The following is a 113409-nucleotide window of genomic DNA, read 5'->3' as shown; positions in this document are numbered from 1 at the left end:
CACCTGCCGCGAGTTGCTCTACGGCTACGTCTCGCGGCTGCGGAAAGTGCTCGGCGGCGAACGTATCGAGGCGCGCTCAGGCTCGGGCTACCGGCTCGTCGCGGACATCCATGAGCTCGACGTCCTGAGGTTTGACGCTCTGGTCGCCGCGGGCGACTGGGAAGCCGCACTCGGATGCTGGCGTGGTGCCGTGCTCGCCGACCTGCCCGAACCGGTGCGACAGCATCCTCGCGCCCTCACGTTGACCGAACAGCGGCTTGCCGCGGGAGTCGCGCACGCGGATGCGTTGATCGCCGCCGGCGCACACGGCGACGCGGTGCAGGCCCTGCGCGCGCTGGTGGCCAATGAGCCGTTGCACGAGGAGCTGTGCGCACGGCTGATGGTGGCGCTCGCGGGTTGCGGTCAGCAGGGTGTCGCACTGGAGTTGTACGAGTCGCTGAGGAACAGGCTCTCAACCGAGCTCGGCGTCTCACCAGGAGCCAGCCTGCGCCAAGCCCATCTGCGGGTGCTGCGGCAGGAGATACCCGCTGCGGGGGCACTGCGACAGCTGCCGGCTCCGCCGCCCGGGTTCACCGGGCGTGCCTCCCAGCTCGCGGCACTGGACCACGCCCGCGACGCCGGAACCATGATCGCCGCGATCGGCGGTGCGGGCGGCACGGGCAAGACGTGGCTCGCGCTGACCTGGGCTCACCACAACTCGGCGCGGTTCCCCGACGGTCAGTTGTACGTCAACATGCGCGGCTACGACCCGACTTCGCCGCCGTTGCCGGTCGAGACGGCATTGCACGGCTTTCTGCGGGCGCTCGGTGTGGATCCTGCCGCGATGCCGCCGGACCTCGACGGCATGGCCGCGCTCTACCGCGGCCTGCTCGCCGAGCGGAAGGTGCTGGTGGTTCTGGACAACGCCCGCGATGCCGACCACGTGACCCCATTGCTGCCCAGTGGCACGGCGAGCGCGGCCCTGGTCACCAGCCGCAACGAACTGCCGGAGCTTGTCGCCACCCGCGGCGCGTGGCCGATCACGCTCGACGCGCTGACCGGCTCCGAAGCACGCGACCTGCTCGCACACCGCCTCGGCGTGCACAGGCTCGCGGCGGAACCGGACGCTGTCGCGGCCGTTCTGCACTGGTGTTCTGGACTGCCGCTGGCGCTCGGCATCGTGATCGCCCGCGCCACCAGGGCATCACTGACCGGGCTCGCAGCCGAGCTGAACAGTACGCAAACCAGGCTGAGCGCACTCGACGCGGGCGGTCCTCCGGCGAATCTGCGCGTTGTTCTCGACACCTCCCACGCGGCGCTGTCCTCGGCAGCGGCTCGGCTGTTCCGCCAGCTGGCCATCACGCCGGGCCCGGACATCGGGACACAGGCCGCCATCGCCGTCGCAGGCCCCGCCACGCCAGTTCTGCTTCGTGAGCTCACCATCGCCCATCTCGTCGACGAACATGTGCCCGACCGCTACCGCCTGCACGACCTGGTACGGCTCTACGCGGCCGAGAAGTGCGGTGAAGCCGAACGCAACACCGCTCTCAGCCGGACAGTCGAGCACTACCTGCACAGTGCCCTGGCCTGCGCCGAGGTCATGGGCCATCACCGACTGCCCCCTGTCGACGCGTTGCCCTCGCCGGGAAGCAACCCGTACCGGCCGGGTGACATGGCCGCGGCGCTTGCCTGGACCGAGGCGGAACACGAGTCGCTGACCGCCGTCGTCGATCTTCGTCTGCCCGGCGTGAGCTGGCAACTGCCCAGAGCACTCGCCGTCTACCACTGGCGGTACGGACGGCTGCATGACGACATGGCCATGTGGACCACCGCTCGCGAGGTCGCCGAACGCATCGGCGACGTCACAGCGCTCGTCCAAGCCGACACCAGCCTCGGTGACAGCCACGCCACGCTCGGCGACTTCCCGGCCGCACTGTCCCACCTCGAACGTGCCATCGCACTGGCGGCCCGACTCGGCGACCTCGCGGCGGAGGCGGACGCCCACAACTCGCTGGCGTGGGCGTGGGAAGGCAGGCGGGATCACCGCAAGGCTCTCGATCACGCCCGCACTGCACTCGCCCGTTACCAGGCGCTGGGCAAACCCCATCTGGAAGCCGACATGCTCAACTGCGTCGGCTGGTGTCTCATCAGGCTGGGCCGCCGAGACGAGGGCCGCGCCTGGTGTGAGAAGGCCCTGGCGCTGAGTGAGGAACACGGGCACCGTGATGGCACCGCGCACACGTTACGCAGCCTCGGCGAGCTGGAGCTGGAAACCAAGAGGTACCAGGAGGCGGTACGTCACCTGCAGACCTCGAGCCAACTGTTCGCACGGCTGCAGCACAGTTTCGCGCAGGCGGGTGTGCTGGCCCGCCTTGGCGAAGCAGCGCACGCGCTCGGGCGCGACGGCCTCGCCCGCAGTTCTTGGGAGCGGGCGCTGGAACTGTACCGGGCACAAGGCCGCGAGGAGTCGGCAGCCAGAATGCTCAGCCGGCTGGCCTCGCTCGACTGAGACCGTCGCCGAACCCATCGCCGTAGGGCAGGCGAGTTTCACGCAGGAATGAAACACGTGATCGCGACCGGCAGTCGCTGCCAGACTCGTCGCACAAGAACAGAAATCAACAAGCAAGGGGGAAAAGCACCATGCCTGTGATGAAACGAGTCCTGACGGCGATCGTTGCGACCGGCGCAGTGGTGAGCACGTCCGGTGGAGTCGCCGCGGCCCAGGCATCCGAGCCGGCCTACACCGCGGCGGTGACCTGCATCGGCACGTCGTTCTCCGGCCAACTGGGCACGAACCAGGCCATCTGCAACAGCGGATACATGGTGATCATGCAGGACAACGGTGATCTCGTGCTCCGCCGCTCGAACGGAAGTGCCTGTTACGCCAGCGGCACACGGGCCCCCGGCGACGCAACTGCCAGCTTCCACGGCGGTTGGGATGTCCAACCCTACGTCGACATCAACAGCGTCTCCCAGGGTTTCCGCGGCCGGATCTGGGGGGCCAACCGCCTCCCCTCGATCGGTACGAACGCGAACGTGAACAACAAGGGCGAGTTCTGGATCGGTTACAGGAAGATCGGCTACTGCTGATCGGGCTCAGACCTGTTGCGGGGCCGATTGCCGTCCTCGCAACAGGTCCGTCCCCAGCGACGTGACCGCATGGAACACGACGTTGGCCTCGCGCCTGCTCACCACCAACCCCGCTCGCCTCAGCACGGTGAGGTGCTGGCTGGCCGAAGAGACCAGAACACCGGCACGGCAGGCGAGTTCACTCGTACTGCCACCGTCAGCGGCCGCTTCCAGCACCGCAGCCCTGCTGCACCCCAGCAGACCGGGCAGCGCCGCATCCCGTGCGAAGCCGGGAGTCCGAGCGATCGGGAGCACCAACACCGGCGTGTCTTCCTGGCGCACCAATGTGATGGGTGTTCCTTCACAGAAGTACGACGGAACCAGCAGCAGTCCGCGGCCCTCCAGGCTGAGTTCCCGCTCCACCGGATAGTCGACGGCCAACGTCGACGTCGAGCCGGACCATCGCATCCGCGGCGAGAGACGGCCGAGCAGCCCCTCCGCACCACCGTCAGCGAGCAGCGCGGCCGCACGGGCACGCTCAGCGGCGACCTCGTCCCGCACGGTGGGCCAGAACGGCCCGACGGCCACCCTGTGATAGCGCACCAGTGCCTCACCGAGACGTCGAACCGCGGATGACCTGCCCTCGGCCAACGGCCGCAGCGCGTCTTTGACACCGGGGCTGACCGCCAGCAAGCCGACCTCGCGGCGGAGTCGTGACACTGACGTGTCCAGCAGCGGCGCCACTGCCTCCACGGGATCGGCCGAGCACCCGTACGGCGTCAGGAAGTCCGGGATGTACCCACGCGGTGGAACGAGTGCACGCAGCAGACCCAGGTCGGGCGACAGCCTGCGCGCCATGGCGTGGCGCCACGCCGCGCCGGCGGGACCGGCGGAGCCGCGCTGGAGCCAATGCAGGCTCAGTACCGTCTCCCACATCAGTGCCGGGCCGGCGGCCAATCGAACCCGGCCCAGATCGAGCGCGGTGAACCGGATGCGCAACATGAGTTCCTCCGCCCTCCGTGCGCCCTTCTACGGCGGCCCCGACGTCAGCGGAGCCGCCGTTGGACACCGATCAGACGCAGTCGAGCGGCGTGTTGCTCGATTCCCTGTCGGTCGCGTTGTAGATGACTCCGTAGTTGCAACCAGGGCCCACCCACGTCGGCCATGTCTGGTAGTAGGTGTTGCCTGCGTACATCCAGATGTCAGGCGACTTGAACGTCTGCTTGGCAGGGTTCACCCACTCGAGGTGCCCGTAGATCGGCGTGCCCGTCTTCTTCTCGTAGGAGACCCGAATGCTTCCCTGCTGGTTCACCGGCGTGATGCTGATGCACAGTCGCCCGTTCCGCAGATCCGTGCAGGCCGGGTTTGCCGCCACACCTTCCGCGCCGGTCCCGGTGGCCTGGGCCACCCCTCCGGACAGCGCCATCAACGAGAGCGAAACAACCGCTACAAGGCTCGTTTTGTTCTTCATACCGAACAACGCTAGCCAGGGCAGTTTGCCGAAAACCTGCCGAAGCGCTGGCTGGTGAACAGGGGTTATCCACGAGCTCGGCGGCAGAACTGCCGCTGATACTTGGTGGGGGGGTTGCCGCACGATCGAGGGACATCTGCACTGGCTTGAGGAACCGCGGCCCAGGGGTGGCGGTCAAGCGCAAGGAGCCGGCCGGGAACGGGGTGCCAGTCACGGTGACGTGCCGGGTGTTCAAGCTCGCCAGACGGCCCTCCTACCGCTGGCTCGGCAAGCCGGTTGCCCAGGCCGTGTTGGAGGAGGCGTACCGCGCGAACGCACTGTTCGACGCCCGATGTGGCGACCCGGAGTTCAACCACCGGTTCCTTGCCGATGAGGCCCGTGGCGCCGGGCCGGGATGGCGGACCGGACGACCGCGTGGCGGATCTGCAGGGACACCGCTGGTGGAGCGTGTTCGGGGAGGAGCGCGGCGGGAGCAAGAAGGGCCGGTCTGCCAGTGCATGACGATCTCGTGAGCCGCACCTTCACCGCGTCCGGCCCGAGTCGTCTACGGCTCGCGGACATCACCGAACACGCCACCGGCGGGGGGAAGTTGCTGCTCTGCGCGGTCAAGGACGTCTTCAGTAACAGGATCGTGGGCTACTCCATCGACCGCTCGGCGTAGGCCACCAGCGAGGAAATGCGGATCGCGATCGTGACCTGGATAGAGAGGACCTTTCACCGGCGCCGCAGACAGACCTCGCTCGCCCGGCTGACCCCGTCGAATTCAAAATCACCCGATCCGGCACTTCTTGTGAACGACCTGGTCTCGACTCAGCTCTGACGTGACGCAGGGGGTCGCACGGGCCGACGGCGGACGGTGTCCGGCCGGACGCGGGAGACCGTCCGCCACGACAGCGGGGCGGTGGTCCTGCTCTGAGGGACGGGGCTCTGTGGCCGGGGTGCAGGTGCGGGTCCGGGCATCTTTCGTCGGGGCGTGTTGCGCCGTGCGCAGCAGCCCTGGTGCTCGACGAAACGGGAGAGCCGGACCGGGGCCGTGCCGGTGTCGGGCATGAGGGTCGCGGCCCGGACCGAAATGGGGACCGCGTCGTCGGCCGGTGCCTCGGGGTGGATGTCGTTGCCGTGGTCTGGCGTGAAGCGGTCGGGCGGGGGTGTGGTTCGGGCGAGTCGGAAGACGCAATGCCGTGGTGGTGGCATGGCTGAAGATGCTCATGCCACCACCACGGGGCGGATGGGCGCCCTGAGTCCCTCCAGGCCCTGGGACCCCCTGGGCCCCTTGGGCCCCCTAGGACACCGTGGCGCGGTCCGGCGTCCGCGTGCCGTTGCGGGCTGCCCTGCGCTGGCGTATCACCGCGAAGACCACCACGGCCAGCGCCACCAGGGTGGACAGGACGACCTGGTCGCGGCCGCCGCCGTCGGCCGTGTCGGTGAGCATGTAGCCCAGGACGAAGGTGATCAGGGCGATGGTGGCCCAGGTCAGGTAGGGGTACAACCACATTTTGACGACCAGCTTCTCGGGTGACTCGCGCTGGATGATCCTGCGCATCCGCAGCTGGGAGAAGCAGATCACCAGCCAGACGAACAGGGCGATCGCACCGGAGGAGTTGAGCAGGAACTGGAAGACGGTGTCGGGCCACAGGTAGTTGAAGGCGACCGCGACGAACCCGAAGACCACCGAGGCCAGGATGGCCGACTGGGGCACCCCACGACCGGTGGTCCGCCCGAACGCGGCCGGGGCGTCGCTGCGGCGGCCGAGCGAGAAGGCCATCCGGGAGGCCGTGTACAGGCCGGAGTTGAGGCAGGAGAGCACCGAGGTCAGCACGATGGCGTTCATGATCTGGCCGGCGTGCGGGATGCCGATGGAGCTCAGGGCGGCGACGTACGAGCCGTCCTTGAGGATCGCCGGGTCGTCCCAGCGCAGCAGGGAGACCACGATCAGGATCGAGCCCAGGTAGAACACCGCGATCCGCCAGATCACGCTGTTGGTGGCCTTGGTGACGGCGGCGCGGGGGTCGGCGGTCTCGCCGGCCGCGAGGGTGACGATCTCGCTGCCCATGAAGGAGAAGACGACCATCAGGACGCCGGTGAGGATCGCTCCGGGCCCGTTGGGCAGGAAGCCGCCGTGCGCGGTGAGGTTGGCGAAGCCCGATGCCGGGTGGTCCGAACCGGGCAGCAGACCGAAGATCGCGAGACCGCCGACCACGATGAACGCGCCGATCGCGACGACCTTGATGCCGGCGAACCAGAACTCGAACTCGCCGTAGGAGCTGACCGAGGCCAGGTTGGTGGCGGTGAGGACGACCATGACGATCAGGGCCCAGCCCCACTGCGGGACCGCGGGTATCCAGCCGGCCAGGATCTTGGCCCCGGCGGTCGCCTCGACGGCGAGCACCACGACCCAGAAGAACCAGTACAGCCAGCCGATGGTGAAGCCGGCCCAACGGCCGAGCGCGCGGTCCGCGTAGGCGGAGAACGAACCCGAGGTGGGGTTGGCCGCGGCCATCTCGCCGAGCATGCGCATCACGAGGACGACCAGGACGCCGACGAGGGCGTACGAGATCAGGATGCCGGGCCCCGCGGCGGCGATGCCGGAGCCGGAGCCGACGAACAGGCCGGCGCCGATGACACCTCCGATCGCGATCATCGACAGGTGGCGGTTCTTGAGCCCGGGCTTCAGCCCCTGCTCGTCGGGCGGACTCTGGGTGATCGTTGCGGTCATCGCGACATCCATGAGGGGAGTTGGGGACGGTGACCGGGAAATTAGTTCAGTAGGATCCAAAAAAACAGTCTTGTTTAAGTGTTCACCATGCTCTATTTTCCGTACATGCAGAGCACGTCATGCCACCGTCCCCCGTAACCTCGCTCCGCAGGCCGTTAGGGTGGCGTCGTGGTGAACGCAGCGGGCAAGTTCGGGCCCTACAACCAGCCGGCGTCCGCGCAGGTCGGCGGGGTGTGGGACACCCGTGTGCTGGCCGGCCGGGGCCCCACCGGCGCCGAGCTCGTCCGCTCCCGCATCGCCCTGCGGCTGCGTCTGCGGTCCGTGTCACCGGGCGACCGGCTGCCGGACGCGGGCGTCCTCGCCGAGGAACTGGGCATCAGCGAGATCACCGTGCGCCGGGCGCTGGAGGCCATGTGCCAGGACGGTCTGCTCGACCGCCGTCGGGGCCGGGCGGGCGGCACCTTCGTGGCGGCCGACTGGAACACCGTCGTCGCCGTGGCGCACAACGCCGACGAGACGGCCTCGCTGGACTCCTTCCACCTGCTGCTCGAGTGCGGTCTCGTGGCGCACGGCGCGGGCGAGGTGCCGGACGGCCGGCTCGACGGACTGCGGACCCTGGTCGAGGAGATGGACCGGTCCGAGGATCCGGCCCGGCTGCTCGAACTGGAGACCCGCTTCCACCTGGACCTCGCCGAGGCGCTCGGCGGCGTCGGGATCCGCGAGTTCGCCGCCGACCTGCTCGGCCGCCAGTGCCTGCTGGGGCCCGCGCCCGCCCCTTCGGTGATACGGGCCCGCAACCGCTGCCACGCCGACCTGCTCGACGAACTCACCCGGGGCGCGATGGACCCGGCGGTACGCGCCGTGAAGGCACACCGCCACGCCGGACTGAACTGACCCCCTCTCCCCCGGTCTCCCCCTCCCCCGTGCCGCCGACCCGCTGAAGGAGCTGTCTCCATGCCGGTACCCGGACCTGTCGGCCCGCCGTCGGCGTCGGACCCCGCCGCCGACACGCCGCAGCGGCTGCGCGGCGGTGTCCTCGGCATGGCGGACATCGCGGCCGCCACGATGGCCAACGTCGGCCCCGCGATGAGCTTCTTCTTCGGCTTCGCCTTCCTGGCCACCACCGCGGGCATCGCGTCCCCGCTGACCATCGTGGCGGCCGGGGTCGCGGTCGCTCTGCTCGGCAACACGCTGGCCGAGTTCTCCCGGGCGCACCCCTCGGCGGGCAGCTTCACCACCTTCGTCGGCAAAACCTTCGGGCCGGTCAGCGCGGTGACGACGGCCCTGCTGGCCGGGCTCGGCTACATCATCGCGATGGCCTCGGTGATCGCGATCTCGGGCGGCTTCGTGCAGATCACCCTCCAGCACTACACGGGCGTGGACCTGCCGTGGATCATCTGGACACTGCTCCTCACCGGCCTCTCGGTGGTGCTGATGCTGCGCGGGATCGTGGTCTCCACCAAGTGGGCCGGCTACTTCTTCGGCGTGGAGATGCTGATGCTCGTCGTGGTCTCGGTCGCGGCGATCGTCGAGCACCGCGGCAACCTCTCCGCCGCCCCGTTCCTGCCCGGCCATCTCACCCACGGGCTCAAGGGCCTCGCCGCCGGATTCCCGCTGGCGGTCTACCTGTTCATCGGCTGGGAGAACTCGGCCGCGCTCGCCGAGGAGACGGAGAACCCACGGCGCAACGTCGGCCGCGCGGTGTTCTCCTCCGTCGCGATCATGACGGTGAGCTACATCCTCTTCTCCTACGCCACGGTGACCGGCTTCGGCTACGACCTGGACCGGCTCGGCGCCTCCCGCATCCCCTTCATCGACGTCGCCCAGCACACCCTCGGCGCGCTGGCGTTCCTCGCCTACGTCGGCGGCCTGACCTCCACCCTCGGCGTGCTGATCGCGGGCATCAACTCCCAGGCCCGCCTGGTCTTCAACGCGGGGCGCGAGGGTCTGCTGCCCTCCTTCTTCGGATACGTCCACCCCACGCGCCGTACGCCGAACAACGCGATCGTCACCTTCGCCGTCACCGCGCTGCTGATCATCGGCGGCTGGGGCCTCGGCCACCTGCTCGGCTCCGGCGGCGGTCAGATGAACCCGGTGGTCTTCTTCACGGAGTCCTCCAGCCTGGGCGCCATCCTGATCCTGCTGGTCTACCTCGCGTCCAACATCGCCCTGCCGCTGTACTACCGCCGCTACCGCCCGCAGGAGTTCCGGACCGTGCGGCACCTTGTGCTGCCCGGGCTCGGCGCCCTCGCCATCCTGGTCCCGCTCTACTACCTCGCCAAGCCCGGCCAGCCCGCCCCGTACAGCTGGTTCCCGTACGCGGCCCTGGCCACCCTGCTCGCGGCCGTCGGCTACGCGACCCTCCTGGTCCGCCGGGATCCCGGTCTGGCGGAGCGGGTGGGCTCGGTGGTCGCGGACGCGGAGTAGCGTCCGCGGGTGCCGCCGCCCGACGCGGAGTGGCCGCCGCGGGCGCCGTCGGCGCCGGTCCCGTGGCGCCCTGTCAGACCAGGCGCCCGACGCGATGGCCGCGCCGTGCGGCCTCGTTGCAGCCCCACTCCGGTGCCTCCGCCAACCAGGCTGCCCTGTTCGCGCTGATCGCCGCATCCGCCCGGTTCATGGCGGCAGGGGTCAGAAGCTGTACGGGCCGAAGCGGCCCCAGGCCACCAGGGCGGCCAGGATCAACAGGACGGCGTTGAAGGCGATGGCGCCGGGTTCCTTGCGTCGGGCGTGGGTCATCGCGGCCAGCACCATCACCACTCCCAGGCCGGTCGCGGCCAGCGGCGTCAGTACGGGGGCTATGCCGGTGGCCCCGGGCAGGATCAGCCCGAGAGCGGCGGCGAACTCCACGACCCCGATGAAGCGCACGGTGCCCTGGGAGAAGTCGGCCACCCAGGGCAGCTGCTCGGTCAGCTTCTCCTTGGGCCGGGTGGACTTCGTGACACCGGCCATGGCGAACATGGCGGCGAGCACCGCCTGCACGATCCACAGGAAGACGTTCACGGGAGAGGACCTTTCGGGGAGGGGAGGAAGTAGGGCCGGGAAGGAGCGCGCGGGCGCCCCTTCCCAGGAACGGCCGAAGGGCGGGACGTGCCGGCCGCCGGGGCCGGCGATGCCGAGAACCGTCAATGATCACCCGTTCTCGGCTCGGGCGAGACGGCTGCGTCAGTCCTCGATGGAGAGGGCCGCCAGGGACCGCATCGCCGGATCACTGTGCCGCGAACCGTCCCAGACGGTGTTGAGCCGAGTTATCCGGCCCACGCTGTCGAGTTCCAGTGCGGTGACGCCGCTCAGTTCCGGCCTGCCGTCCACCACCCATTCGTAGCCGCCGCCTTGTGCGCTGCCGAGCACGTGGCGGACCACCGCCCCCGGCCCGTACGGCAGCTGGGGCAGCGCTCGCTGGAGGTAGCGGCCGATCGCCAGCCGTCCCTGCAGGCCGGCTCTCGTGGTCAGGTCCTCGAAGACGGCGTCGGCGGAGAACAGCGCTGCGCTCCGTGCGGCGTCGCCCGCCGCCATCGCGGCGCCCAGTTGACGGGCGACCCGGTCGATGACCGGGGATGCGTTCTGCCGTACTTTGTCCACGCCGAGGGTGCGCGGGTACTGGTCGACCGGGGCACGGCCGGTGATGGCGGGATTGCGCCGTCCGTCCCAGTAGTCGACCTGGCGGGTGATCCTGCCGTCCTTGAAGTCGAACGTGGAAAGCGCGCGGATTTCCGCCCCGAACATTTCGGGTGTGTCGACGAAGTGGACGATGGCACTGTTGGTGTCGCCGAAGATCCGCAGCGGGTACGCCAGCGCGCCCGGTGCCCAGCTGCTCATGACCTGGGTGTTTGCTTCCTTCATGGTGGTCCAGTCGGTCACGACGACGCTGCCGCCGAGAGTGGCGTCGTAGTAGCCGACCTGGGACCGGAGGAAGTGCTCCATGAAGGCGTCGGGGTCATGCAGGCTCTTGGCTGTGAAGTAGCTGCGGAAGAAGGCCACTGCTTTCTTGGAGGCGTGGCTGGTGTCCGCGACATCCGGGTAGATGCCGGCGCGGCGTTCGGCTGGTCCGGACTGTGTCGTCGCCGGTGCGGCCCCGGCGGCCGGGGCGGAACCGAGAAGTGCCAGTCCGGCGGCAGCGCCGCCGACGGTCAGAAGTGCTCGTCTGTCCATCATGAACCGTTCGGGTCATGGGCCGTTGTGTCGACGGTCCGGGTAGGCAGGTGTGCAGGGCTCGGCGTCCGTGTGCGATCAGGAGCATCCGGGTTTCGGGGCCGGAGCAGTTGCTGCTGTGGCTCTGCCGTGGCCGTGGTGAGGTGGTCGGCGTCGCAGGAGGCCTCGGCGTAGGCGGCGATCGTGTTGAGCAGGGCGGTGCCTATCGCCGGGGCCGTCCGGCCTGCTCAGATCGTGATGACGAGCTTGCCCCGGGCGTGGCCTGCCTGGCTGCGGGCGTGGGCCTCGGCGATCCGGTCGAGGGGGTACGTGGCTTCGATGTGCGGGACGTACGCTCCGGCCGCCCCCAGCTCCGCGGCCTCCACCAGCGAGGCCGGCGTGGGGACGTCGGGTGAGACCGAGAGACGGGCGCCGTGCTGCTGAGCGGTCGGGTCGGCGATGGAGACGACGGCTGCCGGAGTGGGCGCGATCTTGACGAGGTCCGGGACGGAGCCGGCGCCCGCCAGGTCGACGACGGCATCCACACCGGCGGGAGCGAGCGCGCTCACGCGGTCCGCCAGCCCGGGCCCGTAGGTCGTGGGCGTGGCGCCGAGCGAGCGCAGGTAGTCGTGGTTGCCCTCACCGGCGGTGCCTATCACGGTGGCTCCCCGGGCGACGGCGAACTGGACCAAGGCACTGCCGACACCACCGGAGGCACCCTCGACCAGCAGCGTGGTGCCCGCACCGACCTTCAGCTCGTTCAGCACGCGGACCGCCGTCTCGGCCGCCACGCCCACGGCTGCGGCCTGCTCCGTCGTCCACGCGTCCGGTACCGGCGCCCATTCGTAGAGCACCGCGTACTCGGCCGTGGTCCCCACGGCCGAGTTCCCGAACACCCGGTCGCCGACGGCGACACCCGCAACGCCGTCACCGACCTCGTCCACCACTCCGGCTGCGTCCCGGCCCGGGATCTTCGGGAACTGCAGCGGCATCATCTCCTTCAGGTACCCGGCCCGGAGTTTGAAGTCGATCGGGTTGACGCTGGCGGCCTCGACCCGGATCCGGATGTCGCCCGGACCGGCGTGCGGCTCGGGCACGTCCTCGACCCTCAGCACCGACGGGTCGCCGTACTCGTGATAGGTCACTGCTCGCATCGAAATGGACCTCCAAGTCTTTTGGGGAATCGGGTAGTTGGGATTCGATAGCTGGGTGGGCGGCGGGTGGGCGCCATGCTGCGGGGCGCTCAGGCGGCCTCGGTGACCGAGTGCGTCACCCGTGCCGCGTCCGCGCCCGCACGAGGAGGATCCGCTCGCCCCTCGGGGAGGGGGCCTCGTGGGGACCTCGTGGGGCCATGGGTATGGGGTGGCCGGTACAGACGGGGGCGGAGCGGGAGCACCTGCCCAGCCGTTGCTTCAGGCGGCGTCGTACTCGGGGAAGAGCTGCTCGACGCCGTCACGCTTGGTGTACATGTCCCAGTACTGGTCGGCCAGCGCGTCCGGGTCGACGAGCGGGCCCGTGCCGGAGCCGGTCTCGGCCAGGCTCTTCGCGGCGAGTTCGGCCATCTCGCTCCGGGCGATGAACGCGGCGATGGACAGGGTGCCGGCGTAGATGCCGGCGTCGGCCAGCTCGCCGTTGAGCGAGAAGAGCCAGTTGCGGGCGGCTGCCATGAGCGGGCCGACGCCGCTGGCGAAGGGGCGCGGCGAGGCGGCCGTGGCGCCGGTGGTCATCAGGAAGGCGCCGTCACCGCGCTCGTTCCACTCCGGCAGCACGGCCTGGGCCACCTCGACCGGGGTGAGCAGGAGCAGCGGGCTGTCCTTGCGCAGGGTGGCCGCGTCCAGCTTCGCGGCGGGAGTGAAGGCCTGCTCGCCGCTGATCGGACCGTACTCGACCACGTCGATGCGACCGAAGTGGTCACGGATGGCCTGGACCGTGGCGCCGGCCTGCTCCGGCTTGGACAGGTCGGCGGTGAAACCGGCCGCGTCGATGCCTTCACCCTTCAGCTCCTCGACGAGGGCGTCGAGACGCTCCTTGCCGCGGGCGACGAGCGCCACACGGAAGCCCTCGCGGGCGAAGCGGCGGGCGACGGAGGCGCCGAGGCCCTTACCGGCGCCGAAGATGGCGATCACCTTGGACATGGGATGTTCCCCTCTTCACTGTTCGGATTGCGGTGCGGTGGTGGGGTGGGGTGAGGTGGGGTGGAACAGGGTCCGGTTCATGGCGGACCGCCCGAGGACGTCATCCTCGTGTGTTCCAGACGAGGGGGGCTCTGCGGATCCAGGTGTTGTCCTCGATCGTCTGGATGAGGAACTGGGCGAGGTCTGCGCGGTTGATGCGGGCGCCGGGCTTTTCGGTGCCGGCCTCGGCGGCCCGTACGGGACCATTGAGGGGCTTGCCGGTGAGGGTGACGGCGCGGGCCAGGGTCCAGTCGATGCCGGACGAGGCGCGGACGAGTTGGTCGACGCCGGTGTGGTCCTCGAAGCCTGCCTTGATGTTCGACCGGTTGATGAACGCCTTGACCAGCCAGTTGAGTCGGTCCCAGTCGTCGCCGGAGCCCTGCGTGGACGTCAGCACGATGCGGTGGATGCCCTGTTCGCCCATGACGGTGAGCGTGTTGCGGGTGGCGTCGGTCATGAACATCGGCGGGCTGATGGGCTTGGCCCACGGGTTGTCGGAGGCGCGGGCGTTGTTCAGCGTGCTGATCACCGCCTCGGTGCCTTCGGCGGCCTTGCGGAGGTCGTCGATGTTGGCGGGCGTGCCCTGGATCAGCTCGACGCCGGCCGGTGCCTGCACTTTGTCGGGGTTGCGGACGAGGGCGCGGACGTGGTGGCCGCGCCGGGCGGCGTGCTCCAGGACGTGGGCGCCGGTGCGGCCACTGCCGCCCAGGACCAGGAAGTTGCTCATGGTGATCAAACGCCTTTCGGTCAGTTCAGAGGTGGATCAGGCGGCCGGCCGGCCGGTCAGGGCAGAGCCCAGACGGCGGGCCTCGTCGTGCGCCTTGGTCATGGACGCCTCGTGCATAGGCAGCAGCGGTGCCAGCATCGGCACGTAGGGGGCCATGGTCAGTTCGGGCAGGACCGTCGTCAGGTCGAGGCCGAGGTTGCTCGGGTGGCCCAGGACGGTTTCCAGCGTCGGCACCAGGTGGTCCATGCCCTCCTTCGGGGCGCCGGGGCCGTAGCCGCCGCCGCGTGCGGAGATCACCGTGGCGGGGCGGCCGAGGGTGGGAGGAGGTCCGTCGAAGCTCAGGGTGCGCCCGCCGACCATGATCTGGTCCAGCCACGCCTTGAACACCGACGGCATCGTGAGGTTGTACAGCGGCACGGTGAACAGGTAGGCGTCGGCGCCGAGAAACTCGTCGATCAGCTCGTCCTGGACCGCCGCGGCCTTCGCCTGCTCGGGGGTGTGCTCGGCGGGGTCGGTGGTGCGAGCGGTGATACCCGCCGCGGTGAGGTGCGGGGCGGGTGAGACGGCCAGGTCGCGGTGGACGACCGCGCCCTTCCACTGGTCACGGAAGGACCGTGCGACCTGACGGGAGACGGAGGCCTCGCCGAGCGAGGACGCGTCGATGTGCAGCAGGTAGGACATGGAGAATTCAGCCTTTCGACATGATCAAGGGTGGGTCGGAGGGTGGGTCGTGGGGCGAACGGCGGAGGTCAGTTGGGGGCCGGTACGGCGCAGCCGTCGGGGCCGCAGACCGCTGCGTCGCCACCGGTCGCGAGGGTGAGCGGGTGCGACTCGTTCCAGGCCGTGCGCAGCACGTCGAGCAGGCCGTCGCTGTCCTGCGCGCCGGAGATGCCGTACCTGGCGTCGACGACGATGAAGGGCGCGCCGGTGGCGCCCAGGCGCTGGGCGCGGGCGGCATCGTCGCCCACCTGCCGCTGGTAGCGGTGGTCGGTGAGCGCCCGGCGGGTGCCCTCGCGGTCCAGGCCGATCTCCTGGCCCAGGTCGAGCAGGTCGTCCATGGCGAAGACGGGGCGGGCCTGGCCGAAGTAGGCGTGGAAGATCGCGTCCCAGGCTTCGCGGTTCTTGCCCTCGGCGGAGGCGTGGGCGAGGAACTCGTGCGCCAGGTCGGTGTTGGCGACCAAGTTGTCCAGCACCTTGTAGGGGGTCAGTCCCTCGGCTGCTGCCAGCGCCTCGATCCGACGCGTGGACGCCTCGGCCTGGGAGCCGCCGATACCGTGCCGGCGCAGCAGCGCCTCCCGGACGGAGAACGTCTCCCCCACGGGGAAGGAACTGCCCAGCGGGAAGGAGTGATGGACGACCTCCACCTCGTTGCCGTGCTCGAACCGCTCCACAGCCCGGCCCAGACGGTGGCTGCCCAGTCCGCACCAGGGGCAGGTGACCTCGGACCAGATCTCGATCTTCATGACGCGTGCCTTCCGTCCCTGCGCTTGATTCCTACGATTTGTTCGTAGCGCCATCATGGGCCAGTATGGAAGCCGATACAAAAGGCACATCGGTGTTCGTGCCGGAGAGGAATGTGCGTCATGGAGGTCACCGGCAGTTCGGGCGGGGCGGCGGCGGTGGGGCCCTGCGCCGCCATCCCCGCCGAGCACATGGAGTTCATCCGGCAGGTCCTCGACCGCGTCGGCGACAAGTGGAGCCTGCTGCTCATCGCGGTGGTGGCGGCCGGCCCGCTGCGCTACACCGACCTGCAACGCCAGGTCCCCGGAATCTCCCAGCGCATGCTCACCCTCACGCTCCGCCAGCTCCGGGAGGACGGTCTGATCACCCGCACCGCGTACGCGGAGGTTCCACCACGCGTCGAGTACGCCCTCACCCCGCTGGGCCGCGGCCTCCACGAGATCGTGACGTCCCTGATCGGCTGGGCCGCCGACCACCATGACGAGATCCGCGCGCACCGGGCGCGCGCTGCGGCACCGGCAGCCCGGTCCTGAGCTTGTTCTCCAGCGGGTCCCACGGCGGCGGTTGAGTTTGCGTGAAGAAAAACTACGACGCCGTCGAGAGCCCTGACGGCCTTGTCTTCACCGTCCGCCTGCCTCCCGTTGTCGAGCACCACTCTGGACTGGCTCGCCCGCGGTGGCGGGCGCTGCCCGCGGGAAAGATCGGGGGGATCGTGCCGGCGCGTCCTGGGCATGGTCCGCACGGATCCGAAGGGGGCGACCGCGCTGGTGCAACGAAGACAGGTCGTGGCAATTGGCGTCGATGGTGCCTGGAAGGGATTGGGGCATGGCGGAAGAGGCGAAGGTTCGGATAGGTGACGTTGTGCGGGTCACCGGTGGGCCATTCGCAGGCTTCAAGGGGCCTGTGGGAGCAGTCGACTTCGGTCGTGGACGCGTGCGGCTGACCGTCGACATCTTGGGTGACATGAGCATCATCGACGTGCCCTTGTCGGATGTTGCGGGGGCCGACTGAACTCATCGTTGTCACAGCCGCTTCGAACAGCCAACCCCCTACCGCTTCGTACGGGACACCACCGGACCAATTTCGCCACCGTAAGGCGACGAACTCCACCACGCCGTCGCGACCATGCACGACTTCGCCCCGAGATGGTGAAACCCAAGGCCAGCCAGCACATAGGCACGCCAGTACCAGGCCTTCTGCAACACCCATTAGTTTGAGAGGGTGTTCGAACGAGTCAGTGCTGAAGAAGCCGCGGCCCTGGAGGCGCTCTCCTGGAAGGTGCGCAACGAGCTGGCGGCCGCGGGGCTGCCCGTGCTCGCGCCGATGATGGATTCGGTCCTGGCCGGTGGCGCCGAGGTGGACGTCGATGACGGTGCCGACGCGGCGGGCGGCGTGTTCATCAGCTGGAAGACAAGCCCCCGTATGCAGGCCTGCGCACGCCGCGCGTTCGGGCTGAAGCAACTGCATGAGCCGGTCCTGCGGCACTCCCATGCAGTCGGGGCCGCAATGATAGAGGCGATGGCCGCGGTGTTGTCCTCGGCGGGCTTCACTGTTGAGAACGCGCGCGACGACTACCACCGCCCGCAGCAGTTGCGAGTCCTTGCCGGACCGCCGTCCCAACAGCAGCCGGTTTGGTCGCTTCGCGACGATGAGCTGGCCCTGCCCGGATGGCACGATGCTCCTGTCGACGGTGCTGACTGAAACCACTGCGGATCACGGGCAGAAGCGCCCGGCTGGAGACTGTGTCCTGTGGACCACCGCGCCGCCCTCGAGGAGTCCCCCGACGGGCACGGTCCCACGCGCATCCCCGATGGGTGGACAGGTGTCCGCCTCCAGGCCGTGCTTGCCCGCTCGACGGTCTGTCGTGCCGAGGCAGTGGCGTCGGGGCTGCCGGTTGAGCAAGAGGGTGGCGGCTGAATTGAGTGGTGTCGGCGGGCCGATTGTCTCGAGTGCGGGCCGTCACCCGCTCCAAGAACGCCTCCCGGTTCGTCGTGCTGCCCCGCCGCTGGGTCGTTGAACGCTCACACGCCTGCGACTTGCACGCCCCCCGGCACGCACGCGACTACCAACAGCTCTGCAGGAGACGTTGCCGAGCCGCCGCCGTCCCGTTGATCGAGGGCAGGTCGTCACTGGCAGGACAGCATTGGAGTCCTTGGGGGGAAGTTGCTCAGCCCCTGTCCTTCATTGCCTGGTGCTGCGTCTGTTCTGGCGAGCTCCTGGGCATGGGCGGCCGCGTCCGTCGCCCGGCGCCGAGCTTCGCGGACAGTCCGGTCGACGGCCCGTCCGTGATGGCGGCCCTTGAGAGCGGCCAGCGCCACCGCGGCGTACGAGCAAGGACGAGGACTCCGCGCCCAGGCCCCCGGCGACGGCAAGGGTGCGAGGCCGGGCGTCGCCGAGTACGGCGTGCCTCCGAAAACCCCCTCCCACGGAACGGCGTACGCCTGGCGGACAGGCGGTGACGGGGCGGGTTTGTCGGGTCGGGTGTGGGGCGCCACCGTCAGGGCGGCGCCCCGCTCGGGTCAGCCGACGTGCAGGGTCAGGGCGGCGGTGTGGAGCGTGCCGCCGGTCTGGAACTGCAGGAACAGCCGCCAGTTGCCGGAGGTGGGCAGTTCGGCGTGGAAGTTGAGGTCCGGGCCGCCGTCGTCGCCGGTCACCTTGGTGGTGGGGTGGAGGTGGGCGAACGCGGTGTCGCCTTCGTGGAAGGCAGTCAGGTGGGCGTAGGTGTCCAGGTAGGGCTGCAGGTCGGTGACGGGCTTGCCGTCCTTGGCGATGGAGACGGTCAGCGGGTGCGCCATGCCGGCCATGGGCTCGCCCTTGACGGTGACGGTGTACCCGTCGACCTGCGTGCTGGTGGCGGGAGCGGGCAGCGGGGTCTTGGCCGCGGTGCCGGGCACGGTGACGGTGCGGGAGAGCACGAGGTCCTTGTCCTTGCCGGATCCGCCATCTGGGGTGAAGGAGGCGAACAGGCGCCAGGAACCCGGTGCGAGGGAGGCCAGATCAGCCGTCCAGGTGCCGTCGCCGGCCATGGTCGGGTGGATGTGCTGGAAGCCGGTCAGGTCGGAGCGGATGGCGTAGAAGTGCATCCGCTTGGTCTGGTCGAGGGCGAAGCCGGTGACCGCCTTGCCGTCCGGGCCCGTGACCGTGAATCGGTAAGCGGTCTGCTTGTCGGACGGCAGGATCGCGTCCTTGGCGGTCAGACGGTAGCCGTCCTCGGTGTCGGACAGGCCGTTGCCGGAGGCCATGTGGTCCATGCCGGGCATGTCACCCATGGCTTCCGGCGCGCTGGGCGAGGAGGAAGCGGAGGACTTGCTGCCGTGGTCCATGCCGGGCATGGACGACGAGTCGCCGGAGGAGCCGCAGGCGGCAAGCGTCAACGCGAGAGCGGCTGCGGTGCCGGCCGCCGCGAAGGTTCGGCGGCGGGCGGTAGGGCGGGAAGAGGTGGCCATCGAGGTGAGTCTTTCCGGGTGGGCGCACCACACCGGTGGTGCGCGGAAACGAGCAGGTCGCGGGGTCGGCTCCGGCCTGGGGCCGGGATCCGGTGCGCGCCTGTCACGTCCGCGCGATACACACCTGAAGCAGGAGATCTCGCCCGCTGTCCGGGGGCCCACGCCGTCCCGTCCGACTGGCTGCCGCCCGCAGGCGGGTCAGCATCCACGGGGTAAGCGCTGCGGCGCCTGCCACGTCGATCAGGCCGGGCGCGGGCAGGGGGATCCGCTCGTGGGCCGGAGTCGATACGCACAGCGACCCGGGCATCCCGGAGAGGCCGGCGGCACGGACGGCGAAGCCGGGCGTGGGCACGGCGGGCGCACGGGTCGCGAGCAGCGCGGGGTCGTGGCCGCCGGTGATCGGCGAGGGCGCCATCGTGGGCATGGCGCCGTGGCAGCCCTGTCCGGCCGTAGCCGGGGCGCCGTGCATGAGGAACAGGCCGAACAGCACCGCGCACACCGCCAGCAGCCGGGCGATGCCCCGCCTGCCTGCGTGTTCGCTACCCACGTTCTGTCCCTTCCTGTCCCATACCGTTCGGGGTGCCGCCTGCCGTCGTCCACACCATACCCGGGCGGGGTATGAACCGCATCGCGTGCATCGCGTCAGCCCTAGAGGCGCTAGGACTAGGCGGTGTTCAGTAAGCCGTGCCGATACAGAGGTGACATGGGTCACGGAAAGCGGGCCCGGATCTTGGAATGCCCTGTTCCGCCGCGCTGCTCTACTTGCTGTGGGCGCATCATGCCCTGGGGGGCGCCGGGCGACGATGCCGGGTGAGGGAAGCCGCTTCGACACGGTACGGACCCACCCCTCGTACTTCTGCACCACCTTCGAAAGGTTCTCCTGCGCCATGCCACTGGCTCTCCTGGCCCTGGCTGTTGTCGCTTTCGGCATCGGTACGACGGAATTCGCCACGATGGGGCTGCTGCCCCAGATCGCTGACGGAATCGGCGTGTCCGTGCCGCAGGCGGGCAATATCGTCTCCGCCTACGCTCTGGGTGTCGTCGTCGGTGCCCCCGTGCTGACGGGCATCGGCGCACGCATCCCGCACAAGAGGCTCCTGCTGCTCCTGTCCGGGCTGTTCGTCGTCGGCAACGTCGCGTCCGCGCTCGCCCCCGGCTTCGGCCTGCTCTTCGCGGCGCGCTTCCTCGCCGGTCTGCCCCACGGGGCGCTGTTCGGCGTGGGCGCGGTGGTGGCGTCCCGGCTGGTCGCCCCCGACCGGGCCGCTCGCGCGGTCTCCAAGATGTTCCTCGGGCTGACCATCGCCAACATCGTGGGCGTCCCGGCCGGTACGGCGCTCGGGCAGCACCTGGGCTGGCGGGCCGCCTACGTCGCGGTCGCCGTCATCGGCCTCGTCGCCCTGGTGGCGCTGGCCCTCTTCGTCCCTCACCAGCCGCGCGGCTCGCAGACCGGAGTCCGGCACGAACTGCGCGCCATGCGCAACAGGCAGGTGGCCATCGGCCTCGCCACGGCCGTCGTGGGATTCGGCGGGTTCTTCGCCGTCTACAGCTACCTCGTGCCCATGCTCACCCACCTCACAGGCCTGTCCGACTCCTCGACCACGCTGGTCCTCGCGCTCTACGGCGTCGGCATGACCCTCGGCACGCTCGCCGCGGGCCCCCTCACGGACCGAGCCCTGCGCCCGACGCTGTACGCGGGACTCACGCTGATGTCCTCGGCGCTGGTGGCGTTCTACTTCACCGTCCACAGCACCGTGCCCGCCCTCGTCACGATCACGTTGATCGGCGCGATGGGCGCCCTCATCACCACGCCCGTCCAGATGCTGCTGATGGCCAAGGCGAAGGACGCCCCGACCATGGCGGCAGCCTCCAACCACTCCGCCTTCAACCTGGCCAACGCGGGCGGAGCCTGGCTCGGCGGCGTCGCGATCTCGGCGGGCTGGGGCTGGGCGTCACCGTCGCTGGTCGGCGCGGCGCTCGGCGTCGCCGGACTGGGGCTGGCGTTCATGGGCGACTTCCTGGACCGCGGCGGCAGCCGCTCCGAGGTGATCACGGGCGCCCAGCCCGAGCAGGTCGCGGCCGCTCAGTCCCAGAGCGGATAGGACACGGTCGGGCCGAACTGCTCCGGCCGGGCGGCCGGGTACGTCAGCGTGATCCGGGAGTAGTGCGACACCTTGGGCTGCTTCTTCCACGGCCGCGAACGGTCCAGTCGTACGGTCACCGGGTAGGCGTGGAAGTGCCCGGCCGCGCAGTACGGCTTGCAGTCGTTGACCCAGTTCACGCCCTCGGCCCGCGCCGAGCCCGCGTCCCAGCGCGTCCAGTGCAGCGAGGCCAGACGGCTGTTGCCGTCCCCGCAGGCAAGCATGAAGTCCGTCGGACGCACCCGCGGGTGCCACAGGCAGTCCACGAGGACCGGAGTGACGGTGCGTGTCTGGACGGTCTGCGTCACGAGTTCCGGTGCGGGCCGGGCCGCGGACGAGGGGCCCGTGGCGGTGGCGAGGGTGGCCACGGCGAAGAGCGCGACCGTCATGGTGAGTGTGCGTAGCTGCATGGCCGATCCCCGCTGCCGCTGGCCGACAAGTGTCCCCTCCATGACGCTACGACCGCGGGCTCGCGCTCACCACTCGAACAGAGCAGTGCGCGGGCGGCTCAGCCGGTTGCCGCGGGTGGCGGCGGGAAGGGCATGCAGCAGCTGGTCCCGTGCGCCGGCACCCGGTACTTGTCGTCGACCAGCGTGGCCTGGGCAAGCGCCGTCTGCCGGCCGCGGTAGGTCGCCGACGGGGCAACGATCGTGATCGACACCCACGACATGGAGCAGGCGGCCCGCGTCACCCAGCAGTGCGCGCTCTCCTCGCCGAGCGCGGCACCCCCGGCGGCATCGTCGAGGGGGCCTGACGGACGACGTCGCACGCGCGTCGCCAGCTGATCGCCGCCGAGGCGCTGATCCTCCCCGAGCCCTCCCCCACGCCGTACCGGGAGCTGACGTCTCGCGCGGCACCGACGGCGGCCCGCTGCGCGAACGCCGGCCGAGCCGCCGTATGTCCTCAGGCCGCGGACCGCAGCGCGACTGAAGCGGCCGGGCGGTGGGTGCGGTCGCTGATGGTGCCCGAGGCGGAGCGTCCGGCCGGTCCCAGTGTGTGGGCTCGCGCCCTCGCTCACACCGGCCTCGCCGTCCGCAGGCTCCTCAACCGCCTGGCATGTCTGGCTGCCGCGTCCCGGGTGCAGGAACGAGAGGTGCAAGCCGGGCTGCATGCGGAAGCCGCTGCGTGCAGGGGTTGACGCGTGGTGACTTCCTGAGGGGCGTCGGGGCTCGCATCCACTTCCGGTCAGCCCACCCGCGACGCGCCGTGCCTTCAACTCCCAAAGGCAGCAAACAGTTCGTGCCGCACATCTTGTCAAAGGATAAACGGACTCCTAGAGTCCGCCGGTGAAGGCTGCGTGGGATCGCTCCCACCCCCCATGTCATCCGAGCGATGGAGCCGCGATGTCCTCTGCCCTTGCCACCCCGGGACGCCTGATGATGGTCGCTCTGACGACCCTTTCACTGCTTGTCCTGGGACACCCGCAAGCCCACGCCGCGTCCTGGGGAACTCCCCAGACGGTCAACTCGTGGAACACCATCAACGGGCGGTGGACCGCCAACAACGAGCTGGAAACCTACACTCCCGCCTGCGTGTGGTACGAGGGCAGCACCCTCGTCATCAAGACCTACAAGTCGGGCAACACCTATTACTCGGGGCGCGTGGAGTCCAAGGCGCTTTACGGCTACGGCACTTACAGCTTCACCGCGAACATGCCCAACGGCCAGGGTCTCCTGCCCGCCGTGTGGGCTGCCTTCCTGAATCCGTGGCTCCCCGAGTTCGACGCCGCCGAAATCGTCGGCCAGAACCCGAACACCGTCTATCAGACCTTCCATGACCCGAACAACGCCCAGACCCAGTTCTCCAAGACGAACGCAGCGGGCTGGACCAACTCGTACCACACGTACTCGTTCACGTGGTGGCCCGATCACATCGACTTCGCCGTGGACGGCACCATCACCGGAACGAAGTGGTACACCACTGCCCCGGGTGTGAAGATGCACTTCATCGTCAACACCGCTGTCGGCGGTGACTGGCCGGGCAACCCCAACGACACGACCTGGGCCACGGCGGACGGCGCGAGGTACCTCAAGGTCTCCTCCATCACCTACACCCCGTACAACCCGTGATCATGGCAGTGCAGCGGACGAACGGCGCACCGGTGCACAACTGAGCCATCGCCGTCCGGCGGTGCGGAGAGAGCGCCGTGGAGAACTGGAGCATGGAGCGCCGCGAGGAACTTGGCGAGGCGTTCGTGGAAGAGCGCGAGCGTCATCTGCTGGCGCACTGCGGGGCTGTCGAGAACGTGCGCCGCATCGTTGGCTCCTGACCGCGGTACAAAACGACTGCCCCGGTCGACGGTACCCGTACGAACCCGGGGCCGGCTGTTTGCGCGTCCTCGGGGGATCGGGGACCCGCAGACAGCCTTCCGCGCGAAATCCGCGCCTCACATCGGCGACCGCGCTCACCGCACCGACGGCACTCGGCCGGGACATCACACACCGCGCCCCGAAAGTCCACTATGGCCTTCTTTCGGCCATGCGGAATAAGATGTCGTGCACCTCTGCCGGGACCGTGGCTCCCCAGCCACGCTCACACCTGTGCCCTGGTCGGACCGCGGAGGTGCGGTATGGCTCGTACTCCATCGATCGATACTCATGGTTCCGCCGCCTGGCGCCTTCGGGCGCTGTGCGTGGGCGAGGACCCCGAACTGTTCTTCCCCCTGGTGGAGACGGACACTGCGACGGCGCGCGCCCGGGCCGTGTGCCGCCGGTGCCCGGTGCTCCTCGCCTGCCGGGACTGGGCCGTTCGCCACGGTGAAGCGGACGGGATCTGGGGCGACACGACCGCCGGCCAACGCAGAGCGATCCGCGCCACCCTCCGCAGTGATCGTCCGTCCTTATTCGCCTGAACGGGGTGGCGAGTGAAAGGTGCGGGCCCGGAAGGCGAGGCAGGGCAGGAGTAGACCCACGACCGCCGCGGTTCACCGACCGATCTCCGCCCCTCCTTGCTCGGGCCGGAGCGCGGAAACGGCCCTGCCAGCGACTGGGCACCGTCGGCTGCAACGCCATCGGTGCCGCGGCGGGCCAGGTGCTGTCGGACAGCCAGTTGATCAGAGTTGGGCGTGCCGGTGCTTGGCCTTGTACGACGAAAGCCGGTGATGTGGGGGGGGACCTGGGAGCGCAGGAGGTCCGCTTGATCCGAGGCGGCGCCCTGGACCGTGTGGGAATTCGCCACGCGCGTCATTCCGGCCGACCCGGGCGGGGGCTCCCCGTATGCCGGGGAGCCCCCGCCCGGGTGCAGGTCAGCCCATGCCCTGGAGGCGCCAGATCTGGTTCTTCTTGGAGGTCAGGTCGCTCGCCGGGTCGCAGGTCCACTGGTGGATCACTGCGCCGGGGGTGGTTGAGATCTCGCTGACGTCCACACACTTGCCGCTGTGCACAGCGGCCAGCTGGTAGTCCTTGCTGTTGCCGAGCGCGCTGACGGGCCTGAGGGTGAACATCTGGTTCGTGCTGCCGCTGCAGGTCCACTGGATGACGGCGGCACCGTCGGCCGTCGAAGCGCCCGAGACATCCAGGCACTTTCCGCTGTGCTCGTTCACGATGGTGTAGGTGTTCGCCCGGCCGGCGACCGGTTTGAAGTCGAGCATCTGCTGGTAGCCGCCCTCACAGTTGTACTGCTGGTACTGCGTGCCGTCGGCGGTGCTGAGGTTGGTGTCGTCCAGGCACTGACCGCTGTGCTGTACCACCGCGACCGTGGAGACGCTCGTGTTGGACGGCGGCAGCAGCGTGATGGTGTAGCCGTCGGCGGCGTCGGTCCACGGCACGCTCACTGTGGCCGAGTTGCCGCTGACGGTCAGGGCCTGGTCAGAGACCGTCACCGGACCCGTCACGACGCCGCCGCCGTTGTTCGGTATGCGCTGGACGACCGCGCGCACCCGGCCGTTCTCCACCACCGAGGTGGTGTCGAGGCGGTTGAGATTGACAGTGACATTGCCGGTGTTGCCGTTGGTGCCCAGCAGAATCTTGGCATTGCGGGCCGAGTTGTCCTTGGTCGCCAGCCCGTCGGTGTTCGTACCGGGGATGAGGTTCACGATGTTCCCGGTCTGGGAGCCGTAGTACCGGTAGAGGAACCATTCACCGAGCGGCAGGTACTGGCCGGAGCTGTTCTTGGTGAGCAGGGCGGCCGCGTAGTCGTGCAGGCTGGGGCCCCCTCCCCAGTTGGAGCGCAGGCCGTCGGCGCCGGCCCGCTCCAGGCGGCTGATGAACCAGCCTCCGCCACCGGGGTTCTGCTGCTCGCGCCCGGCGTACTCGTTGATCTGGTACGGCCGGGTGTTGGTCAGGCCGGCTGCGGCGAGGGTCGAGTTGGCGTTGGCGACGGCCGTGACGGGGTCGTGCGGGATGGCATGCCAGCTGTAGATGTCGGGGGCGACGTTGTTGGTCTTGACGTGGCTCAGGAAAGTCGTCCACCAACTGTTGGAAGAACTGGGCGGGTTGGCGATGCTCGGGCCGACGATGAGCTGCCCGGGGAGACTGGCCCGCACGGCGGCGTGGAAGCGGGACCACATCTGGAGGTACTGGCTCTGGGAGCGGCCCCAGAAGCCGCTGAGGTCCGGTTCGTTCCACAGGTCCCACTCCACCGTCATGTTGTTGGCCTTGACGTCGGAGATGAGCTGGTTGACGAAGTTGTCGAACTGCGTCCAGTTGCCGTTGTCGCCGGGAAAGCCCGTGCTGGTGGTGCCGTCGGCGCCCCACAGGTCGTGCGGCAGGATGACGAAGGTTCCGCCGAGCGCCTTGGTGCGCCGGTACTGGGCGAGGGTGGCGTTCCAGCGGGTCCGGTACTCGGCGAGGCTGGTGGCGTAGCCGCCGCCGTTGAGCTGCGCGCCGCCGGCCCGTTCGAAGTGCCACTTGATGTCTTTGAAGAAGTGGTCCGGCGGCTGCGAACCGTCGACGGTCAGTCCGTAGATCATGCCCGAGGCGCGGTAGCCGGGAGCGCCTCCGGCAACGGAGAAGTCGACGGCGACGCTGGTGTCCGCGGCCTGGGACGAGCCGGCGGGCATCAGGGCCGCGGCCAGGGCGGCCAGGATGACGGCTACGGACGAAGTCCCTCGGCGTCCAGCGCGGGTTGTGGGTCGGGGCAGTGTCCAGCGAGGTCTCATGGTGCGGCTCCTGAGTGAGCGGGGGGGGAGGATGGCCGGGGTTGGGGCGTCCCCGGGGTTGGGGAGGACGGCTGGTCGAGGGCTGTCTCGGTGCGCGTGTGCCTCGGCGAGGAGGAGGGGGCTGCTCTCGGCGGTCCAGGTGCAGGCGTGGTCGCGCGGGCTCGCTCCTGTGAGGGCGCGGACGTTCCCGGCTGAGCCTGGGTTTCCTACAGGGACCGGAACGGGCGCTGATCTCGTCGGCCAAGCGCTCGTGTCCGGCACGGCGAAGGCCGTCTCCGACGAGGAACCTGGCGGGGGCCGGATGGGACGCGCCGGTAGCCGTCGGGCAGGTAGTGGGCGGAGGTCGTCAGTTCGGTGGCAGTCTGTACGGGGCTAGATGGGCCTCGATCCGAGTGGCCGGGTTCTTGGCGATGTGCTCGGGCAGGTGCTCACCCCGTGCCGAGGGCATCAGACCCAGCCGGCTGGAGCTGCCCCAGGCCACGGCGCTGTCGGCACCGCGGGCCACGAACCGCCCTCCCGTCCATAGCTCGTCGAGCGCAGCGGCCCGGGTCGCGTCGGCGGTACAGGTCTGGCGCCGGGCCTCGTCGTACAGGAAGCAGCCGCCTGCGCCCAAGGCACGCGCACCGACGCTGGGCCGGCAACCCGGTTCTCCGACGACCTGCTGGATCCTCCGGCGCGCGTCCTGCAACACCAAGCGCTCGCTCAGCGCGCAGGACACGGTGTTGCGCGAGGCACCGGCGTGTCGGGCGATCTCACCGAGGTTCACGGGATCTCCTTGCCCGAACCGATTCGATGCCGCGGAAAACGGCACGTCCGGTCGCGTAGGTAGGTGGAGTGGGGACTGCGGTGGAAGGTCAACGTTCATCGGTTGTCGAACCGGTTCGGTGAAGTGAAGATAGGAACGACTCCGAGGGCTGTCAACGCCTACGACGAGACTCCTCAAAACAGCCATGTAACCCTAAAAATCTCAGGACTTGGCTCGCCTGGGGTGTTGCTGAGAGCTTTTCTCGCCGCTAGGTTTCTGCGAACCGGTTCGATGAAGCCATCCTTCCGGTGACCGGGGAGCCTGTTCGGCACCGTCTGGTGAAGGCCGTTTTGAACACCTGCAACGGCGGGGACCCGGAGCGATCCAGCGAGGGCATCGACCGCGGTACGCCTTCGGCTGAGGCCAGTCCGTGACCAAGACCGGCGGCGTCGAGGGAACCGACGTGGCCCAGGCCGACCTCGGCGCACCCGACACACCACCCAGCGGCGTGCAGATCGCGCCCAGGGCGCAGGCGCCCTACGAGCGGGTGACTCTCAAGCCCCGCCGCAGCAAGCGCGTCACGCTGCACATCGCGCTGCGGCAACTGCAAGTACTGGAGTTAACCGGTGCCGGGTTTTCACGACACTCCCCCACCGCCTGGCGGGCATGCGGCAGCCCATCCCGGAAGGGGCTGCTTGCGGGCGCGGTAGGCGTGCGCCAGGGCGGTGCGCGCCTGTTCGGCACCGTCTTCCGTGATCCGGTAGAAGCGACGGCGCGGACGGCCGGCTTGCTCGTGTACGGCGGGGTCTTCCCAGGTGCTCTCCACCCAGCCGACGTGTTCCAGGCGGGCCAGGATCGGATAGATCGTGCCCGACGGCAGCCCCGCCAGCTCACACAGCTCCAGGCCGTAGCGCCGTTTGGCAGGGTCCTCCAGCAAAGCCCGCAGCACCAGTTGGGTTTGCAGGGTCATGCGCAACTTCGCCATGCTCGTACTCTACATAGCCTATATACAGCCTGTATAGAGTCAATGACGCCACGTCAATGCTGCAGCAGCGCCCCCGCGCTCTCTTCGAGGGGGCAACGAACTGAAGCTCAGCAATCTCATGGCGCAGCTCAGACCCGACCTGAGTCGTGAATCGCTCGGCGTCGGGCCCGACTTCCCAGGCGTCGTGCCCAACCCCGCTTGCGCTCGGTGTTCTCGTCGACTGGCGGGAGATCAGCAGCGGCGGCAGTCCACGGGTGGTCCTGATGCTCGACGTGGGAGCTACCGGCCGACCGTCATGGACCACTACGTCGCCCTCGCTCGGGACGCCGATCCCACCCGCGTGCAGCAGCCCTCTGAGGAGATCGCGAGCCGCAAGCGGGCCTGACACGAAGTCATTGCCTGGTCCTGCTCGGTGGTGACACGCCCGGCAAGGGTGCGCTGGCCGGAGTCGCCCCGTAGCTGTCTTCACACGCGCCCGCGACCTGTCGCTGACTCACCCGGAGACCACGGTCCGCGCATGCAGTGAACAGTGCCGTCACATGGTCATCCACCGTGTGGATGAGCCGGATACGGGATTCGGATCGCTCCAGGGATGGCAGTGGAGTCGGCGGCGGCCCATAGTCGTCCCGACCCGCACGTGCTCTTACGCCGCTGTCCGGATCAGCGGCCGACCCTGCGGCCACTCCCCCCATGCCGTGCGCCGTCGGCCCCCGAGGCCGAATCCGCTTCCGTACGCCGTCCCCTGGAGTCGCCATGCCTGGTTCCGTCCCGCCGTCCGCGGCATCCTCGACCACGGTCGAGGATGCCGCGTCGCCGCCCGTAGCTGCCTCCGGACCGGCCCATCTGCTGCGCGTGACCCTGCTGATGGCGGGCAGTTGCCTGCCGATCCTCGGGGCGGTGCTGATCGCCCCCGTGCTACCGAAGATGCAGGACCATTTCGAGTCGACCCCGGGTGCCAAGGCGCTGGTGCCATTGGCGCTGACCGTTCCGGCGCTGGCCCTTGCGCTGCTGGCTCCCTTCGCCGGAGTGATCGTCGACCGGCTGGGCCGCAGGCGGCTGCTGATCGTGGCGACTCTCCTGTACGCCGTGTTCGGCACGGCTCCGCTCTATCTGGACTCCCTCGGCGCGATCGTCGTCAGCCGCGCCCTGGTCGGCGTCGCCGAAGCCGCCATCATGACGTGCTGCACCACGCTGATCGGCGACTACTACAGCGGCGCACAGCGGGTGAAGTACCTCGCCCTGCAGACCATGTGCGCTTCCGCGTCGGCCACCGTCTTCTTCGTGATCGGCGGGGCCGCGGGGTCGGCGGGCTGGCGGATGCCCTTCTGGGTGTACGCCGTGAGCCTGGTGCTCGCCCCGCTGATGGCGACCGCGCTGCCCAACCCGGCGGCCCGCGCCGGAGCCGCAGCCGACGAGCCACCGGCCGGCGTCGAAGTCAACCGGCGCTTCCCGTGGCGGCAGTTGCGGGGCATCTGCGGCCTCACCTTCTTCGGGGCCATGGTCTTCTACACCGTCCCGGTCGAGATGTCGTATCTGCTCGACGACCTAGGGGTGAAGAACTCCGGTGTCATCGGCCTGGCCACCGCGGTATCGAGTGCCGCCACCGTGGGCGGAGCCATCACCTTCGCCCGGCTGAAGCGCTCCCCCACCCCGATGCTGCCCGCTGTCCTCGGGCTCTGCGCGGTCGGCTTCGGGCTGATGTTCCTGGCGGGCAGCGCCCCGCTGCTGGTCGTCGGGGCCGTGATCAACTGCCTGGGCACGGGCATGCTGCTGCCCGCCCTCCTCACCAGCGCCATGTCCCGGCTGGCCTTCGAGGACCGCGGCCGGGGAACGGGGCTGTGGACGGCGGCCTTCTTCGGCGGTGAGTTCGTCTGCCCGCTCGTGCTGCTGGCCGTTGAGTCGGCCGTCGGCACGCTCGCGAGTGCGGTGGGCGTGCTCGGGCTGGCCACCGCCCTCGTGTCCGCCGGCCTCTTCATGGCCCGGCGCCGCGGCGGTGCCGTCGCCCGGCCGCTGCCGGAGCAGACGGCCTGACGGACGCATGTTCTGCCGGACCCGCCATGATGTGCCGCTGCGGCACATCATGGGGGGTCGTGTCAGCTCGGCGAAGCTGCCTGCGAGGCCTCCCTGAGCCCTTTGGGGATATCGCCGTCCTCGTTGGGGACGCCGCCGTCGGCCGTCAACGTCGCCCCCACCTCCGCCGCCTTCTGCCGCAGCCAGATGTGGGCGGCGTCCTGTGTGTGCACCGGGTGCCACCACATCGCCTCCCGCACCGGTACGGCCTCGAACGGGCAGGGCAGGACACGCACCGCCGCGGCACGGACGGCCCGGCGGGCGAGACGTTCCTGGATCATCGCGACCCGGCGGGTGCCCTCGACCATGTGCGGCAGCAGCTGGAAGGTCTGCACGGACACCTCGACCCGCGGGCTGATGCCGATCATGCTGAGCTGACGCGCCGCCGGGGCGTCGTAGGGGCGCTGGTAGACGGCCCACGGCAGCCGGGCCAGATGGTCGAGGGTGACCTCGTCGCGGACCTCGGGGTGGTCGTCGGCCACCAAGCACAGCCAGCGGTCGCTGAACAGGTCGACCGCGGGCAGACCGTCGATGACACCGTGGGGCATCAGCAGCCCGTCGACGGTGCTCAGCACGGTCGCCGTGTTGTCCACGACGGAGGGCGCCGGGTGCTGGAAGGCGAGCCGGATCCCGGGCGCCTCACGGTGCAGGGCGCGGGCCAGGGCAGCCCCGAACACCGCCGCCCCGTAGTCCGACGCGAGCAGGGTGAACTCGCGGGTCTCGGCCGTCGGATCGAAGTCGGCCTGGCTGGTGAAGACCCGCTCCAGCAGGTCGCACGCGGTCGCGCTGCGGTCGCGCAGGGCCACGCCGAGGGGGGTCAGCTCATAGGAATTGCCGGTCCGGGCGAGCAACTCGTCGTCAAAATGGCGCCGCAGCCGGGACAGCGCCGCACTCATCGCCGGCTGGCTGAGCCCGATGCGCTCACCGGCCCGGGTGACGTTGCGTTCCTCCAGAAGGGCGCGCAGGGCAACGACCAGATTGAGGTCGAGACGGGACAGGTTCACCGGGCACCACCTGGAGGGCAAGGGTATTCGTCACGTGGATGTTCATCATTCACAGGATTCATTTCCGCGATCTGCAGATGACGGTCACAGTAGACCGCAACTCAGCGGGAGGAAATCTCATGGCAACGCTCGCGCAACCTGTCGGCCCGTTCGCGCTCGGTACGCTCTCCGCGCCTGACGGGCGGCTGTTTCCCGGCCTGGTGGTCCGGGACCGGGTGCTTGACCTGAGCCGGGTGCTGGCCTGGGAGCCGGCCGATGTGCGATCCGTGCTGGAACGGTGGGAGGAGATCCTTCCCGTTCTGCACGTCCTCGCGGGCGAGGACGCCCTGGAGTGGCAGCGGCTCGACGGCCTGAGCGTGCATGCCCCGGTGCAGCCCCGCCAGATCTTCCAGTCCGGCGCCAACTACCGGCAGCACGTGATCGACCTGGAGGTCGCCCACCGCTCCCCCGACGACCCCCGCACCGTCGAGGAGGCACGTGCGGAGATCGCCGCGGTCATGGACCGGCGGGCAGCGGAGGACCTGCCGTACGCCTTCATCGGCCTGCCCAGTGCCATCACCGGCCCGTACGACGACGTCGTCCTGCCCGCCTGGGCCGAGCAGCCGGACTGGGAGCTGGAGCTGGCGGCCGTCATCGCCAGGCCCGCCTACCGGGTGTCGGTCGAGGAGGCCCTGGAGTACGTCGCCGGGTACACGATCGCCAATGACCTCACCGACCGCGCCACCGTCTTCCGGCGGGACATGAAGGCCATCGGCACGGACTGGCTGCGCTGCAAGAACGCCCCTGGCTTTACCCCGCTCGGCCCCTGGATCGTCCCCGCCGGGTCGATCGCGGACCCCGGTGATCTCCGGGTGACGCTGAAGCTCAACGGCCGGACCATGCAGGACGAGTCGACCAAGGACATGCTCTTCGGCGTCGCCCGCCTGGTGTCGTACATCTCGCAGACCGCCCGGTTGTTGCCGGGGGACCTGGTGCTCACGGGCTCCCCGGCCGGAAACGGTATGCACTGGGGCCGGCTGCTGCGCGACGGCGACGTCATGGAGGGCTCGATCACCGGGCTGGGCGTGCAGCGCACCCGCTGTGTCGCCGAGGAGGCAGACGCATGATCGACCGTACGGATCCCGAGGGCGCGATCGCCGAGGCCGCCAAGAAGTACTCCAACTGGGGCCGTTGGGGCGAGAACGACGTCCTCGGGACGCTCAACTTCCTGGACGAGGCCAAGCGGCGCGAGGGCGCGGCCCTCGTGCGCCGCGGCGTGAGCTACTCGCTCTCGCAGGCCTTCGACATGGACGGCCCGCAGAAGGGCTGGCGCCGGCGCACCAACCCGGTGCACACCATGCTGGACACCGGCACGGACGCGGCACTGGGCAACCAGGGCTTCCCGCACGGCATCGGCGGCGCCGACGACGTGATCGCGATGCCGCTCCAGTGCTCCACCCAGTGGGACGGGCTCGGGCACATCTTCGACCACGGCAAGGCGTGGAACGGACGGGCCGCCGAGAAGGTCGTCACCTCCGACGGCGATCTCGTCACCGGTATCGAGCACATGGCCCCGTACGTCGCGGGACGCGGAGTCCTCCTCGACGTCGGCCGGGTGATCGGCGACGAGCACGGTGAACTCCCCGACGGCTTCGCGATCACCGAGGATCACCTGACCGCGACGGCCGCGGCGCACGGCGTGGCCGTCGGCCGCGGGGACATCGTCGTCGTACGGACCGGGCGGCTCACGCGCGCCCGCCGCGAGGGCTGGGGCGACTACGCGGGCGGGGACTCCCCCGGCCTGTCGTTCACCACGGCCGGCTGGCTGCACGGGAGCGAGATCGCCGCCATAGCCACCGACACCTGGGGATTCGAGGTCCGGCCGAACGAGTTCGACCACGCCTTCCAGCCGCTGCACCAGGTCGCCATCCCCAACATCGGCCTGCTGATCGGCGAGATGTGGGACCCCGACGCACTCGCCGCGGACTGCGCGGGGGACGGCGTGTACGAGTTCTGGCTCACCGCGGCCCCCCTGCCCATCACCGGAGCCGTCGGCTCGCCCGTCAACCCGGTCGCCGTCAAGTAGCCCGCAGAGCCGGGCCGGATGCGTACTCCCCCGGACAGCAGCCGCGCATCCGGCCCTCACCCGCTCCACCCGCCGACGGGTGATGCACCACAACCCCGGCCCGCCCTCCAGGGGGGCGAGCCGCACCCTGCCGCCCGAAGCCGCGCGGCCCGACCTCGGGAGGATCCCGACATGGCAGACAGCCCGACACCAAGAGTGCTCGTCATCGGCGGTGGCGCCGCCGGTAACGCCGTGACCGTTCTGCTGCGCCGAGCCGGCATCACCGTCGACCTCATCGAGGCCAGGCCCGACTGGAACGCCACCACCGGCTCCGGCATCACCCTCCAGGGCAACGCCCTGCGCGTGCTGCGCGAACTGGGCGTCTGGGAGGAGGTGAGGGCATCCGGCTTCGCCTTCGGCACACTGGGCATCACCACCCCGGACGGCACCGTGCTGCATGTCGCCGAGGACATCAAGACCGGCGGCGACGACCTGCCCGCCACCCTCGGCATGCAGCGCCCCCAACTCCAGCAGATCCTCATCGACGCGGTCCGCGCCAGCGGCGCCACGGTCCGCCTGGGCACCACCGCCGAGACCCTGAAACAGGACTCCGGCGGAGTCTTCGTCCTCTTCAGCGACGGCACCGAGGGCCGCTACGACCTAGTGATCGGTGCTGACGGCCTCAACTCCGCCACCCGCGCCGCGATCGGCATCACCGACAGGCCCGAGCCGACCGGCATGGCCATCTGGCGCATCGCCGCCCCGCGCCCCGACAGCGTGGAGCGCAGCGACCTCGCCTACGGCGGCCCGGCCTACATCGCCGGCTACACCCCCACCAGCGAGACCACCATCTACGCCTTCCTCGCCGAGAAGTGCCGCGACCGCGCCTCCATCGACGCGGCCTCCTACGCCGACGAGATGCGCCGCCTCGCGCAGGCCTACGGTGGAGCCTGGCCGGAGATCACCCAGCACATCACCGACCCGGCGAAGGTCAACTACACCTGGTTCAACCGGCTGCTGGTGGAGGGTTCCTGGCACCGGGGCCGCATCGTGCTGATCGGCGACGCCGTCCACTGCTGCCCGCCCACCATCGCCCAGGGCGCGGCCCAGTCCCTGGAGGACGCCCTGGTCCTCGCCGAACTGCTCACCGGCGGACGGGACTGGGACAGCGAGCTGCTCCAGAGCTTCCACGAGCGCCGCATCTCCCGGGTGCGGGCCGTCGTCGAGGCGTCCGTGCAGATCGGCCAGTGGCAACTCGACGGCGTGCGTGACGCCGACGTCCCCGGGCTGATCGCCCGGATCATGAACCTCCTGAAGGAACTGCCGTGAGCGCACCCACCGTGGACGTGCACGCGCACGTCCTGCTGCCCGAGGTCGACGCCCTGGTGGCGGGCCTGCCGGGACTGACCGAGGCCCGGGCCCTCGACGCCCGCCGCAACGGCCCCGAGGCCCTCGCCGTCAGCGGCCCCATGGTCCGCGAGCGCGCCCCGAGGATGACCGACGTCACCGCGCGGCTGGCCGCGATGGACGCCCAGGGCGTGGACGTGCAGCTGGTCAGCCCTTCCCCCTCGCACTACCACTACTGGGCGGACGAGGAGACGGCCGAGAAGGTCTTCCGGCGCGCCAACGAGGCCACCGCCGCACACTGCGCCCAGGCCCCCGGACGGCTCCGCGGACTAGGACTCGTCCCCCTGCAACACCCCGAGCAGGCCGTGCGCGCCCTCGAACACGCCCTGGAACAGGGCTTGTCGGGTGTCGAGATCTCCAGCCACGCCCCCGGACGCGAACTGTCCGACCCGGCGTACGAACCCTTGTGGACCCGCGCCTCACAGACAGGCGCGATCGTCTTCCTGCACCCCTTCGGCTGCACACTCGACGAGCGCCTCGACCAGTGGTACCTGTCCAACACGGTGGGCCAGCCGGTGGAGAACGCGGTCGCGCTGTCGCACCTGATCTTCTCCGGCGTGCTGGACCGGCACCCCGGCCTGAAGCTGATCGCCGCCCACGGTGGCGGCTATCTGCCCACCCACATCGGCCGCTCCGACCACGCCTGGTCCGCCCGCTCCGACGCGGGCGCCGGCTGCGCTCATCTGCCCAGCAGCTATCTCAAGCGCCTGTACTTCGACTCCCTCGTCCACGACCCGCACGTCCTGCGGGAGCTCGTGCGGGTGGCCGGTGCGGACCGCGTCCTGCTGGGCTCCGACTACGCCTTCGACATGGGCACCGAGGACCCGGTCGCCGCTCTGCGCGCCGCCCGGCTGTCCGACCCCGACTTCCACGCCATACGCGGCGCGAACGCCGCCGCGCTTCTCGACCTCGCCTGAGGAGGCCCCCCACATGTCCCACCGCTTGCTCACCCACCTGAGGCACGTCGACCTCGCCGTGCCCGACTACGACAAACAGCTCGACTTCTACGCCGGCACCTGGGGCCTGACCAAGGTCGCCGAGGACTCCGGTATCTCCTTCCTCGCCGCCGAAGGCAGCCCCGAGCAGTACGTCGTACGGCTGCGCAAGGCCGACGAGAAGCGTCTCGACCTCGTCTCCTACGGCGCAGCGAGCGCCGCCGACGTGGACACGCTCGCCGAGCAACTCCTCGCGGGTGGCGTGGAGTTGGTCACGCAGCCGGGAAAGGTGGAGACGCCTGGAGGCGGTTACGGCTTCCGCTTCTTCGACGTCGACGGACGCACGATCGAGGTCTCCGCCGACGTCGAGGTACGGCAGCACCGCAGGATCGAGGAGAAGGAGTCGATCCCGGTCAAGCTCTCGCACGTCGTCCTCAACTCCCCCGACCTGGACAGGACCCGGGCCTGGTACGAGGAGCACCTCGGATTCCGGCTGTCCGACACCCTCGGCCATCCGCACATCGGCGACGTCATGCACTTCATGCGGATCAGCAACCAGCACCACTCCATGGCCATCGCCAAGGGCCCGCACACCTCGCTGCACCACATCTCCTTCGAGATGCGCGGCCTCGACGAGTACATGCGCGGCTCCGGGCGTGTGATGCGCGCCGGGTTCAGGAAGATCTGGGGACCCGGCCGGCACATGGCCGGCAACAACACCTTCACCTACTTCCTCGACCCGCACGGCAACACCGTCGAGTACTCGACGGAGCTGGAACTGCTGGACGAGGACACCTGGCACCCGCACGTCTACGACTTCTCCCAGCCCGAGGTCACCGACCAGTGGGGCACCGCCAACCCCATGAACGAACTGGTCACCAAGGAGTCCTTCAACGACGTCGACCGCGGAGTGTTCGTCGCCCCGCCGGTCTGACCGGCGAAGCCCTCGGTCCCCGGGGGCGCGGTGGCCCTGTCACCGCCCTGACTCCCTCGCCGTGCCCCCGGCCTTCACGCCCATCCCTCACGCCGACAGGGAACCCTTATGCGTTTCGCCGCGTACGAGTACCGCAACCGAAGCCACGTGGCCGTCATCGAAGAGGACGGCACCCTCTACCCTCTGCCCGGTGTCGGCTCCCTGACCGGCCTGCTCGCCCAGGGCGGCGGTCTGTCCGAGCTGCTGGAGGCGGGCTCCGCCACACTCGACACACCCGCCGGGCCCCATGTCTCCGAGGTCCGGCTGCTGCCCCCGCTCCAGCCGCCCACCGTGCGGGACTTCGTCACCTTCGAGGAGCATGTCGAAGGCGTACGACGGTCGGTGGACGGGGCCGCGGGTGTGCCCGAGCAGTGGTACGCGGCCCCGACCTTCTACTTCACCAATCCCTACGCCGTGTACGGCCCGTACGACGGCATCCCCGTGCCGCCCGGCTCGACCGCACTCGACTTCGAACTCGAAGTGGCCGCCGTGATCGGCACCGAGGGCCGCGACCTCACACCCGAGCAGGCCCGCGACCACATCATCGGCTACACGATCCTCAACGACTGGTCGGCACGCGACCTGCAGTCCGCAGAGATGAGGACGGGCCTCGGCCCGTGCAAGGGCAAGGACACCGCCACCACGCTGGGCCCTTGTCTGGTCACCGCCGACGAACTGGACAAGTACCGCGACGAGGACGGCTTCCTACGGCTCGGGCTCACCGCCTCGGTCAACGGCCGGACCGTCGGCACGGACCTCCTGTCCAACATGAGCTGGACCTTCGAGGAGATGGTCGCCTACGCCTCGCGGGGCACCCTCGTCCGTCCCGGCGACGTTCTCGGCTCCGGCACCTGCGGCAACGGCGGCTGCCTCGCCGAACTGTGGGGCATACGCGGCGAGCAGGACCCGCCCCCGCTGAAGCCCGGCGACACGGTCACCCTCACCGTCGAGGGCATCGGCAGCATCTCCAACACGATCATCGCCGGGACCGCCCCCGTCCCGCTCCCCACCGGCCGACGCCGATCCCGGGAGCGGCCGTGACCCCGCACCTCGAGAGGCTTCTCGGCAAGGTCATCGTGGTCACCGGCGCCGCCCGCGGCCAGGGCGCCGCCGAGGTCGCGGCCCTTACTCGCGAGGGCGCCCAGGTCATCGCCACCGACGTGACCGAAGCCCCGGGCTGCCGTCGACTCGACGTCGCCAACGAGCAGGACTGGGCCGAACTCGCCGCCGAACTGGGTGAGACGTACGGTCAGATCCACGGCCTGGTCAACAACGCCGGCATCACCTGGCGCGCACGCCTCGACACCGTACGCCCCGCGGACATGGCCCGTGTCCACGCGGTCAACGTCACCGGGCCGCTGCTGGGCATCCAGCACCTGGCTCCGCTGATGTGTCCCGGGGCGTCCATCGTGAACGTCGGCTCCTCAGCGGCGCTTACCGCCCACTACCCGGTCGCCTACACCGCCAGCAAGTGGGCGCTGCGTGGCCTGTCGGCCACCGCCGCCATGGAACTCGGCCCACGCGGCATCCGCGTGAACACCATCCACCCCGGCTACATCGAGACCGAGATGACCTCCTCAGCCGCACCCGCCTTCCGCGAGGCCAACCTCGCGGGAACACCTCTCGGACGCACCGGAACGGTCGACGACATCACCCCGCTCGTCGCCTTCCTCCTCTCCGACGAGTCCTCCTTCATCACCGGCGCCGAGATCCCCGTGGACGGAGGCCTCACCGGGCACGGGGGCGCCATGGCGATCTCGGAGGCCGTACGCACCTAGGTTGTGTCCGGCGGATCGCTGCTGCGGTGACGGTGCCGTGGAGGACGTAGGCCCGCTTGTCGTAACGAGTGGCAACCGCACGGGAGTTCTTGAGCTGGTTGGCCCGTTGGTTCCTCGATTCCGGCATTGTGTGCCGGATGCGGCGTCTTCCCGGAACAGGATCCCGTTGATGACAGTGCCACTCGAGATGCGTCAGATTGCCCGATCCATGACCGCACCAACGAGCGGCCGGCCGAAGGTCGCATGATCGGCCGTACGGAACCTAGTCGCGGCCGGCGACCACCAGGTATCCATCGCTCTCCGGGTCGAAGGTGGTGGACTGCACCGTGAGCCCAACGCTCCGCAACTGGGCCACGAGGTCCTCGTACCGGTAGGGCCAGATGGACAGCCGCTCCGAGCAGGCTCGCACTGCCCCGTCCGGCTCGATCTGGGCTACCACGATCTCGAGGAAATGCTCCTGCTCCCAGCGCTGCTCGATCTGCCAGTAGTAGCTGATGACCGCATCGCGGTCGTTGCGGCGGACGAGTCGATCGCGGACGTCTACCCGTGAGCCGGCGGAGCGCACGAGTTCCCAGTTGCGGGAGTGGAGCACAAGCCGTCCGCCCGAGTTCAGCAGCCGCGACATCGCTTCCAGTGCGGTCAAGCGCCCGGCTGCGCCCTTGGCGTGCCCGAGCGAATTGCCGACGCAGAACACCAGATCGAACGTGGAGTCCTCCAGGTGGTCGGGCAGTTCGTCCCACCTCGCGCGGAGGGTCCGCAGCGAGACACCCTGCTCGTCGGCGGCCTTCTCGGTCCGGCGCACCATCCCCTCACTGGCGTCTGCGGCGACCACGTCGAGGCCAAGACTCGCGAGACCGACGGCGAGCTGGCCGGTTCCACACGCGCAGTCGAGGACGCGTGCGTTGGGCGGCAGAGGGTCCACGACATCGCCGTAGTACACCGCGGCTGCCTTGGCGGGGGTCAACCTGTCGTCCCCGATCAGCCACTCGTACACCTCGGCAAGCGCACCGTAACCAGCCACCGCGACAACCTCCATCACTCGACGGCACGCGGGCTGGACCGCCCTGCTGTTCGGACCTTGCGCCTCGCACTGTGCCGGGCCGTGTCAGTGAAGCATTGAGCAGGACCCAACCACTTGCGGCCGCTGAGACTCCACCGGATTAGTGGGAAAACGTAGGCACAGCCAACCAGACAGCTGGGCTCCTGCCCGGGGATGACCTGTCGACGGCGGACGGCGGCCTGGACCGAGGCCGCGTGTGTGGGACCAACTGCACGCGCTGCTGCTCAACAAGCTCGGTCGACGAACCAGCTGGACTGGTCCCTGCCGGTGATCGACTCCTCCCGCGACAGTGGCCACCGCCGCCGTCGACCGGCTCCTGCATCGTGCCCACGTCGTCCTCACCGAAGGCTCAAGCCTGCGGCTGACCCAGGCCACCAGCGGCCAGGGCGAAGTCCCGCTGAACCAGACCGGCTGACTCCCGGCCTCCTCAGACAGGCTCCGGGAGCGGACCGAGATGCTCGATGACACGCTCACGCAGCAGGAGGTACTCCTCCCAGCGGCGGGGCAGCGGACCGGGCGGGCGCTCGACGACTCGGGCCGCCGTGAGAGTCTGTCCGTGCTGGAACTGCTCGCGCGTCAGGTCGAGTTCCACACCGCTGGGCAGCCGGTTCCACCAGTGGAAGCCGTGCTGGGTCCCGTCACGGTGCACCTCGCCCACTACGAGATCGCCGCCGAAGACGTCGTTGACGATCAAGGCTGTGATGTCGCAGTGTCCCCAGGCCGGGTTGCCGGGCTGCCAGTCGGCCTGGTCATCGGGCGAACAGGTGTCGGCGGCCCAACTGGCGCGCAGCGCCTTGTCAAGATCGAGCAGGTTCCAAGGGATCATGCCGCCAGCATCGCAGCCGCCACTGACAACAGGACGGCGCAGACGCCACGCCCCGGCTCCTCCCACGGCGGCGGCACCGGGGCGCTGTACGGACCGGACGTTCCGACGAACAACCTCATCGAGGGGATGGGGCTGACGACCCCCAACACCAAGTACCAGGGCGGTCAGCAGCACCCCGGATCAGACGCCCCGGAGATCGCGACGCCGTTCGTGGACGGCCACGGAAAGGACGTCATGATCTACGGTCGAGTAAGCGATGGCCTTGTCCACGTCGTGCATGTCTTTCTCCGGTGCCGGACGCGGTGGCCGGCACCGGAGTGGTGGCAGAGCTCATCGCACGGTGGTCATCGCCTGCGGCGGGCAGGTGGCAGCGGCACCGGGGCGACGCCCTCGGCGACGGTGTTGCTGATGGTGCCGATGCCCTCGACCGTCATGGTGACGTTGTCGCCGGGGACGAGGGGCGGTGGTTCGAGGATGCCGTGGCGGCCCCAGAGTTCGGCCAGGCAGCCGCCGTTGCCGCAGGTGCCGGAGCCCAGGACGTCACCGGGGCGGATCCAGGTGCCGCGGGAGGCGTAGGCGGCCATCTCCTCGAACGTCCAAGCCATGTTGGCCAGTCGGTCCTGGCCGACCGTCCTCCCGTTGACGGCGACGGTGAGGGCGAGGTCGAGGAAACCCTCGGCATCACGGTGGGGTTCGAGTTCGTCGGCGGTGACGAGCCAGGGGCCGAGGGTGGTGGCGGTGTCCTTGCCCTTGGCCGGACCCAGTTTGACCCTCATCTCGCGGCCCTGGAGGTCGCGGGCGGACCAGTCGTTGAGGATCGTGTAGCCCAGGATGTTCTCGCGGGCCTGCTCGGGGGTCAGGTCCCGGCCCGCCTTGCCTATGACGGCCGCGACTTCCAGCTCGAAGTCGAAGCGCCCGCAGCCCGGCGGCACCGGCACGTCGTCGTGGGCGCCGATCACCGCGTACGGGTTGGTGAAGTAGAACGCGGGCGCGGCGTACCACTCCTCGGGGACGGTGTCGCCGTATCCCCGGGCGACGCCCGCGACATGGCTCTCGAAGGTCATGTAGTCGCGAACGGTGGGCGGCTGCAGCGGGGGCAGCAGCCGCGCGTCGGCGAGGGGCACGGGCAGGGAGGCGTGCAGAGCGCGTTCTCCCGCCCCGCGCAGAACCTCCTCTCCCTCCACGATCAGGTCCAGGAGGTCGACGGGGTCTTCGAACGGGTGGAGCCGGTCGTCGGCGACGACTCCCGACTGCCGTTTCCCGTCGTGGACGTAGCTTGCGAACTTCACGCCGCGCTCCCCTCCGCCTCGGACGGCGCGGTGCCGCTGCGTCGGAAGCCGACGAAGACGGCGGCGATCACAGCGGCGGTCACGCAGGCGGCGGCGGTGAGGATCAGCCCGTTGTTGTAGCCGCTTGCCAGGGCGTGCTCGGTGAGCGGGGCAAGCTTGGCGCTCAGCGGGCCCAGGTCGGCGCTGTGCAGGGCGAGCGGGCCGCCCTCGTGCAGGACGGCGGAGGCGATGCCGTGCTCCTTGGGGGTGAGGTCCGCGCCGGCGAGGCTGCCGGTGAGCTGACGCGTGGCCATGCCGAGAGCGACGGCGCCGACGACGGCCGGGCCGAGGGTCTGACCGAGGTCGCGGACCAGGCTGGTGGTGGCGCTGGCCATGCCGGTCAGGGCGGGCGGTACGACGTTGACGGCAGCCGCGGTGAGGGCGGCGACGACCAGACCGAAACCGACACCGTTGAGCACCAGCGGCCCAAGCAGGGGCACCAGCCCGCTCTCGTGGATCGGCACCGCCCGCAGCCACAGTTGCGCGCCGGCCAGCGAGACGAACCCGGTCACGAGCATGGGGCCGGGGCCCACGCGGTGCAGCAGCCGGACCAGCAGCGGCCAGATGAGCGGGGTGACGCCCTGGATGACCAGGAAGGGCACCGCGGCCTGGAAGGGACTCTGGTGCTGGATGACGCCGAGACGGATGCTCAGGTCGTACGCGCCGCCGAGGAAGCCGAACATGCCGATCACCGCCATCGCGGCCGACGCGGCGAAGGCCGGGTTGCGGAACAGCTCCAGGCGTAGCATCGGGGCCGCGCTGCGGCTCTCCACCGTCACGAACGCGACGATGAACACGGCGAAGGCGACGAAAGAGGCGACGACGGGTGCCGAGCTCCAGCCGTCCGAGGGGCCCTGGATGATGCCGTACAGCAGGGCGAGCATGGCCACGGCGATGGCGATCTGGCCAGGCCAGTCGAGTGAGCGGCCCTGGGGGGCGCTGGACTCGGCGGCCAGCAGCCAGGCACCCACCGCGATGATCAGGGCGAGCACGCCGGTCACGCCGAACGCCCACTGGAAGGAGGCGTGTTCGACGATCCCGCCGGACATCAGCGGGGCGAGGAAGGCACCCAGCGACAGGGCCGTGGTCCAGGAGGCCAGCCCCTTGGCCCGCGCGGCTGGGGTGGTCGTGATCGCGGTGATCATCGCCAGGGATGCGGGGAAGAGCGCGGCGGCTCCGATGCCGGAGATCGCCTGCCCGGTGATCAGCTGGGCTGCCGAGTGGGAGGTGGCGGACACCAGGTAGCCGACGGCGGACAGCAGTGCCGCGCCGACCAGCAGTTTCTTACGGCCGTACAGGTCGCCCAAGACGCCGAAGGTCAGCGCGAGGACGGCGGCGGGCACCAGGAAGGCGTCACTGATCCAGGTCAGTTCTCCGCCGGACGCCTGGAGGGTGCGCTGCATGACGCCGTTGATCGCGGCGGGCAGGACCAGCCCGATCTGGGCCAGGCAGACGGCCAGACAGCCGGCGATGATCGTGCCGGTATGGCCCGCCGTAGAGGCTGGTGCGACATCGGTCGGCGGGGCGGCAGGTGGGTCGTAGGCAGGGGTGGAGACCATGTCTCCTCCTTGGAGGGTTGGCGGGACGTACGGCCCGAGAGGGATGGTGAGGAACTGCGCGTACCGGAGGGGCGGTGCGCCGGTCGGCGGAGGGTGGGGCCTCGTCAGGGCAGGCGGGAAGCGCGCTCAGACCCGGGGGCAGAGCTCGGCCATGCAGCCGAACAGTCCGGGGCCGTCGAGCGGGCGCAGTGAGGGGTCGAGCTCCCGGTAGACGGTGTGCACGTTGACGGCGAGGCGTTCGCTCTCGTCCAGGTCGGCGAAGCGGCCGAGGCGGATGTCGCGCGCCGCGTCCATGGCGGGCATGCCGGCGGTGAAGCGGGCGGTGGCCTGCTCGTGGACGTATTCCAGGTAGTCGCGGATCTCGCGGACGGCCTGTTTGGTAGTGACGGGACCGTGGCCGGGCACGACGATGTCGGCGTCGAGGCCCAGCAGCAGGTCGCAGGCGGCGAGCCAGCGGGCGAAGGGACCGTGCCAGACGACCGGCGCCGCCCCGGCGAAGACGATGTCGCCGGTGTAGACGATCCGGGCCTGCGGCACGTGGACGATCGTGTCGCCGGCGCTGTGCGCGGGTCCCACGTCGACGAGGCGGACCTCCGTCCCGCCGATGTCGAGGACGGTCTCGCCGTCGAAGACCCGGTGCGGGAGGACGGGTTCGATGCCGGTGTGGTCGAAGCGGCCGAAGATCCGGCGGGCGAAGTGCCCGGCGGGGCTGTCCATGCCGGTCAGCGCCCGCATCTCGGCGGGCCCCACCTGCCGCATGTCCGCCACGGACCCGCGGGCCGCGATGATCTCGGCGTGGGACACGAGCTGGTTGCCGAACCAGTGGTCGCCGTTGCCGTGGGTGTTGACCACGGTGGAGATCGGTGCCGGGGCGGTCAGTGGTGCCAGCGCGTCGAGCATGGTCTTGGTCAGCCGCAGGTCGTAGAGGGTGTCGACGAGCAGCGACGCGCCCCGGCCGGTGATCAGCCCGGCGTTGCTCATGCCCCATCCGACATCGCCCGCGATCCAGGCGTAACAGCCGTGTCCGAGTTCGACACAGCCCCTCCGGGATGTCACGGAAGCCACGTTGCCTCCTTGTCAGAGTCCCGCGATCAACGTCGCGAGACTTTCATCCACTGATGGACTTGAGTCCAGCAGTGGAGAGGAATCTAGAGAGATGCCGGGAAGGGGTCAAGAGTCGTGCGGCCCTGTGCTGTACTGGGGGCCATGAAGATCCGGGACGCGGCAGCCGCCTCCGAGGGCGGCGCGGCCGTGGGGCGCCAGGAGCGCAGGCGTCGGAAGCTGCACGACCAGCTGTACGAGACGGCGATCGGTCTGTTCGTCGCGCAGGGCTACGAGGCGACCACCATGGAGCAGATCGCCGCGGCCGCCGATGTCGCCCGGGCCACGGTCTTCAACCACTTCACGCAGAAGGTCGGTTTCCTCGAGGAATGGGGAGTCCGCCGCCGCGCCCGCGTCGCCGAGATCCTCGGCGCGGAGCACGCCGAGGACCTGCCGGTCGGCGGCCGGCTGCGCCGCTATCTGAAGGAGATGGGCGACCTCAACGTCGCCTCCCGCGCGGAGACCACCGTCCTGATGGACGCCTCAGCGCGTTACGGGTACCTCCTGCAGGACCCGTCCCTGGACATCGAACTCGCCAGGATCGTCGAGCAGGGGCGGCAACGCGGGGAAACCAGGGCGGGCGTCGACTGCGACCAGGCCGGCCAACTGCTGGCCGCGTGCTACTTCTCGACGATCCTGCGCTGGATCCGCGAGGAACCGGCCCCGTTCGACCTGCACGAGCGCCTCTCCGGGGCGCTCGACATCATCCTGCTGGGCCTTCTTGCCGACGAGGCGCATGCCGGGGCAGGGCGCGAGCCAGGGGCGCTCTAAGCACACGGGCGTTACTCCCAACTGCTCTGCACAACCTCGCTTGTTCGAGGCCTGTGGCTGGCTGCAGGCTCTTGCCGGCAAACCGGGCACAACAAGCCGCTCCGGCTCAACGGCCGCGCAGGGCCGCGCTGAGGATCCGCTCCGTCTGCTGCACCGCACCCACGAGACGGTCCAGGCTGTGCTCGGGGTCGGTCACCAGGCTGAGGGACGCGAGCGGTGCGCCGGTCGGACCGCGGAGGGCTACGGCGACACAGCAGACACCGGACGCCACCCCCTCACGGTCGAACGCGGCGCCCCGCTCCCTGACAGGCCGCGGGCACCGGGCCCTTCGGGGTGCGCGGAGGGGCCCCGGCAACCAGGACCTTGCCCGCAGCGGTGAACCAAGGAAAGGCCGCACCGTCCTGAAGCGCGCCGATCGCGCCGACGTCGTCCCGCAGCCTCCAGTCCAGGACCAGTGTCTGGCCCTCACGCAGCACGTTGAGCGCCACGGTGACGCCCGTGAGGCGCGCGAGGCGGCGGGCCGGTGCGCGGGCGGCGGCGCGGAGGCCGGGATACGACTGCCGGCTCTTCCTGAGCCGGCAGAGCAACTGCTCCAGGAGGCGGTACGCCGTCGTCTTGGGCAGTCCGCACTCCGCAGCGAGCCGGGTCAGCCGGCAGCGCGAACGCGCCGCCCCGCCCCCGCTCCGCTCTGTCCCTCTTGTACGGAGCGCCGCCGTGCACCGGTGCCCGACGCTCCAGCAGACTCAAGTCCGCATCACCAGACTGAAGTTCGACTGTGACTGAGAACGTTGTCGATAGGTTGTCGCCCGGCGCGAGAGCGTGTGCAGCAGGTGATGACCACCCGCACGAGAGGTGTGGAAGCCGTGACGGAACTGCGCCTGCTCGGTCCGGTCGAGCTCTCCCTGGAAGCACGGACCGCCGAGGTCGGGCCGCCACAACGCCGGACCGTGCTGGCCGACTGCGCCGGCTGTGCGAACAGACCGAGATCCTGGGGTCGTCGCGGTTACGGCTGCTGCGGCGCTCCGGAGGGATATCTGCTGGAGGCGCGCCCCGACCAGGTGGACATCCACCGGTTCCGGCAGCTGACCGGCCGGGCGCGGGAGAGAGGACGCCGAACTCGGGCTCCCGGACGCGGACCCGCTGCGCGCCGCTCCCCTCGAACGGCTCGGTCTCCTCGCTGCCGAGTCCTGGGGCCGAAGTCCACTTCCTCATCGTTGAGTCCGTGCCGGATCACGAGGTCCGGTCGAGGGTGCCCTCCTGCCCCGGGACGGCTTCCGGTCCGTGTCGTGGGACTCCGGAGTTCAGTGCTGACGGTGATCGTGCTGGGGCAGGTAGAGGGGACTGATCTGACGCCAGTAGCGGTACACGACGTCCTCGGCCTCCTGCGCCGCCCGCTGAGCGCGCGGCGCCTCCGTCGGCAGGCCTTGTCCGGCTCGACCGGCGGCGGAGCCCATGTGCCAGGCAGCCTTCAGCGTCGCCCGACGCGATGCACGGCGGTACGCGGCGGCAGAGCATGGGCTGCTGTGTCGGCCCGAAAGGCACCATCGCGAGAGCAGCATCGCTGCCGTCGCGGACAACGCGCTGACGGCGTACATCGCATGACCGGCCACCGGTTCCTCCTGCCGAACGCATGGACCGTGCCGGGTTCGTCTGCCCCCGTATCACATTCTCAACGTCACAGATGGGATACGAAAACCTCACAGCCGTCGCCGGGTCGTGCATCGACGCCCGGCGGGCAAGGTCGTCTTCACGTCAGGCCGCGGGGGCCGACAAGCAATGCGGTGTCGTTCTCCGGGACCGGACCGCAGACACGGAACTCGTGGACGGTCCGCATGGGGACGCGCCGCGCCTCCAGTACCACGGTGTGCCGGGGGACACGTCCGGCGACCTGAGGACCAGCGACCCCGGCTGCCCCGAACGCACCGGTCGGGACGCCCCGCGGCGGCAGCCGCTCTAGGCTGGAGGAGGCCGGTGGAGACCAGTCCCGGCGGACACCGCTGTCCGGACGGAGGTGTGACGCGTGACGATCGCCGACGCTCACGACGCCCCGACCGCCGTCGTCGTGGTCGATCCGGACGGCCGGGTCAGCGGCTGGAGCGAGGGAGGGTGCCGGCTGCTCGGCTGGACGGCGGAGGACACCGTGGGACGGCCGGTGACCGACCTGCTGGCCGGCCCCGTGCCGCCCGGGTTCCCCGGGAGCCACGACGCGGACGTCTCCGGACCCGTCGCCCTGCGTCACCGGGACGGTCACACGGTGGACTCCGTGATCACGGCACAGCCGTTGCGCGGCCCCCAGGGGCTCGTGCAGGGCCAGGTGGTCACCGTCCAGCGCTGGGATCGCCGGCCGGTCATCGCGGACCGGGCCTTCGAGCAGTGCCCCTTCGCACTCGGCGTCTACGACCCCGAGCTGACGTTCCTGTGGATCAACGCCTCCTCGGGGCGGGTGATCGCACACACCGAGGACCAGGTGGTCGGCAAGAAGTACCGCGAGGTGCTGCCCGAGTTCGACCGCACGCTGTTCCCCGAGCGGGACGACAAGCCCTACACCGACAAGCTCGCCGAGGTGGCGAGGACGGGCGTTCCCGCCCGCCTGATCACCGTCTTCCGCCCGCTCGGCAGCAGCTACGCCAATGCCTGGGCCACCAGTATCTGGCCCGTCCGGGATGCCGAGGGCAATGTGCGCGCGGTCGCCAACTGGGGATTCGACATGAGCGCCGAGTACTGGGCCCGCCAGCGCCTGCTCATCCTCAACGAGGCCACCACCGGCATCGGGCGCACCCTCGACGTCGTGGGCACCGCGCGGGAGCTGGCCACGACCTCCGTACCAGGGTTCACGGACCTGGTCACCGTGGATCTCTTCGACGAGGTGCTGCGCGGGGAGGAACCACCCTCACCGCCGACGACAAGCAGTGACGAACCCCTCACGCTCAGTCGTGCGGCCCGGTACGGCGCCGCGGATGAGGCCGATCGGTCCGCCGACCCCGCGGTGCCGGTGCCGGTCACGCATGCGGTTCACTCCGTCGCAGCCACCTGCATGGCCACCGGAAGGTCCACCGTGGAGCTCGCCGTCGATCCCGGCGTCGGAGGTGAATGGGCCTTCGGCCCCGGGCTGGCCGCGGACCCGGCCCACTGGCCGCCCGGCAATCCAGTGATCGACAAGGGCATCACGGCGGAAGGGCTGACCGGCCGCATCACGGTGCCCCTCCGGGCCCGCGGCGCGCTGCTGGGCGTCGTCACCTTCTCCCGGCTCGACCGGCCCGAGTCCTTCACCGCCGACGACCTGATCCTCGCCGAGCAACTCGCCGCCAAGGCGGCCGTAGCCATCGACAACGCCCGCCGGTACGTCCACCAGAGCACCACCGCGCTGACCCTCCAACGCAGCCTGCTTCCACAGCGGTTGCCGCACCAGGAAGCGGTCGAGGTGGCCTCGCACTACCTGCCCGCGGGGATCGACGCGGAGGTGGGCGGCGACTGGTTCGACGTCATCCCCCTGTCCGGCGCACGGGTCGCGCTGATCATCGGCGATGTCGTCGGGCACGGCCTGCACGCCTCGGCCACCATGGGCCGGCTGCGCACGGCGGTGCGCACGCTCGCCGACGTCGACCTGCCGCCGGACGAGCTGCTGACCCATCTCGACGACCTGGTCCTGCACTTCGCCAGCGATCTCCAGCCCACCAGTCACTTCCAGACGACCGCCGAGACCGGGGCGACCTGCCTGTACACCGTCTACGACCCGGTCTCGCGCCATCTGACGCTGGCGAGCGCCGGTCACCCGCTCCCGCTGGTCATCGCTCCGGACGGCACCAGGATCCCGGTGTCCGCACAACCGGGGCCGCCGCTCGGGATCGGTGGCCTGCCGTTCGAGGCGACGGAGCTCGAGCTGCCCGAGGGCAGCCTGCTGGCCCTCTACACCGACGGGCTCGTGGAGAACCGCGAGCGCGACGTCGACCAGGGGGTCACCGAACTGCTCGGTCTCCTGGACCACAGGGCTCCCTCACTGGAGGCCCTGAGCGACACGGTGATGGAGGCCATGCTGGCCGAACACCGCACGGACGACGCCGCGGTCCTGCTCGCACGCACCCGTGCCCTGGATCCCCAGCACGTCGCCGACCGGGACGTCGAACCGGACGTCGCGGAGGTGTCGCGCGCCCGGCAGTTCGCCGTCGAGCAGGTGGAGGCCTGGGGGCTGGAGGAGACGGCGTTCGTCACCGAACTGGTCGTCAGCGAACTGGTCACCAACGCCATCAGGTACGGCGAGCCCCCCATCAGGCTCCGGCTGATCCGCGACAACGCCCTGATCTGCGAGGTCTCGGACTCCAGCAGCACCGCACCGCATCTGCGCCGGGCCCGTGCCTTCGACGAGGGCGGCCGGGGGCTGCTGCTGGTCGCCCAGCTCACCCAGGGGTGGGGCACCCGGCACACTCCTCAGGGCAAGACCATCTGGTGCGCGCAGTCCCTCGCCCCCACCTCCGGCGAGACGCCGCCACCTCCACTGGTCGAGTGGTGAGCGTGGGGGCCGGCGCCGGTCATGCAGACACATATCCGCGGCGGACTTCAGCCGTCCCGCCCCACACCTTCCCCGCAGGCTGCCAGGGCTTCGGCGACGCGCCGCCGACCGGCGCGGAACCGGCGCAGGTAGGACCACGCCATGGGGCCCGGGGGTACGCCGCGGGCGAAGGCACGCATGTTCCGTTCGCCCGCGTTGTATCCCAGGGCGAGGAGTTCGTCGCGGGTGTACCGGCGCACATGGCGTGCCGGAAGCCTGCCGTCGAGGTCCTTCAGGTGCAGCGCCGCCGCACGGATGGCGAAGGCGGGGTCGTCCCGCAGATCCTGCCAACGCCCGGACAGGTCGTGTGTCCGTCGTACCTGTTCGAAGGCCGCCCGGTGCATGTTGGCCACCCCGAAGGACGCCTCCGGCTTCCACCACTGCCACAGCCGCTCCAGCAGCGGATGGTGGGGCTTGTACGCCTCGTTGTACAGGACGCCCATCACCAGTCGAGGAGAGACACCGGCCTCGTCGGCACTGCGCACCACGGCGTCGGCGTAGTCGGCGGGGTCGTAGCCACCAGGCCGCAGCGGCGGCACCCGGACGCTGTCACTGTCCATGCGTCTGCACATGCCCTCAAGACCCCACCGCAATCCCGCCCGTCGCGACCTCCCAATGATGTGATGTCTGCTGGCAAATAGTAGTGACAAACACGATTTACTCTCTCAACTGCCCTGCTTTTTAAGGCATTTCATCCCTGCGCGAGGGTTGACCTGTCTGTCGCACGGATGAGATTCATAAGGCACATCAGCCCCTCCCCCACCCTCAGTACAGCGAGCGAACGTGTCTGAAAGTCTGTCCCGCCGACGGCTCATGGGAGTCGCAGGCGCCACCGCGGCCATGGCGGCGCTGCCTGTCGTTCCGGGTCTGGGAGCCGTGGGTCAGGCCGCCGCGGCCACCCCCCAGGACAAGCTGAGCAAGCTCGCCGACCTGCGCTTCGGCATGTTCAACCACTTCAATCTGGGCACCTTCACCGACGAGGAGTGGGCGGCGCCCCACCAGGACCCCGCTCTCTTCGCCCCGCCGACCGTCGACTGCGCCCAGTGGGCCGCGGCCGCCGCCGCGGCGAAGATGAGCTACGGCGTGCTGACCACCAAGCACCACGACGGATTCTGTCTGTGGCCCACCGCGTTCACCGACCAGAGCGTCGCCCACAGCATGTACCGGCACGACATCGTCGCCCAGTACGTCCGCGCCTTCCGCGCCGAAGGCCTCAAAGTGGGCCTCTACTTCTCCATCTGGGACCGCACCCACACCGTGGAGGCCTACGACACCCGGCACGGCGTCGGCAGCAAGGAAGCGGTCCAGCCTGCCGATCTCACCTACGTCCTGGGCCAGATCACCGAACTCCTCAGCAACTACGGCAAGATCGACATGTTCGTCACCGACGGCTACGCGTGGCAGATGGGCCAACAGGCCCTGTCCTACCAGCGGGTCCGCGAGCACGTGCTGTCCCTGCAACCGGACATCGTGATGATCGACCACGGGGCGCTGTCGGTGCCCTTCCTCGGTGACGCGATCTACTTCGAGGAACCGCTGGGAGTCACCTCGCCCGCGGGCAACACCTACGCGTCGCTGCAGGGGCAGACGATCAGCGACGGCTGGTTCTGGCACCCGAGCACTCCGACCAGGGATCCCATGAGCAAGGCGGCGATCCTGTCGCATCTCGCCGACCTGGAACCGAAGTACACGTCCTTCATCCTCAACTGCCCGCCCAACCGCGACGGCCGACTGGACACCAACATCGTCGACCGGCTGACCGAGGTCGGCGCCGCCTGGAGCCCCGACACCTCCAGAGCCCCGCTGCCGGCTCAGCCCCTGCGCGTGGAACACCCCGTCACACCGGTGAACGCCTACGCCACCGACCACCACACCGGGGAAGGCCCGCTGAACGCCATCGACGGGCTCAGCGACAAGGGCTTCGAAACCTGTTGGTCCACCTGGAGTCTGCCCCTCCCCCAGGCGATCACCATCGATCTCGGCGGAGTCTGGAGCAACATCTCCACCCTGGAGTACCTGCCGAAGCAGTGGAACCGCACCGACACCACCGACGGCGACATCACCTCGTACACGATCCACGCCAGCACCGACGGCGTGACGTTCACCCAGGCCGCCACCGGCACATGGGCCGGTGACCGCACCCTCAAACTGGCCGAATGGGCGGCCCGCGACGCGGGCTTCCTCCGCATCACGGTCGAACGCGCCACCGGCGACTACGCCAATATCGGAAACCTTCGCATCGGTGGCCGCACCGCCAAGCCCGTGCTCCGGCGCACCACCTTCCCCGCAGGCAAGACCTCCTACCGCATCGTCGCGCGGCACAGCCAGAAGGTGCTCACCACCACCGGTACCAGCAACGGCACCCCGCTGGCGCAGACCACGTGGAACAGGAATGCCGGCCAGCTGTGGACTCTCCTCCCCACCGGTGACGGCTATTTCAAGGTCCGCAACACCGCCGGCCGCACCCTTCTGGAAGTCGCCGGGCTCTCGCGCAGTGACGGCGGGGGCACCGACATCTGGACCGACGCGGACGCCCCCCAGCAGCATTGGGCCATCACTCCCATCGGCGACGGGCACCACATTCTGATCAACCGCTTCAGCGGACTCGCCCTCAACGTCGCCGACGCCTCCACCGCCGACGGCGCCACCGTCAACCAGTGGGCCTACAACGGCGTTCCGCAGGAGCAGTGGCAGATCGTCGCGTCCTGAAGGGGCACGTCGCCACGGTCGGGGAGGCTTCCGCCGCGCGTGCCACTGAAGGGCCTCAATTGAACGCCGGCGTGCCTCCGCGGCGCGCGCCAGTCGTTGCCGCGGTGCGCGGTCTCGGGGCGAGCGCCGTGCGCAGCGCCGGAGTGAGGATGTGGCGGATCTCCGACGTCGTGAGGGCGGCGGGGGTGGGCATGGGGTTGAGGTAGCGGGTGTAGATGAGGCCCCCGAGGATCGTCACCACGGCCGTCGCGCGGGCGGTCGCGTCCCGGCCGCCGAGAAATTCAACAAGCCGGGCCAGCAGCTCGCTTTCCAGGTACTCACGGATCACCTCGGCGGCCTCGTCCCCCTGAGCGGTCAGCGTCAGGAAGTCGGCGTCCTCCCACAAGCCGGTCACCGCGTCGACGAGGCGGCCGGGCAGGGCGGCCGGGTCGCCGGCCAGGACGTGGTCCACGGCCAGCGCATTGGCGCACTGGACCTGCATGACGTCCGCGAACAGCCCCTTCTTCGAGCCGAAGTGGTAGGCGATCAGGGCCGGGTCGACGCCGGCGACCGCGGCCACCGCACGCACCGTGGTGCCCCGGTATCCGCGCTCCAGGAACAGCGTTCGCGCCGCCGAGACGATCGCCTCGCGGGTGGGTGGGTTGCCGCGCGGTCGGCCTCGGGTGCGGGCAGGGGCAGGGGCCGCGTTATTCATCAGCGTTGAGCCTGGGGTGCGCGGTCGGCACAGTCAAGGGCGTTCCGACAGCCATACGAAAGGACGGCCGGACACCATGCGTATCGCAGTCTTCGGCGCCAACGGACAGACCAGCCGCCACCTCACCGAGCAGGCCCTCGCCGCCGGCCACGAGGTCGTCGCCGTGACGCGCCGCCCCGGCTCCCTCACCCCACGGCCCCGCCTCACCGTGGCCGTCGCCGACGCCACCGATCCGGCAGCCGTCGACGCCGCGATCGGCGGGACGGACGCCGTCCTGTCGGCCCTGGGCGCCCGCTTCAGCAAGGAGACCATCACCCTATACTCGGCGAGCGCCACCGCCATCACCGGGGCGATGAGCCGCCACGGCATCAAGCGGCTGCTCGCCGTCAGTTCGAGCATCGCCGACCCCAACTGGCGCCCCACCGGCGCGCACTTCTTCAACCATGTGCTCGACCCGCTGGTGAACCGACGCCTCGGTCGCACCCTCCACCAGGACGTGCGCCGTATGGAGGCCGTGATCCGTCGAACGGACCTCGACTGGACGCTCGTGCGGCCGTCGGGCCTCTTCGAGCATCCTGACGTCACGGACCACCACGTCCGCGAGACCAGCGCTGACGGTGTCTTCACCGCCCGTGCCGACCTCGCCGCGAGCATGCTGCGCGAGCTGGAGGAAGGCCAGTACGTCCGCACGGCGATGGGCGTCATCACCACCGCTGTGAAGCCGAACATCGTCAAGCTGATCTGGCAGGAGGGGGTGAGGAAGAAGTGAGCGGGGGCGACCGCTCGACTTCCGGATGACTACGTCAGAGGCGTGCAGTGCACGTTGTTCGCTCCGCCGCTCTGGTCGGCGATCCATCCCCAGTAGCTCACGCAGTGCCCGGGGTGGCCGATGTACACCGGACCGGCGTAGGTCTTGTAGGAACCCTCATCGAACTCGGGGTCCACGTCCTGGGCGTCCGTGACCGCCGCCAGCATGGAGACAGCGGTGCCGGTACGGGCGCGCACGGTGACCACGCAGTCCTTTCCGGTCGACGGGTTGTACGTCAGGTAGACCGTGCCCGCCGTACCGACCGGTGACGAGTCGACCACCGTGTAGCCGGCCCCGCAGACGCCGTTGTACTTCGCCAACGGCGTGGCCGCCCCCGCCTGCGGCGCGACAGCCCCCATGGCGCCGACCACGGCTGCCGCGACCGCTCCGACCGCTGCGGCACGCTGAATGATGTTCATGTCGATCCCCCGTTTCGTCGACTGCTCCCACAGCTGTCGACCTCGGAAGAACTGACCGCCCTCACCCGGCCGGCGTTGTAGGCCACCGGCACCGGTTACCGAACCCGAACACGGAGTGAACGAGTCCGTGGCAGTGCCCTCAAGGGGCGGCTTGCGTCACTCCGGCGTCATCTGCTGCGGCTGGTGGATCTGGGAGCGGTCATACGCGAGGCCGGTTCAGCAGCCGGGAGAGCACGATGGCGCTCTCGGTCCGTTGGACGGGAGCTGTGGAGCGGACGCGTTGGATGGCACGTTCCAGGTGGGGGATGTCTCTGGCGAGCATGTGGACGACTGCGTCGGCAGCGCCGGATACGGTGCACGCCTCGACGACCTCGGGGATGTCCTTGAGGGCTTGGCACAGCTCGGCGGGGGTGGGATTGCCGGTGCAGAAGACCTCGACGAATGCCTCGGTGTTCCAGGCCAGTGCCTGAGGGTCGATGAGAGCGGTGAAACCCCGGATCGCGCCGGTGGCCACCAGGCGGTCGAGACGCCGTTTGGCAGCGGACGCGGACAGACCGGCGGCCGTGCCGATCTCGGCGTACGTGGCTCGTGCGTTGTGCACCACGCAGCGGACGATCGCTTCGTCGATGGCGTCCATGAGATTGCTCCGGAGTCTTGGGCCTGCCTTCGCGGCGAGGCGGGACGCAATAATTCGCCGTCGGCTCGCCAACATTGCAAGAAAGCGACAGGAGACAGCAGCAAATGGCGATTGCTTGCACTGGTGCGCCGAACATAGTCTCCGGCTTGTCCTGATGTCACGTGCCGGGAGCAGTGTTGATGACAGCGATTCTGAGCGACGTGGAAGCCTCGGCCCTGGCCGCGGTGGACGAGGCCGCCATCGCCCGGTTGCTGCTGGAGCTTCTCGCTGTTCCGAGCGTGACGGGGAGCGCCGCCGAGTCCGAGCTTCAGCATGTTCTGGCCCGGCACCTGGAGCGGATGGACCTCGATGTCGACCTGTGGTCCATGAACCTGCCCGAGCTGCGTGCCCATCCCGGTTTCCCCGGGAGTGAGGCCGCACGCACGGAGGCGTGGGGCCTGGTGGGCGACACACGGCCCCAGGGCGACGGGCCCACTCTGGTCCTCCAGGGGCATGTCGACGTCGTCCCGCCCGGGGACCTGGCGCGATGGGAGGGCAACCCGTTCCGTCCACGGGTCACCGGGGACGTGGTGCACGCACGGGGAGCGTGCGACATGAAGGCGGGGATGGTGGCGATACTCGCCGCCCTGGCCGCGATACGGGAGGCGGGCGCGAGGCTGCGCGGCCAGGTGTCGGCGCACTTCGTGGTCAGCGAGGAGGACGGCGGACTCGGAGCGTTCGGCACCCTGCAACGCGGCCACCGCGGTGACGCGTGCATCATCACCGAGCCGACGGCCGGCGCGCTCATGACCGCGAACGCCGGCGCCCTGACCTTTCGTATCCAGGTACCCGGCCGGGCGACCCACGGGAGCACCCGGTACGCGGGCGTGAGCGCCATCGACGCGTACCTGCCCATCCACCGCGCGCTCGCCCGCCTGGAAGCCCGTCGCAATGTGGGCGCCGACCCGCTGATGTCCGAATACCCCGTCCCCTACCCGCTGTCCGTCGGTACCGTCCATTCCGGCGACTGGGCCAGCAGCGTCCCCGACCTGCTGGTGGCGGAAGGAAGACTGGGCGTCCGGCTGGACGAGGACTCGGCCCAGGCACGCACCGAACTGGAGGCGTGCGTGGCCGAGGCCTGCGAGGCCGACCCCTGGCTGCGCACCCACCCCGCCACGGTGACGTGGCCCGGCGGTCAGTTCGCCAGCGGCAGGCTGCCGGCCGGGCATCCCCTCGCGGCACAGGTCGCCGCCGCGCACGCCGACGTCACCGGCGGCGCCCGGCCCGCTGAGCGAGGGGCGCCGTACGGGAGTGACCTGCGGCTGTACTCCGGGGCGGGCATCCCCACGTTGCAGTACGACCCGGCGAGGTACACCTCGCTCACGGTCCGCAGGAGCGCGTCCGCGTGAGCGAAGTCGTCACGGTCACCCGGGCGTTGGTGCTTGCGACACTGCGCACGGTGGGTACCAGGTAGGAGCCGCCGACCCCGTCCCCTGCCGGTTGCTCGGAGCCGGGTGGGTCCGCACCGGGAGTTGCGGGGCGGGCGGTAAACACCCCTATTCGGAGGCGGCGCCTGACCGGAGTATGTCGATCCCCGCTCGGTCCGTGTCCTCCGGTGCCGCGTTCAGACGGTGTGTCAGCACCCAGCGTCCGTCGTCCGTCGCTCCGGCGAAGAGGGAGGCGTGACGTGTCGCCCCGTTGTGCCACAGCAAGGGGCCGGACGTCTGCCAGCTCGGTGCGGGATCTCCCAGCCGACGTTCCACCAGGAGCCGTACCACCAGGTCGGCCGCCGCGCGGGGAGTTGCCCACAGGCCTCCCGCCGGCAGGATCGCGCCGTCCATGGTCCACGGCCGGCGGGACCGGCCCAGGAGTCCGGGGGTCGGCAGCCGTCGTCCGGGGTCGGGGCTGACGGCCACTTCCGTGATGCCGAGCGGCCGCAGGACGTGCGCGGTCACAAGCTCCTCGTACGTCATCCCCGAAGCGACCGTCAGGGCCGGCGCCGAGCACGGCGTAGCCAAGGTTGGAGTACTCCTCCACGGTGCCGGCCGGGCGCGTGGCGAGCGTGTCGAGCCGGGACAGCAGCCGGTCCAACGCGCGGCGGTCGAACGAGGCGTACGGGTCACGGCGGGAGTGCCGACCGGGTGGCAGACGTGGGAGGCCCGAGGTGTGACGGGCCAGGTGCAGAAGCGTGATCCCTGTCCCCGGAGCCGCGGGAAGCCATCGCTCCACGGGGTCGTCGAGCGACACCGTCCCGGAGGCGGCCATACGGGTCAGCGCGGTGCCCGTGACGACTTTGGTGAGCGAGCCGATCTCCACGAAGCGGTCGGCGACGTGACCGTCGCTGAAGGTCGGCGGGCCGGCGTGGCTGAACACGCAGGTCGGTATGCGTCGCACGACAGGGGCCCCTCGTTCGGGTAGTCACCCATTCTGCAACGGGTGTGGCTCTGCTGCTGCAGGGACGGCTCCCTGCCAGGCCGTGAGACGCCGGCTGCCAGTGAGGTGGAGCCGAAGGTGTAACAGGCCCGAGTCGGGCGGTACTTCCCGGCAGAGGGCGGCCGGATCACCGGTCCGCCCTCTGCGTGTGGCGGCGTCAGAAGCCCACAGCGCCCCAGGAGTGAGCCGTGTAGTCACCCGGCCCGAACTCCCAACCGGCCATGACGCTGTTGAGGTAATGGTCGCCGGTGTAGAAGCCCCTGTTCTGACCGTAGTTGAAGAACGGAGTCAGGCTGCCGGACCACCAGCCGGACTTGCTCCTGTCCAGGAAGCTGAGCGTGTGGGCGCCGTTGCTCCAGGTGTACTCGTAGATGTCCCAACTGCGTCCGGCCAGGCCGACGTTGGTGGCGGCCGGGACCGCGTTTCCGCTCGCGTCGTAGTGGTCGGCCAGCGGCTTGGTGTTGTACCAGTTGAGCCAGATCATGATCTCGGTGTTGGAGTTGCGGTCGGTCGGCGCGGGGTAGGGGTCGATGAAGATGTCGTACGCGGCGTCGTAGTACGAGCCGGACTTCGGCGACGCCGACTGGCTGAACCACGAGTTGTTGTTGGGGCTGACGTCGCGGATCTTCTTGGGGAGTGTGGTCACCGGGGACGACCAGCCCCAGTCCTTGCCGTTGACCATGGCGACGAAGCCGGTACCGGTCGAGGAGTTCACACCCCAGTTGTTGTCGTCGGTGTACCAGGTCGAGGCGTTGCCGCCGGTCGCGTAGTACTTGAACCAGTACGTCTGTGACGCGGCCACTGCCGAGTTCGGCAGGGTGAAGACGAGGGCCAGAGCCGCCAGAAGCGCGGCCCAGCCGATACGGATTTTCATCAGCCCTCCGGAATGTGTGCTGAGTGGGGGGATCACACAGGCGAGGAGAAGTCGGTCGTCCTGGCCTGGCGGCGGGACGTCGTCGGTCTCCCCTTCGGGACGGCGGGTGCGGAGCGAGGCGGCGTGGAGCCGAACCTCACTTGGGTTGCCGTAGATGACTCCGCGTCCCGCGGTCCCGAAGTAGAAGCGGCCGTAGACCCGGGGGTCTCCGGTCAAGGTGTTGCAGAGCGCCCAGTTGGGCGTGGGGCAGCCCGGCGGCCAGGTCCTCCTCGATGCGAATCGATGCGCTTCGACGTTTCCGTGAGACTAAGACCACATTTCCAGGGGCGACAACGGGCCACTCAGGTCACCTTTTGGTAACAGGCACCAGCGGGGCGATCAGGAACTCAGCCCCTCTGTGCAGCTTTTGTGTAGATGAAGCGACCCTGGCCAAACCCTCGGAGAGGAACGTCAACACGCGAAGAAACAGCACGAGATCAACGTCGAAGCGCTTCGACGTCATGACATCCATCTGGCCTGAGTACGGTCGGCGCGCCGACGCCTGTGGAACACGGTGAATGCTTACCGAGCATTGACGCCCGCGGTCCGCGGGTACCTATCCTCTGTCTGAAGACGGGGCGCCCGCGCTCCTGCCGCGTCGTCCTGCCGCCGGAGGGCTTGCGGGATCGGGGGCCTCCACGCCGTCCGGTCGGCGAACTCGCGGCACGCGCTACGGGACGTGACGCGCCGCCGGCGTAGCGGAGGAGGGCTGGGGCGGGTATGCGACAGATCGCGCGCCATGACGTCGTCTTCGTCGCCGGGACCGCTGGGGAGCACGAACTGACGTGGTCTCAGAAGGCCCATGAACGCGAGGGATGCCACCCCCGTCTCCACGGACCCCGCAACAGGAACGTACGGATATGGCGGGCACTCGACGGCACGCCCGACATGGCCGCCGTGCTGCATGCCTTCGCCGCGGTCATGGCCCACTACGAGGCGCTGCGCACGCTGTACCCAACCGGCGCGGACGGGCACCCGCGTGCGGTCGTCGTGGCCTCCGGGGTGCTCCAGGTCGACGAGTACGCCTCCGACGCCCCGGCGACCCATGACGAGCTGAGAGCCTTCACCTTCCGGCTGGCCGAGCCCGGATTCGCCCCGGACGACCTGCCGCTGCGGGGCGCCGTCGTCACGGTGGACGGCAGGCCCGTCCAGATCGCCCTGTCATTGCAGCACTTCTCGGCGGACACGACGGCCGCCCGGATCGTGGCCGCACGCATCGCCCAACTGGCAGCCGATCCGGGCGCCGACCTCGGTTCGGGGTGGCAGCCGCGGCAGATCGCGAGCTTCGAAGCCAGTCCGTCGGGGCTGCGGCACGCCCATCGTGTCGACACCCATGACCGGGCCATGCTCCGTCAGTCCGTCATGCCCGAACTCGACACGCCCTCGAGCGGCGACGGGAGCACCGTCTACAACTTCGCATGCCTCGACTCGGGGGCGGTCGTGCTCGCGGCAGCGAGCCTGGCGACGCGGTACCGGACATCCGTGGCCGCCGTCCTGCAAGCCGCGTACGCGTGCGCGCTCGCCGAGCATCTCGGCATCGGCAGCTGCATGTTCACCACCGTGATGGCCAATCGGCAGACTGCCTGCGCGCGCGAGGCGGTGGCCCATATCGCCGGCAGGGTCCTCGTGCCGGTCGACACGTCCCTGGGCAGCGACCGGTTCCCGGCGCTGTGCCGGGCCGTCGACGCGACGCTCGCCAGGTCCTCCTCCGTCAGCCTGCGGGAACCCGACCGCTACGCCCGGTCCCTGGACGACGTCTCCGCCGAACTGGGCCGCTCCGCGCACAACCCGTACGTGGTCAACATCCGCCCCATAGCTCCCCGCACGCTGATCCGGGCCCGCGCGGACGGGGCGCGGCAGGACATCGAGCGAGCGATGGAATCGAGCCGCTACGGACGCTTCCCCAAACCTGTCGACCCGTACTCCGGAAAGCTCTGCTTCGATGTGTGGGGTATGTCCGAGACGGCCGGGATCAGTCTCGGGACTGATGCGACGTCGTTCGACGCGAAAGACCTCGAACAGATACTCCTCTCCTTCGAGCGACGGCTGGTCGTGGCCGCGATCGGCGGTCACACCGCACGCAGCGGCTCCTTCACCGCCGCGTAAGGGCACGGGCCCTGCCAAAAGGAGCCGGCCGCCAGCACTGCCGTCACGCCGGTGGGGCGGCCTTCCGTCGTCGGAAGGCCGCCCCCGGCTCCTCAGTGCGGCGCGTCAGCCTTGGTGCGACACCCCGTGGACGACGAGTTCGGTCGCGTCGAGGTACCGGCAGCCTGAGGGGCCGGCGTCCTTCCCGCAGTCCACGCCGTTGTCGGCGGCTTGGTTGCCGAGCATGTTCAGTCGGACGTACTGGACGTTCTGTCCGGTGCCGTCCGTGAGGGTGACGGCGTTCTGCCGGCCGGTGTCGGCGGGCTTGAAGTGGCCCTCGGCGGCGGTGGTCCAGGTGGTGCCGTCGGCGGAGGTCTCGATCCGGTAGTCGCCGAGCGACGCGGTGGTGTCGTCGCCGCAGCCCGCCGTCGGGTCGATGAGCAGCCCAGTGATGTCCACGGCCTTCGGCAGCTTGACCGTGCCGTGGATCGGGTCGATCCCGGTGCCGTTGGTGCCGCCCTTGGCGTCCGAGCCCCACACCGCTGACGTCGTGTCGATCAGGCTGCCGGGGCCGCAGCCGAAGTCGCCGGCGTCGGAGCCGTTGAAGTCGGTGATCGCGGCGCCACCGGAGGAAGCCGCCCAGTCACGGGTCAGCGACCAGTCGGCGCCGCCGGAACCGGACTTGACCTCGACCGTGCGGACCTTCGGCTCGTAGCCGCTGCCGCTGGCGTACACCTTCCGGTACGTGCCCTCGGGGACGCCGGGGATCGAGTAGGTGCCGTCCGCACCGGTCACGGCGGACAGATCGGCCCCGGGGAAGCCGGAGTTGTGGCCGCTGACGCTGACCGCGACCCCGCTCAACGGGGCGCCGGTCGTGTCGTCGGAGACCTTGCCGGTGAGCGCGACCCGCGGGGTGTTCGGGCCGGGCGGCAGCGAGAAGTCCTCGTCGGGCTGGGCGTCGTCACTGGAGAGGGCCGCGGCGAAGTACCCCATCCCCCGGTGCGCGAAGACCTTCCAGATCGCCGCGTGGGCCCGTCCGCCGTTGACCACGGTGTCGGCCTGCAGGATGGCGTTGCGCTCGTCGAGGAAGGACGGGGTGGCGGGCGACAGCTCCATCGCCCGGGTCAGCAGGGACTCGCTGAGCCTGCTGCCGAGCACGGTGCGCAGGTCCCAGAGCGTCTCGCTCCAGATCTCGCCGTCATAGTGCGGTTCGGGACCGTCGGGGCCGATCTTCGCGTAGTCGCCGTACGTGTACCCGCCGGGGCCCGCGGCCTTCGTGCCCGGGCACTTGGCCGACGTCGACCCCACCCGGCAGTCCAACGCCTGGCTTCGGGAGGGGTATTGGTCAGTCCAGTGCGGCGGGTCGAGGGCGACGTCTCCGTCCTTGCGCGGACTGTCCTTCAGGAGCTTCTCGTTGGCCAGGAAGTCCAGTGCGTACCAGTCGCTCCATGCCTCGCCCATGGCCACGGACTGTCCGCCGGTGAGGGTCGACAGACCGTCGGCGTCGACAACGAGCCGGTTGGACAGGCCGTGTGTGTACTCGTGGTAGACGGTGGCGGCGTCGTCGCCCCAGTTGCCCTGCAGGATGCCGCCGGACTCGGAGCCGGTCAGATACATCTGCATGACCGGCGGCCTGCCGTCCGGCGGTGTGCCCATGTTGGCGTTGTTCAGATGGTCCCCGTCCGGCAGCCCGTTCCTGATCGCCGCGCCGTCGTCGGTGTTCGCCTGTACGGCGTCCCCGTCCCGTCCGTCGAAGTTGCCGGCCGCGCGGGTGAAGCCGATCGGGGCGGCTTGCAGGTGGTCGTGGTAGGTGCCGAGGTAGTAGTAGACCTGCGCGGAGTTCTGCTTGCGGTTGGTCTTCCAGGAGTTCGGCTTCTTCTGGTTCCAGGAGCAGGGCAGCGGATCGCCGCAGCCCTTGCCGGTGAAGGGCTTGAACGGGAAGGCGTACGTCCCGCTCGCCGTCGGGGCGACCTCCTCGCCCTTGTCCGCCTTGTCGTTGTCGTTGACGTCACTGAAGACGTGCGCGATACGGCCGTCGAGGGTCTTGGCGCTACTGGGGAGCCAGCCCTTGGCGGTCAGGTCCCGGGTGCGCTGCCTGCCGCCCACCGGGGCGCCCGGGTAGCGGTCCCAGACCAGCACCCTGCCACTGGACGCGGGCGAGGCTGCGGCGCCGGACAGGGCCTGCCCGGCAGCGGACGCGCCGGCCGGGGAAGCGGTCAGATCGGAGGACAGGTTCTGCCGGTACAGGACCCGACCGCTCACGGCGTCGACGACGTGCAGCCACATACCGTGGCCGTCCGGCGAGGTGACCGTCTGCCAGGCGCGGCGGGCGGTGCCGCCGGGCACGGGATAGACGACCTGCTTGGCGGTGTCGGCGGCCGGGTTGCCGTCGGCCCGGGCGCCCGCGATGTCACGGACGGCGGTGTCCCGGGCCTGCGTTCCGGTGACCCGGGCCCGGGCCAGCGTCGACGGCAGCTTCGTCACCGGGGCACCGAGCACGCTGACCAGCCGTCCGTCACGGGAGACGTTCGCCTTGACGCCGTTGCCGAAGACCGACACGCCGTCGACCGACTGGACGAACGACAGGTGGCGTATGCCGGCGACGTCGGTGTACTGCTTGCGCAGCGTCAGGTCATCGATCTGTGCGTCTGCCAGGCCGAACACGTCCGGGTGGGCTCGCAGATAGTCCCGGACGATGTCCTCGGGGCTGTCGTCGCTGGGGGACGTCAGGTATCCGTCCAGCTTGGCCACCTGGCGTGCGGTGCCGGTGGCCGGGTCCAGTTCCAGCACGCCCTGGGTACCGAGCTGGCCGCGCAACTTCCTTACGCCAGGCCGCTGTTCGGCCTTGGCGAGCCGGGCGTCGCGGCGGATCAGGCTTTGCTGGGACGGAACGGGCGGCGTCTGGGCCGCCGGGGTGCCGGTGTCGGCGGGGGGTGTCGGGTCGCCCGGGATCGCGTTCGCGGTTCCGGGAAGGATGGCGACGGTCAGCGCAAGGCCGGCCGTCGTCGCGAATATGCTGGTGCGCGTTCTGCGCAGGTTGGCTCTCGCCATGTCACGCCTCGTGGGGGGTGAGGAGTCCAACGGCTGTACTGGACAGCCGAGTTGATCACTCCTGACCCTTTCATCACTCCCGCCTCACCAGACAGCCTGAAAGTTCAAGTTTCACAAGAGGTACACAGATCACCGACCCCGAGTGGGCGAGTTCGGCGCCCTCGATCGAACGTGCCCTCAGATCTTCCAGGAGCGGAGCCGGTCGGCGACGTCAGGAACGCGCAGGCCGGTGTCGCGGATCTTTCGCACGAGGTCGGACAGGGCACCGTACGGCGGGTCGATCCCCTCACCGGACTGGTCCATGTACTGGGCGGCGATGAACGCCGCGTAGAGGCTGTTGCGGTGCGGAAGCGGCTCCAGGCGCACGATGGTGTGCATGAGGGCGGCTGCTCGCCAGGCGGCGTCGGGGTCCGCCGCCTGGAGTGTGGGCAGCTTGGTCCTGTGCCGGGCCACGGCGGCGACGAGAGCGGAGTAGTCGGTCACCGACATGTCCTCGGAGCCGAGCGCGGTCTCCTGGACATCGAGGAGCCAGGAGACGTCGACGTACAGATGCATCAGGCCGCGGCGCTCCCGCCGGGGCGCCGGGACGGAGGCACCTCGTCGGGGAAGGCGTCGTCGAACTCGTCGCGCAGCCGGTCGGACCAGCTGCTCGCTCCCGCGATGAACTGCTTGCGCTGCATCTCCCGGACACCGAGGTCGTGCAGGTACTGCTTGAGGCTCTTGCCCTCGGCGGCGGCGGCGGCGCGAACGCCTTCGAGTTCCTCGTCGGTGAAGGACACGTTCAGGGATGGCATACCCGGATGGTACCTACTAGGTACCGGATACGGGAACAGCATGCGGAGTGAGGACCCTTACCGCGCTTCCCGGAGGAAGCGCGGTAGCGGGCACCATGGATGACGCCGAGCGGCGCGGGAGGTCGCTGTCCGCGAGGACGAAGCCCGCCGACCCGTCAGTGACGCTGCCGGGCTGCCATCCACTGCCAGACGTGGGTGCCGTTCAGGCTGGGGTCGTTGCGGGCGACGTAGATCCACGACCAGTGGCCGTCGAACTGGCGGCCGTTCCACACGACGTGGTCGTAGAGCGTCATCAGTGAACCGGGGATCATGTCGTGCGCGTGCACGGTGTTGGCCTGCGGGTCCACGGTCGTGTCATCGCGTGAGGCGACGAGCCAGGTGGGGGTGGTGATCCGGGCCAGGTCGCTGTCGGGGATCAGGGGTCCGTCGCCCGGCCGGAACGAGGCGACGACGCCGCAGACCGGCACCGATGCGGCGAACAGAGTGGGGTAGACCGTGGTCATCTTCAGGCTCATGTAGCCGCCGTTGCTGCATCCGGCGACGTAGATCCGGTCACGGTCGACGTGGTTGCGGCGGGTGACGTCGCTGATGATCTCGTGGATGAGCGGGGCGAAGCGGGGGCCGTCCTCCATCCAGTACGAGGTGCTCTGCGGGGCGAGGACGTAGGCGCCGTCGAAGATGCGCTGCGCCTCGGGGGTGGCGAAGCCCAGGGCGCCACGGTTGGCGCGCAGGGTGGTCTCGTTGTCGTAGTAGCCGTTGGGCAGTGAGGCGCCCTCGCCTCCGCCGTGCAGCCACACGATCAGCGGGCGCTTCTTGTGCCGGGAGGGGTGGGCGGCGGTGGGCGAGTACAGCCGGTACTTCATCCCCGAGCCGGAGACGTGCGAGCTGAAGGCGTCCACCTCGGGGTCCGACAGGCGTGGGTCCTGGACGAAGTCGTCGATGACGATCGTCCGGTGGTCGCGTAAGGGGATCGGGGCGTGCTGTGTGAGGGTGTAGACGAGGTCGAGCATCACGTTGCGGCCCGCGCGCGCGAGGTAGCCGAGCGTGCCGCCCCCGGTCTGGCCCTCGCCGTGGCTCAGTTCGAGCACGATGTCGCCGCGGTGGTCGAGCCGAACGGCGGTCACCGTACGGTCGAGGTCGTACTCGCCGAAGATGATGTCGTCCGGGGCGACGGGGAACGGGCTGGTGGCTTTGGCGTGCACGCCGAAGGTACCGGTGGTCAGGCCGGACGGGTCGATCGGGCCGAGCCGGGAGGTCCTGAGGGTGAGCGACGTGACCTGTTCTCCGCCGTCGAGGACCTGGGCGTTCAGGGTGAATCTCACGCTGGTGGTCGCACGGTCGGCTGCGTACGCGGCAACGCCGGGCAGCGAGAGGCCGGCAGCGCCCGTTCCGGCGGCCAGGATCGTGCGACGGCTGATACGTGGTGCCATGCGGACTCCTTGTCGGGGGTTCGGAGGCTTCACCACGACCGGTTCGCGCCGAACTCGGCGGCACACCGCCAAGAGGCGCGAACGGTCGACCCCGATTTCCGAGGCACACACGACCAGATCTCTGTCGATGGCAATAGTCAAGAGTCCGACAGGACTGACACCGCCCGCTACGGCCGGCGGCCCGAGCACCCGTCCGCAGGTGGCCGGATGATCACCACTGGATGGGGCCGAGCCGGTCGGTGAAGGTCCCGCTCGGGCCGTCGGCGTCCAGCAGCGCCAGGCGAACGATCGAATCGGTGCCCTCGGTCACCGTCAGCTGACCCATGTTGTTGTTCATGTCGGTGGCCGCGAAGGTGCGGTTCACGACTTCTCCCGGGGTGGCGGCGTTGAACTTGATGTCGGGGAACGCCTGCGCGTAGCGGACGGTGAGCATGTTCAGCGCCGCCTTGGAGGAGCTGTAGGCGAGCTCGTGCATCTTCGAAACCGGCTGCTCCGGATCGGTCACCACGGAGAACGCCCCGACGGCGCTGGACACCATCACCACCCGCGGGTGGTCGGCGGCCTGCAACAGCGGCAGGAAGGCGTGGGTGACGCGGATCGGGCCGTACACGTTGGTGTCGTAGACGGCGTGGACCTCTGCGACGGTCGCCTGGGCGGGGTGGATCGCGTGACCGCCCGCGCCGGCGTTGTTGATCAGGACGTCCAGCCGGTCGGTGTGCGTGCGGACCAGTTCCTCGGCGGCCGCGACGGACTCCTCCGAGGTGACGTCGAGCGGGACCAGGATGACGTCGATGCCGTCGGCGGCCAGCTTCTCGGCGGCCTCGCGGCCCCGTTCCTCGTCCCGGGAGCCGAGGAACACCTTCCATCCCAGCTTTCCGAGACGGCGGGCGGCCTCGCGGCCCAGGCCCTTGTTGGCGCCGGTGATCAGGACTGTGGACTGCTTCGTGTCGGTCATGCCCCCAAGACACCGCTCCTGCCGCCCCCGTGACACGATGTGAGCGGCATCACATCAGACGTCTCAGCGTCCGGACGGGATCAGCGCAGCACCCCCCGTCCGGAGACCAGCACGACAACTTCGTTTGGATTCTGCATTCTGACGGATACTCACCCTGGCAGGTACATGTCCAAACAGAGTGGCAGGGCATACGATCGCAACGCCCCGGAGGGGTGGTCGACGGCGTGCCCGGCCCCTGCCGGACCACCCGTACCGCTCCTTCGCGCTCCCGGTCCCGCCGGGGCCGGATTCCCCCCACGGATGAAGGAGCAGCAATGCCCCTCGGCACTTGGCTCAAGGCAGGCACGTCCGCCGCAGCGTTCGTCCTCGCCACTGCGGGCGCCGCGACCGCCGTTCCCGCGATCACCGCCGAACCGTCCGCCGCCCAGGCCGCAGCAGTGACCCTTCGCTATGACGACAGCCGCGCCGCGGGCTGGGAGAGCGCGGTCGCGGCGGCAGTCGCCTCGTGGAACGCGAACGTGAGCAACGTCCGTCTGGTGGAAGCGGCTCCCGGAGCCGCGGCCGAGATCGCGATCATCGCGACCACCGGCTGGCCGCAGGCCACGCTCGGGCCTGTTCGCCCGGGGCGTCAGGTGCGCGTGGAACTCGGCAGTCAGGCCGTGGACGAGGGCTACAACAAGACCCGCATCGCCGCTCACGAACTGGGCCACAGCCTCGGCCTGCCGGACACCAAGCCCGGCCCCTGCTCACAGTTGATGTCGGGATCGAGCGCCGGCACGGCCTGCACCAACGCCACGCCCAATGCCACCGAGCGCTCCCGCGTGCAGTCCGCCTACGCAAGCGCGATCGCCACGCTCACCCCGGCCCGGAGCCGGATCCTCATCGACGCACCCTGAGGGCCCAGCCCAGCCATCGAACGGCCCGCCTTCCCGGGGATCTCTTGACGAGGTCCCCGGGACATGTGGATTCACATCCCACAGTTCTCAATTTCAGAACCAACAGTTGTTGGATTTCTGGATCGTCCATTTCTAGAGTGAGACCGCAGCGTCGCACGACGCGATCGAGGGCCTGGTCCCACGTCACAGCGAAAGAGCCCCATGAAGACCTTCACCCTGCCCGGCACCGACATGGTGGTCCCCAACGTCGTCCTGGGGCTGATGCGCATCCAGGACATGAGCGACGACGCGGTACGCACCCTCGTCAACACCGCACGCGACGCGGGCATCACGTTCCTCGACCACGCCGACGTCTACGGTACGGACGACCACGGTTGCGAGCGTCGGTTCGCCGAGGCCATGAAGCTCAGTTCGTCGGAGCGTGAGCAGTTCGTCATCCAGTCGAAGGCCGGCATCGTCAAGGACGGGCCCTACTTCGACTTCTCTCATCAGCACATCGTAGAATCCGTGAACGGTTCGCTCCGGGCACTGGACACCGACTATCTCGACATTCTGCTGCTGCACCGCCCCGACGCCCTCGTGGAGCCGGAGGAGGTGGCCCGGGCCTTCGACGAGCTGGCGGCGGCGGGCAAGGTACGTGCTTTCGGCGTCTCCAACCAGACCCCGCGCCAGCTCGACCTGCTGCGCAAGCACGTGACGCAACCCCTCGTGGCGAACCAGCTCCAGCTGTCGATCACCCACGCGCCGATGATCGCGCAGGGCGTCGCCGCGAACATGCAGGACCTCGACCAGTCGGTCGTCCGCGATGACGGAATCGTCGACTACTGCCGCCTGCACGGCATCACCATTCAGGCGTGGTCGCCTTTCCAAGCCGGATTCTTCGACGGACCGTTCATCGGATCCGAGCGCTTCCCCGAGCTGAACGCGGTGATCAACCGGCTCAGCGACAAGTACGGCGTGCCGGCCGAGGCGATCGCGGTCGCCTGGATCACTCGTCATCCCGCGCAGATGCAGGTCGTCCTCGGCACGACGACGCCGGAACGCGTCACCGCCGCCGCGCTCGGTTCCGACCTCCCGCTCACCCGCCCCGAATGGTACGAACTGTTCCGCGCCGCCGGATACAAGGTGCCGTAGCCACTGTCCCTTCCGGGCGGCCTTTCCGTCCGGTTGGTCGTATCGCTTTCGCAGGACTCCGGCGCACTTCCGGATCGAGCCCGGCCCGTCACTCCGAAGAAATGCGGAACTCGAACGTGGGACGGTCCCACGGCACGGCGGGCGGGTTCGCGAGCGCGGTCCCGGTCCGCACCGCACCGACTCGGTGGTAGAAGTCCTGCGAGGGCACATGCGACACGACCTCGACACGGTCGAGCCCGGCAGCCCTCGCCTCCGACTGCATGTGCGCGACCAGCAGCCGTCCGAGCCCACGTCCCTGCGCCTCGTCGGCGACGAACAGCAGGTCGAGCTCCGGTGGAGCGAGGACGAGCGAGTAGAACCCCAGGATCCGGCCGCCGTCTTCGCCGTCGCCCACGGCCACGAAGGTTCGGTGGGCTTCGATGTAGTCGGGACCGACCCGGTAGCCCGCGACCGCGGCCGCGTACTCGCCCGCGTAGGCGCCCGAGCCTCGCACGAGCCGGGTGAGGCGTTTCGCATCCCGCGCGACCGCTCTGCGAATCGTGATCGGCAGGCTGGTCGGGGAAGTGCGGGAACTCATCGGACGAGTAAATCGCACCGCGCAGTGCCTGCCCGCAGCGGGTCGCACCGCTGAGCCCCTGCCCGCGGCGGGTCGGCTGCCGTCGGTGATGCGCCGAGAAGTGGATGTGCCCCCGGTTTCCCTGGCTGGTTCGGACGGGCCGGGCTGCAGCGCATCGGGCGCCCGCGGGAACGTCGTACGCCTCAGTCCGCCCGCAGACCGACCGCCAGCGTCAGTTCAAGGACCCGGTCCGGCGACGCGAGATCCGGGAACAGCTCCCGCAGTTGGGACATCCGGTACCGGACCGTCTGGGGGTGGACGAACAACGCCGCCGCCACCTCGTCCCGTCTGCCCTGGTGCAGCAGCCACGCCCGCAGCGTCTCCTCCAGCCGCCGCGCGGTCGCGTCGGGCAGGGTCCGCAACGGTGCGAGCGCGCGGGCACGGAGGTCGGCGAACGCGTCCGTGTCGGCGGTGAGCACCAGCTCCGGCAGATGCTCCTCGGTGTCACGGATGTCGGAGGAGAGGGAGCGGGCGCGCAGGGCTCGGCCGTACGACGCGGACGCTCGTGCCCATGGCCGGGCCGGGCCGACCACCGCGGTCCGGTCGGTCAGCTGCCGCAGGAGGTGCGATCGGTCGGCGTCGGGGACGAACAGCACTCCGGTGGCGTCCGGCAGATCGTCGAGGACGAGGGTGCTCGGGTCGAGCGCGCGGTAGGCGGGCCTGGCCTGGTCGGCGGGCAGCAGGACCGCGGTCAGCGAGACCGGCGGCTGCCAGCCGGCCCGCTGAGCGGAGGCCAGCAGCACGTCCGGGCTCGCGCCGGCAAGGAGGTCACGGGCCAGGTGCTCCAGATGGCGCTCCTGGGCCCGGCCCCGGGCGGCCAGTTCGTCGGCGTGGCCGGCGGCGCTCGCCGCGGAGAGCTCGTCGATGTAGGCGAAGGTCAGCTCGGCGAACTTGGCGACCTCGGCGGCGGGCAGACCCGCGGGCACGGCACCCGCCGCCAGGCACCGCCAGGCCACGCGGGCACCGACCCGGTAGGCGCTGAGCAGGGCGTCCATGGACCGGCCGTCGCGCACCTCGCCGCGGCCCAGCTCGTAGGCCGCGTCCCCGGCGTCGCCACCCGTGGCCTTCCCGCTCGCGAGGTCCAGGTAGTGCCCCAGAGCGGTGCGGACGGCCCGGCGGATGGTGCCGCCCATGCTGCCCGACAGGGCGTTGGCGTACGGGGGCACCTCGTCGATGATGGCCTGGACGACCTCGTCGGCGGTGCTTCTCAGCTCGGCCCGCAGTGCGGTGACCGTCGTCTCATCGAGGGCCAGTTCACTCGCCCTCCGGATTGCATGGCTCACGTTTTTGTTCCCTGCGAACAATTCAACCCACCAGATTCACATCCTGCGGTCAGGACTTTACGCCCTGAGGCGCAGCAAGCTGGAATCATGACGAGTACAGCCCTCCGCACCAGGGCGTGGAAACTGCTTGAGATGGTTACGACGCCGCTGCTGCCGTCGGACTACCTCGACCTGGTCAGTCCGCTGCGCGCGGGCGCTGACCTGCGTGGCCGCATCGAGGCCGTGCACCCCGAGACGAGCGACGCCGCGACCGTCGTGATCAGGCCAGGGCGGGGCTGGCGGGGTCACACGGCCGGTCAGTACGTCCGCGTCGGGGTCGACGTCGACGGGGTGCGCCTGTGGCGTGCCTACTCCATCACCTCACCGACCGACCGCCGGGACGGCCGCCTCACGATCACCGTGAAGGCGATCCCCGACGGCAAGGTCAGCAACCACCTGGTCCGCAGAGCGAAGCCCGGCACGCTGATCCAGCTCGACCACCCCACCGGTGACTTCGTGATGCCGCGGGCCAAGCCCGCAAAGGTGCTCTACCTGACGGCCGGCAGCGGCATCACCCCTGTGATGGGCATGCTGCGCGACACCGAGTTCGACGACGTCGTCATGGTCCACTCCGCGCCCCAGCCGCAGGACGTGATCTTCCGCAAGGAGCTGCACGACCTGGTCGCGGGCAGGAAGCTGCGCCTCACCGAGGTGCACACCGCCACGGACGGCATGCTCGACATCGCCCGTCTCGACGAACTCGTACCCGACTGGGCCGAGCGCGAGACCTGGGCCTGCGGACCCGCGGGCCTGCTCGACGCCGCCGAGAAGCACTGGAGCGAACACGGCGTGCCGGAGCGCCTGCACACCGAGCGCTTCCGTCCCACCGTCGTCGCCACCGGCGACGGCGGCGCGGTCACCTTCAGCACCACCGGGAAGACCGTCGACGCGGACGGCGCAACGCCGTTGCTGGACGTCGGCGAGGAGGCCGGTGTGCTCATGCCGTCCGGGTGCCGCATGGGCATCTGCTTCGGCTGCGTCTCACCGCTCAAGGCGGGCGCCGTCCGCGACCTGCGCACCGGTGAGATCACCGAGGCAGAGCCGGGCGTCCTCATCCAGACCTGCGTGTCCGCCGCCGCGGGCCCCTGTGACATCGAACGGTAGGAGCACTTTGACCGCCATCGACCCCACCGCCCATCTGACCGCGGAGCAGATCGAGGAGCTCGGCCGCGAGCTCGACGCGATCCGCGACGAGGTGATCGCCGGCCGCGGCGAGAAGGACGCCGCCTACATCCGCAAGGTCATCTCGGCGCAGCGCACGCTCGAGCTGGTCAGCCGGGGCGTGCTCCTGTTCTCGATGTTCCCGCCGGCGTGGGTGCTCGGCACCGCCGGCCTGTCCGTGGCGAAGATCATGGACAACATGGAGATCGGCCACAACATCCTCCACGGCCAGTGGGACTGGATGCGGGACCCGAAGATCCACTCCACCACCTGGGAGTGGGACCACGTCTCGCCGGCCGACCAGTGGAAGCACTCGCACAACGAGCTGCACCACACGTACACCAACGTGATCGGCAAGGACAACGACCTCGGCTACGGCATCATGCGCGTCGACGAGGACCAGAAGTGGCACCCGTTCCACCTCGGCCAGCCGCTGTGGAACTTCATCAACGCCTGCTTCTTCGAGTACGGCATCGCGGCCTACGACCTCGAACTGGGCAAGAACCTCCACAAGCGGCGCCGCAAGAACCCGGAGTTCCGCGCGCGGGCCAAGGCCGTGGGCCGCAAGATCCGCAAGCAGGTCCTCAAGGACTACGTGATCCACCCGCTGCTGTCGGGCCCGTCGTTCCTGCCCACGCTCGCCGCCACGTTCACCGCGAACCTGGTCCGCAACATCTGGTCCCACTCGGTGATCATGTGCGGCCACTTCCCGGAGGGCGTCCAGGTCTTCGAGCGCCGGTCGATCAAGGGCGAGACGCGCGGCCAGTGGTACCTGCGCCAGATGATGGGCTCGGCGAACATCAGCGGCAGCAAGGCCATGCACTTCATGACCGGCAACCTGTCCCACCAGATCGAGCACCACCTGTTCCCGGACCTGCCGAGCAACCGGTACGCCGAGGTCGCCGTGAAGGTGCGCGCGCTGTTCGAGAAGTACGAGCTGGAGTACGTCACCGGTCCGCTGCCCGTGCAGGTCTTCTCGGCGTGGCGCAAGGTCTTCCGACTCTCGCTGCCGAACAAGAAGAAGCAGCCCGTGGTCGAGGTGCCGGAGCCCGAGAAGGAGCTCGTCGCGGCCTGACGCCCACCGGTGGAGATGCGAGCGCGGTGGCGGGCCGAGATGCGTGATGTGCCGCCGTGCTCCATCGGCCGATCGACGTGACGGGTGGGCGCCTCGGCCGGCGGCCCCCTCGAACGGGTCGTCCGTGCCTGGGGATTAGCCTCAGCAGATGATTCCAGCGCCGCTGCCGAAGGTCGTCACCCGCCACCGCGACGGGCGGATCCATGCCTACGTCGTGGACTCCGGTACCTCCGGGACGCTGGCGCCCGCCGAGGTCTTCCGGCCCTTGGCCGGCGACGAGGTCGCGGCGTCAGTGGTCCGGCGCGATCTGGAGCGGGTCGTGTACACGACGCTGAACAAGGTCGTCTGCCTGACGCGGGCCGGCGACCTCGTGTGGGCCTCGGACTTCGAGCCGCACTCCGACGTACGCCATGGCCACCGGCCTGGTTGTGCGCTGTCCCTGGACGGCCGAACGGTGTGGGTCTACCGGCCGGACGCGATGGCGCGCCGGGGAGGCGGCGACCAGTGGGTCGTCCACGACGCGGAGAGCGGTGTGATCCTCGCCCGACGGGAGCTGGAGACCGTCGGGCACGGCGCGTTCCATTTCGTGCACCCCGTGGACGGCAGCGTCTACCTCGACGTCGGCGAGGGGCAGGACGGCTCCGTGATCGTGCGAGGTTCGGCCGTCGGCCCGGACAGCGAGCCGGAGTTCGTGGCGTTCCCCTGGTCGGACCGCTGCCTGATCGACCTGGCGCCGTCCGGGCGGCAGTTCATGACCGTCGACCACGGCCAGACGGACGTCGCCTTCCACACCCACCCCGACGGGGACGTGCTCTTCACCCTCCCGGTCGAGGTCTTCGGGTACGACCCGGAGGTGTGCTTCGTGGAATGGAGCGGCGGCTATCTGACCGACGACACCGCTGTCGTCACCCTGGGCGGTGAGAGCGAGGACGAGGAGGAGTGGTTCCGGCACCACCTCGTCGACGTGCGCACAGGGACGGTCGGCGGTGAACTCCCCGTCGACGTGAGCAATCCGTATGCGCTGGTGCCCCTGGGCGACGGATCCTGGCTCACCGACAGCGCCGACGGGCATCCCGTCCGCTGGTCCGGCACTCCGCGGCCGTCCGCACCCCGCAGCTGACCGAGGCGGAAACCTCGCTGCTGCCTATACTCCTCGCGTGTTGGACACCTCGCGCCACTTCCACGTCTCGTCCGTGCTCAACCGGCAGTCGATCACCCGGCATGGCCTGGACTGGGCCCGGATGGGCGCCGCACGGGGCATCGCGGGCAGCCGCCGCCCCGAGGTGGAGGGGATCTTCGTGTGCCGGGACGAGGACGTGTCGTTCTTCCTCCGGATCAACAACACCGGTGGACCGGTTGACGTCTGGGCCGTGGACGCCGTCGACGAGGAGTCGCTCCTCGACAACAGCAACGGCTTCTTCTACCTGCCCGAGCGCATACCGGCCGCGCGAGTCCGGTTGGTGCGGTCGGATGTTCCTGCTCAGTGACGTTCTTGAGTTCGCGTGACCGGACACCGGACGGGAGGGTTCATGTCCTTCGGCTTCAAGACGTCTTGGCTGGCCGTGCGTGACGCCGGGCCGGAAGAGGTGGCCGATGCCCTCGGTCTACGGCACCGACAGCGCATGGACTGGGAGACCGGCACCGAACTCGCCTACTCGCACGGTGTCTTCGTCGCCAGGCCGGTCCCGGGGTGGACCCTCGCCCACGGCAGGATGCATCTGACGCACCCGACGGAACCGGCGGATCCGGAGTTCGCCGCCTGGCTGCGGTCGCTGGCTTCTCGCGTCGGGGATCTCCAGTACTTCCGCAACGAGCGTGTCAGCGACTACCACGTCTGGGCCAGGGTCGAATCCGGTGAACTGACCCGCGCCTACTGCTACATCGGCATGAGCGGGGAGGTTCCGCTGCGCCGGGGTGAACCCACCGCCGTCGAGAGGGAACTCGGTGTCGGTCTGGTCGGGCGGGAAGAGGTCCGGCCGGACTGGGGGGACGCCGAATGGGACGCCTGGCACGCGGCGATGCCGACGGAACACGAGGTGATGCGGATAGCCGCCGACTGGAGTGTCTGCCCGGCGCTCATCGAGGATGCGTCCGTCACCGAGCCCGGAATCCACGGATTCCCTCCGGGTGTCGATCCGGGTCGTGCAGGATGACCTGGACCGCTCATCTGACGGGGCGTTCACCCGTCTCCGGGCGCTCCAGTTGGGAGGCGAGGACCGCCGCCTGCACCCGGCGCTGGACGCCGAGCTTGGCCAGCAGGCGGGAGATGTGGTTCTTGACCGTCTTCTCGGAGAGATAGAGCTTCTTGCCGATCTCGCGGTTGGTGAGGCCGTCGCCGATGAGGGCGAGAATGTCCCGCTCGCGGGGCGACAGGCCGGCCAGCTCGGGCGACATGGTCGGTGTGTCGGCGGGGTCGGCACGCAGGGAACGCATCAGACGGGCCGTGGTCGCGGGGTCGAGCATGGACTGGCCGGAGGCGACCGTGCGGACCGCCGAGACCAGGTCGGAGCCCCTGATCTGCTTGAGGACGTAGCCGGAGGCGCCCGCCATGATGGCGTCCAGCAAGGCGTCCTCGTCGTCGAACGACGTCAGCATGAGGCAGGCCAGCTCCGGCATGCTGCTGCGCAGCTCCCGGCAGACCGTGATGCCGTCGCCGTCGGGAAGGCGAACGTCGAGGACGGCGACATCGGGGCGCAGCGCCGGGGCGCGGACGAGGGCGTGCTCGACGGTGTCGGCGTCGCCGACGACGGAGATGCCGGGTTCGGCGTCGAGGAGGTCGGTGATTCCGCGTCGTACGACCTCGTGGTCGTCCAGCAGGAACACGCGGATCGGGTTCTGCTCCGTGAAGGTGCGTGTCTCGGTCATGAAGACCCCTCGTCCCGGCGGCGTACGGGCTGCGGCCGCCCGTCACGACGATCATCGCTCGACGGGCCCGGATGCACTAGGGCCGACCGGCCCTACTCGGGGACTCGGGTGGCCGCGAGGGCTCCCGGCAGCTCCGGTCCAGGTCGAACTCCACGTCGACCACACCCTCCACGGCGCGCACCAGGCGGGCGGCCACCGGGACCAGGGACGTGTCCCGCACCCGCCCGCTCAGCTTCACCACGCCGTCGTGGACCTGGACCCGGACCGCTGAGGCGGGGAGCGGGAAGAGGTAGGACACGGTCTCGCGGCGGATCTCCTCCGCAAGGTCCTCGTCGTCGCGCAGGAAGACCCTGAGGAGGTCGGAGCGGCTGACGATGCCCTTCAGCAGGCCCTGCTCGTCGACCACGGGCAGCCGCTTGACCTTGGCGCGGGCCATGGTCCGGGCGGCTTCGGCGAGGGTGGCGCCGGGGCGGGCGGTGAGGGCCGGTGCGGTCATCAGCTCCTCCGCCGTCACGCCGCCGGCCTTGGCGAGGTCGGTCAGGCGGCGCAGTTGGGTGTACCGGTCGGGGTCGCTGTCGCGGAACTCCTCCTTGGGCAGCAGGTCGGCCTCGGAGACGACGCCGACGACGCGGCCGTCGCCCCCGAGGACGGGCAGGGCGCTGATCTTGCGGTCCTGCATGATCCGCACGGTCTCCTTGAAGGTGGTACCGCGGCCGACCGCGGTGACCGTGCGGGTCATGACGTCGCTGACGATGTGCGGGGTGCCGGGCATGACTGCTCCTCCGGGCTCACACGCGGCTGCCCGCGCCGTAGGGCGCGTACAGGTCCAGCAGCCGGGTCCGGGCGGAACGGAGGCGGTGGGCAAGCACGTCGCCGACCCACTGGGCCACGGCGCAGCCCATCGCCGGGTCGTCCTGGCACATCATGCGGACGGCCGTGGCGTCGAACTCGTACGCCCGCACCGGGGTCGTCGCCTCGGCGCCCAGATGCCAGACGTGCGGACTGAACAACCAGGACCAGCCGACGAGATCGTTGTGCCGGAGGCTCTCGATGACGGCCGCCCGCCGGCCGGGCACGTGCATGTCGAGTTCGACCGTGCCGGTGCGGACGATCCAGAACCGGTCGGCCTTGCCGCCCTCCTCGAACAGCCGCGTCCCCTGGGGGACGGACACCTCGCGGGCCACGCGCATGAGGCGCTGCCGGTGCTCGACGGGCAGGGCTCGCAGCATGCTGGGGGTGTGAGTGTCGGCCATGACGCGCCTCCTGCGGGACGGGGGACCTGCCAAGGCCAGCATGTGCCTGACGCCACGCGGCGGACCATGGGCCACCCGGCCCCTCGAGCGGGCCGCCCGGCTCCTGCGCAGCGGGTCGGCGACTTCCCCGGCCCACCGTCGTCCCTGCGGCGACGGCCTGGCGCCCACGCCGGGCTCCGCCGGTGACGGGGACCGGGTCTATCCGGCGTCCGCTCCGGGCCAGTGCCGGTAGGCGGCCACCGCGCTCGGGAGCGTCGGGAAGATGCGGTCCGCGCCGACCGAGTCCGCGAGGCCGTACGCCCTGAGGTCGTCCAGCAGGTCCTGTTTCACCCTGGCCAGGGCGAACGTGATCCCGCGGGCCGTGAGTTCGCGGCGCAACGCGTCCACGGCGTCGAGGGCGGTGATGTCGACCTCCACGTTGGCCTCGGTGTTGAGGACGAACCACCGCACGGGCTCGGTCTGCATGTCGACCGCGGCCAGGGCACGTCGGCGGAAGTCCTCCGCGTTGGCGAAGAACAGCGGGGAGTCGTAGCGGTAGACGAGCAGCCCGGGGATCGTGCGGGCCGTCGGGTAGTCGTCGACGTCGTGCATGCCGGCCACGCCCGGGACCAGGCCCTCGATCGCGTCGTGCGGGCGGGCCACCCGGTTCAGCAGCTCGGCGACCGACAGGCCGACGGCGACGAGGACGCCGTAGAGGATGTCCAGGGCCAGTACCCCGGCCAGACAGCCGAGCGCCAGCAACAACTCGCGGCGGCGGAAAGCGGCCAGGCGGCCGAAGCCCGCCAGGTCGATCATGCGCACGGCGGCGTAGACGACGAGCGCGCCGAGGACCGCGGAGGGCATGCGGGTGAGCAGGGGGCTGAGGAGGAGCAGCACGGCGACCACCGCGGCCGCGGCGACCAGGGAGTACGCCTGGCTGCGGGCGCCTGCCGAGGCGGCGAGGGCGGTGCGGCTGGCGCTGCTGCTGACGGGGAAGCCGTGCAGGACACCCGCGCCGAGGTTGGCGGCGCCCAGGGCGAGGAACTCCTGGTCGGCGTCGAGCGCGGGGCCCTGGCCGTCGGACGGGGCGAACGCGCGTGCGGTGAGGATGAAGTCCGTGTACGCGACCAGGAGCACGCCGAGGGCGGGAAGGACGAGACGCGGCACCTCGCCGAAGTCCGGCCAGGCCAGGGCGGGCAGGCCCGAGGGGACCTCCCCGATCACTTTGACGCCGTAGCGGCCGTCGAGGTCGAGGACCACCACGGCGAGGGTGGCGAGGACGACCGCGAGCAGCGGTCCGGGCACGGCACGGACGTATCGCGCCATCGCGAAGAGCAGGGCGAGCACGGCGGCGGAGAGGACGACGGTGGCCGGGTGGGCGTCGGGCAGGTCCCTTGCGAAGGACCACAGCTGAGGGAAGAACCGCGTCTCGGTCGTCCCGACACCGGTGAGTCTGGGCAGCTGGTCCACCACCATGATCAGTGCCACGCCCGCCAGGTAGCCGATCAGCACGGGGCGGGAGAACAGGTCCGCGAGGAAGCCCAGGCGTACGGCACGGGCGAGCAGGCACAGCAGGCCCACCGTGACCGCGAGCGTGGCCGCGAGGGTGGCGTAGCGGCCGGGGTGTCCGGCGGCGAGGGGGGCGACCACGGTGGCCGTCATCAGGGCGGTGGTGGATTCGGGGCCCACCGACAGCAGGCGTGAGGAGCCGAACAGCGCGTACAGGGCGAGCGCGGGCAGGATCGCCCACAGTCCGGCGACCGGCGGCAGACCGGCCACGCCCGCGTACGCCATGACCTGCGGCACCAGGTAGGCCGCCACGGTGAGGCCGGCCAGCACATCGCCGCGCAGCCAGGCACGCCGGTAGCGGAGGAGGACGACGACTCCGGGGGCCAGGGGCCGTCGTCCCGTCCCGTGTCCGGCTGTGTCGCGTGCCATGAGCAGCCCCTTTCGTCCGGGCTCAGGATGCACCACCGTTCCCGGCATTCCGGCCGCCGAGGCGCGATCGCCCGTCCAACAGGCCCTGCGAACAGGGCCGTTCAGCCCAAGGGGTGTGGCCCTTCGGCATCCGGATGTCGCCGTTGGGCGTGGTGAGACTGGGCAACGGAAGGCACGTGGGTGGGCCCGCCGCTCCCGAAGACCTTGCCGGTTGGGCCGATCGGCCCAACGGCGAGGAAGTGCGGCCCCTGCCAGGGGCCCCGTCCGCAGACGAGGCTCGTGAAGGAGCCCCCGATCCAAGAGGTGGAGATCATGACTCGCACCATCACCGTCGGCCTCGACGGTTCGAGCGAGAGCCGGGCCGCCGCCGAATGGGCGGCGCGCGAGGCCGCGCTGCTCGGTCTGCCGCTGAAGCTGGTGCACGTCTGGGAGCCGGTTCCCGCGCCCATGGCACAGGCCCCCCTCCTCGGCGCCGAGACGCAGCAGCACTGGACCGAACGCGTTCCCCGTGAGGCGGCCGAAGGCATCCGGCTGCGCCACCCGGGCCTCGATGTGGCCTCTGAGCACTTGTCCGGCCACCCCGCCGACGTCCTGACGGACGCGGCGAAGGACGCCGAGCTTCTGGTGGTGGGCTCGCGCGCCCTGAGCGGCCTCGGAGGCTTCATGGTCGGCTCGGTCGCTCTGGCGGTCGTGGCACACGCCGAGCAGCCGGTCGTCCTGGTCCGGGCCGGGGAGCAGGCCGCGGACGAGCACGAGATGGACCCGGTCGGCATCCCGTCCTCCTCCACCCCGTTCCGCCCCGTCGTGCTCGGCCTCGACATCGAGAGCCCGGACGACGATCTGATCGAGTTCGCCTTCGCGGCGGCTGCCCGCCGCTCCACGTCGCTGCGGGTCGTGCACGGCTGGAACCCGCCGCCCTACTACGCCTACGGCCTCGCCGCGGACTTCGAACTCCACGCGGCCCTGGCCCGCAGCGAGACCGTCGCCCTGACCGAACTCCTGCGCCCATGGCGCGAGAAGCACCCGGATGTCGAGGTCACCGAGGAGTCCTCCTACGGCAGCGCCGGCAACCACCTCGCCGACGCCTCCCGCGATGCCTCCCTGGTCGTGGTGGGCCGCCGCGTCCGCCGCAACCCGTTCGGCGCTCACATCGGTCCGGTCACCCACGCGGTGCTGCACCACTCCGTCGCCCCTGTCGCCGTCGTTCCGCACAACTGACCCATGAGTCCAAGGAGTTGAGGAAATGAAGGCAGCGGTCGTCCAGGCCTTCGGCGAACCCCTGGTCCTCGAGGACCGCCCGGACCCCGAGCCCGGCCCGGGCCAGGTCCGGATCCGCGTCGAGGCGTCCGGGCTGTGCCACACCGACATCCACGCCGCCCGCGGTGACTGGCCCGTCAAGCCGAACCCACCCTTCGTCCCCGGCCACGAGGGCGTCGGCCTGGTCGAGAAGCTGGGCGAGGGCGTCACCCACCTCGGGGTGGGGCAGCGGGTCGCCGTGCCCTGGCTCGGCAGGACCTGCGGGCGGTGCGAGCCCTGCCTGTCCGGCTGGGAGACCCTGTGCGAGCAGCAGGTCAACACCGGTTACGGCTGCGACGGCGGGTACGCCGAGAAGATGCTGGCCTGGGCCGACTTCGCGCAGCCCGTGCCGGACGGCGTCAGCGCCGTCGACGCGGCCCCGCTGACCTGCGCGGGCGTGACGACGTACAAGGCGCTCAAGGTCGCGGGCGTACGGCCCGCCCAGCTCGTCGCCGTCTCCGGCGTCGGCGGGCTCGGTCATCTGGCCGTGCAGTACGCGAAGATCGCCGGTGCCCGGGTGGCCGCGATCGACGTCACCGACGCCAAGCTCGAACTCGCCGCCGAACTCGGCGCGGATCTGGTCATCGACGCCCGCAAGGAAGACGTCGGCGCCGTCCTGAAGCGGTCCGGCGGGGCGCATGCCGCGATCGCCCTGGCCGTGAACGAGGACGCCTTCGCCGCCGTCAACTCCGGGCTGCGGCGCGGCGGCAAGCTCGTCATGGTCGCCCTGCCGGCGCACGGCACGATCCAGGTGCCGATCTTCGACACCGTCCTCAACGGAACGAGCGTGATCGGCTCGATCGTCGGCACCCGGCAGGACCTCGCCGAGGTCTTCCAGCTGCACGCGGCAGGCCGCACCCGGGTCGTGAGCGAGACGCGCCCGCTGGCGTCGGTGAACGAGTCGATCGACGAGGTGCTGCGCGGCCATGTCAAGGCCCGCATCGTCTTCGACCTCGGAGCGGGGAGGTGAGCGCGATGACGGCCGGCCTGCCGATCGTCGTCGGCGTCGACGGTTCCGAGCCCGCGCTGCGGGCCGTGGACTGGGCGGCGGACGAGGCCGCCCGGCGCGAGCTGCCGCTGCGGCTGGTGTACGCGTCGCTGTGGGAGCGGTACGAGGGCGCCCAGCTGACGGAGAAGCCCGGCAGGCCGTCGGAGCAGGCACGGGCCGAGGACGTCGTGGCGAGCGCCGCCCGGCGCGCCACGGACCGGCGACCCGGCGTGGTGGTCTCCACCGACGTGCAGCCGGAGGAACCCGAGTACACGCTGATCCGGGAGAGCCGCAGCGCCTCCCTGCTGGTGACGGGGACCCGCGGCCGGGGCGGTCTCGCCGAGGCGCTGCTGGGTTCGGTGAGCCTGCTCGTGGCCGGGCACGCCCATTGTCCGGTGGTCGTCGTCCGCGGCCAGTCCGCTCCCCCGGCCCGCGCCCGTGTGGTCGTCGGGGTGGGCGAGCAGCAGGCGGCGGTGCGCTTCGCCGCCGAGGAGGCGCGGCAGCGCGGTGCCGTGTTGGAGGCCGTACGGGCCTGGCGGTGCCCGGCGCACGAGAGCTCCGACCATCCGCTGCTCACCGGCGAGCCCGCCCGGCTGCACGAGCAGCAGGCGTCGGAGGTGCTGGAGAAGGCGCTCCTGGACGTCCCCGACGATGTCGAGGTGCACCGCCGTACGGTCGAGGGTCACGCCCGGACCGTCCTGGTGGACGCCTCGCGGGACGCCGGTCTCCTGGTCCTCGGTGCCCGCCGCCGGCAGCGGCACTTCGGGCTCCAGCTGGGCCGGGTCGCCCATGGCGTGTTGCACCAGGCCGACTGCCCGGTCGTGATCGTGCCCGAGCCGGTGTGAGCGACGACCAGCTGCTCAGAGACTCGCCGCGTGGTCGGGGACGTAGGTCTGCAGATCGCGCGGCGGGCGCTGGTAGCCGGTCGACGGCGGGCGCGCGGGCAGTTCCAGCACCGGCGGCGGAACGTCGTCGTAAGGGACCGAGTCCAGCAGGTGCGCGATCATGTTCAGGCGGGCCCGCCGCTTGTCGTCGCTCTCCACGACGTACCAGGGAGCCTCGGAGATGTCGGTGTGCACCAGCATCTCGTCCTTGGCACGGGAGTACGCCTCCCAGCGGCTGATCGACTCCAGGTCCATCGGGGACAGCTTCCAGCGGCGCAGCGGATCCTCAAGACGCCGCCGGAAGCGCTCCTGCTGCTCGGTGTCGCTCACCGAGAACCAGTACTTGCGCAGCACGATCCCGGCCTCGACAAGCATCCGCTCGAAGATCGGGCACTGGCGCAGGAACAGCCGGTACTCCTCCTGGGTGCAGAAGCCCATCACGTGTTCGACTCCGGCCCTGTTGTACCAGGACCGGTCGAAGAGCACGATCTCCCCGGCCGCCGGCAGATGCTCGACGTACCGCTGGAAGTACCACTGCGTGCGCTCGCGCTCGGTCGGCTTCGGGAGCGCCGCGATCCGGGCGACACGGGGGTTGAGGTGTTCGGCGACCCGCTTGATGGTGCCGCCCTTGCCCGCCGCGTCCCGGCCCTCGAAGACCACCACGAGCCGGGAGCCCGTCGCCCGCACCCACTCCTGGAGCTTCACCAACTCCGTCTGAAGGCGCAGCAGTTCGTTCTCGTACGCGTTGCGCGGCAGCTTTGCCGCGTCCTTGCCGGCCATGCCGCCTCCGCCCACCGACGACCTGTTCAGGGAGCACACCCGTGCCCCAGGTCGAACACCTGGACGCCACCGTACTTTCCGACGAGGAACTGCGCACCCCGGACTTCGCTTGGTCTTCCCGTCATGAAGGGACCACGGCGACGGGACACCGGGACCTGGCCACGAGGCCGCGCACCACTGCCGAGAAGGCACTCCCCGGCCTCCTGCCGACGACCACCAGACCGGCGTTCGCGGACTGCCGCACCAGGGCCTGGACGGGGGTCAGCAGCCGGACGTCCTCCAGCACCTCCACCTCCGGGTACTTCTCCCGCCACGGCCGCAGTGCGCCGGAGAGCAGGTGCACCTCGTCGTCCTCCCAGATGGCGCGATCCTCCTCCGGTATCCCAAAGCGCAGTTCGGCGGCGACGGCGGGAAGCCGCCAGGCGTGCACGGCCCGCAGCCGTACGCCCCAGCGTCGGGCGGTGTCGAAGGCGAAGGCCACGGCCTCCGGCGCGGGGTCGCGGGCGTCCACTCCGAGGACGGTCTCCGCGGCGACGGGCTGCCCGGCCTTCTCGGGGACCAGCACGCACGGGGACGGGGACCGGGACAGGTCGTCCACGTCCCGCGCGCAGGCCACGACCAGCTCCGTCTCCTCGGAGGCGGGCGGCGTCCCGTCACGGTGCGCCTGGAGCGGAAGCCCACGTCGGGCTGCTTCCCAGGAGGCCCAGCGGGAGGCGGCCTCGCAGTCCGCGCTGCCGTCGTGAACGACGATGACACGTTCCATGTGATCTGCCTTCTTCCTGCCGTCCGGCCGGATCAGCCGAACCCTGAGCCATGCACGCAGTACGGAATTCGCCCCTCGGACCTCAGCCGGTGCGGTGCCCCCACTTCGGCCCGACCAGATCCCACTCCCGGTCCCAGCCCGCCATGCGCCGCTGGTCGAGCCGGCGGCGGACGACGGCGCCCGCCGCACCCACGGAACCGGCCAGGGCCAGAGCCGCGAGGCCGCCCATCACGGCTGCCTCGAGGGTGGCCTCCGCGGGGCTCGGCGGTTCGGTGACCAGCGTGCCCCGGCCGTCCTCCCAGACCAGGACCCGGGTGCCTGCCCTCAGACCGACGGTGACCAGAGTGCGGTCCACGCGAGTCGAGCCGTCGGGAGCCCTCCAGCGCACCTGAGCGAGGTCCTTGTCGCCCGACGACCACTTCCCCGACACGGGCCTCGGTACATCGGCGAGAAGCACGGCACTGACGGAGTGCCGGTCCGTGCGCTGCCGGTCGAGTGTGGTCGCGGTGGCCTGTGCCGCGACCAGGCCCACGGTCGTGCCGCCCACCACGACCAGGACCCACACGGCCAGGACGACCCAGGCCTCGGCGACGTCGTCGCGTCGCCGAAGCGGATTGCTCCGCCAGCGCCAGAAGCGCCTTCTCCCCTGCCGCCCACGTCCCATGGTTCCGCACCTCCTCCGGCCCGTGGTCCCACCTCGAAGGTCTCAGGCCCGCCGGGTGCCCGACACGGGCTGACCGGGTGCCGTCATGGGACCGCGCGGCACTTGTCGGCGCCGGGACACGGGGCCGAACGGCCTAGCTCGCCCGGGCACCGGGGAGAACCCCGGACGCATCCGTGCGGATCCCGACTGCGGGGTGAACATCGAAGACCCCGTCGAGCCCGGTGGCGCGCAGGATCCTCGAGAAGCCCTTGTCGGCGTTGACCAGGCGCAGGCGTCCGTGGCGGGCCAGTACCCGGTTGCGCGCCCGGCACAGGGCCGCCAGACCCGCGCAGTCGATGAAGGTCACCTCGGTCAGGTCGACCACGAGGTCGGGGTCCGGGCCGCACGTCAGTGAGTCGAGGAGTGACACCAGTGGTGTCGCCGTCACGAGGTCGATCTCGCCGTACGGCATCACAACGGTCGTTCCGGCGACCGTGCGGACCGTGTGGGGTGCTTCGGGCCTCGTGAGCTTGTCGGACATGATCCGATCCAAGCCGCGTCGGCAAGCGCTACGGAAGGGCCGAACGGTCCCCTTCACCCTGGTCCGGTCAGCCCTGGTCCGGTCGGCCCCGGGCCGGACCGGGCAACGGGCCCCCGACGCTGCGGCTGGCCTCGGGGCCTGATCCGCTCTCCCCCCAACAGCCCCGTGAGTGGTCCGTTGCGGTCCTGACCTGGGGGCTCCGTTCCGCTTCCGGCGCCCGCGTCGCCGCCCGGCGAACCACCACTCCGGTCCCGTACCGTCCCGCACCGCAGGCCGGTAGCCGGAGGGGCCGGTGCCAGCCCGCCCGAGCGACCGAGGAGAGGCAGGCGGGAAGCCTCGAGGAGCCCCGGGACGTGCATTAGGCCCTGCCCCGAGCGCGTCGGATTCGGCTGCTCCGGCCTCTCCCTGAACCGCTCATTGACGGCCCGAGTTAACGTCGATAACTTAACGGCACTAACCTGAACGGGAGCAGCCGTGACCCCACTCGCAGCCGACGACGTCTACGCCCTCGCGCCGTACGCCAGAACGCTGGGCGTCGTGTTCGACGAGATGACCCCCGCCGGCGTCCGGGCCACACTGGCGCACGATCACTCCCTCTCCACGGTGGGCGGCGGTCTGCACGGCGGAGCGTTGATGGGGCTCGCCGATGTGTGCGGTGCCGTGTGCGCCGCGCTCAACGGTCCGGCCGGTGCCGCTCCGGCCACCGTGGAGTCGACCACGCACTTCCTCCGGCCCGCCCGCACGGACGTCGTCGCGACGGCGCGTCCCCTGCGGGTGGGGCGCAACACCGTCGTCGAGGTCGACGTGCACGATGCCGAGGGCGAGTTGTGCGCCAGGGTGACGCAGGTGGTCACCGCCGTCGGCCGGAAGGACTCCTGATGACGACCTCTCTCCGGGGCTCGTTTCCGTGACCGCCTCCCGAACTCGCGCCGCCAAAGGACAGGGCGGCCTGCTGCGCGACCAACTGCTCGACATCGCCGGCCGGATGCTCGAGGACGGTGGCTCCGACGCGCTGACGATCCGCGCGGTGGCGACCAGCGCCGGAGTCACGCCGCCGTCGGTCTATCTCCACTTCGCCTCGAAGCGGGAACTCGTCCACGCCACGTGTCTGCGGGTGTGGAGTTCGCTGTTCGTCGAACTCGAAGCGGTGTCCGAGGGGATCCCGGACCCGGTGACAGCGCTCCACGAGACCTGCGTCGCCTATATCGCCTTCGGGCTTCGCCATCCCGCCCAGTACCGGCTGGTGATGGACGGCGAAGCAACCGAGGCGAGCCGCCACAACGAGGACGCGTGCTTCCGCTACTTCCGGGACAAGGTCATCGCCTGCCGTGAGGCCGGCGTGCCGATGCGGAGCCCGACCGAAACGGCCAGAGTGCTGTGTTCCGCCGTGCACGGCGCGGTGTCCCTCCTCATCCACCAGGAACGTGACACCTGGCCCTCGGACACCGCCCGTTACCTGGCCCGCGCCGCGTCCTCAGCCGTCCACGGTGCGCTGCTCACCGCCTCGCACCCTCCCCCACCGTCGCTGTCCGCGGTGACACGGCCGGACTGAACCGCGCGACGGCCTCCCCGGGGGCACCGTCGGCATGACGGTGCCCCCGGGGAGGCCTGCATGGTGCTGCTGAACGAGTCAGGTGCGGGTCCAGCGCTGGTTGCTGCCGCCCGAGCAGGCGTACAGCTGGATCTGGGTGCCGTTCGCGGTGCCGTTCCCGACGGCGTCGAGGCAGAGACCCGACTGGACTCCGACGATGGATCCGTCGGAGTTGAGGCGCCACTGCTGGTTGGCGCCGCCCCAGCAGCTGTAGATCTGGACCTTGGCGCCGTTGCCGGTGCCGGCGGCGTCCAGGCACTTGTTGCCGTAGACCCTGAGCTCACCGGCGCTGGTGGACGTCCACTGCTGGTTGGTGCCGTTGTTGCAGTCGTACAGCTGGACCTGGGTGCCGTCGGCCGTGCCGGCGTTGGGAACGTCCACGCAGCGGCCCGAGCCGACGCCCTTGATCTGTCCGCCGCCGCCCGACGGAGGAGGCGTGGTGGTGCCGCCGTTGAGCGCGTTGAGGACGGAGGTGTAGGCGGCCTTCTTGCTGCCGTCGCCGTTGAACAGCAGCGGCGTCTGCTCCGATCGCCAGGAGTCGCTGTCGCGCACGCCCCAGACGGTGACGCCGAGGCAGCGCGAGACGGCCAGGCAGTCGTTCACCACGTTGGCGTACGTCGTCGCCGAGGCGCCCTGGATGTCGAGCTCGGTGACGGCCACGTCGACGCCGAGAGCGGCGAAACTCTGCAGGGTGGTGCGGTAGTTGCTGTTGTACGGGCTGTCGTTGTTGAAGTGCGACTGGAAGCCGACGCAGTCGATCGGTACGCCGCGCTGCTTGAAGTCCTTGACCATGTTGTACACGGCCTGGGTCTTGGCCCAGGTCCAGTTGTCGGTGTTGTAGTCGTTGTAGCAGAGCTTGGCGGCGGGGTCGGCGGCGCGCGCGGTGCGGAAGGCGACCTCGATCCAGTCGTTGCCGGTGCGCTGCAGGTTGGAGTCGCGACGGGCACCCGAGTTGCCGTCGGCGTAGGCCTCGTTCACGACGTCCCACTGGGCGATCTTGCCTTTGTAGTGGGCCATCACGCCGTTGATGTGGTCGATCATCGCCTGGCGCAGGCTGCTGCCGCTGAGGCTCTGCATCCAGCCGGGCTGCTGGGAGTGCCAGGCCAGGGTGTGTCCGCGGACCTTCTTGCCGTTCTGCACGGCCCAGTTGTATACGCGGTCGCCGGCGGTGAAGTTGAACTGGCCCCGCTGCGGCTCGGTGGCGTCGATCTTCATCTCGTTCTCGGGCGTGACCATGTTGAACTCACGGCTCGCGATCGAGGTGTACGCCGAGTCGCCCAGTCTGCCCGAGGCGATGGCGGTGCCGAAGTAGCGGCCGCTCTGGGCCGCGGCCGCACCGAGGGTGCTTTCGGCGGCGTGTGCGGACGGTGACGAGACCAGCGCGGTGCTTGCGCCGAGGACGGGGATGATCAGTGCGAGCAGCGCACCGCGGATCCTCCGGCCGACACCGGATCTGGGTAGGGCGTACGAACCCATGGGCGTACCTCCAAATGGACGTCACGGACTGGCTGAAGCGCAGGCTGAAACCCCGGCCGCTCCCCCGCGACGGCAGGCGGGACGGGCCGGGCCCCGGGCAGCACGGGGAGACCGGACGAGGGGCTCGGCTCAGCTCGGCCGGGAAGTCCCCGAAGCCTGGTCGCCCCTCGGAGAAGGATGATTGAGGCGTTGACGGTGGATCGTCAATACATCCACGGAGAAAGTTTCCAATCTTCCTTCGAAACATTCGAAGCCCACAACCCCTTCGGATGAACCGTTTGCAGACAGAACCGCCAAAGACCTTGACCAATGGGGCCCGTATTTCTAACTTGTGGCGTCGAAGTATCCGTGGACGGCGTCGAATGTTTCGAAGAAACGACCATCCCCACTCGACCGCTCCACGGTTCGCCGACGCAGCGCCACCCCGCACCGCACCGCCCTGCCCCGTCCCCAAGGAGGCCCTCAGATGCGGTTACGCTCCCCGTCCACGGTCCCGCTCAGACGCCTGCTCGCCGTCCTGGCGCCCCTGCTGCTGGTGGCCGCTTTCCTCGGCGCGCAGCCCGCCAGCGCGGCGACCGTCGACACCAACGCCTCGTACGTACTGGTCAACCGCAACAGCGGCAAAGCCCTCGACGTCTACAACCTGGCCACCACCGACGGTGCCCGCATCACCCAGTGGACCAGGAACGACCAGAGCCAGCAGCAATGGCAGTTCGTCGATTCCGGCGACGGCTACTACCGCGTCAAGTCCCGTCTCTCGGGCAAGGTGCTGGACATCTACAACCAGTCCACCGTCAACGGCGGCTCCATCGTCCAGTGGGCCGACCTGAACGGCGCCAACCAGCAGTGGCGGCTGGCCGACAGCTCCGACGGTTACGTGAGGCTCATCTCGCGCCACAGCGGCAAGGCCCTCGAAGTGCAGGGCGCCTCCACCGCCGACAACGCGAACGTCGTCCAGTACGACGACTGGGGCGGCACCAACCAGCAGTGGCAGCTCGTGAAGGTCGGCGCCGACACCCCCGGAGCGTGTGATCTTCCGTCGTCCTACCGCTGGACCTCGACGGGCGCGCTGGCACAGCCCAGGTCCGGTTGGGTCTCGCTCAAGGACTTCACCGTCGCCCCGTACCAGGGCAAGCAGCTCGTCTACGCGACGACGCACGACAACGGGTCGACTTGGGGTTCGATGAACTTCAACCTGTTCACCAACTGGTCGGACATGGCCTCGGCCGGCCAGAACGCGATGTCCAGCGCCGCCGTCGCGCCCTCGCTCTTCTACTTCGCGCCGAAGAACATCTGGGTGCTCACCTACCAGTGGGGCGGGAGCGCGTTCTCCTACCGGACGTCGACCAATCCCACCAACGCCAACGGCTGGTCGGCTCCGCAGGCGCTGTTCACCGGAAGCATCTCGGGCTCCGGGACGGGGCCCATCGACCAGACGCTGATCGGTGACAGCCAGAACATGTACCTGTTCTTCGCCGGTGACAACGGCAAGATCTACCGGGCCAGCATGCCGATCGGGAACTTCCCGGGGAACTTCGGATCGTCGTACACGACGGTCATGAGCGACACGGAGAAGAACCTGTTCGAGGCACCGCAGGTCTACAAGCTCCAGGGCCAGAACCGCTACCTCATGATCGTCGAGGCCCGGGGCGCCAGTGAGCAGCGGTTCTTCCGTTCGTTCACCGCCACCAGCCTGAACGGCTCGTGGACCCCGCAGGCCGCCACCGAGTCCAACCCCTTCGCGGGCAAGGCCAACAGCGGCGCCACCTGGACCAACGACATCAGCCACGGCGAACTGCTCCGCACCAGCGCCGACCAGACCATGACCATCGACCCCTGCAACCTCCAACTCCTCTACCAGGGGCACAGCCCCAACTCGGGCGGCGACTACGGCCTCCTCCCCTACCGTCCGGGGCTGCTGACACTGCAGCGCTGACGGGATGACGAGAAGGGGGCGGGCTCGGCACGGCGCCGAGCCCGCTCCTTCCCTTCCACAGGTGTGCGGACCCGGTGGTTTCCGCGTCGGTCAGTCGAACAGGGCGACCAATCCGTTCACCCAGATCGCGAGAAAGGCGAGGACCGCCACCAGGCAGCCGACGCCTGCGAGCACGCCGCCGACCGCCCACGGCCCGGATGGCTCGTCCTCGTCCTGCTCCCGGCCCTCCCCGTAGGTTGCGGGGTCGTCCCAGTCGACGGGCCGCCCCAACTCCTCGGCGCAGACGCTCCGCAGAGCGACCAGCTCCCGCTCCGCGAAGGAGGTGGCCGCCAAGGCCTCCGGGCCGCGCCACGCGAGGGCCTTCATCCGCCGGCCGGCAGACCCGTACCGCGCCTCGAAGGCGGTGGTCTCGTCGGCGGTGCGGTCCTCTTCGAGAAACATCCAGCGTCCGGCCTCGGCGGCGTCGCCGTAGAGCCGGTACACCCCGGCCAGACGCCGACGGAGCGTCAGATCCCAGGGGAAGGACGAGACAAGGCCGCGCAGCCGCTGGCGTGCGACCGGAACCCGGCCGGCAGCCAGGTCCGCGTCGACTCGGGCGAGGGTCTCACTCAGGGGCATGAACGCATGATCGAGTACGGCGCCGACCGACGTCGACCTGGTTTTCCTCAGCCCCGCCGTCGACCGGCTGAGCCACCGGGGTGCCGGGGTGGCCCGACTCCCGGCGCCCTGCTTCCACACCCGGCTGGGCGCCACCGCGCTCACTGTGGCGCCCAGCCGGTCATTCGCCGAGGGTCAGCTGTCGACTCCCAGGGTCAGGGTGCCCTGGTAGCCGGAAGAGGTGGAACTCCCCAGGGCGGTGAGGGTCAGCAGTCCGGACGCGGCGCCCCCGCCGTCGTAGATCGGATCCCGGTCGAGGGTGGTGCGGGGCACCGTGTTGCTCGTGTACGGGGCGACCCGCGCGACCGCCGCCGTGATCGTCTCGTTGAAGTAAAGCTGACCCGTGTGGATCTCCCGGCCTCCGGTGAAGTGGCCGTCGGACGTGACCGTGACACCGGTGTGGACCTTGACGTGGATGTGGATGCAGCGGCCGCGGTACCAGCCGGGATAGATCGTCGTGAGGGCAGCGACTCCCCCGGCGTCGGTGAGGACTCCACCGCGCAGGAAGGTGCCGTCGTCCGGTTCGTCGTGACCGTTCTCCCCGACGAAGCCGGAGTACTCCCCGAGCACGTCCGCCTGCCAGACCTCGACCAGGGCGTTCCGCAGCGGTGCGCAGCTGTCGGCGTCGACGACGGTCAGCTTCAGCTTCAGCGGAACGCCGGTCTTGCCTTCGGTGATGTCGGTGCGGACGTACTGCCGATCCAGGTAGTAGGGACCCTCGGTCATCTCGCGGGTGAGGGTGCAGACGGCCGCGGCGGCGACAGGAGCGGTGTCGAGCGCCTCGGTTGTGGGGGCCTCGTTCACGGCCGCCGACCCCAAGGCCAGGGCGGCGGCCGTGGCTCCGGTGGCCATGAGCACGGTACGGCGCGCTACAGGGGTGCGCGCATCTGAGGTGTCTGTCATGACCACGACAATAGAAGAGGCCGACGGAGAATATCTGATGAGTCAGGAAACACAATGCTCGTCAAGCGACCGGCAGGACAAGGCGGTATCGGACCGGAAACCAGCCGGAAGAAGCAGCAGCGCAGGGGCAGGTCTCGGGCTACGGCAGCTGGATTCCGGACCAGGCTCCGACTTCGCACTGGCTGTCTGCGTTGTTCCCGGCAGCCACGACTGTGCCGTCGCCCCGCAGACCCAGGGTGTGCGTCGACCCGGCCGCGACCGCGACGACATCGCGCCAACCGCCGACGTCGCATTGCCCGTGGGTGTTGTCCCCCACCGCGAGGACCCGCCCGGACGCCGTGACCCCGACGGTGTGGTGACTGCCCGCGTCGACCGCCACGACGTTCTCCCACGCGCTGACCTCACACGCCCCGGTCGCCCGCTCTCCGGTCGCCGCGGCGCGCCCGTCGGCTCTCAGGCCGACGGTATGGAGATACCCGGCCGAGATCGCGACCAGACCGGACCACCCTGCCACGTCACACTGGCCTCGCCTGTTGTTCCCCGAGGCCAGCGCGGAACCGTCCGAGCGAACGCCCACCGAGTGCCAGTCACCGCACGAGAGAACGACCATCTCGCGCCAGGACCGCACGTCACACTGCCCTTCCGAGCCCCGGCCGACTGCCAGAACGCGGCCGTCCGCAAGCAGCCCGAGCGTGCGACGCCAGCCTGCCGCCAGGGCCGTGACGTCGCGCCATCCGCCGACCTCGCACTGACCGTCGCCGTTCCACCCGGTCGCCACCACCGTGCCGTCCGACCGGAGTCCCACGGTATGGGACCTGCCCGTGTTCGGCGCCGTATGGACATTGCCGGCTGCCACCGCGACGACGTCCTCCCACCGCTCGACCTGACCTTCGCCGGCTGTCGTCCTGCCCACGGCGAGAACGGTTCCGTCCCAGCGCCGTGCGACCGAATGACGCCTTCCGGCTGCCAGAACCGAGGAGTGGGCGAGCAAGGGCGCATCCTTCTGCTCAGGCCCGGCTGACGGACGGGCGGATGGCCGGATGGGTGGATGGGATTCCACCCTATGCCGGCCCGGATTCGGCTGGTTCTCTGTCGTCTGCGGCGGGTGGCGGGTGGCGGGACGTTCGAGCGGACGGCCGCTACAGGTGCTCGACGATCGCGTCCGCCACAGCGTTCATTCCGGCGTCGTTGGGATGGAAGGCTCCGGCGACGGTGGAAGGGCGGAGTCGTTCGGGGAGGCCGTTCACCCACGGTTCGAGCGAGCCGAGACCGTGCTCGCGGCTGCGCCGCCCCATCGCGACGAGTTCCGCCCCGGAGCGGGCGGCGGCTCGGCTGAAGACATCGGCGACCAGGTCACCCAGTCCGCGGAAATCATCCAGGGTCACCGCGTCGAAGGGGGTCGCGCGGCTGTCGTGTGTGTCGGGTCCGACGACCGTGAGGTAGTCGACCAGGAGCACCCGCGCGTGCGCGGCTCTGCGTCGCGTCTCCTCCACGACACGGGCGAGACCGGCCGCCGCCCGGTCGACATCGGCCTGCGACGGCCGCGGCACACCCTTTCGCCTCAAGGCGGCACCGAGGGGCCGGGTGAGGGCACGCGACGAGAACCGGCCCGCCGTCCCGAGCCGCACCATGCTGCCGATGTAGCCGAGGTCGTTGCCGCCCGCGGTGATCGTCACCAGGTCGGCGTCTTCCGGCAGTCCGGCCACCTGGGGCGGAAACGTGTGGAGCAGCACGCGCTGGGGCGTGGTGGTGATCGTGTCCGTGGTCGCGCCGCTCACGGTGAGGTCCGTGAGGTCGGCACCGAGCCGTTCGGCCAGCAGGTGCGGGTAGTTCCGTGCCGAACGGTTCGCCCGGCGGTCGGCGACCGGTTCGATGCCGGGACCCGCGGCGAACGAGCTGCCCAGCGCCGCGATCCGCCGGATCGGTGTGTCCGTCACCTTGAGTGCCTCCTTGTACGACTGAGGTGGTCCGTCCTGCCCCGGGACCGCAACCTCCCTTACGGGGAGGCCACTTGAGCACGAAAAACGCAACGTGGACATGGTCTGCCGGAGAGGCTAGCTTCACCTGGTCCTCGGCGATCGCCCACGGTCGCACAGGAGTTCCTTCCGGCTGAGCCGCCATCGATGACACCCTGACCAGGGAGAGACGCATGCCCCATCTTGCTCTGTACACCTTCGGTGTCCTGACGTCACCACTGGCTGATCCCGCACCGCTCACCCGCGAGTTCCACGACAGCGCCGGGCCCGTCTACCAGCAGATCAGTCAGCACCCTGGATATCTGGCGCACGCCGAAGTCGCCGAAGGCGGAACCGGCTCGCACTTCGACCTGGACTGGGGTGTGTGGGGAGAGTTCGCCGTGCCGAACTGGTACAGCAAGGGCCGTACCGTGGAGGACATCGCCCTGGCCGCGACGCTCTCGCTCTGGACCGACCTGCGGTCCGCCTGTGACGCCGTCTACAGCGGCCTGCACCGCGCGGCGCTGAACCGGCGTCGCGACTGGTTCGCCAGGACGGGGCATCCGAGTCACGTGTTCTGGTGGGTCTCGGACGAGGTGACACCCACCTGGCAGGACGGGGTTTCCAGGCTGGAACACCTCCACGACCACGGCTCCGCGCCGCACGGCTTCGCCTACCCTCACGCCTTCGCCCCGGACGGAACGCCCGGCGGGAGCAAGGGCATCGGGCCACAGGCCGTAGGTCCGGGGGCGTGACTCCGCAGCACCGCCCTCACCTGCGTGGCGACGATCTCCCGGTCCGCCGCGTCAGCGGGACGCAGTCCACCCCGTCAGCGGGACGCAGTCCACCGCGGCGCGGTCCGAGCCCAAGCTGCGTCCCACCGCGCCAGGTTGTGCCGTTCGAGCCGGTGGTCGGCGTACGCGTAGGCGGCCGCGCCGAGAAGGCCCACGGTCATGGCTGCCAGGACGGCACATCCCGTGGCGCGATCACGGATCTGTTCGGGGGTCAGGGGAGCGTCCGTGAGCTCTCCCCCGGCGGTGACCCACACGCGAACGACACTCCCCGCGGCGAGGCCGGGTTGGACGTCGGTCTCGGCCGTGCGGGTGTGTCCCCGAGGGTCGGTGAAGCGGACGGTGGCCGGGTACAGGGCCTTCTCCGCCTCGTCCGAACCCGGCTCCGGGTGACGGGGGGCGTCGTGAACCAGGACGGCGGAGATGTCGTGCCGCGTCGCCATCTGGTGCCGGGCGGTCTTCGTCCAGTGGGCGTGAGCCGTGTCGCCGACCAGGATCATGGCGGCCGGAAGGGCTGCCAGCACGGCCAGGAACAGACCGAGGCCGATCCATGCCTGGGCGAGATCCGTGCCCCGGCGCAGGGGGTTGCGCCGCCATCGCCACAGCAGGACCCGAGGGAGTTCCTCGGGAGGGTGTTCTGGAGGTGTGGCGCGAGCCACGGTGTTTCTCCTTTCGTCCTCGGCGCGAGCGCGTGCCGACCTCGTCGCGTGCTTACAGCGCTCTGTTGCTTACAGCCCTCCCCTGCTTACAGCGCTCCGTGCAGGCGACGGCGTTGCGGGGAGCCGGAGGCTCGGGTGGAGGAGGGGTGGGCGTGTGCCGCTTGGAGGAGTCTCGCGGCACCGCGGACCGCCGCGGTGTGCGGGGCGCGGACCGGCTGGACCGGAGTCCGCAGCCCTTCGCCGAGAGAGCCGGTGATGTCGGCTCGCAGGGCACCCCCTCCGGCGAGAAGTGTCCCTCGGCGCAGGGCGTGGCGTGTGTGGGGTGTGTGGTCCTGGTCCAGCATGCCGGTCACCATGGCGACCACCGCTTCGGCGATCCGGGTGGGCGGGGTGAAGTCGTCCAGGTCGCTGGTGCCCAGGGCGGTGCGGCGGGCGTCGGTCACCGCGCCGTCGACGAGGAGTGTCACCTCGGTGAGGTGGGCGCCGAGGTCCACGACGAGCAGCGGGCGGGCCAAGTCGGCTTCCGCGGCCACGGCCACCGCACGTGCGGTGGGGACGGTCAGGACGGTGCGGGGGCGCAGGACGTCGACCGCGGTACGGGCTTCGGCACGGTAGGCGACACCGCCGAGGACGGGCGTGGTCAGGATGAGCAGGGGGTGACCGTGGCGGGGCAGGCGTGGGGCGAGCAGCCGGTCGAGCATCCGCGCCGTTCCCGGCGTGTCCACGATGGTCCCGCGCTGGACGGGGCAGGTGGCGCCCTCGCCCGGGGATGCCGGGAAGGTGACCGTGGGTACGTCGAGGATCGTGCGCCGTCCGGACGTCCAGGCGCGGGTGCGGGTGCTGCCCAGGTCGAGGGCGATGCCGGAACAGTGCCGGCACCAGGGCCATGAGCGGTGCCGGGGCGGCGTGGCGCGGCGCTTGGCCAGGGTGGTCATCGTCCTGCCTCCTTGACCTGTTGGCAGCGCGCGCAGAACCGGGCCTGCGGCACGATCAGCAGTCGTACGCGGGCGATCGGCCCGCGGCACAGGTGGCACGTGCCGTAGTGACCCAGGTCCATGCGGGTGAGGGCGGCTTCCACGTCGGCCAGGACCAGACGCGCGGAGGCCGCGAGCTTGACCCTCACTTCGAGTTGGGCGGCCGAGCGGCGGGCGGGCAGCGCGTCGGCGCGGGACACGGCGGCGGCTGAGAGCTGGTGCAGTTGCTCCTGGCGGAAGCGGCGTTGTTCGTGCAGGTTCTCGCGGAGTGCGGCGAGGTCCTCGGCCGACAGCTCGGTGTTCTGGTCGTCGATGATCTGGTGGTTCACCAAGTCACCCCCTCAGCAGAGCGGAACAGGAAAGTCCAACGGGCCCTCGTCAGCCGGCCTTCCGCTGGCAGGGCACGCAGAACCGCGTGTAGGGCAGGATCTCCAGGCGCTCCACCGGGATCGGCCTGGAACAGCCGCCGCAGATGCCGTAGCTGCCGTTGTCCAGGCGGGTGAAGGCGGCCTCCACCTCGGCGAGGACCCGCCGGACGGTGTCCTTCTGCGTGGCGATCACCTGGTCCTCCGCGTCGGCCCGGCCCTCCTCGATCGCCCGCAGCTGGGTGAGCCGGGAGGTGCGTTCGTGTTCGAGACGCTGGAGGGCCTCGTGGGCCGTCAACCGCTCACGGCGGGTTTCGGCACGGGGCATGTCGAGGGGCATGGCAGATCCTTCCTTCCGTGAGGAGGCGGCCGAACGGCGGGCTCCGTCCGGGCGTCCTGTTCGCTCCGCAGGGGCGCCGGGTTGGTGTCTCCACCGTGGCCGAGATGCCGCGCGAATCCCATCGGGCGCGATACCCATCTCCGGCGCAGCACGGGGTCCGTCGGCACGGGGGCGGGCGGGACCCGGGAAATGGGGACTGGCACCCATCGACAGCCCGAGCGGCAGCGGGCAGCCTGGGCAGTTGGACGGGCAGGAAGCAGCTGACACGGCTCACGCCCGGATCGTTCGGTGACCGTCGGTGCGGACAGACCGCGTCACACGGAGAAAGGCGATGTCGCGGTGTCCCTGTTCTGGCGGATCTTCGCCCTCAACGCGGTCGTGCTCGGAAGCGCGACCGCGCTGCTGCTGTGGGCTCCGGTCACCGTCTCCGTCCCGGTGTTGCTCACCGAGGCGGTCATCCTCGTGGGCGGTCTGGTCGTCATGCTGGTGGCCAACGCGGCCCTGCTGCGGATCGGTCTGGCACCGCTCGACCGGCTCACGCGGCTCATGGCCACGGTCGATCTGCTGCGGCCCGGGCAGCGTCTGCCGGAAGGCGGCCACGGTCAGACCGCCGAGCTGATCCGCACCTTCAACGCCATGCTCGAACGCCTCGAACACGAACGGGCGTCCAGCAGCGCCCGCGCCCTCTCCGCCCAGGAGGCGGAGCGGCGTCGCATCGCGCAGGAACTCCACGACGAGGTGGGCCAGAGCATGACGGCGATCCTCCTGTCGCTGGAGCGGGCCGCCGACGAGGCGGACGAGCCGTTGCGCGGTGAGCTGCGGCAGATGCAGGAGATCACCCGGGGCAGTCTGGACGAGGTGCGCCGACTGGTGCGCCGGCTGCGGCCGGGCGTGCTCGAGGACCTCGGCCTGGTCAGCGCCCTGACCTCGCTGACCGGCGAGTTCGCCACGCATGTGGCACTGCGGGTGGTGCGCCGCTTCGACACCGGCCTGCCCCCGCTGGACCAGCAGACGGAACTGGTCCTCTACCGCGTCGCCCAGGAGGCCCTGACCAACGCGGCTCGCCACGCCGAGGCCGAGAAGGTCGAGGTGAGCCTGCGGCACAACGGGGACACGGTGGCGCTGGCCGTCGTCGACGACGGCCGCGGAACCCGGGCCGCCCCCGAAGGCGCGGGGATGCGCGGCATGCGGGAGCGGGCTCTGCTCGTCGGAGCCGTGCTCGACGTCACCTCCCAGCCGCAGGCCGGTACCGAGGTCCGGCTCACCGTGCCCCTCAGGAAGCAGCCATGACCACGCCCCACACCCCTGTGATCCGTATCCTCCTCGCTGACGACCACGCGCTGGTACGGCGCGGTGTGCGGCTCATCCTCGACCGGGAACCCGACCTCGAGGTCGTCGCCGAGGCGGGCGACGGGGCGGAGGCCGTCGAACTGGCCCGCACCCACCCGATCGACCTGGCGGTGATGGACATCGCCATGCCCCGGATGACCGGTCTCCAGGCCACCCGCGAACTCGTCGCACGCCGGCCCGGCCTGCGCGTACTCATGCTGACGATGCACGACAACGAGCAGTACTTCTTCCAGGCACTCAAGGCCGGAGCCGACGGATACGTGCTGAAGTCGGTGGCCGACCGCGATCTGGTGGCGGCCTGCCGGGCTGCCATGCGTGACGAGCCCTTCCTGTATCCGGGCGCGGTCACCGCCCTGATCCGCACCCACCTCGACCGGGTCCGCGACGGCGAGGAACCGCCCGAGCAGGTGCTGACCCCGCGCGAGGAGGAGGTCCTCAAGCTGGTGGCCGAGGGCCACTCCTCCAAGGAGATCGCCGAACTGCTCTTCATCAGCATCAAGACCGTCCACCGGCACCGCGAGAATTTGCTGCACAAGCTCGGCATGCGTGACCGTCTGCAACTCACCCGCTATGCCATCCGCGCCGGGCTCATCGAGGCCTGAACGGACCGGACGGCAGGGGCAGTTCTTCCGTTACGACACCTCGGACAGGGAGGGAGGAGCAGGGATGCCCCGTTCCGCGTACGCCGTTTCGCGCATGCGGAACCCGGTGGCAGATGCCGTATGGGCCGTCCTGCTCGCTGCCGTCCTCACCCTGCTCGGCCCGGTCCTCCTGGGCGGTGAGCAGTGCCCTACGGCAGGCGGCCCGAACCTCACGGCCGGAGCCGGACCGGCCTCCGCCCAGGCCCGCGTCGAAGCCGCGGAGCCGGCGGTCTCCCCCGCCGCCGTACGCAGTCAAGGGGATGTCACCGGCGAACGACACGCACCACCGGGTGCCGCCCCGTGCCCGACGCCCCTTGCGGCCCCCGTTCTGCTCCAGCCCGTGCGGCCCGTGGCACCGACGGAAGGCACGCCCGCACGTCCGGCGTTCCGTCACGAGGGACGGGCGCCGCCTTCCCCCTCCGGCATCTGAGCTCTGCCCTTTCCTTCCCCGGCCGTGGCCACCGTCTCGGCCGCGGTGTGCTCGCCGGAGGCCCCTGTGCACCGTCCCGTGAACCGATCCGCACGCGTCAGAGGACTGATCGCCCTCGCCGCTGTCGCCCTTTCCCTGTACGTCGCGCTCACCGTGCCCGTCCACCTCGGACTCGATCTGCGAGGCGGCACCCAGATCGTGCTGGAGACCCGGCCCACGACTGCCGCCGAGGCCGACGGCGAGGCCACGGACCGCACGCTGGAGGTGCTGCGCGGCCGGGTCGACGCCCTGGGCGTCGCCGAACCCTCCCTCACCCGCTCCGGCAGCGACCGGATCATCGTCGAACTCCCCGGACTCCAGGATCCCCGCAAGGCGGCCGACGTCCTCGGCCGCACCGCCCAACTCTCCTTTCACCCGGTAGACGGCACCGACGACTCCGCCGAACCACTGCCTAAACGCCCCCGCGGGGAGGTGCTGCCGGACGAGTCCGGCCAGTCGTTGCGCCTGGGGCCTGCCGCGCTGACCGGCAAGGACGTCGAGAAGGCGGCCGCCCGGTTCGATCCCCAGGGCGGCGGATGGCACGTGACCGTCGACTTCAAGGGCGCGGGCGAGAGGGGATGGGCCCGGCTGACCGGCGAAGCGGCCTGCCACCCTGCGGGGGACCCGGGTCGCCGGGTCGCCATCGTCCTGGACGGCAAGGTCATCTCCTCCCCGCAGGTCGACCCGTCCGTCGCCTGCCGCGCCGGCATCGGCGGCGGCTCCACGCAGATCACCGGCACCTTCGACGACAGCGAGGCCAAGGAGCTCGCCCTGCTCATCAGCGGCGGCGCACTGCCGGTGCCGGTGGACACCGTCGAACAGCGCACCGTCGGCCCCACGCTGGGCGCCGAAGCCATCACGGCCAGCGCGTGGGCGGCCGTCATCGGCACCGCGCTGACCTCGCTGTTCATCATCGTCGTCTACCGGCTCATGGGGTTCCTGGCGATGGTGGCGCTCCTCTCCTACGGCCTCATCTCCTACGCCGCCCTCGCCGCCCTCGGAGCCACCCTCACGCTGCCCGGCCTCGCCGGATTCGTGCTGGCCATCGGTATGGCCGTCGACGCCAACGTGCTCGTGTTCGAACGTGCCCGTGAGGAGTACGCCTCGGGCCCCCACCGCACCCCGCGGTCGTCGCTGACCGCCGGGTTCCGCAAAGCCTTCAGCGCGATCGCCGACTCCAACATCACCACCCTCATCGCGGCCGGTCTGCTGTTCTTCCTGGCATCCGGGCCCGTGCGGGGGTTCGGCGTCACGCTGGGCATCGGGGTCCTGGCGTCCATGGTGAGCGCTCTGGTCGTCACCCGTGCCCTGGCCGAGTTCGCCGTCGCCCGTCCCTGTCTGCGGCAACGCCCCCGGCTGACGGGCATCGCGCACACCGGCGCCGTCCGCGACCGCCTCAGCCGCAGGAACCCGGACCTGATGCGGCACCCGCGCCGCTGGCTGGCCGTCTCCGCGGCCGTGCTCGTCCTGGCCGCCTCCGGCATCGCCGCGCGAGGCCTCGACTTCGGCGTCGAGTTCACCGGCGGCCGGCTCGGCGAATACAGCACGGACACGCCTGTCGACCCCGGCCGGGCCCGCGCCGCGCTCGCCGACGCGGGGTTCCCGCAAGCCGTCGTCCAGACCTCGGGTGAGAACCGGCTCACCGTCCGCACGCACCACCTGGACAACACACAGGCGGCCGCCGTCACCGACACCGTCGCCGGTCTGACGGAGCGAGCCGACAAGGTCCGTGACGAAGCCATCGGTCCCAGTCTCGGCGAGGAACTGCGCCGAGGCGCCGTGGTGGCCCTGGTCGTCGCCCTCGGCGCCCAACTCGTCTATCTCGCGGCCCGTTTCCGCTGGCTGCTGGGCACTTCCGCGGTCGCCGCCCTGGCCCACGACGTCGTGATCCTCGTCGGTGTCTTCGCCTGGCTCGGCAAGAGCATCGACGGCGTCTTCCTGGCCGCGCTGCTGACCGTCATCGGCTACTCGGTCAACGACTCCGTCGTCGTCTTCGACCGGGTCAGGGAACTCGGCCGCAGTGACCGGAGACTGCCCTTCGCCCGGGTCGCCAACCTGGCACTGCTGCAGACCCTGCCCCGCACCGTCAACACCGGAATGGGCGCCGCGTTCATCCTCACCTCGCTGGCGGTCCTCGGCGGCGACACCCTGACCGACTTCGCCCTGGCCCTCCTCATCGGTCTCGCGGTGGGCACCTACTCCTCGATGTTCACCGCCACACCGCTGGCCGTGGAACTGCACCGGCGGACGTCCGCGCAACCACCCCCGTCCCCACGGTCGCGATGAGCGTCCCCGAGCGCAGGACTCCTGGGACCCGGCCCGAACCCGGCTCCGGCTCCCAGGAGTTCGGCGAACCTCCTCCCTACCCGTCCCACGACGTGAGACATCCTGCTCATGCCGGTGCCACGGAACCGTCGGTGTGGTTGTCTGGCTCCATGACCGTGCTTGTGACCCGCCGCCACGTGGACTACGTGCGTGTCACCACCACGGGTTGTCACGCCGCGAGCTGACGCCGCGCTCCGGCTTCTGAGCAGCACCTCTCTCCTTCTCACCGCTTCGCGCTGACCGCAGCCCCTCCTCGGGCGCGGCCCGCAGCGCCGCGGTTCCCGCACGCCTTCCCGTCCTCACCCTCTGCACCGGGAGCACCACCATGAGCCAGCCTCTCGACTCCGTCACCGCCGGCCACACCCCCGACGAGACACCCGCAGGACCCGACACCTCCGCCTGGTCGTTCGAGACCAAGCAGATCCACGCCGGAGCGGCACCCGATCCGACGACCGGCGCCCGCGCCACGCCCATCTACCAGACGACCTCGTTCGTCTTCCGCGACACCCAGCACGCCGCTGACCTGTTCTCGCTGGCGGAGCCCGGCAACATCTACACCCGTATCCACAACCCCACGCAGGACGTCTTCGAGCAGCGGATCGCAGCCCTGGAGGGCGGGGTCGCAGCCGTGGCGCTGTCGTCCGGGCAGGCCGCGGAGACGCTCGCGATCCTGACGCTCGCGAGCGCGGGTGACCACATCGTCTCCAGCACCTCGCTGTACGGCGGCACCTACAACCTGTTCCGGCACACGCTGCCCAAGTTCGGCATCGAGGTCTCCTTCGTCGACGACCCGGACGACGCCGGCGCCTGGCGGGCGGCGATCCGGCCGAACACCAAGGCGCTGTTCGCGGAGACGCTGGGCAACCCGCGCGGCAACGTGCTCGACGTGCGGGCGGTCGCGGACGTGGCGCACGGGGCCGGGGTGCCGCTGATCGTGGACAACACGGTCCCGACCCCGTACCTGCTGCGGCCCATCGAGCACGGCGCCGACATCGTCGTGCACTCGGCGACCAAGTTCCTCGGCGGTCACGGCACCGCGATCGCGGGTGTCGTGGTGGACGGCGGCACCTTCGACTTCGGCGCCCACGCCGACCGCTTCCCCGACTTCACCGAGCCCGACCCCAGCTACCACGGCCTGCGGTACTGGCCCGCCCTCGGGCCGGGCGCCTTCGCCGTCAAGCTCCGGGTGCAGCTGCTGCGCGACCTCGGCCCGGCGCTCTCCCCGCACTCCGCGTTCCTGCTGCTCCAGGGCGTGGAGACGCTGAGCCTGCGCATCGAGCGGCACTCCTCGAACGCCCTGGCGCTGGCCCAGTGGCTGGAGCAGCGGGACGAGGTCGCGGCCGTCCACTATCCGGGTCTCGAGTCCAACCGCTGGTACGAGGCGGGGCAGAAGTACCTGCCGCGGGGTGCCGGTGCCATCGTCTCGTTCGAGCTGCGGGACGGCGTCGAGGCGGGCAGGCGGTTCGTGGACGCCGTCGAGCTGTTCAGCCACCTCGCCAACATCGGTGACGTCCGCAGCCTCATCATCCATCCGGCGTCCACCACCCACAGCCAGCTCGACGAGGCGCAGTTGGCGGCCACCGGCACCTCCCCCGGACTGGTGCGGCTGTCGGTCGGCATCGAGAACCTCGCCGACCTGAAGGCCGATCTGGAGGCGGGGTTCCGCGCGGCCAAGGGCGCGTCCTGAACACCGTACCGACGCCTTCCGAGGTCCCCCTCCCGCCGGCCACCGGGGCCTGGCGGGAGGGGGACCCGCCCGGGCGGCGCCAGTGGTACGCCGGCGAGAAGCCGCTCGTGTTGGAAGCGGGGGGTGAACTGCCCGCCGTACGGCTGGCGTTCGAGACGTGGGGGCGGCTGTTGCCGGACGCCTCCAACGCCGTTCTCGTCCTGCACGCCCTCACCGGGGACAGCCACGTCGCCGGCCCCGCCGGTCCGGGGCACCCGACGCCCGGCTGGTGGGACGCTCTTGTCGGGCAGGGGCGGGCGCTGGACACGGACCGCTGGTTCGTCGTGGCACCGAACGTGCTCGGCGGCTGCCAGGGCAGTACGGGGCCGTCGTCCCTCGCCGCGGGCGGCCGCCCCTGGGGCGGGGGCTTCCCCTTCCTGACCCAGCGCGACCAGGTCGCGGCCGAGACCGGCCTGGCCGACGCGCTGGGGATCGACCGTTGGGCGCTGGTGGTCGGCGGCTCGATGGGCGGTATGCGGGCACTGGAGTGGGCCGTCGCGCATCCGCAGCGCACGGGTGCTCTCCTGCTGCTCGCGACGACGGCAGCGGCGAGCGCCGAGCAGATCGCCCTGGCCGGCATCCAGGTGCACGCCATCCGTTCCGATCCTCACTGGCAGGGCGGCGACTACCACGACACCGGCCGCGGGCCCCACACGGGGCTCGGCCTCGCCCGACGGCTCGCGCACGTCAGCTACCGCAGCGAGCCCGAACTCGCCGTCCGCTTCGGCCGTACGACCCAGGCCTCGGAGGATCCCTGGAGCGGCGGCCGGTACCAGGTCGAGTCCTATCTCGACCACCACGCGGCCAAGTTGGTGCGCCGCTTCGACGCCGGCAGTTACGTCGTCCTGTCCGAGGCCATGAACAGTCACGACGTCGGCAGGGACCGCGGCGGCCTGCGCGCCGCGCTGCGCCGGGTGACCGCCCCCACGCTGGTGGCCGGAGTCGACTCCGACCGCCTCTATCCGCCCTCGCAGCAGGCGGAGTTGGCCGCGGGCATTCCCTCGGCCGATGACCTCCGGCTGATCGAATCCCCCTACGGCCACGACGGCTTCCTGATCGAGGTGGAGCAAGTCGCTTCGCTCGTGCGGGAGTTGCTGGCGACTACGACTACCGGCATCGCGTGAGGCACCGGATCACCTTGAGCGGAATCACGTGATCGTGAACGCTGCGGTTCGCCCTCCACGGGCGGCACGGGCGATCCCCCGTTCGTGCGGCGAGGAGCTCCAACACGCCTGGTTATGCTGTCGGTTCGGTTCCGGGGCTGGGGGGTTCAGCGTGACTGGTGGCTACGACGTCGTTCGCGAAGTGGCGGTGCCGTCCGGCCTGGGAGTGGTGGCCGACCTGGCACCGGTGCACGACGGTGAGCGGCCCGCGTGGCTGGCGCTGGGCGAAGACGGCACGATCAGCCGTTGGGACGTGGCGACCGGCCGTCACGAGGCCGTCGCGACCACCACCGTCCCGGACGAACCCGACGACGACCCGTTCGACGGCCGTCAGCTGCGCAGGCACCTGCACGCCTCCCACGACGGCAGGTTCGCCGCGGTGGTCAACGACTACGGCCGGTTCGGGGAGGTGCTCGACCTGCGGACCGGTGAGATCACGCTGGACCTGGAGAACGACGGCTACCACCAGGAGACGGTGCCGTTCTCGCTGGCGTTCGGGCAGAGCCGTGGGCGCTGCGTGGTGGTCCACCGCACGGCATGGAACCGGCTGGACGTGTCGGACGCGCGAACGGGGTCGCTGCTGACCGACCGGTCCCTCCCCGAGCTGCCGGAGCAGGGGCCCGCGCCGGAGCATCACCTCGACTACTTCCACGGCGCCCTGTATGTGAGCCCCGACGGCAGGCGGATCCTGGACGACGGTTGGGTGTGGCATCCGTTCGGCTTCCCTTCCGTGTGGAACCTCGACGACTGGATCGAGGACAACGTGTGGGAGTCCGAGAACGGCCCGAGCCGGGTCGACGTGTGCGACCGTGCGTACTACTGGGACCACGCCATGACCTGGATCGACTCCGCCCGGATCGCCGTCGAGGGAATCGGCACCGACGACGAGGACATGCTGCCCGGCGCGCGGATCTTCGACACGACCCGGACCGGCGAGCACCGGATGGCCGTGGAACTCCTGGCGTTCGAGGGCCCGGTCGGCCCGTTCTTCAGCGACGGCACGCGTCTCTTCAGCGGCGGGGCGAGCGGCCTGTCGATCTGGGATCCGGCCCGGGGGGACCTCCTGGGGGCTGTTCCCGGGATCTCCCCCACCCATCATCACGCGAGCGCCGGGCAGTTCCTCGAGCTCGCGGACGGCGTGGTCCGACTGTGGAGTGCGTGACCGGCTGGAACGCCGGGTTCGACGTCCCAGCGGCGTGACGGGGTGTGCCGGATCCCTCGAACGGTCCGTCCAGTCGCGACAGGTGTCCGTGAGGGGGATTTCATGGACGCCATGTCCCCCATCGAGAGCGCATGCCGCCGGCCCCTTCGCTCCGCCGCGGCACTGGGCCTGGTGGCGGCGCTGGCCGTCGGCTGTACCCAGTCGGATGCCGGCACCACCGCCGCCCTCGCCCGCCCGGCCGCCAGGACGTCGCCGCTGCCCACGGTCCCACCCGCCCAGCCGCCGTCGCAGCTGACCCGGGCCAAGGTCGAGACCGCGGTGGGCCGGCTGGACGGCGTCGTACAGGACGCCATGCGCCGCACCGGTGTGCCCGGAGTCGCCGTGGGCGTGGTGTACGACGACAAGGTGATGTACCTCAAGGGGTTCGGCACGCGGAAGGTGGGCACGAAGGACCGGGTCGGAGCGGACACGGTCTTCCAGCTCGCCTCGGTCTCCAAGCCCGTCGCCTCCACCGTGGTCGCCGCCGCCGTGGGTGAGAAGACCGTCGGCTGGGACGACCCGGTCGTCAAGTACACGCCCGGCTTCGCGCTCAAGGACCCGTGGGTCAGCCGCCATGTCACGCTGGCCGACCTGTTCGCGCATCGCAGCGGACTGCCCGACCACGCCGGAGATCTGCTCGAAGACCTCGGCTACGACCGCTCCTACATCCTGGACCACCTGCGCTACGAACCGCTGGCCCCCTTCCGGGCCCACTACGCGTACACCAACTTCGGCCTGACCGAGGCCGCCGTCGCCACCGCGCGGGCGGCGGGGACCAGCTGGGAGAAGCTGTCCGCCGACAAGGTGTACAAGCCGCTCGGGATGGACTCCACCAGCTCTCTCTTCGCCGACTACGAGAAGGCGGGCAACAAGGCCTCCTTGCATGTGAAGGACGGGGACACCTGGAGTGCCTCGTACGTGCGCAACCCGGATGCCCAGAGCCCGGCGGGCGGGGCCAGTTCCACGGTCCGCGACATGACGAAGTGGCTGCGCCTGCAACTGGGCAACGGGAAGTTCGAGGGGCAGCAGGTCGTCGACGCCGCCGCGCTGGAGCAGACCCACCTGCCGTACATGCTCTCCGCGCCGCCTCACACACCCGCGGGCCGGGCCGGGTTCTACGGGCTCGGCTGGAACGTGAGCTACGACGACGAGGGCAGGCTGAAGCTCGGCCACTCCGGTGGCTTCGCGCTGGGGGCGGCCACCAACGTCGCCTTGCTGCCCTCGGAGAAGCTCGGCATCGTCGTCCTGACCAACGGCGAGCCGATCGGTGTGCCCGAGGCGATCTCCAGCACGTTCCTCGACACCGCGCAGACGGGCGGGCCGACCGTCGACTGGCTGACGTTCCTCGGGCCGGTCTTCCAGCAGACCCTGCAGGGGGAACGCTCGAAGGTCGACTACAGCAAGCCCCCGGCCTCGCCCGCACCCGCCAAGGCGAACAGCGCCTACACCGGGACGTACACCAATCAGTACTACGGCCCGTTGACCGTCAGCGCCCAGGACAACAAGCTCACCATGCAGCTCGGGCCCAAGAAGCAACGGTTCGTCCTGACCCACTACGACGGCGACACCTTCAGCTATCGCACCACCGGCGAGAACGCCGTCGGCTTGTCCGGCGTGACATTCACCGTCGGGTCCGGCGGACGCGCCGACAAGGTCCGGGTCGAAAATCTCGACACGAACGGTATCGGCACTTTCACCAGGAACGACTGAGACGGGGCTGTGCGGCCGGTACCCATCACCCGGCCCGCACCTCTACGCTCCGGACATGGTGACTCAGCCCGAGGACCAGGGCAGGGACGTCGTCGAGAACGCCGGCGCGGACCGTCCGCTGCTTGCGGAGCGCTGGCGGGCATTGTCACGGCCCGCCCAGGTGACGATCGCGGTGTCGTCGACCGCTGTCGCCCTGGGCGCGGCCCTCGGATACGTGGCCGCCACGCGCCCTCCGCCCCCACCGCCCGACCCGGTCGCCGCCACCACCGTCCGGATCACTTCCGTGCAGATGCCCCAGGGCTCCGGCCTCGATTTCGGCGTCACCGTCCGCATCGCATCCGCCTCCGCCGTGACGCTCACGGGAACCAGACAGGGCTACGACGGCTTCCTGCAGACCCGGCCCGTACCGGTCGCCGTCCTCCCGCCAGGCAGCGTCCTCGTCCTGCACACGCGCCTCAACGTGTACTGCCAGCTGCCGCTCCCGCCCCCTGGGACGCCACTGCTCTTCGTGACCGTGCGCAACGCCCGCCGGGAAGGCCGGGCTCCGGTCGTCCCCACCGCGGCCCAGACCGCCGCCATCGACGACGCCGTGCAGCGGATCTGCCTCCACTGAGCAGCGCGCAGACCGTGGGCGTACGACAACGGGGCGCCCCCAGCGGCGCCCCGTCTCGTGTCGTCGTCGCCGGTCAGTCGGCCGGGGTCAGGGCGACCTCGGCGCTGCCCGAGAGGGACGGCAGGCCGGCCGGGGGCGTGTCGGTGTAGGTGGCGTTGAAGACGGCCTTGAGGTTGTCCGAACCGGAGTGGCCGCCGTCCACGAAGGTCTTGAACGATCCGGAGCAGCCGTTGCTCGTCGACAGCGGGTGCCCGTGCGAGTCGTGGCCGAGGATGAACGAGACGCTGACCTTCGCGCAGTCCACCGGCTGGTCGTCGGTTACGGTGACCTGCCAGGTGACCGTGTCACCCCAGTGGAACGGGGTGCCGCCGTGCGGGGCCGGGTCGGTGGTGAGCGCGACGACCGGCGCCTTGTTGCCGACGACGACGGGAACCGACGCGGAGGCCGAACGCCCGGTGCTGTCGGTGACCTTCAGTGTGGCGTCGTAGACGGCGTTCTCGGTGAACGTGTGCTTCGGGTTCGCCTCCCTGGAGTCGACCGTGCCGTTCGCGTCGAAGTCCCAGGCGTAGCGCAGGGCGTCACCGTCGGCGTCCGTCGTGCCGGCGCTGGAGAACTGGACGGTCAACGGGGTGGTGCCGTTGACCACGTCGGCTGCCACCTTGGGCTCCGGGGTGCGGTTGCCGCGGGTGAAGTCGATGCGGGAGAGCTGGGCCTCGGGCAGTTCCGCGAAGTACCCGGTGCCGTATTCGAGGACGTACAGGGCGCCGTCGGGGCCGAACTCGGCGTCGATCGGGCCGTCCGTCTTGATCGTGGGGATCGCGTCCTCGATCTTGAGGACCTCGTTCTTCTTGCCGAGGGTGATGGCCTTCATCTGGTCGCGGGTCCACTCGTAGAAGAGCGGCTTGCCGTCGAAGTACTGGGGCCAGCGGTTCTGGGCCTTGTTGCCCTTGTCGTACTGGTAGACCGGGCCGCCCATGGGGCCGATGCCGCCCGTGCCGAGTTCGGGGAAGTCCGGGGTGGCGCCGTAACCGTAGACGATCTCCGCGTTCTCGACCGGAGGCAGCTCGCTGCGGCCGGTGTTGTGGCGCGAGTCGTTGACGGGCTTGGCGCAGTCGAAGGCGCCGCTCGACTTCTGGGTGGCGAAGTCGTAGTCCTGGTACGGCATTTCCTGGGTCACGCAGAAGGGCCAGCCGTAGTTCGCGGGGCGGTCGATGACCATCCAGCGGCCCTGGCCGGCGGGGCCGCGGTTCGGGTTGGCGGTGTTGGCGTCGGGCGAGTAGTCGCCGACGTAGACCTCGCCGGTCCTGTCGTCGACGCCGAAGCGGAACGGGTTGCGCAGGCCCATGGCGTAGATCTCGGGGCGGGTCTTCGGGGTGCCCGGGGCGAAGAGGTTGCCGTGCGGTATCCGGTATCCGCCGCCGGGCTTGACCTGGATGCGCAGGACCTTGCCGCGCAGGTCGTTGGTGTTGCCGGCGGTGCGCCGCGCGTCGTAGGCCGGGTTGCGGTCGGCGCGGTCGTCGAGCGGGGCGTAGCCGTCGGAGGAGAACGGGTTGGAGTCGTCGCCGGTCGACAGGAACAGGGTGCCCTTGCGGTCGAAGTCGATCTTTCCGCCGACGTGACAGCAGATGCCGCGGTCGGCGGGTACCTCGATGACCTTCTGCTCGGTGGCGAAGTCGAGCTTGTTGCCCACGAGTTTGAACCGTGACAGACGGGTGACGCCCTTGTACTTCGCGAAGTCCGCGTCCGTGCCGAACTCGGGTGCGTCCCCTTCGTTGACGCCGGGGGTGGCCGGGTCGTCCATGGGGGTGTCCAGGCGGGGCGAGTAGTAGAGGTACACCCAGTGGTTCTTGGCGAAGCCGGGGTCGACGGCGATGCCCTGCACGCCCTCTTCGTCGTGCTGGTAGAGGCCCGCGGGGCTCTTCTTCATGTCGGCGGCGAGGAAGTTCACGCCGCTCTTGGGGTCGTGGATGCGGACCTCGCCGGTGCGTGCCGTGTGCAGCACCCGCCGGTCGGGGAGGACGGCGAGGGCCATGGGCTCGCCGGGGCGGTCGTTGAGGGTGACCTTCTGGAAGTCCGACGCGGCCGGCGGAGCGGGGTCCGGCTTGGCGGCCTGCGCCGGGGTGAGGGGCAGGAGCCCTACGGCTCCGGCCAAGGCAGCCGCCCCCACGAGGGTGACGATCCGTCTGTTGCGCACTCGGAACTCCTTTGGTCTGGCCTGCGGGTGAGAGGAAATGCCAGGCGGAATGCGTGAGTTGGACGCCAAGGCGCCCACTTCCGGCACCTGCCCGACGCCAGCACGCCGGGCAGGCACCATGGGTGACACGTCGTCAGTGGCGGGCGCGCAGGGCCGCGAGGTTCTGGTAGCCGATGCGGGCGAAGTCCAGGGACTGGCCGGGCACGGTCGTGCTGGGCGCGTTGTCCTGCTCGACCATCGGGTTGCGGTAGTTCTTCGCCCCCACCCGGGTGAAGAAGCGCCGGTAGTCGATGTCGCCCGTGCCGAACGGCACCATGTCGTAGCCCATGCCGTTCTGCAGGTTGACGACACCGTCCTTGGCGTGGAACAGCGGGAAGCGGGCGCTGTTGCGCTGGACGAGGGCGGCCGGGTCGAAGACGTCCTCGCGCTGGGAGCCGTCGTGGGCGGTGTAGGTGTGGAACTTGTACTGGGCCACGTGCGCCCAGAAGACGTCCAGCTCCAGGTAGACGCTCTTGCGGTCGGTCACCTTCAGGAAGTACTCCAGCTTGCGGATGCCGGAGCTGCGCGTCGGCCGGCCCTGGGCGTCGAGCGGGCCCCCGTCGAGCAGGAAGTCGTAGGCGGCGTCGTGGTTGTGGGTGTACAGCTTGATGCCCTCACGGCGGGCGATGGCGCCCAGCGTGTTCCACTTCTCCGCGGCGACGTCCCAGTCGGCCCGGTAGGGCGTGTTGGTGGGGTCGGCGCCGGTGCCCATGTGGTCCATGCCGATGATGTTGGCGATCTCCAGCCAGCGCTTGAAGGTGTCCCGGTCCGCCGCCGTGAGCGGCCAGGACGGCGGGATGTACCCGTGGCTGCCCTGTGCCCGCAGGCCGTACTCGTCGAGCCAGGAGCGCAGGAGCTTCGCGCCCTGGACCGTGCCCAGGTCGGCGCCACCGGCCGCGTTGGCGTGCTGGCCGTATCCGGCGAACTCCACCTGGCGGTAGCCGAAGCGCGACAGCTGCTTGAACACCTCGCGGAAGCCGGAGGGCAGGTCGGAGGCGAGCGGGTCGCGGGCTGTCGCGTCCCTGACGGTGTAGAGGATGATGCCGCGCTTGTGCGGCGGGACCAGGGCGGAACGGCCGTGGTCGTGGCCGCCGGCCTGGGCTCTGTCCTGCGCCAGGGCGGGGCCGGCGCCGAAGACCGGGGCCGCGATCGCCGCCCCGGTGACGGCCGTGCAGGTGCTGAGGAAGCGGCGTCGGCTGACGCCGAGGGTGCGGCGCAGGGCGTCGCCGGTGACGGCTTCGTCGTTGAACGCGGTCACAGGGGTCTCACTTTCGTCGTCGCGGTGCTGCGGGTGCCTCGCGGCTTCCGTCTCCGCCTCGGGCGGGGACGGCGAACCGCGGGAGAAGGGACTTCACTTCGGTGGCCGCTGCACGGCCGGGTACTGCGCGGGGGGTGGGGCAGCGGGGGATGGAGAACAGGACGAGCGGACGGGAGTCGACGCCCGGAGGAGGGGTTGCATCGAGGGGGTGCCGGGCCGAGGGGGCCATCGCTCTACGGCGACGCAGTCGGCGCTTGTCGCGGGGCGGCCGGTGGCCGGAAGGGGCCCATCACGGTGCCTCCCGCAGGCGGTCGGCGAAGGACAGCAGGGCGGTGAACTGCTCCGAGAGACCCGCCGGTCCCCCGTCGGGATCCTTGAAGTAGAAGCCCAGTTGCGGCAGCGGCCCGGACAGACCCGCCTCGTGGGCGCGGGCGACGAGGCGGGCCAGGTCGAGTACGAGGGGCGCGGCCAGGGCCGAGTCACAGCCCTGCCAGGTCGTCTGGAGGATCATCCGCGTGCCGAGAAAGCCGTCGAAGGCGATGTGGTCCCAGGCGGTCTTCCAGTCGCCGAGCGCGGGTACGTCGTCGATGTGCACCTCGCCCTGCGGTGCGTGCCCGAGCGTGTCGGCCAGTACGCGTTCCTTGCCGGCGTTCTTCGCCGCTGCGGCGGCCGGGTCGGCCAGGGCGGCCCCGTCACCGCCGCCCAGCAGATTGGTGCCGGACCAGGCGCGCACGGCAAGGGCCCGCTGGACGAACATCGGCGCGAGCACGGCGCGCAGCAGGGTCTGGCCGGTCTTGCCGTCCCGGCCCGCGTGCGGCAGCGCCCGGGCAGCGGCGGCTTCCGTGAGGGCCGGGGTGCGCAGTCCGGTGGACGGCGTGAAGTTGACGTAGGGGCAGCCGGCTCGCACGGCGGCGGCCGCGTACAGGGAGCTGGGTGGCAGCCGCACGGCGTCCGGCGCCGGGAGCGGCTCGGTGGACGAGACGTTGACGACGACCACCCGGGCCAGCGCGTTGCGCACACGGAACGAGGTGAGGTCGGCCGCGAAGTCCGCGACGAGTTCCTCGTCGCTTCGCGGGTCGTCGGGAAGCGGGCCGCCGAGCCGTATCTCCTCGTCCGCGGCCTGGAGTTCGGCGCGTACGGCGGGTGCGAGTCCGTGCGGCAGGACGCCCGCTTCGGTGAGGTGTTCGGCCCGCTTCGGCAGCGGGGAGTGAACGGTGTCGTGGCCGCCGAAGACGAGTGAGGTCAGGGGCGGCAGACCGGTGCCGTCGAAGGGCGCCGTCTCGGTGACCATGCCGGTCGGAGGGTGCAGTCCGGCGGCGACGGCCGCACATCCGGCGACAGCGGTGGTGGCGACCGATCCGCGGGCTCCGACGAACCAGACACCGGTACGTGCGGTGGTCCCGGCGGTCCCGGGCTTCGATGCGTTCCCGTCGTTGTTCACGGGCTGCCTCCCTGCCATGTCGATGGTCCGGTGCGGTTGGAGGACGGTCGGCGAAGGCTCGGGGCCTCTCACCACCGTCGGCATGGGGACGGCTTCGGCCGCGGTCCGGAGGGCTGCTCCGTGGCGGTGGACGCGGCTGCGGCGTGGGGGGGGGCGGCCAGGGGCCGCCGGTCCGAGGTGCGGGGTCTGCGGGGTCGTCCTTCGTCGGTCGGTCGAACGAGGGTGCGCCGTACGGCCTCAACGCGTCGTCAGTTGCGAACCACTGTGTGGTTCCTGTACTCGAAGGGACCGTAGCCCCGTTCGTCCTTGGCCGGAACCCCTTGCGCAGCGAAACGGCGAACTTCTTCCAGAATCAGGACAAAGACGGTTCAGAGCAGCCCGGATGGGCCCGGCGGCCGCGTTGTGACGGTTTGTCAGCGGCACGCCAGGTTCGCGTTCGCGTGATGGACGGCCTAGTTCTCGCCGCCTCCGAATGCGGCGTCGAAGGAGGCCGAGGGGGCCTCGAAGTCGTATCGCCTGAGACTCTTCAGCGCTTCCGGGGCGCCCTGGAGCCGGTCCATCCCGGCGTCCTCCCACTCGACCGAGATAGGCCCCTGGTAGTCGATGGAGCGCAGCATGCGGAAGACGTCTTCCCAGGGGACGTCGCCGTGGCCGGCGGAGACGAAGTCCCAGCCGCGGCGGGGATCGCCCCAGGCCAGGTGGGAGCCCAGGCGGCCGTTGCGGCCGTCCAGACGTGTGCGGGCCTCTTTGCAGTCCACGTGGTAGATCCGCTCGCGGAAGTCGTAGAGGAAGCCGACCGGGTCCAGGTCCTGCCACACGAAATGGGAGGGGTCGAAGTTCAGGCCGAACGCGGGCCGGTGACCCACGGCCTCCAGGGCGCGCTGGGTGGTCCAGTAGTCGTAGGCGATCTCGCTGGGATGGACCTCGTGGGCGAACCGCACGCCCTCGGCGTCGAAGACGTCCAGGATCGGGTTCCAGCGCTCGGCGAAGTCCTCGTAACCGCGGTCGATCATCGCCTGGGGTGCGGGCGGGAACATCGCGACCAGGTGCCA

At 70.2% G+C, this 113409-nt stretch carries 109 protein-coding genes and 3 pseudogenes (1 of these 112 only partly in view); 50 read left to right on the top strand and 62 right to left on the bottom strand.

All coding sequences use genetic code 11. The features are described 5' to 3' along the window. Together H295_RS0138305 and H295_RS0138300 are read left to right on the top strand one after the other, a co-directional pair. On the top strand, positions 1-2488 hold the 3' portion of the coding sequence (locus tag H295_RS0138305; protein WP_158691113.1) for a BTAD domain-containing putative transcriptional regulator. It extends 425 nt beyond the left edge of the window; the window shows 2488 of its 2913 coding nt (coding positions 426-2913); the start codon falls outside the window, past its left edge; its stop codon occupies positions 2486-2488. Between the two features lie 140 nt (positions 2489-2628). Beyond that, complete coding sequence (locus H295_RS0138300) at positions 2629-3069, top strand: hypothetical protein (RefSeq protein ID WP_063741210.1); 441 nt, start codon at positions 2629-2631, stop codon at positions 3067-3069. Positions 3070-3075: 6 nt separating this feature from the next. Here H295_RS0138300 and H295_RS0138295 read toward each other — a convergent pair whose 3' ends face one another. Both H295_RS0138295 and H295_RS0138290 read right to left on the bottom strand, forming a co-directional pair. Then, entirely contained in the window at positions 3076-4050 is a 975-nt protein-coding gene (locus H295_RS0138295) for an ArsR/SmtB family transcription factor (RefSeq protein ID WP_020140658.1), read from the bottom strand. A 70-nt stretch (positions 4051-4120) separates the two neighbouring features. Then, positions 4121-4519 (bottom strand): hypothetical protein, encoded by a 399-nt coding sequence (locus tag H295_RS0138290; RefSeq protein ID WP_158691112.1) that lies wholly within the window; start codon positions 4517-4519, stop codon positions 4121-4123. Between the two features lie 493 nt (positions 4520-5012). Here H295_RS0138290 and H295_RS47355 point away from each other — a divergent pair, with 493 nt between their 5' ends. Then, positions 5013-5180: a hypothetical protein gene (locus H295_RS47355; protein WP_020140656.1), complete on the top strand. Its 168-nt coding sequence runs from the start codon at positions 5013-5015 to the stop codon at positions 5178-5180. Positions 5181-5801: 621 nt separating this feature from the next. Here the strand turns inward: H295_RS47355 and H295_RS44255 are convergent. Further along, entirely contained in the window at positions 5802-7235 is a 1434-nt protein-coding gene (locus tag H295_RS44255; RefSeq protein ID WP_106961054.1) for an amino acid permease, read from the bottom strand. Positions 7236-7403: 168 nt separating this feature from the next. Here H295_RS44255 and H295_RS0138275 point away from each other — a divergent pair, with 168 nt between their 5' ends. Together H295_RS0138275 and H295_RS0138270 are read left to right on the top strand one after the other, a co-directional pair. Further along, complete coding sequence (locus tag H295_RS0138275; RefSeq protein WP_020140654.1) at positions 7404-8129, top strand: FadR/GntR family transcriptional regulator; 726 nt, start codon at positions 7404-7406, stop codon at positions 8127-8129. Positions 8130-8189: 60 nt separating this feature from the next. Beyond that, a complete protein-coding gene (locus H295_RS0138270; RefSeq protein ID WP_020140653.1) occupies positions 8190-9662 on the top strand; it encodes an APC family permease in 1473 nt (490 codons plus the stop codon). Positions 9663-9863: 201 nt separating this feature from the next. Here H295_RS0138270 and H295_RS0138265 read toward each other — a convergent pair whose 3' ends face one another. The 7 genes from H295_RS0138265 to H295_RS0138235 all read right to left on the bottom strand — a co-directional run bounded on the left by H295_RS0138265 (position 9864) and on the right by H295_RS0138235 (position 15727). After that, entirely contained in the window at positions 9864-10235 is a 372-nt protein-coding gene (locus H295_RS0138265) for a DoxX family protein (protein ID WP_020140652.1), read from the bottom strand. A 162-nt stretch (positions 10236-10397) separates the two neighbouring features. After that, complete coding sequence (locus H295_RS44250; RefSeq protein ID WP_020140651.1) at positions 10398-11387, bottom strand: hypothetical protein; 990 nt, start codon at positions 11385-11387, stop codon at positions 10398-10400. Positions 11388-11611: 224 nt separating this feature from the next. Further along, positions 11612-12517 carry an NADP-dependent oxidoreductase gene (locus H295_RS0138255; protein WP_028810135.1) on the bottom strand — a complete coding sequence of 302 codons (906 nt, stop codon included), beginning with the start codon at positions 12515-12517 and terminating at the stop codon, positions 11612-11614. A gap of 258 nt (positions 12518-12775) precedes the next feature. Beyond that, the gene (locus H295_RS0138250; RefSeq protein ID WP_020140649.1) at positions 12776-13498 is read right to left on the bottom strand and encodes an SDR family NAD(P)-dependent oxidoreductase; all 723 of its coding nucleotides are present in this window, start codon (positions 13496-13498) and stop codon (positions 12776-12778) included. Positions 13499-13598: 100 nt separating this feature from the next. After that, positions 13599-14264, bottom strand: coding sequence for an NAD(P)-dependent oxidoreductase (locus H295_RS0138245; protein ID WP_028810134.1), 666 nt, complete (start codon positions 14262-14264; stop codon positions 13599-13601). Between the two features lie 36 nt (positions 14265-14300). Beyond that, the gene (locus H295_RS0138240; protein WP_020140647.1) at positions 14301-14945 is read right to left on the bottom strand and encodes an FMN-dependent NADH-azoreductase; all 645 of its coding nucleotides are present in this window, start codon (positions 14943-14945) and stop codon (positions 14301-14303) included. 68 nt (positions 14946-15013) lie between these two features. After that, positions 15014-15727: a DsbA family oxidoreductase gene (locus tag H295_RS0138235; protein WP_020140646.1), complete on the bottom strand. Its 714-nt coding sequence runs from the start codon at positions 15725-15727 to the stop codon at positions 15014-15016. Between the two features lie 120 nt (positions 15728-15847). Here H295_RS0138235 and H295_RS0138230 point away from each other — a divergent pair, with 120 nt between their 5' ends. The 3 genes from H295_RS0138230 to H295_RS0138220 all read left to right on the top strand — a co-directional run bounded on the left by H295_RS0138230 (position 15848) and on the right by H295_RS0138220 (position 17426). Beyond that, a complete protein-coding gene (locus H295_RS0138230; protein WP_020140645.1) occupies positions 15848-16258 on the top strand; it encodes a winged helix-turn-helix transcriptional regulator in 411 nt (136 codons plus the stop codon). Between the two features lie 292 nt (positions 16259-16550). Further along, positions 16551-16736 (top strand): KOW motif-containing protein, encoded by a 186-nt coding sequence (locus tag H295_RS0138225; protein WP_020140644.1) that lies wholly within the window; start codon positions 16551-16553, stop codon positions 16734-16736. Between the two features lie 210 nt (positions 16737-16946). Continuing rightward, a complete protein-coding gene (locus H295_RS0138220) occupies positions 16947-17426 on the top strand; it encodes a hypothetical protein (RefSeq protein ID WP_020140643.1) in 480 nt (159 codons plus the stop codon). 818 nt (positions 17427-18244) lie between these two features. On the opposite strand, the gene H295_RS47695 is transcribed toward H295_RS0138220, so the two are convergent. Together H295_RS47695 and H295_RS0138210 are read right to left on the bottom strand one after the other, a co-directional pair. Continuing rightward, positions 18245-19171 carry a hypothetical protein gene (locus H295_RS47695; RefSeq protein ID WP_028810133.1) on the bottom strand — a complete coding sequence of 309 codons (927 nt, stop codon included), beginning with the start codon at positions 19169-19171 and terminating at the stop codon, positions 18245-18247. Between the two features lie 103 nt (positions 19172-19274). Beyond that, positions 19275-19718 carry a hypothetical protein gene (locus H295_RS0138210; RefSeq protein ID WP_020140641.1) on the bottom strand — a complete coding sequence of 148 codons (444 nt, stop codon included), beginning with the start codon at positions 19716-19718 and terminating at the stop codon, positions 19275-19277. A gap of 340 nt (positions 19719-20058) precedes the next feature. Here H295_RS0138210 and H295_RS0138205 point away from each other — a divergent pair, with 340 nt between their 5' ends. Next, entirely contained in the window at positions 20059-21270 is a 1212-nt protein-coding gene (locus tag H295_RS0138205) for an MFS transporter (protein WP_028810132.1), read from the top strand. Here the strand turns inward: H295_RS0138205 and H295_RS0138200 are convergent. Continuing rightward, positions 21252-21719, bottom strand: a complete 468-nt coding sequence (locus H295_RS0138200; protein ID WP_020140639.1) for a hypothetical protein — start codon at positions 21717-21719, stop codon at positions 21252-21254. The two genes, H295_RS0138205 and H295_RS0138200, sit on opposite strands and share 19 nt — an antisense overlap. A 98-nt stretch (positions 21720-21817) precedes the next feature. Then, the gene (locus H295_RS47690) at positions 21818-22078 is read right to left on the bottom strand and encodes a hypothetical protein (protein ID WP_199788671.1); all 261 of its coding nucleotides are present in this window, start codon (positions 22076-22078) and stop codon (positions 21818-21820) included. A gap of 574 nt (positions 22079-22652) precedes the next feature. Here H295_RS47690 and H295_RS0138190 point away from each other — a divergent pair. From H295_RS0138190 to H295_RS0138180, 3 genes are all read left to right on the top strand, one after another. Continuing rightward, positions 22653-23378: a glycoside hydrolase family 16 protein gene (locus H295_RS0138190; protein ID WP_020140637.1), complete on the top strand. Its 726-nt coding sequence runs from the start codon at positions 22653-22655 to the stop codon at positions 23376-23378. Positions 23379-23455: 77 nt separating this feature from the next. After that, the gene (locus tag H295_RS47685) at positions 23456-23578 is read left to right on the top strand and encodes a hypothetical protein (RefSeq protein WP_020140636.1); all 123 of its coding nucleotides are present in this window, start codon (positions 23456-23458) and stop codon (positions 23576-23578) included. A gap of 192 nt (positions 23579-23770) precedes the next feature. Beyond that, positions 23771-24160: a WhiB family transcriptional regulator gene (locus H295_RS0138180; RefSeq protein WP_324606102.1), complete on the top strand. Its 390-nt coding sequence runs from the start codon at positions 23771-23773 to the stop codon at positions 24158-24160. 393 nt (positions 24161-24553) lie between these two features. Here the strand turns inward: H295_RS0138180 and H295_RS0138175 are convergent, their stop codons facing one another. The 3 genes from H295_RS0138175 to H295_RS44245 all read right to left on the bottom strand — a co-directional run bounded on the left by H295_RS0138175 (position 24554) and on the right by H295_RS44245 (position 28137). After that, positions 24554-26407: an RICIN domain-containing protein gene (locus H295_RS0138175; RefSeq protein WP_051135683.1), complete on the bottom strand. Its 1854-nt coding sequence runs from the start codon at positions 26405-26407 to the stop codon at positions 24554-24556. Positions 26408-26753: 346 nt separating this feature from the next. Continuing rightward, the gene (locus tag H295_RS0138170) at positions 26754-27173 is read right to left on the bottom strand and encodes a helix-turn-helix domain-containing protein (RefSeq protein WP_020140633.1); all 420 of its coding nucleotides are present in this window, start codon (positions 27171-27173) and stop codon (positions 26754-26756) included. Between the two features lie 616 nt (positions 27174-27789). Further along, positions 27790-28137 carry a PadR family transcriptional regulator gene (locus tag H295_RS44245; protein WP_234021772.1) on the bottom strand — a complete coding sequence of 116 codons (348 nt, stop codon included), beginning with the start codon at positions 28135-28137 and terminating at the stop codon, positions 27790-27792. A 753-nt stretch (positions 28138-28890) separates the two neighbouring features. On the opposite strand from H295_RS44245, the gene H295_RS0138155 reads away from it, so the two are divergent. Continuing rightward, entirely contained in the window at positions 28891-30168 is a 1278-nt protein-coding gene (locus H295_RS0138155) for an MFS transporter (protein WP_020140630.1), read from the top strand. Between the two features lie 62 nt (positions 30169-30230). Here the strand turns inward: H295_RS0138155 and H295_RS44235 are convergent, their stop codons facing one another. Then, complete coding sequence (locus H295_RS44235; protein WP_020140629.1) at positions 30231-31211, bottom strand: LysR family transcriptional regulator; 981 nt, start codon at positions 31209-31211, stop codon at positions 30231-30233. A 119-nt stretch (positions 31212-31330) separates the two neighbouring features. Here H295_RS44235 and H295_RS0138145 point away from each other — a divergent pair, with 119 nt between their 5' ends. From H295_RS0138145 to H295_RS0138115, 7 genes are all read left to right on the top strand, one after another. After that, positions 31331-32317 carry a fumarylacetoacetate hydrolase family protein gene (locus H295_RS0138145; protein ID WP_020140628.1) on the top strand — a complete coding sequence of 329 codons (987 nt, stop codon included), beginning with the start codon at positions 31331-31333 and terminating at the stop codon, positions 32315-32317. Next, entirely contained in the window at positions 32314-33276 is a 963-nt protein-coding gene (locus H295_RS0138140) for a cyclase family protein (RefSeq protein ID WP_020140627.1), read from the top strand. The genes H295_RS0138145 and H295_RS0138140 overlap by 4 nt, the downstream gene beginning before the upstream one ends. 171 nt (positions 33277-33447) lie before the next feature. After that, on the top strand, positions 33448-34584 hold the full coding sequence (locus H295_RS0138135; protein ID WP_028810130.1) for an FAD-dependent oxidoreductase: 1137 nt from the start codon (positions 33448-33450) through the stop codon (positions 34582-34584). Then, on the top strand, positions 34581-35579 hold the full coding sequence (locus tag H295_RS0138130; RefSeq protein ID WP_020140625.1) for an amidohydrolase family protein: 999 nt from the start codon (positions 34581-34583) through the stop codon (positions 35577-35579). Before H295_RS0138135 ends, H295_RS0138130 begins: the two co-directional genes overlap by 4 nt. A 13-nt stretch (positions 35580-35592) precedes the next feature. After that, a complete protein-coding gene (locus H295_RS0138125) occupies positions 35593-36531 on the top strand; it encodes a VOC family protein (RefSeq protein WP_020140624.1) in 939 nt (312 codons plus the stop codon). Positions 36532-36639: 108 nt separating this feature from the next. Next, entirely contained in the window at positions 36640-37611 is a 972-nt protein-coding gene (locus H295_RS0138120; RefSeq protein WP_020140623.1) for a fumarylacetoacetate hydrolase family protein, read from the top strand. Beyond that, entirely contained in the window at positions 37608-38348 is a 741-nt protein-coding gene (locus tag H295_RS0138115) for an SDR family NAD(P)-dependent oxidoreductase (protein ID WP_020140622.1), read from the top strand. The genes H295_RS0138120 and H295_RS0138115 overlap by 4 nt, the downstream gene beginning before the upstream one ends. On the opposite strand, the pseudogene H295_RS46975 reads toward H295_RS0138115, so the two are convergent. Beyond that, positions 38299-38496 (bottom strand): annotated as a pseudogene (locus H295_RS46975) (hypothetical protein); the annotation flags it as partial. The gene H295_RS0138115 and the pseudogene H295_RS46975 overlap by 50 nt on opposite strands. Before the next feature lie 114 nt (positions 38497-38610). Then, on the bottom strand, positions 38611-39384 hold the full coding sequence (locus tag H295_RS0138110) for a class I SAM-dependent methyltransferase (protein ID WP_199788670.1): 774 nt from the start codon (positions 39382-39384) through the stop codon (positions 38611-38613). 313 nt (positions 39385-39697) lie between these two features. Here H295_RS0138110 and H295_RS46205 point away from each other — a divergent pair, with 313 nt between their 5' ends. Continuing rightward, complete coding sequence (locus H295_RS46205) at positions 39698-39823, top strand: hypothetical protein (protein ID WP_020140620.1); 126 nt, start codon at positions 39698-39700, stop codon at positions 39821-39823. Positions 39824-39835: 12 nt separating this feature from the next. Here H295_RS46205 and H295_RS0138100 read toward each other — a convergent pair whose 3' ends face one another. From H295_RS0138100 to H295_RS0138080, 4 genes are all read right to left on the bottom strand, one after another. Continuing rightward, complete coding sequence (locus tag H295_RS0138100; protein WP_020140619.1) at positions 39836-40234, bottom strand: YunG family protein; 399 nt, start codon at positions 40232-40234, stop codon at positions 39836-39838. Between the two features lie 344 nt (positions 40235-40578). Next, a complete protein-coding gene (locus H295_RS0138090) occupies positions 40579-41523 on the bottom strand; it encodes a fumarylacetoacetate hydrolase family protein (RefSeq protein WP_020140617.1) in 945 nt (314 codons plus the stop codon). Next, positions 41520-43121 carry an MFS transporter gene (locus H295_RS0138085; RefSeq protein WP_020140616.1) on the bottom strand — a complete coding sequence of 534 codons (1602 nt, stop codon included), beginning with the start codon at positions 43119-43121 and terminating at the stop codon, positions 41520-41522. The genes H295_RS0138090 and H295_RS0138085 overlap by 4 nt, the downstream gene beginning before the upstream one ends. Before the next feature lie 126 nt (positions 43122-43247). Further along, entirely contained in the window at positions 43248-44186 is a 939-nt protein-coding gene (locus tag H295_RS0138080) for an MBL fold metallo-hydrolase (protein ID WP_020140615.1), read from the bottom strand. A 141-nt stretch (positions 44187-44327) separates the two neighbouring features. On the opposite strand from H295_RS0138080, the gene H295_RS0138075 reads away from it, so the two are divergent. After that, positions 44328-44993: a TetR/AcrR family transcriptional regulator gene (locus H295_RS0138075; RefSeq protein ID WP_020140614.1), complete on the top strand. Its 666-nt coding sequence runs from the start codon at positions 44328-44330 to the stop codon at positions 44991-44993. 106 nt (positions 44994-45099) lie between these two features. Here H295_RS0138075 and H295_RS48250 read toward each other — a convergent pair whose 3' ends face one another. Then, positions 45100-45264, bottom strand: coding sequence for a hypothetical protein (locus H295_RS48250; protein WP_020140613.1), 165 nt, complete (start codon positions 45262-45264; stop codon positions 45100-45102). A gap of 4 nt (positions 45265-45268) precedes the next feature. Continuing rightward, a complete protein-coding gene (locus H295_RS46195) occupies positions 45269-45643 on the bottom strand; it encodes a hypothetical protein (RefSeq protein WP_234021775.1) in 375 nt (124 codons plus the stop codon). A 1370-nt stretch (positions 45644-47013) separates the two neighbouring features. Here H295_RS46195 and H295_RS0138060 point away from each other — a divergent pair. Next, positions 47014-49500, top strand: a complete 2487-nt coding sequence (locus H295_RS0138060) for a SpoIIE family protein phosphatase (protein ID WP_020140610.1) — start codon at positions 47014-47016, stop codon at positions 49498-49500. Between the two features lie 47 nt (positions 49501-49547). Here H295_RS0138060 and H295_RS0138055 read toward each other — a convergent pair whose 3' ends face one another. Then, entirely contained in the window at positions 49548-50099 is a 552-nt protein-coding gene (locus tag H295_RS0138055) for a hypothetical protein (protein WP_020140609.1), read from the bottom strand. 253 nt (positions 50100-50352) lie between these two features. On the opposite strand from H295_RS0138055, the gene H295_RS0138050 reads away from it, so the two are divergent. Beyond that, on the top strand, positions 50353-52248 hold the full coding sequence (locus H295_RS0138050) for an RICIN domain-containing protein (RefSeq protein ID WP_020140608.1): 1896 nt from the start codon (positions 50353-50355) through the stop codon (positions 52246-52248). Between the two features lie 55 nt (positions 52249-52303). Here the strand turns inward: H295_RS0138050 and H295_RS44225 are convergent, their stop codons facing one another. Then, positions 52304-52942 (bottom strand): TetR/AcrR family transcriptional regulator, encoded by a 639-nt coding sequence (locus tag H295_RS44225; RefSeq protein WP_051135682.1) that lies wholly within the window; start codon positions 52940-52942, stop codon positions 52304-52306. Between the two features lie 76 nt (positions 52943-53018). Between H295_RS44225 and H295_RS0138040 the strand changes: the two genes are divergently transcribed. Then, positions 53019-53711 carry an NAD(P)-dependent oxidoreductase gene (locus tag H295_RS0138040; RefSeq protein ID WP_020140606.1) on the top strand — a complete coding sequence of 231 codons (693 nt, stop codon included), beginning with the start codon at positions 53019-53021 and terminating at the stop codon, positions 53709-53711. A gap of 29 nt (positions 53712-53740) precedes the next feature. Here the strand turns inward: H295_RS0138040 and H295_RS0138035 are convergent, their stop codons facing one another. Beyond that, a complete protein-coding gene (locus tag H295_RS0138035; RefSeq protein WP_020140605.1) occupies positions 53741-54169 on the bottom strand; it encodes a hypothetical protein in 429 nt (142 codons plus the stop codon). A 199-nt stretch (positions 54170-54368) separates the two neighbouring features. Beyond that, positions 54369-54806 carry an Lrp/AsnC family transcriptional regulator gene (locus H295_RS0138030; protein WP_020140604.1) on the bottom strand — a complete coding sequence of 146 codons (438 nt, stop codon included), beginning with the start codon at positions 54804-54806 and terminating at the stop codon, positions 54369-54371. 200 nt (positions 54807-55006) lie between these two features. Here H295_RS0138030 and H295_RS44220 point away from each other — a divergent pair. After that, positions 55007-56259 (top strand): annotated as a pseudogene (locus tag H295_RS44220) (ArgE/DapE family deacylase). 82 nt (positions 56260-56341) lie between these two features. On the opposite strand, the gene H295_RS48645 reads toward H295_RS44220, so the two are convergent. From H295_RS48645 to H295_RS47350, 4 genes and pseudogenes are all read right to left on the bottom strand, one after another. Beyond that, positions 56342-56758, bottom strand: coding sequence for a hypothetical protein (locus H295_RS48645; protein WP_324606101.1), 417 nt, complete (start codon positions 56756-56758; stop codon positions 56342-56344). Then, positions 56664-57050, bottom strand: a pseudogene (locus H295_RS48830) (serine hydrolase); the annotation flags it as partial. The pseudogene H295_RS48830 and the gene H295_RS48645, both read right to left, overlap by 95 nt. A 325-nt stretch (positions 57051-57375) precedes the next feature. Further along, positions 57376-58092 (bottom strand): GH12 family glycosyl hydrolase domain-containing protein, encoded by a 717-nt coding sequence (locus tag H295_RS0138015; RefSeq protein WP_020140602.1) that lies wholly within the window; start codon positions 58090-58092, stop codon positions 57376-57378. 346 nt (positions 58093-58438) lie between these two features. After that, positions 58439-58603, bottom strand: coding sequence for a hypothetical protein (locus H295_RS47350; protein WP_158691110.1), 165 nt, complete (start codon positions 58601-58603; stop codon positions 58439-58441). Positions 58604-58851: 248 nt separating this feature from the next. On the opposite strand from H295_RS47350, the gene H295_RS0138005 reads away from it, so the two are divergent. Then, positions 58852-60237, top strand: a complete 1386-nt coding sequence (locus H295_RS0138005; RefSeq protein ID WP_020140600.1) for a hypothetical protein — start codon at positions 58852-58854, stop codon at positions 60235-60237. A 105-nt stretch (positions 60238-60342) separates the two neighbouring features. Here H295_RS0138005 and H295_RS0138000 read toward each other — a convergent pair whose 3' ends face one another. From H295_RS0138000 to H295_RS0137980, 5 genes are all read right to left on the bottom strand, one after another. Then, positions 60343-63267, bottom strand: coding sequence for a M36 family metallopeptidase (locus tag H295_RS0138000; protein ID WP_020140599.1), 2925 nt, complete (start codon positions 63265-63267; stop codon positions 60343-60345). Between the two features lie 177 nt (positions 63268-63444). After that, positions 63445-63822 (bottom strand): hypothetical protein, encoded by a 378-nt coding sequence (locus H295_RS0137995; protein WP_020140598.1) that lies wholly within the window; start codon positions 63820-63822, stop codon positions 63445-63447. Further along, positions 63822-64061: a hypothetical protein gene (locus tag H295_RS0137990; RefSeq protein WP_020140597.1), complete on the bottom strand. Its 240-nt coding sequence runs from the start codon at positions 64059-64061 to the stop codon at positions 63822-63824. Before H295_RS0137990 ends, H295_RS0137995 begins: the two co-directional genes overlap by 1 nt. Before the next feature lie 155 nt (positions 64062-64216). Next, a complete protein-coding gene (locus tag H295_RS0137985; RefSeq protein WP_020140596.1) occupies positions 64217-65491 on the bottom strand; it encodes a prolyl oligopeptidase family serine peptidase in 1275 nt (424 codons plus the stop codon). 211 nt (positions 65492-65702) lie between these two features. Next, positions 65703-66446: an SDR family NAD(P)-dependent oxidoreductase gene (locus H295_RS0137980; protein ID WP_020140595.1), complete on the bottom strand. Its 744-nt coding sequence runs from the start codon at positions 66444-66446 to the stop codon at positions 65703-65705. A gap of 314 nt (positions 66447-66760) precedes the next feature. Between H295_RS0137980 and H295_RS0137975 the strand changes: the two genes are divergently transcribed. Both H295_RS0137975 and H295_RS0137970 read left to right on the top strand, forming a co-directional pair. Next, positions 66761-67342 carry a snapalysin family zinc-dependent metalloprotease gene (locus H295_RS0137975; RefSeq protein ID WP_020140594.1) on the top strand — a complete coding sequence of 194 codons (582 nt, stop codon included), beginning with the start codon at positions 66761-66763 and terminating at the stop codon, positions 67340-67342. A 201-nt stretch (positions 67343-67543) separates the two neighbouring features. Further along, positions 67544-68476, top strand: a complete 933-nt coding sequence (locus H295_RS0137970) for an aldo/keto reductase (protein WP_020140593.1) — start codon at positions 67544-67546, stop codon at positions 68474-68476. An 88-nt stretch (positions 68477-68564) separates the two neighbouring features. Here H295_RS0137970 and H295_RS0137965 read toward each other — a convergent pair whose 3' ends face one another. Both H295_RS0137965 and H295_RS0137960 read right to left on the bottom strand, forming a co-directional pair. Continuing rightward, a complete protein-coding gene (locus tag H295_RS0137965) occupies positions 68565-69053 on the bottom strand; it encodes a GNAT family N-acetyltransferase (protein WP_028810128.1) in 489 nt (162 codons plus the stop codon). A gap of 182 nt (positions 69054-69235) precedes the next feature. Further along, on the bottom strand, positions 69236-70375 hold the full coding sequence (locus H295_RS0137960) for a PucR family transcriptional regulator (protein WP_020140591.1): 1140 nt from the start codon (positions 70373-70375) through the stop codon (positions 69236-69238). An 87-nt stretch (positions 70376-70462) separates the two neighbouring features. Here H295_RS0137960 and H295_RS0137955 point away from each other — a divergent pair, with 87 nt between their 5' ends. The 5 genes from H295_RS0137955 to H295_RS0137935 all read left to right on the top strand — a co-directional run bounded on the left by H295_RS0137955 (position 70463) and on the right by H295_RS0137935 (position 74803). Continuing rightward, on the top strand, positions 70463-71518 hold the full coding sequence (locus H295_RS0137955; protein ID WP_028810127.1) for a ferredoxin reductase: 1056 nt from the start codon (positions 70463-70465) through the stop codon (positions 71516-71518). Positions 71519-71525: 7 nt separating this feature from the next. Beyond that, positions 71526-72650, top strand: coding sequence for a fatty acid desaturase family protein (locus H295_RS0137950; RefSeq protein ID WP_020140589.1), 1125 nt, complete (start codon positions 71526-71528; stop codon positions 72648-72650). 148 nt (positions 72651-72798) lie between these two features. Continuing rightward, positions 72799-73770: a hypothetical protein gene (locus H295_RS0137945; RefSeq protein ID WP_020140588.1), complete on the top strand. Its 972-nt coding sequence runs from the start codon at positions 72799-72801 to the stop codon at positions 73768-73770. Positions 73771-73807: 37 nt separating this feature from the next. Then, the gene (locus H295_RS0137940) at positions 73808-74137 is read left to right on the top strand and encodes a hypothetical protein (protein ID WP_020140587.1); all 330 of its coding nucleotides are present in this window, start codon (positions 73808-73810) and stop codon (positions 74135-74137) included. A gap of 42 nt (positions 74138-74179) precedes the next feature. Beyond that, positions 74180-74803 (top strand): hypothetical protein, encoded by a 624-nt coding sequence (locus tag H295_RS0137935; protein WP_020140586.1) that lies wholly within the window; start codon positions 74180-74182, stop codon positions 74801-74803. Positions 74804-74813: 10 nt separating this feature from the next. On the opposite strand, the gene H295_RS0137930 is transcribed toward H295_RS0137935, so the two are convergent. From H295_RS0137930 to H295_RS0137915, 4 genes are all read right to left on the bottom strand, one after another. Further along, positions 74814-75515 carry a response regulator gene (locus H295_RS0137930; protein ID WP_020140585.1) on the bottom strand — a complete coding sequence of 234 codons (702 nt, stop codon included), beginning with the start codon at positions 75513-75515 and terminating at the stop codon, positions 74814-74816. A gap of 76 nt (positions 75516-75591) precedes the next feature. Continuing rightward, positions 75592-76287: a CBS domain-containing protein gene (locus H295_RS0137925; protein WP_020140584.1), complete on the bottom strand. Its 696-nt coding sequence runs from the start codon at positions 76285-76287 to the stop codon at positions 75592-75594. A 16-nt stretch (positions 76288-76303) separates the two neighbouring features. Then, a complete protein-coding gene (locus H295_RS0137920) occupies positions 76304-76768 on the bottom strand; it encodes a cyclic nucleotide-binding domain-containing protein (protein ID WP_020140583.1) in 465 nt (154 codons plus the stop codon). Between the two features lie 198 nt (positions 76769-76966). Continuing rightward, complete coding sequence (locus tag H295_RS0137915) at positions 76967-78685, bottom strand: SulP family inorganic anion transporter (RefSeq protein ID WP_020140582.1); 1719 nt, start codon at positions 78683-78685, stop codon at positions 76967-76969. Between the two features lie 312 nt (positions 78686-78997). On the opposite strand from H295_RS0137915, the gene H295_RS0137910 reads away from it, so the two are divergent. The 3 genes from H295_RS0137910 to H295_RS0137900 are packed head-to-tail and all read left to right on the top strand — an operon-like array spanning position 78998 to position 81814. After that, positions 78998-79903: a universal stress protein gene (locus H295_RS0137910; RefSeq protein WP_028810125.1), complete on the top strand. Its 906-nt coding sequence runs from the start codon at positions 78998-79000 to the stop codon at positions 79901-79903. Positions 79904-79928: 25 nt separating this feature from the next. Next, positions 79929-80951 carry a zinc-dependent alcohol dehydrogenase gene (locus tag H295_RS0137905; RefSeq protein WP_020140580.1) on the top strand — a complete coding sequence of 341 codons (1023 nt, stop codon included), beginning with the start codon at positions 79929-79931 and terminating at the stop codon, positions 80949-80951. A 5-nt stretch (positions 80952-80956) separates the two neighbouring features. Beyond that, a complete protein-coding gene (locus H295_RS0137900) occupies positions 80957-81814 on the top strand; it encodes a universal stress protein (protein ID WP_020140579.1) in 858 nt (285 codons plus the stop codon). 15 nt (positions 81815-81829) lie between these two features. Here the strand turns inward: H295_RS0137900 and ppk2 are convergent, their stop codons facing one another. From ppk2 to H295_RS0137880, 4 genes are all read right to left on the bottom strand, one after another. Further along, on the bottom strand, positions 81830-82633 hold the full coding sequence (gene ppk2 / locus H295_RS0137895; RefSeq protein ID WP_020140578.1) for a polyphosphate kinase 2: 804 nt from the start codon (positions 82631-82633) through the stop codon (positions 81830-81832). Between the two features lie 121 nt (positions 82634-82754). Continuing rightward, positions 82755-83396, bottom strand: a complete 642-nt coding sequence (locus tag H295_RS44210; protein ID WP_020140577.1) for a universal stress protein — start codon at positions 83394-83396, stop codon at positions 82755-82757. An 82-nt stretch (positions 83397-83478) separates the two neighbouring features. After that, positions 83479-84060 carry a hypothetical protein gene (locus H295_RS0137885; protein ID WP_020140576.1) on the bottom strand — a complete coding sequence of 194 codons (582 nt, stop codon included), beginning with the start codon at positions 84058-84060 and terminating at the stop codon, positions 83479-83481. Between the two features lie 133 nt (positions 84061-84193). Continuing rightward, entirely contained in the window at positions 84194-84580 is a 387-nt protein-coding gene (locus H295_RS0137880; RefSeq protein ID WP_020140575.1) for an STAS domain-containing protein, read from the bottom strand. A gap of 474 nt (positions 84581-85054) precedes the next feature. On the opposite strand from H295_RS0137880, the gene H295_RS0137875 reads away from it, so the two are divergent. Then, positions 85055-85459: a PaaI family thioesterase gene (locus H295_RS0137875; protein ID WP_020140574.1), complete on the top strand. Its 405-nt coding sequence runs from the start codon at positions 85055-85057 to the stop codon at positions 85457-85459. 28 nt (positions 85460-85487) lie between these two features. Then, positions 85488-86132 (top strand): TetR/AcrR family transcriptional regulator, encoded by a 645-nt coding sequence (locus H295_RS0137870; protein WP_020140573.1) that lies wholly within the window; start codon positions 85488-85490, stop codon positions 86130-86132. A gap of 78 nt (positions 86133-86210) precedes the next feature. Here H295_RS0137870 and H295_RS0137865 read toward each other — a convergent pair whose 3' ends face one another. Continuing rightward, the gene (locus tag H295_RS0137865; RefSeq protein WP_020140572.1) at positions 86211-87647 is read right to left on the bottom strand and encodes an endo-1,4-beta-xylanase; all 1437 of its coding nucleotides are present in this window, start codon (positions 87645-87647) and stop codon (positions 86211-86213) included. 466 nt (positions 87648-88113) lie between these two features. Between H295_RS0137865 and H295_RS0137860 the strand changes: the two genes are divergently transcribed. After that, positions 88114-89583, top strand: coding sequence for a non-reducing end alpha-L-arabinofuranosidase family hydrolase (locus H295_RS0137860; protein ID WP_020140571.1), 1470 nt, complete (start codon positions 88114-88116; stop codon positions 89581-89583). A gap of 90 nt (positions 89584-89673) precedes the next feature. Here the strand turns inward: H295_RS0137860 and H295_RS0137855 are convergent, their stop codons facing one another. The 4 genes from H295_RS0137855 to H295_RS46190 all read right to left on the bottom strand — a co-directional run bounded on the left by H295_RS0137855 (position 89674) and on the right by H295_RS46190 (position 93080). Next, positions 89674-90201, bottom strand: coding sequence for a DUF6584 family protein (locus tag H295_RS0137855; RefSeq protein ID WP_028810124.1), 528 nt, complete (start codon positions 90199-90201; stop codon positions 89674-89676). Positions 90202-90375: 174 nt separating this feature from the next. Continuing rightward, positions 90376-91143, bottom strand: a complete 768-nt coding sequence (locus H295_RS0137850) for an intradiol ring-cleavage dioxygenase (protein ID WP_028810123.1) — start codon at positions 91141-91143, stop codon at positions 90376-90378. A 139-nt stretch (positions 91144-91282) separates the two neighbouring features. Beyond that, positions 91283-92134: an RCC1 domain-containing protein gene (locus H295_RS0137845; protein ID WP_028810122.1), complete on the bottom strand. Its 852-nt coding sequence runs from the start codon at positions 92132-92134 to the stop codon at positions 91283-91285. A gap of 148 nt (positions 92135-92282) precedes the next feature. Continuing rightward, complete coding sequence (locus H295_RS46190; protein ID WP_020140567.1) at positions 92283-93080, bottom strand: SGNH/GDSL hydrolase family protein; 798 nt, start codon at positions 93078-93080, stop codon at positions 92283-92285. A 212-nt stretch (positions 93081-93292) separates the two neighbouring features. On the opposite strand from H295_RS46190, the gene H295_RS0137835 reads away from it, so the two are divergent. Then, entirely contained in the window at positions 93293-93853 is a 561-nt protein-coding gene (locus H295_RS0137835; protein ID WP_020140566.1) for a DUF3291 domain-containing protein, read from the top strand. 74 nt (positions 93854-93927) lie between these two features. On the opposite strand, the gene H295_RS0137830 is transcribed toward H295_RS0137835, so the two are convergent. From H295_RS0137830 to H295_RS0137815, 4 genes are all read right to left on the bottom strand, one after another. Further along, positions 93928-94548, bottom strand: a complete 621-nt coding sequence (locus H295_RS0137830; RefSeq protein WP_020140565.1) for a hypothetical protein — start codon at positions 94546-94548, stop codon at positions 93928-93930. Positions 94549-94634: 86 nt separating this feature from the next. Further along, on the bottom strand, positions 94635-95483 hold the full coding sequence (locus tag H295_RS44200) for a hypothetical protein (protein ID WP_020140564.1): 849 nt from the start codon (positions 95481-95483) through the stop codon (positions 94635-94637). Further along, positions 95480-95854: a TraR/DksA family transcriptional regulator gene (locus tag H295_RS0137820; RefSeq protein ID WP_020140563.1), complete on the bottom strand. Its 375-nt coding sequence runs from the start codon at positions 95852-95854 to the stop codon at positions 95480-95482. Before H295_RS0137820 ends, H295_RS44200 begins: the two co-directional genes overlap by 4 nt. 46 nt (positions 95855-95900) lie before the next feature. Then, a complete protein-coding gene (locus H295_RS0137815) occupies positions 95901-96227 on the bottom strand; it encodes a TraR/DksA family transcriptional regulator (protein ID WP_020140562.1) in 327 nt (108 codons plus the stop codon). A 339-nt stretch (positions 96228-96566) separates the two neighbouring features. Between H295_RS0137815 and H295_RS0137810 the strand changes: the two genes are divergently transcribed. The 9 genes from H295_RS0137810 (at position 96567) to H295_RS0137775 (ending at position 107425) form a co-directional block, all read left to right on the top strand. Beyond that, entirely contained in the window at positions 96567-97517 is a 951-nt protein-coding gene (locus tag H295_RS0137810) for a HAMP domain-containing sensor histidine kinase (protein ID WP_028810121.1), read from the top strand. Further along, positions 97514-98179 carry a response regulator gene (locus tag H295_RS0137805; protein WP_020140560.1) on the top strand — a complete coding sequence of 222 codons (666 nt, stop codon included), beginning with the start codon at positions 97514-97516 and terminating at the stop codon, positions 98177-98179. The genes H295_RS0137810 and H295_RS0137805 overlap by 4 nt, the downstream gene beginning before the upstream one ends. A 64-nt stretch (positions 98180-98243) precedes the next feature. Then, a complete protein-coding gene (locus H295_RS47345) occupies positions 98244-98648 on the top strand; it encodes a hypothetical protein (protein WP_158691109.1) in 405 nt (134 codons plus the stop codon). Between the two features lie 78 nt (positions 98649-98726). Beyond that, positions 98727-100973, top strand: coding sequence for a protein translocase subunit SecD (gene secD, locus H295_RS0137800; RefSeq protein WP_043218663.1), 2247 nt, complete (start codon positions 98727-98729; stop codon positions 100971-100973). A 364-nt stretch (positions 100974-101337) separates the two neighbouring features. Continuing rightward, positions 101338-102699, top strand: a complete 1362-nt coding sequence (locus H295_RS44195; protein WP_020140558.1) for a bifunctional o-acetylhomoserine/o-acetylserine sulfhydrylase — start codon at positions 101338-101340, stop codon at positions 102697-102699. Further along, positions 102696-103862 (top strand): homoserine O-acetyltransferase MetX, encoded by a 1167-nt coding sequence (gene metX / locus H295_RS0137790; protein ID WP_078616869.1) that lies wholly within the window; start codon positions 102696-102698, stop codon positions 103860-103862. The genes H295_RS44195 and metX overlap by 4 nt, the downstream gene beginning before the upstream one ends. 151 nt (positions 103863-104013) lie before the next feature. Next, positions 104014-105063 (top strand): hypothetical protein, encoded by a 1050-nt coding sequence (locus H295_RS44190; protein ID WP_051135681.1) that lies wholly within the window; start codon positions 104014-104016, stop codon positions 105061-105063. A 102-nt stretch (positions 105064-105165) separates the two neighbouring features. Further along, complete coding sequence (locus H295_RS0137780) at positions 105166-106812, top strand: serine hydrolase (RefSeq protein ID WP_020140555.1); 1647 nt, start codon at positions 105166-105168, stop codon at positions 106810-106812. Positions 106813-106867: 55 nt separating this feature from the next. Beyond that, complete coding sequence (locus H295_RS0137775) at positions 106868-107425, top strand: hypothetical protein (RefSeq protein WP_020140554.1); 558 nt, start codon at positions 106868-106870, stop codon at positions 107423-107425. A gap of 73 nt (positions 107426-107498) precedes the next feature. Here H295_RS0137775 and H295_RS0137770 read toward each other — a convergent pair whose 3' ends face one another. From H295_RS0137770 to H295_RS0137755, 4 genes are all read right to left on the bottom strand, one after another. Continuing rightward, positions 107499-109619, bottom strand: coding sequence for a PQQ-dependent sugar dehydrogenase (locus H295_RS0137770; protein ID WP_020140553.1), 2121 nt, complete (start codon positions 109617-109619; stop codon positions 107499-107501). A gap of 133 nt (positions 109620-109752) precedes the next feature. Next, complete coding sequence (locus H295_RS0137765) at positions 109753-110916, bottom strand: sugar phosphate isomerase/epimerase family protein (protein ID WP_020140552.1); 1164 nt, start codon at positions 110914-110916, stop codon at positions 109753-109755. Between the two features lie 289 nt (positions 110917-111205). Continuing rightward, positions 111206-112357: an inositol-3-phosphate synthase gene (locus H295_RS0137760; RefSeq protein WP_020140551.1), complete on the bottom strand. Its 1152-nt coding sequence runs from the start codon at positions 112355-112357 to the stop codon at positions 111206-111208. A 452-nt stretch (positions 112358-112809) separates the two neighbouring features. Continuing rightward, positions 112810-113409, bottom strand: a 600-nt coding sequence (locus tag H295_RS0137755) for a sugar phosphate isomerase/epimerase family protein (RefSeq protein WP_020140550.1), incomplete at its 5' end; no start/stop codon positions are given.

It is taken from the genome of Streptomyces sp. 351MFTsu5.1, assembly GCF_000383655.1.
GTDB lineage: Bacteria > Actinomycetota > Actinomycetes > Streptomycetales > Streptomycetaceae > Streptomyces > Streptomyces griseorubiginosus.
This window is presented reverse-complemented; position numbering and strand designations above follow the sequence as displayed.

Coding starts and splice junctions, on each gene's coding strand:
- H295_RS0137935 (WP_020140586.1), top strand. CDS start 74,180: ATGTCCTTCGGCTTCAAGACGTCTTGGCTGGCCGTGCGTGACGCCGGG.
- H295_RS47345 (WP_158691109.1), top strand. CDS start 98,244: ATGCCCCGTTCCGCGTACGCCGTTTCGCGCATGCGGAACCCGGTGGCA.
- H295_RS0138005 (WP_020140600.1), top strand. CDS start 58,852: ATGCGACAGATCGCGCGCCATGACGTCGTCTTCGTCGCCGGGACCGCT.
- H295_RS0137980 (WP_020140595.1), bottom strand. CDS start 66,446: ATGACCGACACGAAGCAGTCCACAGTCCTGATCACCGGCGCCAACAAG.
- H295_RS44225 (WP_051135682.1), bottom strand. CDS start 52,942: ATGAATAACGCGGCCCCTGCCCCTGCCCGCACCCGAGGCCGACCGCGC.
- H295_RS0137930 (WP_020140585.1), bottom strand. CDS start 75,515: ATGACCGAGACACGCACCTTCACGGAGCAGAACCCGATCCGCGTGTTC.
- H295_RS47350 (WP_158691110.1), bottom strand. CDS start 58,603: ATGGATGTCATGACGTCGAAGCGCTTCGACGTTGATCTCGTGCTGTTT.
- H295_RS0138180 (WP_324606102.1), top strand. CDS start 23,771: ATGGCCTTCTTTCGGCCATGCGGAATAAGATGTCGTGCACCTCTGCCG.
- H295_RS0138225 (WP_020140644.1), top strand. CDS start 16,551: ATGGCGGAAGAGGCGAAGGTTCGGATAGGTGACGTTGTGCGGGTCACC.
- H295_RS0137995 (WP_020140598.1), bottom strand. CDS start 63,822: ATGCATCTGTACGTCGACGTCTCCTGGCTCCTCGATGTCCAGGAGACC.
- H295_RS0137970 (WP_020140593.1), top strand. CDS start 67,544: ATGAAGACCTTCACCCTGCCCGGCACCGACATGGTGGTCCCCAACGTC.
- H295_RS0138175 (WP_051135683.1), bottom strand. CDS start 26,407: ATGAGACCTCGCTGGACACTGCCCCGACCCACAACCCGCGCTGGACGC.
- H295_RS0137850 (WP_028810123.1), bottom strand. CDS start 91,143: ATGACAGACACCTCAGATGCGCGCACCCCTGTAGCGCGCCGTACCGTG.
- H295_RS0137925 (WP_020140584.1), bottom strand. CDS start 76,287: ATGCCCGGCACCCCGCACATCGTCAGCGACGTCATGACCCGCACGGTC.
- H295_RS0138240 (WP_020140647.1), bottom strand. CDS start 14,945: ATGTCCTACCTGCTGCACATCGACGCGTCCTCGCTCGGCGAGGCCTCC.
- H295_RS0138120 (WP_020140623.1), top strand. CDS start 36,640: ATGCGTTTCGCCGCGTACGAGTACCGCAACCGAAGCCACGTGGCCGTC.
- H295_RS0138035 (WP_020140605.1), bottom strand. CDS start 54,169: ATGAACATCATTCAGCGTGCCGCAGCGGTCGGAGCGGTCGCGGCAGCC.
- H295_RS0137835 (WP_020140566.1), top strand. CDS start 93,293: ATGCCCCATCTTGCTCTGTACACCTTCGGTGTCCTGACGTCACCACTG.
- H295_RS0137815 (WP_020140562.1), bottom strand. CDS start 96,227: ATGCCCCTCGACATGCCCCGTGCCGAAACCCGCCGTGAGCGGTTGACG.
- H295_RS44200 (WP_020140564.1), bottom strand. CDS start 95,483: ATGACCACCCTGGCCAAGCGCCGCGCCACGCCGCCCCGGCACCGCTCA.
- H295_RS0138250 (WP_020140649.1), bottom strand. CDS start 13,498: ATGTCCAAGGTGATCGCCATCTTCGGCGCCGGTAAGGGCCTCGGCGCC.
- H295_RS0138200 (WP_020140639.1), bottom strand. CDS start 21,719: ATGCAGCTACGCACACTCACCATGACGGTCGCGCTCTTCGCCGTGGCC.
- H295_RS0137920 (WP_020140583.1), bottom strand. CDS start 76,768: ATGGCCGACACTCACACCCCCAGCATGCTGCGAGCCCTGCCCGTCGAG.
- H295_RS0138235 (WP_020140646.1), bottom strand. CDS start 15,727: ATGAAGATCGAGATCTGGTCCGAGGTCACCTGCCCCTGGTGCGGACTG.
- H295_RS0138255 (WP_028810135.1), bottom strand. CDS start 12,517: ATGCGAGCAGTGACCTATCACGAGTACGGCGACCCGTCGGTGCTGAGG.
- H295_RS0137955 (WP_028810127.1), top strand. CDS start 70,463: ATGACGAGTACAGCCCTCCGCACCAGGGCGTGGAAACTGCTTGAGATG.
- H295_RS0138245 (WP_028810134.1), bottom strand. CDS start 14,264: ATGAGCAACTTCCTGGTCCTGGGCGGCAGTGGCCGCACCGGCGCCCAC.
- H295_RS0137985 (WP_020140596.1), bottom strand. CDS start 65,491: ATGGCACCACGTATCAGCCGTCGCACGATCCTGGCCGCCGGAACGGGC.
- H295_RS47695 (WP_028810133.1), bottom strand. CDS start 19,171: ATGGCCACCTCTTCCCGCCCTACCGCCCGCCGCCGAACCTTCGCGGCG.
- H295_RS0138145 (WP_020140628.1), top strand. CDS start 31,331: ATGGCAACGCTCGCGCAACCTGTCGGCCCGTTCGCGCTCGGTACGCTC.
- H295_RS0138190 (WP_020140637.1), top strand. CDS start 22,653: ATGTCCTCTGCCCTTGCCACCCCGGGACGCCTGATGATGGTCGCTCTG.
- H295_RS0137865 (WP_020140572.1), bottom strand. CDS start 87,647: ATGGGTTCGTACGCCCTACCCAGATCCGGTGTCGGCCGGAGGATCCGC.
- H295_RS0138000 (WP_020140599.1), bottom strand. CDS start 63,267: ATGGCGAGAGCCAACCTGCGCAGAACGCGCACCAGCATATTCGCGACG.
- H295_RS0137905 (WP_020140580.1), top strand. CDS start 79,929: ATGAAGGCAGCGGTCGTCCAGGCCTTCGGCGAACCCCTGGTCCTCGAG.
- H295_RS0138055 (WP_020140609.1), bottom strand. CDS start 50,099: ATGGACAGTGACAGCGTCCGGGTGCCGCCGCTGCGGCCTGGTGGCTAC.
- H295_RS0138085 (WP_020140616.1), bottom strand. CDS start 43,121: ATGGTCTCCACCCCTGCCTACGACCCACCTGCCGCCCCGCCGACCGAT.
- H295_RS0137965 (WP_028810128.1), bottom strand. CDS start 69,053: ATGAGTTCCCGCACTTCCCCGACCAGCCTGCCGATCACGATTCGCAGA.
- H295_RS0138030 (WP_020140604.1), bottom strand. CDS start 54,806: ATGGACGCCATCGACGAAGCGATCGTCCGCTGCGTGGTGCACAACGCA.
- H295_RS0138040 (WP_020140606.1), top strand. CDS start 53,019: ATGCGTATCGCAGTCTTCGGCGCCAACGGACAGACCAGCCGCCACCTC.
- H295_RS0138205 (WP_028810132.1), top strand. CDS start 20,059: ATGCCACTGGCTCTCCTGGCCCTGGCTGTTGTCGCTTTCGGCATCGGT.
- H295_RS0137900 (WP_020140579.1), top strand. CDS start 80,957: ATGACGGCCGGCCTGCCGATCGTCGTCGGCGTCGACGGTTCCGAGCCC.
- H295_RS0138015 (WP_020140602.1), bottom strand. CDS start 58,092: ATGAAAATCCGTATCGGCTGGGCCGCGCTTCTGGCGGCTCTGGCCCTC.
- H295_RS0137880 (WP_020140575.1), bottom strand. CDS start 84,580: ATGTCCGACAAGCTCACGAGGCCCGAAGCACCCCACACGGTCCGCACG.
- H295_RS0137855 (WP_028810124.1), bottom strand. CDS start 90,201: ATGCCCCTGAGTGAGACCCTCGCCCGAGTCGACGCGGACCTGGCTGCC.
- H295_RS0137910 (WP_028810125.1), top strand. CDS start 78,998: ATGACTCGCACCATCACCGTCGGCCTCGACGGTTCGAGCGAGAGCCGG.
- H295_RS44255 (WP_106961054.1), bottom strand. CDS start 7,235: ATGACCGCAACGATCACCCAGAGTCCGCCCGACGAGCAGGGGCTGAAG.
- H295_RS44245 (WP_234021772.1), bottom strand. CDS start 28,137: ATGGCGAAGTTGCGCATGACCCTGCAAACCCAACTGGTGCTGCGGGCT.
- H295_RS0138050 (WP_020140608.1), top strand. CDS start 50,353: ATGGGAGTCGCAGGCGCCACCGCGGCCATGGCGGCGCTGCCTGTCGTT.
- H295_RS0138075 (WP_020140614.1), top strand. CDS start 44,328: ATGAAGATCCGGGACGCGGCAGCCGCCTCCGAGGGCGGCGCGGCCGTG.
- H295_RS0138155 (WP_020140630.1), top strand. CDS start 28,891: ATGCCTGGTTCCGTCCCGCCGTCCGCGGCATCCTCGACCACGGTCGAG.
- H295_RS0138100 (WP_020140619.1), bottom strand. CDS start 40,234: ATGATCCCTTGGAACCTGCTCGATCTTGACAAGGCGCTGCGCGCCAGT.
- H295_RS0138295 (WP_020140658.1), bottom strand. CDS start 4,050: ATGTTGCGCATCCGGTTCACCGCGCTCGATCTGGGCCGGGTTCGATTG.
- H295_RS0138140 (WP_020140627.1), top strand. CDS start 32,314: ATGATCGACCGTACGGATCCCGAGGGCGCGATCGCCGAGGCCGCCAAG.
- H295_RS0137945 (WP_020140588.1), top strand. CDS start 72,799: ATGATTCCAGCGCCGCTGCCGAAGGTCGTCACCCGCCACCGCGACGGG.
- H295_RS0138110 (WP_199788670.1), bottom strand. CDS start 39,384: ATGGAGGTTGTCGCGGTGGCTGGTTACGGTGCGCTTGCCGAGGTGTAC.
- H295_RS0138125 (WP_020140624.1), top strand. CDS start 35,593: ATGTCCCACCGCTTGCTCACCCACCTGAGGCACGTCGACCTCGCCGTG.
- H295_RS0138230 (WP_020140645.1), top strand. CDS start 15,848: ATGGAGGTCACCGGCAGTTCGGGCGGGGCGGCGGCGGTGGGGCCCTGC.
- H295_RS0137775 (WP_020140554.1), top strand. CDS start 106,868: ATGGTGACTCAGCCCGAGGACCAGGGCAGGGACGTCGTCGAGAACGCC.
- H295_RS0138300 (WP_063741210.1), top strand. CDS start 2,629: ATGAAACGAGTCCTGACGGCGATCGTTGCGACCGGCGCAGTGGTGAGC.
- H295_RS0137975 (WP_020140594.1), top strand. CDS start 66,761: ATGCCCCTCGGCACTTGGCTCAAGGCAGGCACGTCCGCCGCAGCGTTC.
- H295_RS0137915 (WP_020140582.1), bottom strand. CDS start 78,685: ATGGCACGCGACACAGCCGGACACGGGACGGGACGACGGCCCCTGGCC.
- H295_RS0137780 (WP_020140555.1), top strand. CDS start 105,166: ATGGACGCCATGTCCCCCATCGAGAGCGCATGCCGCCGGCCCCTTCGC.
- ppk2 (WP_020140578.1), bottom strand. CDS start 82,633: ATGGCCGGCAAGGACGCGGCAAAGCTGCCGCGCAACGCGTACGAGAAC.
- H295_RS44210 (WP_020140577.1), bottom strand. CDS start 83,396: ATGGAACGTGTCATCGTCGTTCACGACGGCAGCGCGGACTGCGAGGCC.
- H295_RS44195 (WP_020140558.1), top strand. CDS start 101,338: ATGAGCCAGCCTCTCGACTCCGTCACCGCCGGCCACACCCCCGACGAG.
- H295_RS0138135 (WP_028810130.1), top strand. CDS start 33,448: ATGGCAGACAGCCCGACACCAAGAGTGCTCGTCATCGGCGGTGGCGCC.
- H295_RS0137990 (WP_020140597.1), bottom strand. CDS start 64,061: ATGCCATCCCTGAACGTGTCCTTCACCGACGAGGAACTCGAAGGCGTT.
- H295_RS0137860 (WP_020140571.1), top strand. CDS start 88,114: ATGCGGTTACGCTCCCCGTCCACGGTCCCGCTCAGACGCCTGCTCGCC.
- H295_RS0137805 (WP_020140560.1), top strand. CDS start 97,514: ATGACCACGCCCCACACCCCTGTGATCCGTATCCTCCTCGCTGACGAC.
- H295_RS44250 (WP_020140651.1), bottom strand. CDS start 11,387: ATGATGGACAGACGAGCACTTCTGACCGTCGGCGGCGCTGCCGCCGGA.
- H295_RS0138290 (WP_158691112.1), bottom strand. CDS start 4,519: ATGAAGAACAAAACGAGCCTTGTAGCGGTTGTTTCGCTCTCGTTGATG.
- H295_RS0137885 (WP_020140576.1), bottom strand. CDS start 84,060: ATGGGACGTGGGCGGCAGGGGAGAAGGCGCTTCTGGCGCTGGCGGAGC.
- H295_RS0138270 (WP_020140653.1), top strand. CDS start 8,190: ATGCCGGTACCCGGACCTGTCGGCCCGCCGTCGGCGTCGGACCCCGCC.
- H295_RS48645 (WP_324606101.1), bottom strand. CDS start 56,758: ATGACGTACGAGGAGCTTGTGACCGCGCACGTCCTGCGGCCGCTCGGC.